The sequence below is a fragment of the Hymenobacter amundsenii genome, assembly GCF_002204745.1.
Classification (GTDB): Bacteria; Bacteroidota; Bacteroidia; order Cytophagales; family Hymenobacteraceae; genus Hymenobacter; species Hymenobacter amundsenii.
The window spans coordinates 1-115,343 of sequence record NZ_NIRR01000008.1 but is presented as its reverse complement, the minus strand read 5'-3'; the positions used below and the strand labels follow the sequence as shown (position 1 = coordinate 115,343).

The 115,343-nt window shown below is 61.8% G+C and carries 89 protein-coding genes, 2 tRNA genes and 2 pseudogenes (1 of these 93 running past the window's edge); 42 read left to right on the top strand and 51 right to left on the bottom strand.

The features are described 5' to 3' along the window. Positions 1 to 189, bottom strand: partial view of a molybdopterin molybdotransferase MoeA gene (locus tag CDA63_RS07425; RefSeq protein ID WP_088463814.1) — the 5' portion only. Its footprint begins 1,035 nt before the window's first position; 189 of the gene's 1,224 nt are visible here — the first part of the coding sequence; the start codon lies at positions 187 to 189; its stop codon lies off the left edge, out of view. Positions 190 to 409: 220 nt separating this feature from the next. On the opposite strand from CDA63_RS07425, the gene moaC reads away from it, so the two are divergent. The 3 genes from moaC (at position 410) to CDA63_RS07410 (ending at position 4,505) form a co-directional block, all read left to right on the top strand. Beyond that, positions 410 to 898 carry a cyclic pyranopterin monophosphate synthase MoaC gene (moaC, locus tag CDA63_RS07420; protein WP_088463813.1) on the top strand — a complete coding sequence of 163 codons (489 nt, stop codon included), beginning with the start codon at positions 410 to 412 and terminating at the stop codon, positions 896 to 898. Continuing rightward, positions 888 to 2,060 carry an NTP transferase domain-containing protein gene (locus tag CDA63_RS07415; RefSeq protein WP_242434594.1) on the top strand — a complete coding sequence of 391 codons (1,173 nt, stop codon included), beginning with the start codon at positions 888 to 890 and terminating at the stop codon, positions 2,058 to 2,060. Before moaC ends, CDA63_RS07415 begins: the two co-directional genes overlap by 11 nt. 192 nt (positions 2,061 to 2,252) lie before the next feature. After that, entirely contained in the window at positions 2,253 to 4,505 is a 2,253-nt protein-coding gene (locus tag CDA63_RS07410; protein ID WP_088463812.1) for a S41 family peptidase, read from the top strand. Between the two features lie 77 nt (positions 4,506 to 4,582). On the opposite strand, the gene CDA63_RS07405 is transcribed toward CDA63_RS07410, so the two are convergent. Together CDA63_RS07405 and CDA63_RS07400 are read right to left on the bottom strand one after the other, a co-directional pair. Further along, positions 4,583 to 5,002, bottom strand: coding sequence for a molybdenum cofactor biosynthesis protein MoaE (locus CDA63_RS07405; RefSeq protein WP_088463811.1), 420 nt, complete (start codon positions 5,000 to 5,002; stop codon positions 4,583 to 4,585). Positions 5,003 to 5,175: 173 nt separating this feature from the next. Continuing rightward, positions 5,176 to 5,445, bottom strand: coding sequence for a MoaD/ThiS family protein (locus CDA63_RS07400; protein ID WP_242434593.1), 270 nt, complete (start codon positions 5,443 to 5,445; stop codon positions 5,176 to 5,178). Positions 5,446 to 5,534: 89 nt separating this feature from the next. Between CDA63_RS07400 and moaA the strand changes: the two genes are divergently transcribed. From moaA to CDA63_RS07385, 3 genes are all read left to right on the top strand, one after another. Further along, the gene (moaA, locus tag CDA63_RS07395; RefSeq protein WP_088463810.1) at positions 5,535 to 6,614 is read left to right on the top strand and encodes a GTP 3',8-cyclase MoaA; all 1,080 of its coding nucleotides are present in this window, start codon (positions 5,535 to 5,537) and stop codon (positions 6,612 to 6,614) included. Between the two features lie 175 nt (positions 6,615 to 6,789). Beyond that, the gene (locus CDA63_RS07390; protein ID WP_088463809.1) at positions 6,790 to 7,068 is read left to right on the top strand and encodes a DUF1294 domain-containing protein; all 279 of its coding nucleotides are present in this window, start codon (positions 6,790 to 6,792) and stop codon (positions 7,066 to 7,068) included. Between the two features lie 317 nt (positions 7,069 to 7,385). Next, on the top strand, positions 7,386 to 8,186 hold the full coding sequence (locus tag CDA63_RS07385; protein WP_088463808.1) for an alpha/beta hydrolase: 801 nt from the start codon (positions 7,386 to 7,388) through the stop codon (positions 8,184 to 8,186). Positions 8,187 to 8,188: 2 nt separating this feature from the next. Here the strand turns inward: CDA63_RS07385 and CDA63_RS07380 are convergent, their stop codons facing one another. Further along, a complete protein-coding gene (locus CDA63_RS07380; RefSeq protein WP_088463807.1) occupies positions 8,189 to 8,572 on the bottom strand; it encodes a nuclear transport factor 2 family protein in 384 nt (127 codons plus the stop codon). A 173-nt stretch (positions 8,573 to 8,745) separates the two neighbouring features. On the opposite strand from CDA63_RS07380, the pseudogene CDA63_RS21305 reads away from it, so the two are divergent. Continuing rightward, positions 8,746 to 9,395, top strand: a pseudogene (locus tag CDA63_RS21305) (DUF2490 domain-containing protein); the annotation flags it as partial. Positions 9,396 to 9,422: 27 nt separating this feature from the next. Beyond that, complete coding sequence (locus CDA63_RS21300; protein ID WP_242434597.1) at positions 9,423 to 9,578, top strand: hypothetical protein; 156 nt, start codon at positions 9,423 to 9,425, stop codon at positions 9,576 to 9,578. A 117-nt stretch (positions 9,579 to 9,695) separates the two neighbouring features. On the opposite strand, the gene CDA63_RS07370 is transcribed toward CDA63_RS21300, so the two are convergent. Both CDA63_RS07370 and moeB read right to left on the bottom strand, forming a co-directional pair. After that, positions 9,696 to 10,862 (bottom strand): putative sulfate/molybdate transporter, encoded by a 1,167-nt coding sequence (locus CDA63_RS07370; RefSeq protein ID WP_088463806.1) that lies wholly within the window; start codon positions 10,860 to 10,862, stop codon positions 9,696 to 9,698. A 103-nt stretch (positions 10,863 to 10,965) separates the two neighbouring features. After that, the gene (moeB, locus tag CDA63_RS07365; protein WP_088463805.1) at positions 10,966 to 12,060 is read right to left on the bottom strand and encodes a molybdopterin-synthase adenylyltransferase MoeB; all 1,095 of its coding nucleotides are present in this window, start codon (positions 12,058 to 12,060) and stop codon (positions 10,966 to 10,968) included. 227 nt (positions 12,061 to 12,287) lie between these two features. On the opposite strand from moeB, the gene fdhD reads away from it, so the two are divergent. The 4 genes from fdhD (at position 12,288) to CDA63_RS20380 (ending at position 17,287) form a co-directional block, all read left to right on the top strand. Next, entirely contained in the window at positions 12,288 to 13,145 is an 858-nt protein-coding gene (fdhD, locus tag CDA63_RS07360; protein ID WP_088463804.1) for a formate dehydrogenase accessory sulfurtransferase FdhD, read from the top strand. A 205-nt stretch (positions 13,146 to 13,350) separates the two neighbouring features. Further along, the gene (locus CDA63_RS07355) at positions 13,351 to 13,677 is read left to right on the top strand and encodes a DUF7009 family protein (RefSeq protein WP_088463803.1); all 327 of its coding nucleotides are present in this window, start codon (positions 13,351 to 13,353) and stop codon (positions 13,675 to 13,677) included. A 61-nt stretch (positions 13,678 to 13,738) separates the two neighbouring features. After that, positions 13,739 to 16,285 carry an FdhF/YdeP family oxidoreductase gene (locus CDA63_RS07350; RefSeq protein ID WP_088463802.1) on the top strand — a complete coding sequence of 849 codons (2,547 nt, stop codon included), beginning with the start codon at positions 13,739 to 13,741 and terminating at the stop codon, positions 16,283 to 16,285. Between the two features lie 195 nt (positions 16,286 to 16,480). Beyond that, entirely contained in the window at positions 16,481 to 17,287 is an 807-nt protein-coding gene (locus CDA63_RS20380) for a hypothetical protein (RefSeq protein ID WP_126546772.1), read from the top strand. A gap of 96 nt (positions 17,288 to 17,383) precedes the next feature. Here the strand turns inward: CDA63_RS20380 and tamL are convergent, their stop codons facing one another. Together tamL and CDA63_RS07340 are read right to left on the bottom strand one after the other, a co-directional pair. Next, the gene (gene tamL / locus CDA63_RS07345; protein WP_165768227.1) at positions 17,384 to 19,849 is read right to left on the bottom strand and encodes a translocation and assembly module lipoprotein TamL; all 2,466 of its coding nucleotides are present in this window, start codon (positions 19,847 to 19,849) and stop codon (positions 17,384 to 17,386) included. Between the two features lie 128 nt (positions 19,850 to 19,977). After that, positions 19,978 to 25,149, bottom strand: coding sequence for a translocation/assembly module TamB domain-containing protein (locus CDA63_RS07340; protein ID WP_088463800.1), 5,172 nt, complete (start codon positions 25,147 to 25,149; stop codon positions 19,978 to 19,980). Between the two features lie 286 nt (positions 25,150 to 25,435). Between CDA63_RS07340 and CDA63_RS07335 the strand changes: the two genes are divergently transcribed. From CDA63_RS07335 to CDA63_RS07305, 7 genes are all read left to right on the top strand, one after another. Further along, on the top strand, positions 25,436 to 25,933 hold the full coding sequence (locus tag CDA63_RS07335) for a carboxypeptidase regulatory-like domain-containing protein (RefSeq protein ID WP_088463799.1): 498 nt from the start codon (positions 25,436 to 25,438) through the stop codon (positions 25,931 to 25,933). A gap of 173 nt (positions 25,934 to 26,106) precedes the next feature. After that, entirely contained in the window at positions 26,107 to 26,661 is a 555-nt protein-coding gene (locus CDA63_RS21295; RefSeq protein ID WP_088463798.1) for a CBM20 domain-containing protein, read from the top strand. Then, positions 26,568 to 28,835, top strand: a complete 2,268-nt coding sequence (locus CDA63_RS07325; protein WP_126546770.1) for a 4-alpha-glucanotransferase — start codon at positions 26,568 to 26,570, stop codon at positions 28,833 to 28,835. Before CDA63_RS21295 ends, CDA63_RS07325 begins: the two co-directional genes overlap by 94 nt. Before the next feature lie 531 nt (positions 28,836 to 29,366). Then, the gene (locus CDA63_RS07320; RefSeq protein ID WP_088463796.1) at positions 29,367 to 32,288 is read left to right on the top strand and encodes a T9SS type A sorting domain-containing protein; all 2,922 of its coding nucleotides are present in this window, start codon (positions 29,367 to 29,369) and stop codon (positions 32,286 to 32,288) included. A 191-nt stretch (positions 32,289 to 32,479) separates the two neighbouring features. Next, a complete protein-coding gene (locus tag CDA63_RS07315; protein WP_088463795.1) occupies positions 32,480 to 33,433 on the top strand; it encodes an NAD(P)/FAD-dependent oxidoreductase in 954 nt (317 codons plus the stop codon). A gap of 108 nt (positions 33,434 to 33,541) precedes the next feature. Next, positions 33,542 to 36,049, top strand: coding sequence for a DUF5686 and carboxypeptidase-like regulatory domain-containing protein (locus CDA63_RS07310; protein ID WP_088463794.1), 2,508 nt, complete (start codon positions 33,542 to 33,544; stop codon positions 36,047 to 36,049). A gap of 65 nt (positions 36,050 to 36,114) precedes the next feature. Next, positions 36,115 to 36,390, top strand: a complete 276-nt coding sequence (locus CDA63_RS07305; protein ID WP_088463793.1) for a hypothetical protein — start codon at positions 36,115 to 36,117, stop codon at positions 36,388 to 36,390. A 139-nt stretch (positions 36,391 to 36,529) separates the two neighbouring features. On the opposite strand, the gene CDA63_RS07300 is transcribed toward CDA63_RS07305, so the two are convergent. The 4 genes from CDA63_RS07300 to hemW all read right to left on the bottom strand — a co-directional run bounded on the left by CDA63_RS07300 (position 36,530) and on the right by hemW (position 39,933). Beyond that, positions 36,530 to 37,300: a cyclase family protein gene (locus CDA63_RS07300; protein ID WP_088463792.1), complete on the bottom strand. Its 771-nt coding sequence runs from the start codon at positions 37,298 to 37,300 to the stop codon at positions 36,530 to 36,532. 80 nt (positions 37,301 to 37,380) lie between these two features. Then, positions 37,381 to 38,046, bottom strand: coding sequence for an alpha/beta fold hydrolase (locus CDA63_RS07295; protein ID WP_088463791.1), 666 nt, complete (start codon positions 38,044 to 38,046; stop codon positions 37,381 to 37,383). 3 nt (positions 38,047 to 38,049) lie between these two features. After that, positions 38,050 to 38,547, bottom strand: a complete 498-nt coding sequence (locus tag CDA63_RS07290) for a hypothetical protein (RefSeq protein WP_088463790.1) — start codon at positions 38,545 to 38,547, stop codon at positions 38,050 to 38,052. Between the two features lie 252 nt (positions 38,548 to 38,799). Next, positions 38,800 to 39,933, bottom strand: a complete 1,134-nt coding sequence (gene hemW, locus CDA63_RS07285; protein WP_088463835.1) for a radical SAM family heme chaperone HemW — start codon at positions 39,931 to 39,933, stop codon at positions 38,800 to 38,802. A 268-nt stretch (positions 39,934 to 40,201) separates the two neighbouring features. Between hemW and CDA63_RS07280 the strand changes: the two genes are divergently transcribed. Next, positions 40,202 to 42,070, top strand: a complete 1,869-nt coding sequence (locus CDA63_RS07280; protein ID WP_165768226.1) for a BamA/TamA family outer membrane protein — start codon at positions 40,202 to 40,204, stop codon at positions 42,068 to 42,070. A 264-nt stretch (positions 42,071 to 42,334) separates the two neighbouring features. Here the strand turns inward: CDA63_RS07280 and CDA63_RS07275 are convergent, their stop codons facing one another. Next, positions 42,335 to 43,477 carry an alpha/beta hydrolase gene (locus CDA63_RS07275; RefSeq protein WP_088463788.1) on the bottom strand — a complete coding sequence of 381 codons (1,143 nt, stop codon included), beginning with the start codon at positions 43,475 to 43,477 and terminating at the stop codon, positions 42,335 to 42,337. 224 nt (positions 43,478 to 43,701) lie between these two features. Here CDA63_RS07275 and CDA63_RS07270 point away from each other — a divergent pair. After that, positions 43,702 to 43,774: transfer RNA gene (locus tag CDA63_RS07270), tRNA-Met, on the top strand. A 134-nt stretch (positions 43,775 to 43,908) separates the two neighbouring features. Here CDA63_RS07270 and CDA63_RS07265 read toward each other — a convergent pair. From CDA63_RS07265 to CDA63_RS07245, 5 genes are all read right to left on the bottom strand, one after another. Next, positions 43,909 to 45,327, bottom strand: a complete 1,419-nt coding sequence (locus CDA63_RS07265; protein ID WP_088463787.1) for an alpha-amylase family glycosyl hydrolase — start codon at positions 45,325 to 45,327, stop codon at positions 43,909 to 43,911. 187 nt (positions 45,328 to 45,514) lie between these two features. Then, positions 45,515 to 47,629, bottom strand: a complete 2,115-nt coding sequence (locus CDA63_RS07260) for a glycoside hydrolase family 97 protein (RefSeq protein ID WP_088463786.1) — start codon at positions 47,627 to 47,629, stop codon at positions 45,515 to 45,517. A gap of 355 nt (positions 47,630 to 47,984) precedes the next feature. After that, positions 47,985 to 49,610 (bottom strand): DUF6377 domain-containing protein, encoded by a 1,626-nt coding sequence (locus CDA63_RS07255; RefSeq protein WP_126546769.1) that lies wholly within the window; start codon positions 49,608 to 49,610, stop codon positions 47,985 to 47,987. Between the two features lie 161 nt (positions 49,611 to 49,771). After that, positions 49,772 to 50,677, bottom strand: a complete 906-nt coding sequence (locus CDA63_RS07250) for an alpha/beta hydrolase family protein (protein ID WP_199797511.1) — start codon at positions 50,675 to 50,677, stop codon at positions 49,772 to 49,774. A gap of 106 nt (positions 50,678 to 50,783) precedes the next feature. Continuing rightward, positions 50,784 to 51,854, bottom strand: coding sequence for an aldo/keto reductase (locus tag CDA63_RS07245; protein ID WP_088463784.1), 1,071 nt, complete (start codon positions 51,852 to 51,854; stop codon positions 50,784 to 50,786). 262 nt (positions 51,855 to 52,116) lie between these two features. On the opposite strand from CDA63_RS07245, the gene CDA63_RS07240 reads away from it, so the two are divergent. Next, on the top strand, positions 52,117 to 52,455 hold the full coding sequence (locus tag CDA63_RS07240; protein ID WP_088463783.1) for an ASCH/PUA domain-containing protein: 339 nt from the start codon (positions 52,117 to 52,119) through the stop codon (positions 52,453 to 52,455). A 25-nt stretch (positions 52,456 to 52,480) separates the two neighbouring features. Here the strand turns inward: CDA63_RS07240 and CDA63_RS07235 are convergent, their stop codons facing one another. Beyond that, the gene (locus CDA63_RS07235) at positions 52,481 to 53,182 is read right to left on the bottom strand and encodes a response regulator transcription factor (protein WP_088463782.1); all 702 of its coding nucleotides are present in this window, start codon (positions 53,180 to 53,182) and stop codon (positions 52,481 to 52,483) included. A 182-nt stretch (positions 53,183 to 53,364) separates the two neighbouring features. Between CDA63_RS07235 and CDA63_RS07230 the strand changes: the two genes are divergently transcribed. The 4 genes from CDA63_RS07230 to CDA63_RS07215 all read left to right on the top strand — a co-directional run bounded on the left by CDA63_RS07230 (position 53,365) and on the right by CDA63_RS07215 (position 58,339). Beyond that, positions 53,365 to 53,721, top strand: coding sequence for an STAS domain-containing protein (locus tag CDA63_RS07230; RefSeq protein ID WP_088463781.1), 357 nt, complete (start codon positions 53,365 to 53,367; stop codon positions 53,719 to 53,721). Between the two features lie 163 nt (positions 53,722 to 53,884). Further along, positions 53,885 to 55,372 (top strand): nicotinate phosphoribosyltransferase, encoded by a 1,488-nt coding sequence (locus CDA63_RS07225; RefSeq protein WP_088463780.1) that lies wholly within the window; start codon positions 53,885 to 53,887, stop codon positions 55,370 to 55,372. A gap of 215 nt (positions 55,373 to 55,587) precedes the next feature. Continuing rightward, on the top strand, positions 55,588 to 56,112 hold the full coding sequence (locus tag CDA63_RS07220; RefSeq protein WP_088463779.1) for a hypothetical protein: 525 nt from the start codon (positions 55,588 to 55,590) through the stop codon (positions 56,110 to 56,112). A 19-nt stretch (positions 56,113 to 56,131) separates the two neighbouring features. After that, complete coding sequence (locus CDA63_RS07215) at positions 56,132 to 58,339, top strand: tetratricopeptide repeat protein (RefSeq protein ID WP_126546768.1); 2,208 nt, start codon at positions 56,132 to 56,134, stop codon at positions 58,337 to 58,339. A 63-nt stretch (positions 58,340 to 58,402) separates the two neighbouring features. Here the strand turns inward: CDA63_RS07215 and CDA63_RS07210 are convergent, their stop codons facing one another. The 16 genes from CDA63_RS07210 to CDA63_RS20790 all read right to left on the bottom strand — a co-directional run bounded on the left by CDA63_RS07210 (position 58,403) and on the right by CDA63_RS20790 (position 77,223). Then, positions 58,403 to 61,558: a cyclic nucleotide-binding domain-containing protein gene (locus tag CDA63_RS07210; protein ID WP_088463777.1), complete on the bottom strand. Its 3,156-nt coding sequence runs from the start codon at positions 61,556 to 61,558 to the stop codon at positions 58,403 to 58,405. Positions 61,559 to 61,589: 31 nt separating this feature from the next. Next, entirely contained in the window at positions 61,590 to 62,549 is a 960-nt protein-coding gene (locus CDA63_RS07205; RefSeq protein WP_088463776.1) for a YitT family protein, read from the bottom strand. Positions 62,550 to 62,843: 294 nt separating this feature from the next. Then, complete coding sequence (locus tag CDA63_RS07200) at positions 62,844 to 63,263, bottom strand: hypothetical protein (protein WP_126546767.1); 420 nt, start codon at positions 63,261 to 63,263, stop codon at positions 62,844 to 62,846. Positions 63,264 to 63,349: 86 nt separating this feature from the next. After that, the gene (locus CDA63_RS07195; protein WP_088463774.1) at positions 63,350 to 64,525 is read right to left on the bottom strand and encodes an AIR synthase-related protein; all 1,176 of its coding nucleotides are present in this window, start codon (positions 64,523 to 64,525) and stop codon (positions 63,350 to 63,352) included. 148 nt (positions 64,526 to 64,673) lie between these two features. Further along, entirely contained in the window at positions 64,674 to 66,188 is a 1,515-nt protein-coding gene (gene purF, locus CDA63_RS07190; protein WP_088463773.1) for an amidophosphoribosyltransferase, read from the bottom strand. A 62-nt stretch (positions 66,189 to 66,250) separates the two neighbouring features. Continuing rightward, a complete protein-coding gene (purN, locus tag CDA63_RS07185) occupies positions 66,251 to 66,925 on the bottom strand; it encodes a phosphoribosylglycinamide formyltransferase (protein ID WP_088463772.1) in 675 nt (224 codons plus the stop codon). A gap of 158 nt (positions 66,926 to 67,083) precedes the next feature. Beyond that, a complete protein-coding gene (gene purD, locus CDA63_RS07180) occupies positions 67,084 to 68,376 on the bottom strand; it encodes a phosphoribosylamine--glycine ligase (protein WP_088463771.1) in 1,293 nt (430 codons plus the stop codon). Next, positions 68,360 to 68,761, bottom strand: a complete 402-nt coding sequence (locus CDA63_RS20375) for a hypothetical protein (RefSeq protein ID WP_126546766.1) — start codon at positions 68,759 to 68,761, stop codon at positions 68,360 to 68,362. Before CDA63_RS20375 ends, purD begins: the two co-directional genes overlap by 17 nt. Before the next feature lie 35 nt (positions 68,762 to 68,796). After that, positions 68,797 to 68,961, bottom strand: a complete 165-nt coding sequence (locus CDA63_RS20795) for a hypothetical protein (RefSeq protein ID WP_165768225.1) — start codon at positions 68,959 to 68,961, stop codon at positions 68,797 to 68,799. Between the two features lie 14 nt (positions 68,962 to 68,975). Further along, a complete protein-coding gene (locus CDA63_RS07175) occupies positions 68,976 to 69,908 on the bottom strand; it encodes a phosphoribosylaminoimidazolesuccinocarboxamide synthase (RefSeq protein ID WP_165768224.1) in 933 nt (310 codons plus the stop codon). Between the two features lie 43 nt (positions 69,909 to 69,951). Beyond that, positions 69,952 to 71,088, bottom strand: coding sequence for a phosphoribosylformylglycinamidine synthase subunit PurQ (locus tag CDA63_RS07170; protein WP_199797510.1), 1,137 nt, complete (start codon positions 71,086 to 71,088; stop codon positions 69,952 to 69,954). Further along, positions 71,088 to 74,117, bottom strand: a complete 3,030-nt coding sequence (locus tag CDA63_RS07165; RefSeq protein WP_088463769.1) for a phosphoribosylformylglycinamidine synthase subunit PurL — start codon at positions 74,115 to 74,117, stop codon at positions 71,088 to 71,090. Before CDA63_RS07165 ends, CDA63_RS07170 begins: the two co-directional genes overlap by 1 nt. Before the next feature lie 125 nt (positions 74,118 to 74,242). After that, positions 74,243 to 74,857 (bottom strand): orotate phosphoribosyltransferase, encoded by a 615-nt coding sequence (pyrE, locus tag CDA63_RS07160; RefSeq protein ID WP_088463768.1) that lies wholly within the window; start codon positions 74,855 to 74,857, stop codon positions 74,243 to 74,245. 112 nt (positions 74,858 to 74,969) lie between these two features. Next, positions 74,970 to 75,731, bottom strand: coding sequence for an orotidine-5'-phosphate decarboxylase (gene pyrF, locus CDA63_RS07155; RefSeq protein WP_088463767.1), 762 nt, complete (start codon positions 75,729 to 75,731; stop codon positions 74,970 to 74,972). A gap of 128 nt (positions 75,732 to 75,859) precedes the next feature. Next, a complete protein-coding gene (locus CDA63_RS07150) occupies positions 75,860 to 76,705 on the bottom strand; it encodes a dihydroorotate dehydrogenase (RefSeq protein WP_088463766.1) in 846 nt (281 codons plus the stop codon). A 359-nt stretch (positions 76,706 to 77,064) separates the two neighbouring features. Continuing rightward, a complete protein-coding gene (locus CDA63_RS20790; RefSeq protein WP_165768223.1) occupies positions 77,065 to 77,223 on the bottom strand; it encodes a hypothetical protein in 159 nt (52 codons plus the stop codon). Between the two features lie 733 nt (positions 77,224 to 77,956). On the opposite strand from CDA63_RS20790, the gene CDA63_RS07145 reads away from it, so the two are divergent. Continuing rightward, complete coding sequence (locus CDA63_RS07145) at positions 77,957 to 78,523, top strand: DUF4468 domain-containing protein (RefSeq protein ID WP_088463765.1); 567 nt, start codon at positions 77,957 to 77,959, stop codon at positions 78,521 to 78,523. Positions 78,524 to 78,550: 27 nt separating this feature from the next. On the opposite strand, the gene CDA63_RS07140 is transcribed toward CDA63_RS07145, so the two are convergent. The 3 genes from CDA63_RS07140 to CDA63_RS07130 form a co-directional block, all read right to left on the bottom strand. Beyond that, positions 78,551 to 80,299 carry a lysophospholipid acyltransferase family protein gene (locus tag CDA63_RS07140; protein WP_165768222.1) on the bottom strand — a complete coding sequence of 583 codons (1,749 nt, stop codon included), beginning with the start codon at positions 80,297 to 80,299 and terminating at the stop codon, positions 78,551 to 78,553. Between the two features lie 390 nt (positions 80,300 to 80,689). Then, positions 80,690 to 81,577, bottom strand: coding sequence for a DNA/RNA non-specific endonuclease (locus CDA63_RS07135; protein WP_088463763.1), 888 nt, complete (start codon positions 81,575 to 81,577; stop codon positions 80,690 to 80,692). Positions 81,578 to 82,070: 493 nt separating this feature from the next. After that, entirely contained in the window at positions 82,071 to 84,068 is a 1,998-nt protein-coding gene (locus tag CDA63_RS07130; protein ID WP_206780452.1) for a T9SS type A sorting domain-containing protein, read from the bottom strand. A gap of 581 nt (positions 84,069 to 84,649) precedes the next feature. On the opposite strand from CDA63_RS07130, the gene CDA63_RS07125 reads away from it, so the two are divergent. Continuing rightward, positions 84,650 to 86,017 (top strand): sigma-54-dependent transcriptional regulator, encoded by a 1,368-nt coding sequence (locus CDA63_RS07125; protein ID WP_088463761.1) that lies wholly within the window; start codon positions 84,650 to 84,652, stop codon positions 86,015 to 86,017. 78 nt (positions 86,018 to 86,095) lie between these two features. Next, positions 86,096 to 89,698 carry a PAS domain S-box protein gene (locus CDA63_RS07120; RefSeq protein ID WP_088463760.1) on the top strand — a complete coding sequence of 1,201 codons (3,603 nt, stop codon included), beginning with the start codon at positions 86,096 to 86,098 and terminating at the stop codon, positions 89,696 to 89,698. Between the two features lie 400 nt (positions 89,699 to 90,098). Here CDA63_RS07120 and CDA63_RS07115 read toward each other — a convergent pair whose 3' ends face one another. After that, positions 90,099 to 90,467, bottom strand: a complete 369-nt coding sequence (locus tag CDA63_RS07115; RefSeq protein ID WP_126546765.1) for a T9SS type A sorting domain-containing protein — start codon at positions 90,465 to 90,467, stop codon at positions 90,099 to 90,101. Positions 90,468 to 90,646: 179 nt separating this feature from the next. On the opposite strand from CDA63_RS07115, the gene CDA63_RS07110 reads away from it, so the two are divergent. From CDA63_RS07110 to CDA63_RS07100, 3 genes are all read left to right on the top strand, one after another. Beyond that, the gene (locus CDA63_RS07110) at positions 90,647 to 91,762 is read left to right on the top strand and encodes an NAD(P)/FAD-dependent oxidoreductase (protein ID WP_088463758.1); all 1,116 of its coding nucleotides are present in this window, start codon (positions 90,647 to 90,649) and stop codon (positions 91,760 to 91,762) included. Between the two features lie 152 nt (positions 91,763 to 91,914). Beyond that, positions 91,915 to 93,093 carry a type III polyketide synthase gene (locus tag CDA63_RS07105; protein WP_088463757.1) on the top strand — a complete coding sequence of 393 codons (1,179 nt, stop codon included), beginning with the start codon at positions 91,915 to 91,917 and terminating at the stop codon, positions 93,091 to 93,093. A gap of 51 nt (positions 93,094 to 93,144) precedes the next feature. After that, on the top strand, positions 93,145 to 93,867 hold the full coding sequence (locus tag CDA63_RS07100) for a methyltransferase domain-containing protein (protein WP_088463756.1): 723 nt from the start codon (positions 93,145 to 93,147) through the stop codon (positions 93,865 to 93,867). Between the two features lie 28 nt (positions 93,868 to 93,895). Here CDA63_RS07100 and CDA63_RS07095 read toward each other — a convergent pair. Both CDA63_RS07095 and CDA63_RS07090 read right to left on the bottom strand, forming a co-directional pair. Then, positions 93,896 to 94,808, bottom strand: a pseudogene (locus CDA63_RS07095) (histone deacetylase family protein). Positions 94,809 to 94,904: 96 nt separating this feature from the next. Continuing rightward, positions 94,905 to 94,982: transfer RNA gene (locus CDA63_RS07090), tRNA-Val, on the bottom strand. A gap of 212 nt (positions 94,983 to 95,194) precedes the next feature. Here CDA63_RS07090 and CDA63_RS07085 point away from each other — a divergent pair. After that, positions 95,195 to 95,902 (top strand): porin family protein, encoded by a 708-nt coding sequence (locus CDA63_RS07085; RefSeq protein ID WP_088463755.1) that lies wholly within the window; start codon positions 95,195 to 95,197, stop codon positions 95,900 to 95,902. A gap of 74 nt (positions 95,903 to 95,976) precedes the next feature. Next, entirely contained in the window at positions 95,977 to 96,477 is a 501-nt protein-coding gene (locus tag CDA63_RS07080) for a DUF6992 family protein (protein ID WP_088463754.1), read from the top strand. 143 nt (positions 96,478 to 96,620) lie between these two features. Here CDA63_RS07080 and CDA63_RS07075 read toward each other — a convergent pair whose 3' ends face one another. The 9 genes from CDA63_RS07075 to CDA63_RS07035 form a co-directional block, all read right to left on the bottom strand. Continuing rightward, a complete protein-coding gene (locus tag CDA63_RS07075; RefSeq protein ID WP_088463753.1) occupies positions 96,621 to 97,175 on the bottom strand; it encodes a type 1 glutamine amidotransferase domain-containing protein in 555 nt (184 codons plus the stop codon). 143 nt (positions 97,176 to 97,318) lie between these two features. Beyond that, complete coding sequence (locus tag CDA63_RS07070) at positions 97,319 to 97,840, bottom strand: acyl-CoA thioesterase (RefSeq protein WP_088463752.1); 522 nt, start codon at positions 97,838 to 97,840, stop codon at positions 97,319 to 97,321. Positions 97,841 to 97,902: 62 nt separating this feature from the next. Beyond that, positions 97,903 to 98,418: a hypothetical protein gene (locus CDA63_RS07065; RefSeq protein ID WP_088463751.1), complete on the bottom strand. Its 516-nt coding sequence runs from the start codon at positions 98,416 to 98,418 to the stop codon at positions 97,903 to 97,905. Between the two features lie 113 nt (positions 98,419 to 98,531). Further along, positions 98,532 to 98,975, bottom strand: a complete 444-nt coding sequence (locus CDA63_RS07060; RefSeq protein WP_088463750.1) for a hypothetical protein — start codon at positions 98,973 to 98,975, stop codon at positions 98,532 to 98,534. Between the two features lie 152 nt (positions 98,976 to 99,127). Next, a complete protein-coding gene (locus CDA63_RS07055) occupies positions 99,128 to 101,182 on the bottom strand; it encodes a GMC family oxidoreductase (RefSeq protein WP_088463749.1) in 2,055 nt (684 codons plus the stop codon). Between the two features lie 234 nt (positions 101,183 to 101,416). Next, positions 101,417 to 102,868 (bottom strand): aldehyde dehydrogenase family protein, encoded by a 1,452-nt coding sequence (locus CDA63_RS07050; protein WP_088463748.1) that lies wholly within the window; start codon positions 102,866 to 102,868, stop codon positions 101,417 to 101,419. Between the two features lie 113 nt (positions 102,869 to 102,981). Next, positions 102,982 to 103,473 carry a hypothetical protein gene (locus CDA63_RS07045; protein WP_126546764.1) on the bottom strand — a complete coding sequence of 164 codons (492 nt, stop codon included), beginning with the start codon at positions 103,471 to 103,473 and terminating at the stop codon, positions 102,982 to 102,984. Positions 103,474 to 103,649: 176 nt separating this feature from the next. Beyond that, entirely contained in the window at positions 103,650 to 104,873 is a 1,224-nt protein-coding gene (locus tag CDA63_RS07040; protein ID WP_088463832.1) for a tetratricopeptide repeat protein, read from the bottom strand. Positions 104,874 to 105,076: 203 nt separating this feature from the next. Continuing rightward, positions 105,077 to 105,472: a hypothetical protein gene (locus CDA63_RS07035; protein WP_126546763.1), complete on the bottom strand. Its 396-nt coding sequence runs from the start codon at positions 105,470 to 105,472 to the stop codon at positions 105,077 to 105,079. A gap of 245 nt (positions 105,473 to 105,717) precedes the next feature. On the opposite strand from CDA63_RS07035, the gene CDA63_RS07030 reads away from it, so the two are divergent. Both CDA63_RS07030 and CDA63_RS07025 read left to right on the top strand, forming a co-directional pair. Further along, positions 105,718 to 106,590 (top strand): AraC family transcriptional regulator, encoded by an 873-nt coding sequence (locus CDA63_RS07030; protein WP_088463745.1) that lies wholly within the window; start codon positions 105,718 to 105,720, stop codon positions 106,588 to 106,590. Between the two features lie 116 nt (positions 106,591 to 106,706). Next, the gene (locus CDA63_RS07025; protein ID WP_088463744.1) at positions 106,707 to 107,807 is read left to right on the top strand and encodes a hypothetical protein; all 1,101 of its coding nucleotides are present in this window, start codon (positions 106,707 to 106,709) and stop codon (positions 107,805 to 107,807) included. Positions 107,808 to 107,872: 65 nt separating this feature from the next. Here CDA63_RS07025 and CDA63_RS07020 read toward each other — a convergent pair whose 3' ends face one another. Then, on the bottom strand, positions 107,873 to 108,517 hold the full coding sequence (locus CDA63_RS07020; protein ID WP_088463743.1) for a T-complex 10 C-terminal domain-containing protein: 645 nt from the start codon (positions 108,515 to 108,517) through the stop codon (positions 107,873 to 107,875). 226 nt (positions 108,518 to 108,743) lie between these two features. On the opposite strand from CDA63_RS07020, the gene CDA63_RS07015 reads away from it, so the two are divergent. From CDA63_RS07015 to CDA63_RS06990, 6 genes are all read left to right on the top strand, one after another. After that, positions 108,744 to 109,394, top strand: coding sequence for a head GIN domain-containing protein (locus CDA63_RS07015; protein ID WP_088463742.1), 651 nt, complete (start codon positions 108,744 to 108,746; stop codon positions 109,392 to 109,394). Between the two features lie 217 nt (positions 109,395 to 109,611). Continuing rightward, positions 109,612 to 111,270 (top strand): hypothetical protein, encoded by a 1,659-nt coding sequence (locus tag CDA63_RS07010; RefSeq protein WP_088463741.1) that lies wholly within the window; start codon positions 109,612 to 109,614, stop codon positions 111,268 to 111,270. 85 nt (positions 111,271 to 111,355) lie between these two features. Next, complete coding sequence (locus CDA63_RS07005; RefSeq protein WP_088463740.1) at positions 111,356 to 111,970, top strand: pseudouridine synthase; 615 nt, start codon at positions 111,356 to 111,358, stop codon at positions 111,968 to 111,970. A gap of 43 nt (positions 111,971 to 112,013) precedes the next feature. Further along, positions 112,014 to 113,564 (top strand): TPM domain-containing protein, encoded by a 1,551-nt coding sequence (locus CDA63_RS07000; RefSeq protein WP_199797509.1) that lies wholly within the window; start codon positions 112,014 to 112,016, stop codon positions 113,562 to 113,564. Between the two features lie 384 nt (positions 113,565 to 113,948). Beyond that, a complete protein-coding gene (locus CDA63_RS06995; protein ID WP_088463739.1) occupies positions 113,949 to 114,410 on the top strand; it encodes a cold shock domain-containing protein in 462 nt (153 codons plus the stop codon). Positions 114,411 to 114,551: 141 nt separating this feature from the next. Further along, a complete protein-coding gene (locus CDA63_RS06990; RefSeq protein ID WP_088463738.1) occupies positions 114,552 to 115,283 on the top strand; it encodes a DUF6503 family protein in 732 nt (243 codons plus the stop codon). Positions 115,284 to 115,343 lie beyond the last annotated feature (60 nt).

Below are 115,343 nucleotides of genomic sequence, written 5' to 3'. Positions count from 1 at the left end.
GGCGGCCAGCGCCGCGTAGTTGAGGGCGATGCCATCCATGGCCACCCGGTTAAAAGGCGGAAAATCCCGGTCGGCGCGCAGGTCTTCGCGCAACACCAGGCCGGCGGCCAGCGTCAGCGAGAGGTACTCCACACCCAGCGGGCGGATGGTGGCGGCAACGAGGCGGGTGGCTTCAGCAACGGAAATCATAGGGCAGAGGAAAAGAGCACGGTTGTAGAGACGCATCTTTGCGGCCCGGCGTTGAACGTTGCTACCCAACGGCCACCGCAACTGTTCAGCAGGGTAAGCAACGACCGTTTGGGTACTATGTTCCGACGTATCGTTCAACGCCGAGAAGCAAAGATGCGTCTCTACAACCGCCGAGTGCCGAACTTATCGGTTTATTGTGTTCCACCTGCTTCGCTCTGCTATGCCTGACTCCGCTAAACTCACCCACCTCGATGCCGCCGGCCAGCCGGCCATGGTCGATGTCGGGGGCAAACAACCTACCCGCCGCGTGGCGCGGGCCCGCAGCCGCGTGGTGCTCGGCCCCGAAATTATGGCCCTCGTGCGGGAAGGCGACCTGCCCACCCGCAAAGGACCAGTGTTCCAGACGGCAATTCTGGCCGGCATCATGGGTGCCAAGCGCACCTCCGAGCTGATTCCGCTGTGCCACCCGCTGGGTCTGGATAACTGCCAGGTAACCATCGAGGTGGACGGCCCCGACGCCGTGGTGATTGAATGTACAGCCACCGTGACGGGCAAAACCGGCGTCGAAATGGAGGCGCTGACCGGCGCTTCGGTGGCCGCCCTCACCATCTACGACATGTGCAAAGCCCTGTCGCACGACATTCTTATTCAGGAAACCCGCCTCATCAGCAAAACCGGCGGCAAACAGGACTTTCATCATGCCGAGTAACCCCGACAAGCCCCGCACCAAGCACGCCCAGCTCGCTCGTCCCGCCCTTGGCGAGTTCGGCCGGCACGAGCTGGCCGTTCTGGGCGCACCCTGCGGCCGCATCAAGGAGCTGGCGGCCCGGCTGCTGCCGCTGCTGGCCCCCACCCTGCGCGTGGCCTACGTGGATGCCGACCACGCCGCCGCCGATGCCGTGCGCAACGGCACCGCCCCCGAAACCGGCATGCTGGCGGCCGGGGCCAGCGCCGAGCTGACCGACAACATCAGCTTCGCCCGCCTCGACGTGAAGCGGCCCTTGGACAAATTCAGTCAGCCCGAGCTGGTGCAGCACCAGAACTTAGTACTGGTGAACGGCAACCACTTCCGCGCCCGTCAGCAACTGGTGATTCTTGACCCCGCCAAACCGCTGGACAAGAAGCTCGACCGCCTCACCGACGTGCGCGCCCTGCTGCTGCCCGAAGGCGTGACTGAAGTGCCCGCCTACCTGCGCGCCCACCTCGGCGCAGCCAACGTGCCCGTGCTGCCGCTGGCCGATACGGCCGCTATTGCGGAGCTGATTCTGGGGGAGTGGCGCGCCGCCGCGCCGCCGCTGCGGGGCCTGGTGCTGGCCGGGGGCCGCAGCCAGCGCATGGGCCAGGACAAGGGCAAGCTCGCCTACCACAACGGCCAGGAGCAACGCGCTTACGCCGCTGAACTACTGGCTCCCTTCTGCCAAGACGTGCACGTATCCTGCCGCCCCGACCAAATCACGGAGCTAGAATACGCCGGCCTGCGCCCCCTGCCCGATTCTTTCGCCGACTTAGGTCCGCTCAGCGGCATCCTCTCGGCCCTGCGCCTCGACCCCAACGCCGCCTGGCTGGTAGTAGCCTGCGACCTGCCTCTGCTCTCCAACACCACCCTGGCCCACCTGGTGCAGCACCGCCAGCCGGCTCGCATGGCCACTGCTTTCCAGAGCCCTGAAAACGAGTGGCCCGAGCCGCTTATCACCATCTGGGAGCCGGCCAGCTACCCGCAGTTGCTACGCTTCCTGAGCCTGGGCTACAGCTGCCCCCGCAAAACCCTCATTAACTCCAACGTAGCCGTGCTACCTACCCCTGCCCCGCAGGAGCTGCGCAATGTGAACACCCCGGAGGAGGCCGCGCAGGTGCAGCAAGAGTTGAAGTAGCGCCATCGTGGCGAGCTGATAATCAACACCGCGCACTGCCAGTAAAACGCAAAAGCCCTTCCGGTTGAGCTGCCTCAGTTAGCTCGACTGGAAGGATTTTTGCGTTTTACTGGCAGTGGGGGCAGAAAATAAATAGGCTGAATTCGTGAAAGCGCTGCTACTTTGAGGTGGAATCTTTACTCCTATGCTTATATGCATCGATACCTTACGTTACTAGCCCTATCGGCCATCGGCCTGACGGCCCGGGCTCAGCAGACGGCCCCCAACCTCAACCTCGATTTTGAGCAAATCGTCCGGCAAACTGGGCAGCCTGCGGGCTGGTGGAGCCCGACCGATAATGGCTACCGGACGACGACGGATTCACTAGGTCCGCACCAGGGCCGGTACGCGCTGCGCCTGCAAAGCACCGGGGAAGTTGGCTCTCGGACATTTGGCGTGGGTTCCATCAGGTTACCCATTACCTTCCGAGGCAAAACGGTCACGCTATCGGGGTATATAAAAACGGAGGACGTGCAGAATGGCTACGCGGGCCTGTGGCTGCGGGAAGACGGTTCCAGCGGCACGCTGAGGATTGACAACATGAGCAAGCAGCATGTGCAGGGCACCACCGGCTGGCAGCCTTACGCGGTTACCTTGCCGCTGGATGAGGACGCGGAGTCGCTGGTGCTGGGTGGTTTGCTGACGGGCTCGGGCATCGCGTGGCTGGATCAATTGGAACTGACCGTGGACGGCAAGCCCTGGTGGCAGGCCCCACTTAAACCAATGCAGCACTTCAAGGCAGAGCAGGACACGGCCTTTTCCCGCAGCTCTGGTATTGCACTCAATACACTAAACGCCCAGCAGTTAGAAAATCTGGCAGTACTGGGCCGAGTTTGGGGCTTCGTAAAATACTACCACCCGGCCGTGGCGCGGGGCGAGTTCAATATGGATGCCGAAGTGCTGCGCCTGTTGCCGCGGGTACTAGCCAGCCCCACCACCGCGGCCCGCAGCCAGATACTCAGTGCCTGGCTAGCCAACCTGGGTCCGGTGCCGCCCTGCGCTAAATGCCAGGAACCTGACCCCAAAACCATTCGACTGCAACCCGATTTGGCCTGGCTGACGGATAAGGGCCAGTTGAGCCCGGACCTGAGCCGGCAACTAGACTACCTGCGCCGCAACCGCAACCAGGGGCTGCACTACTACGTGAGCACCGTGCCGCGCATCGGCAACCCGCAGTTCGACCACGAAAATAGCTACGCCCAGGTGGCCGGCCAGCTGCCCGACGATGGCCTGCGGGTGCTGGCCCTGTACCGCTACTGGAACATGATTGCCTACTTTTTCCCCTACCGTTATGCCATCGGGGAAGACTGGCAACGGGTGCTGCCCGAGTTTCTGCCGCGGTTCGTGGCCGCCCGCACGCCCGAGCAGTACCGGCTGGCGGCCCTGGCTCTCATTGCCCGTATCAACGATACCCACGCCAGTATTGCTAATGACCCAATTTTAACGGACTACTGGGGCCGGTATTTCGCGCCGGCGCAGGTGCGGTTCGTGGAAGGCCAAGCCCTGGTAACCGACTACTTCAATTCGCAGTTGGGCCCGGCTACCGGCTTGCTCAAGGGCGATATAATTGAAACCGTGGAAGGCCGCCCGGTGGCTGCCCTAATAGCCGAGCGGCGCCCCCTTACGCCCGCCTCCAACGAGCCGACCCAGCTGCGCAACATAGCCCGCGACCTGCTGCGCGGTAACACCGAGCAGGTGCAACTGATGGTACGCCGCAACGGCCAGCAGCTCTCCCTGAGCATCAACCGTTACACCGCCAATAAGCTAAACCTAGCCCTCAACAATGGTACGGCCAGCCCCCTGGCACCGGCTTGGCGCACGTTACCGGGCAACATTGGGCACCTCACGCTGGGCACCATCCACAACGAGAACCTGCCAGCTATTATGGCGGAAGCGCAGGAAACCAAAGGCCTTATCATCGACATCCGTAACTATCCTTCCGATTTCGTGGTGTTTTCGCTCTCGAAGTACCTGCTGAGCCAGCGCACCGATTTCGTGCGGTTCAGTGCGCCCACGGTTACGTATCCGGGCTTGTTCGAGCAGGCGCCCCCGTTGCAGGTAGTGCCCGGCAAGGGCCGAGCGTACCCGGGCAAGGTGGTGATTCTGGTCAATGAGTTGTCCCAAAGTCAGTCAGAGTACACCACGATGGCGCTGCGGGCGGTACCGGGAGCCATCGTGATGGGCAGCACTACAGCCGGAGCCGATGGCGACGTATCGGCCATCGTGCTGCCCGGCAGCCTCTATACCCGCATTTCTGGCTTGGGCATCTACTACCCCGACGGCCGCGAAACCCAGCGCATCGGCATCGTCCCCGACATCGAAGTCAAACCTACCATCCAAGGCATCAAAGAGGGCCGCGACGAAGTACTCGAACGGGCTATTGAGTTAATTAAAAATGAAAAGTGAAAAATGGCCGTTGAACGACACCCAAGCAGGACGTTCAACGGCCATTTTTAATTTTTCACTTTTAATTTTTAATTGAATCAAGGGTGCGCCGCTACCCAGACGTCACCGTCCTCATAGAACTCCTTTTTCCAGATGGTAACGACCTGTTTAAGCGTATCGATGATGTACTGGCAGGCGGCGAAGCTCTCGGCGCGGTGGGGTGTGGATACGGCCACCACCACGGCCACGTCGCCGATGTGGAGGGTGCCTTTGCGGTGGATGACGGTTACCTGCTGGAGCATGGGCCACTTTTCGGCGGCCTGCTCGGCTACTTTGCGGAGCTGGTGCAGGGCCATGCTGTCGTAGGCTTCGTATTCGAGGCGCACCACGGGGCGGCCGGTGCTCTGGTTGCGCACCGTGCCGATGAACGTGTTAATAGCGCCCGCCCCGTCGGCTTCCACGCTGCGCAAAGCGGCGGCCACGTCGATGGGCTGATCAGTGAGGTCGATGTGAATCATGGGTGGTGGGGAGCTTAGGGCCCGTCATACTGAGCGCAGCGGGCGGCGTAGTCGAAGGATCTCTACCGCTTCGCCTGAGCCATTCCAATGAAGCAGTAGAGATGCTTCGGCTTCGCTCAGCATGACGTTTAGTTTAGTTTTCTTTTATCTACAATTGAACACTGGCAACTGCTTTACCCGCCGCTGACGGGCGGAATCAGGGCAATTTCGTCGCGCTCGTGCAGCAGCGTATCGTCGGCGGCGTATTCGTTGTTTACGGCCACGGCGAGGCTGGTGAGGCCGGCCAGGGCCGGGTATTGCGCGTGCAAAGCCAGCAGCAAACCCTGGGCCGACTGGCCTTCCGGGGCGGCAACATCCAGGGTTGACTGACCCACGATTTCGCGGGCAATGCCGAACAAAGCTATTTTCAGGTTCATGGGCGTATCAGGATAATTGCGCAACATTACGCAGAGCAAACCCAAACAACCGCGCGAGTGTTACGTTTTCTCTACTTCCGGCCAGCCATCCTGGCCCCGGTTTCCGATCTGCCCGCATGACTCCTCCGCTGCTTACTTCGCCCACTGCCTTTGCTTCCCTGCCCCAACCAACGGGCGCGGCCGGTGCGGCGGCGCGGCCGGTTCTCTACGACAACCACGGGCGCCCGCTCGAATACGTGCGGCTGGCCGTTACCGACCGCTGCAACCTGCGCTGTTTCTACTGCATGCCCGAGCAAGGCATCAAGTACCTGCCCAAGCAGGAGCTGCTGACCTACGAGGAAATGGAGCGGCTGGTGGCCCTGCTGGCCGGGCTAGGCGTGCGCAAAGTGCGCCTCACCGGCGGGGAGCCCTTCGTTCGCCGCGACCTGGTACCGTTCATGGACCGCCTGACCCAGATTCCGGGCATCGAGGAGCTGACCCTGACTACCAACGGTGTGCTTACGGCCCCCCACGTAGCCGATATGGCCCGCATGGGCGTGAAGGCCGTGAACCTGAGCCTCGACACGCTGGACCGGGCCCGCTTTGCCAGCATCACCCGCCGCGACGAGCTGCCCCGGGTAATGGACACCTTTTACGCCCTGCTGGCGGCCGGCATCCGCGTCAAAATCAACGCCGTGGTGATGGACGGGCAGAACACCCAGGACCTGCTGCCCCTGGCCGAGCTCACCCGCGAGCTGCCCGTGGATGTTCGCTTCATCGAGGAAATGCCCTTCAACGGGGGCAGCCACGAGGCCACGCCCGCCACGCTGCCCTGGAACTACCACCGCATCCGCGAGCATCTGGAGCTGAACCTAGGCACCCTCACGCCCGTGCCCACCCGTCCCGGCGACACGGCCTCGCACTACACCGTGGCCGGCCACCAGGGCCGGCTGGGCATCATTGCGGCCTACTCGCGCACCTTCTGCGGCACCTGCAACCGCCTGCGTCTTACGGCCGAGGGCGGCCTCAAAACCTGCCTCTACGACCAGGGCGTGCTCGACCTGCGGGCCCTTTTGCGCGGCGGCGCTTCAGACGCCGAGGTGGTAGCCGCCCTCAGCGCGGCTTTCCGCAACCGCGCCGCCAACGGCTTCGAGGCCGAAAGCCAGCGCCCGTTGCACCAGCTTAGCTTCGAGTCGATGAGCACGATTGGGGGGTAGGCGGGGCTACTGATTCCAGGTACTGACACCGGCACAGTGCCCAGGCGGCTTACTGGGTGTAAGGACGAATGCGCCCTGATCTTTCCGGCTGTTTGCCTGAGCTTGGCGTTATAACTTGCGGCCCCGCTGATGCACTTTTCGTCTGCCACACCACCGACGGCCCGCCTCCCGCACCATGAATGTACTCTTGAGCTGCCTGTTGTTCTTCAACCTGCTGTGTTTTCTGCTTTTTGCCCTGGATAAACGGAAAGCCCAACGCAGCCAGCGGCGCATTGCTGAAAAAACGCTGCACCTCGTTACGCTGCCCGGCGCGGCGCCCGGCGCATGGGCGGCAATTTTCCTGCTGCGCCATAAAAACCGTAAAGCCGCTTTCTGGGGCGTTACCCTGGCGCTGACGCTGCTGCAAGCGGCGGTCCTCTACTTCACGTGGCCCTACTTTCAGGCACCGTTCTAGGTGCTTGAAGGGTTTGCATGCGGGAAATTAGCGCCCTTTTCAAGTTAGTATACAGGTGTTGCCCGATGTAGGTGCAGGGGCGGGGCTCGTCCCCGCCCGCCATTGAACGAAGCCAGCACCGGCCGTTCCAGCAGCGGGCGGGGGCAAGCCCCGTCCCTACCTTGTTCTGACGCTCGTACACCGACCTGAAATTCGCTCTAGGTCATGCACACGGCAAGCAATGGAAACGGTGGCTGCATGACCACAACGAGTGAATATCTTTGATCAGGAGGACCCTGACTATAAGGCGACACATCGTTTGTATTCCTTGGACTGCTATGAAGGTATTATTTTGGATGCTGGGTCTGGGAGCGGCGCTTTACGTGGCCGTGTGCGTGCTGCTATACTTTCAGCAGGAGCGGCTGCTGTTCTTCCCGACCAAACTCGCCCCCGGTTACCGCTTCCGGTTTGCCCAACACTTCGAGGAGCGGTGGCTGCCCACCGCCGACGGCACCCGTCTGCACGGCCTGCTGTTCCCGGCCGATTCGGCCCGGGGCCTCGTGTTCTACCTGCACGGCAACGGCGGCGCGCTGGATAGCTGGGGTGAGGTGGCCGCTACCTATACCCACCTGGGTTACAGCGTATTTCTGCTCGACTACCGGGGCTACGGCAAAAGCGAGGGCCGCATCAGCAGCCAGGCCCAGCTGCTCTCCGACGTGGATACGGCCTACCGGCAACTCGCCGCCGATTTTCCGGAGAACCGGACGGTGCTACTGGGCTACTCCCTGGGCACGGGCGCGGCGACCTGGCTGGCGGCCCGCCACCACCCGCGCCTCCTCATTCTGCAGGCTCCCTACGCCAGTGTGCGCGCCACCGCCCGCCAGCACTACCCCTGGGTGCCCGGCTTCGTGGTGCGCTACCCGCTGGCCACCGACGAGGTATTACCCCGCGTCACGGCTCCCATCATCATCTTCCACGGCGACCAGGACGAAGTTATCAGCCCCCAATCAACGGCCCTGTTGAAGCAGGCACTCAAGCCCGGCGACGAGTTCATCAGCCTACCGGGTGCCGGCCACAACGGCATGACCAACAACCCTGACTACCAACGCGCCCTCCGCCGGATTCTGGCGGGACGGTAAAATCAGAACATCCCGTTGCCGCTCTGGTCCTCGGCAGGAACGACTTGCAGCACATCCCAGTGCTCCACTATTTTGCCTTCATCGTCGAAGCGGAAGATGTCGATGCCGGCGTAATCCTGGTCGTGGGGCCAGTGCTGGTGGCAGTGAAGCACCACGTGGGTGCCCTCGGCTAGGGCGCGCTTTACGGTCACGTGCTTGCCGGGGTACTCGCGCTGCATCCGCTCGAGGTACTCGATGAAACCCTGCTTGCCGTTGGCTACATGGGGGTTGTGCTGAATGTACTCGGCCCCCACGTAGCGCCGGATGGCCTCGGCGGGCTGGCAGTCGTTGAACATCAGCTCGTAAAAGGCAATGGCGGTCTGCTTATTTTGGGCGAGGATGGTCATGGGCACAGATAGTTGGCGCAGGAGTAAAACTATCGGAAAACATAGGCAGTATCTACCGAAAGGGGCCCGGCAGCAGGGCCGCTGCCAGCCGCCGGACTGGTGCGCACCGCCCGTCATGACGGCCGCCCCGTTTTTATCGCCTGCAACCAACCGCGCGGGGCTACCTTCGGGCCATGATAACGCATTTATCCTCCCAGCGGCTGGTCGGCGGGCTAGTCCGCGCCCTGCTTGTGGGCAGCCTGCTGGTTGCCTGGCTGGCTCCGGTTCAGGCCCAGAGCGTCAAAATGACGGACCCGCAGTGGGGTTCGTGGCTAATTGCCACTGCCGTGCTACCCGGCGGCCCGAAGGGCTGGGGCGGCTACGCCGAGGTACAGACCCGCACTAATGGCGTAATGCGCCAGTTTTTCTATACCGAGCTCAAGGCGGGCGTTAGTTATGGTGTGGCCAAGAACTTCAACCTGCTGCTGGGCGGGGGGCGCTACTCCACGGCCGACTACCGCGACCTGAAAGCCGGCGCGCTCAATGTAGAGCGGCGCCTGTGGCAGCAGCTGACCCTCACGCAGTTTACCGCCCGCCTCAAACTCGAACACCGCTACCGTATCGAGCAGCGCTGGTTCCGGTTCCGCGATGACGTGGTACCGACGGGCGCGTTTGCTTACCGCAACCGGATGCGCTACCGCTTCAACGCCTTCCTGCCCCTCAACCACCAAACGTTTACCGACAAAACGGTTTTCCTTTCGGCCTACGATGAGGTGTTTTTTAATCCGCGCGGCCCTTTTTCGAGCGTAACCGCCTGTATGCCGGCGCGGGTTACCAGTTCGATCAGCACTGGACGGTGCAGGCCGGCTGGGTGAACCAAGCCAACTACAGCGCCGCCCGCAACGGCCCGACTGGCTTCGTTCCGCAAACCAACGTGGCCAAAAACAACCTCGTACTATCGGTGCTCTACCGCATCAGCCAGCCCGATAAGCCGGCCCGCCAGTACGTGCCCTCCCAGCAGGACTGAATAATTATGAGTGGATAGCCATTAACTGCCAGCTTCTATTCTGGCAGCCATTGGGCAGTTGTTACCTACCAGCCACGCAAGATGATGTAGAAACGCAAAGCTGCGTCTCTACCCTAGCTAGCTCTTCCCCACCCCCACCCAGCCGCGTTGCATGGCGTAGTACAGCGCCGTACCCACCGTGAGGCCCACGAGGTAGCCGTAGGGCAGGCCGGCGCACAGAATGCCGGTGAGTAGCGCCAGCAGCAGGTGGGCTTTCGCGTCGCTGATGTCGCGCAATAGAGCGGCTAGGCTCAAGGCTTCGAAGAAGAGCAGCACGCCGAGGATGGGCAGCGGGAAAATCTGGACGATTTGCTGGAAACCCTGGCTGAAGAACAGGCCCAGCACCAGAAACAGCCCGCCGTAGATGACTACCGAGCCGCCCGTGCGCCCCCCGAAGGTGTAGTGGCCCACCATGCCGCCCGAGCCGTGGCAGACCGGGAAGCCGCCCAGAAACGGGTTCACGAGGTTCATGAGGGCGTAGGTGAAGCTTATTTTACGCACCGTGAGGGGCCGCTCGGGAAAGTAGTCCTGCACTACCTGGCGGGTGGCCAGCACCGAGTTGCCGAGCGACAACGGAATCTGGGGCAACGCCAGCAGTACGGCCCCGGTCAGGATATCGGGCCACTGCGGGATGCGCGGGGTGGGCAGGTGCAGGCCCAAAGCGCGTTGGGCGGTGGCCAGATCGAGCTTGAAGAGCAGGCCGTAGCTTACGCCCAATGCCAGCACAACTAGCGCGGCGGGCCAGCGCCGGTTGCCCAGCAGCACCACCGTTACCAGAAACGCCGCCGCCGCCAGCGCGTAGCCTGGCAGGCCATCGGCGGGCACGTACTGCTTGAGGGCCAGGGTGGAAAGCTGCAGCGCCAGCCCGAACTGAATGCCCCGAATTACGGGTTTGGGCACGAGCCGGGCCAGCCCGTCAATCAGGCCCGTAACCGAGAGCAGCAGCATGCCCACGCCCACCGCCAGACCGCCCCCAAAGATGACGCGGCCGGGGATTTTCTGGGCGATAACCAGGGCCGCAAACGCCTTGAGCGGTTGCACCGGCATGGGCATGCCGTACCAGAGCCCCGAAAACAGCTGCATCAGCCCGAACATAATCAGCACCCCGGCACTATCCAGCCCCGAAGCGGCAATAACGCCGATAAGCAGGGGCAAGTCGGTGCCTAAATCCCCGAAGGCCCCGGCCAGCTCGTTACGGTCGAAGCGCAGGCGGGGACGATGGGCAGGCGGAGCGGTAAGGAGCATGCGGCACTGATTTGAGAGGAGGGGACGGTATGCTTGGACGATTCAGCAGAACGAAGGTAGGGCCGGGCGCGGTAGCGGCTGAATCTGAACAGACCCAGCAGCCCTAGGACGCCACATTCTCCTGCCAGGCCACAATGCCACCCGTAAGGTTCAGCAGGTTCACCAGCCCGAACTCGGTTTGCAGGCGCTCCACGGCCTGGGCGCTGCGGCGGCCCGAGTGGCAGTACACCACCATCGGATGTTGGCGGGGCAAGCTGGCCACGCCCTTGGCCAGCTCGCCCAGGGGCAGCAGCACGGCCCCCGGCAGGTGGCCGTTGGCGTACTCGTGGGCCTCACGTACATCAAGCAAAAAAGGCGGGTGGGCCGAGTTGAGCAGCGCCGCCAGCTCGGCAGCCGTCACCGATGCCACATCCGCCCCGCAGGCCTCGGCGTAGTCGGCCGCGGGGGCCGTGCCCAAGTGCAGGGCTGCCTGCCCGGGGCGGCGGGCAAACTTGAGGGTACGGGTCTGGAACGTGAGGGCATCGAAAAGCCAGAGCCGGCCCGAAAGCACCTCCCCGATACCCAGCAGCACCTTCAGCGTTTCGGTGGCCTGGGCCGTGCCCACGAGGCCGGGCAGCACGCCCAGCACCCCGGTAGCGTCGCAGTTGGGAGCCTCGGCCGCGCCGGGCGGCTGCGGAAACAGGCAGCGGTAGGTAGGCCCACCTTCATAATTGAACACCGACACCTGCCCCTCGAACTTGTAAATGGCCCCCGACACCAACGGCTTGCCCAGCAGCACGCAGGCGTCGTTGAGCAGGTAGCGGGTCGGGAAATTGTCGGAGCCGTCTACCACCACGTCGTAGGCCGCTACCAGCTCGCGCACGTTGCCCGGCACGGCCCGGCAGCGGTGCACCCGCACCTGCACCAGCGGGTTGAGGCGCTGCACGGCCCGGGCGGCGGCCTCGGCCTTGGGCTGGCCCAAATCGGCGGGGCCGAATAGAATCTGGCGGTGCAGGTTGCTGCGCTCCACCACATCGGCATCGACGATGCCGAGCGTGCCCACCCCGGCGGCGGCCAGGTATTGCAGCACCGGGCAGCCCAGCCCGCCCGCGCCCACCACCAGCACCCGGGCCGCTTTCAGCCGTTCCTGCCCCGCCTCCCCAATTTCGGGCAGTTGCAGGTGGCGGCGGTAGGTCTGGCGTTCTTCGGGGCTGAGCATGGTTTCGATTAAAAATTAAAAGTGGAAATTTAAGAATGGAGTAGGGGAACGGTAAAACTTGCGGAGACTGGTAAAGTTAAAGAGTAAGCGTTAGCGACCCAGCTGAGCCACGGGCGGCTCGCGGCAACTTTGGCTCGGCCGACACCAGCTTTCCGGCCGCTGCAATCCATCCGGCCACGCCCCCTAATCTGCATTTTTAATTTCTCACTTTTTATTTTTTACCCCCTTTGAAAGCCCTCCTGCCGCCGACCAGCTACGAATACGCCACCGTGCAGCAGGTGCGCGGCGAGCAAGTGCGCGAAGTGTCCGACGTGCTGGCCGCCGAGGAGCCGCTCGAAATCCGGGTGGGCTACGGGCCGGCCGGGCAGCGCGAGCACCGCACTATTTCCATCACGATGCGCACGCCGGGCCACGATTTTGAGCTGGTGGCCGGCTTCCTGCTCACCGAGGGCCTGATTCGCTCCCGGGCCGACTTGCAGGGCATTCTGTACTGCCCCGACGTGGAGAAGGAGGAGGAGCGCGAAAACGTGGTGCGGGCCGAGCTCAGCCCCAACGCCAGCATCGACCTGCCCCGGCTGGAGCGCCACTTTTACACCAGCAGCAGCTGCGGGGTCTGCGGCAAAACCAGTATCGAGGCTGTGCACGCCGCCGGCTGCCCCCGCCTGCCACTCGGTGGGTTGCGGGTGCCGACTAGCGTCATTCACGCCTTGCCCGAGCGCCAGCGCGAGGCCCAAGAGCTATTCGAGCAAACCGGCGGCCTGCACGCGGCGGCCCTGTTTTCGCCCACCGGCGAGCTGCGCCTGCTGCGCGAAGACGTGGGCCGCCACAACGCCCTCGACAAAGCCATCGGCGCGGCCCTGCTCGCCGACCAACTCCCGCTCCACGACACGGTGCTGCTGGTCAGCGGCCGGGCCTCGTTCGAGCTAGTGCAGAAGGCGGCCGTGGCCGGTATCCCGGTGATGGCGGCCGTGGGCGCCCCCAGCTCGTTGGCCGTATCCGCCGCCCGCGACTTCGGCCTTACGCTCTGCGGTTTCGTGCGTCAGCAGCGTTTCAACGTATACACGCATCCCGAGCGGATTATCTAAGTCCTTGCGTTGCACCTCCCCCCCCCTAGCCCCCTCTCCGAAAAGGTGAGGGGGAACTAGAAATAGATTATGGTTTAGGCTGCTTCATTACTAGAAACTAGCTTCTAGTTCCCCTTCTCCTTTTTCATTCCGCGCATGGAGCGGCGTAGGGGGCTAGGGAGTGGGCGCAACGTAGGAACGACGTATATTCAACAAACGCAACCCCATGAAGCTCCGCCTCGAAGACAACACGCTCCGCCTGCGCCTCGATCCGCCCGAGGTAACGGCTTTCCAGACTACTGGCCGGCTCGAAACGGTGGTACCTTTGGGCCTAACAGCCGCTGAGGCCCTCGTTTATTCGCTCGAACGCGACGCGGCTACGCCCACCCTAACGGTGCAAACCACGGCGGGTCGCATTCGGGTGCTGGTGCCCGCCGCAACGGCCGATGCCTGGGCTGGCTCCGAGGAAATCAGTCTGCGCGGGCAATTGGCAGTTGCCGAAAACCAATTGCTGCATATCTTGGTAGAGAAGGACCTGGGCTGCAAGCACTGACCCCCCGAACCGTACGATTCGGCTACCCGTTTTTCCCACCGCTTTTTTCGCTCGTTTACTTATGGAAAATTCCCCCGCCGCCGACCCCGGCAAAGCTGGCAAGGCCAACGAACAGCAGGCCGAAAACGCCCCCAAAAGCGGCGAACGGCCCGACCAGGGTCAGGCGCCCGCGCCCGACCACTACAACCCTACCAACCAGCACCACGTGTCCGACCCCATCGAAGCACCCGACGTCGCCAATGCTAAGTACAAGCACGACATTCTGGCCCAGCCCCCCGAGGAGCTGACCGGGTTGCGCCTGGAACCGCGCCAGACGGTAGCGGCGGGCGTTACGGCCGTGCTCAAGAGCATGGAGTTCAGCTGGAGTGAGGGCGGTGTGAACCGGGGCACCCGGGGCCTGCTCAACATGAACCAGAAAGACGGTTTCGACTGCTCCAGCTGCGCCTGGCCCGACCCCGACAACCACCGCTCGGTGGCCGAATTCTGCGAGAACGGCGCCAAAGCCACCGCCTCCGACGCCGACGACAAATCGTGCGGCCCCGAGTTCTTCGCCCGCCACAGCCTGGCACAGCTCTCCCGCATGACCGACCGGGACCAGAACAACGCCGGCCGCCTCACCCACCCGATGGTGGTGCGCCCCGGTAGCAACCATTACCAGCCCATCGAGTGGGCCGAGGCTTTCCAACTGATTGCCGACGAGCTGAACGCCCTGGATTCGCCCGACGAAGCCACGTTTTATACCTCGGGCAAGGTGCCTAACGAGCCGGCTTTCCTGTTCCAGCTCTTCGTGCGCCAGTTCGGCACCAACAACCTGCCCGACTGCTCCAATATGTGCCACGAGAGCAGCGGTGCGGCCCTGAGCTCCACCCTCGGGCTGGGTAAGGGCTCGGTGACGCTCAACGACATTCACGAGGCCGAGGTCATCATGATTATCGGCCAGAACCCGGGCACCAACCACCCGCGGATGCTGAGCGCATTGCAGGAGGCCAAGCGGAACGGGGCCAAAATCATCAGCGTAAACCCGCTGATTGAGGCCGGCCTCAATCACTTCAAAAACCCCCAGGACTTCATGAACCCATTTAGGGCGCTGGGCGCTTTGATGGGCAACGGCACCGTTATTACCGACGTGTACCTGCAAGTGCGGGTAGATGGCGACATGGCACTGCTACGCGGGCTGATGAAGCACCTGCTGGCCGCCGAGGAACTCAACCCCGGCCAGGTATTCGACCATGCCTTCATCAACCAGTACACCGAAGGCTACGAGGCCGTGGTGGAAAACGTGCGCAACACGAGCTGGGAGGAGATTGAGGCGGTGAGCGGCATCTCGCGAGCCGACCTGCTGGAAGCGGCCAACCTGCTGGCTACCAAGAAGAAGATTATTGCCTGCTGGGCCATGGGCCTGACCCAGCAGCGCCAGGGTGTGCAAACGATTCAGGAGTTGGTGAACCTGCTGCTGCTGAAGGGCGCCATTGGTAAGCCGGGAGCCGGCACCTGCCCGGTGCGGGGCCACTCCAACGTGCAGGGCGACCGGACGATGGGCATCTGGGAGCAGGCTTCCAAGCCTTTCCTCGACGCGCTGGGCAAGGAGTTCAACTTTACGGCCCCCACCGAACACGGCTACGACACTGTGGACAGCATCAAGGCCATGCATCAGGGCAAGGTGAAAGTATACTTCGGACTGGGCGGCAACCTGCTGGCCGCCGGCCCCGACACCGAGTACATTGCCGAGGCCATGCGCAAGCAAAACCTGACCGTGTTCGTGGGCACTAAGCTCAACCGCGGCCACCTTACCACTGGTAAAACGGCCCTGCTCCTGCCCTGCTTCACCCACTCCGACGTGGACATGCAACGCGGCGGCCACCAGATGACGAGCTGCGAAAACTCGATGGGTGTGGTTAGCCAGAACAAGGGTGTACTCGTGCCGCTGCCCGGCCAGATGCTGAGCGAGGTGGCCATTTTAAGCGGCATCGCCATTGCCACGCTGGGCGAGAAGACCAACATTGCCGACTGGGTAGCCATGACGGAGAACTACGACGTCATCCGCGACCATATCAGCCGCGTGATTCCGGGTTTCGAACTCTTCAACGAGAAGCTGCGGCGGCCTGGGGGCTTCTACCTGCCCAACGGCCCGCGCGACCGGAATTTCACGACCAAAGACGGCAAGGCCCACTTCACCAAAACGGAGCTGGAGAAGTACGAAGTGGGCACCGACGAGCTGATCATGATGACTATCCGGAGCCACGACCAGTTCAATACCACCATCTACGACTACAACGACCGGTACCGCGGCATCCACAACGAGCGGCGCGTGCTGTTCATGCATGCCCAGGACATGGCCGACCGGGGCCTCAAAGCCAAGGACCTTATCGACATCACGAGCCACTTCAACGGCCAGGAGCGCACGGTGGAGAAGTTCGTGGCCGTCCCCTACGACATTCCGCGGGGCAACGTGTCGGCTTACTTCCCCGAGGCCAACCCGCTCATCCCGATTGGTAGCGTAGCCAAAAAGAGCAACACGCCCACCTCGAAGTACATCCGCGTAACGGTAGTGCCCGCCCACAAAACGGTAGGCGCGCCAGTCGAAATTCGGATGGGCGCGGAAGCGTAGTTGAACCGCCTAGTTGGTTTATAACAGAAAGCCTGTCTGCGATAACGCAGACAGGCTTTTTTGCGCTGTAATATTTTTTTACATTAACTTGTTATTTTCTGAAAAGGCTCTAGATTTGCTTCCGCTTATCTAATCGCAATTTACTGCAAATCAGTAAATATATCGACTGATTTTTTAACCTAAAATTATTACTTCATGTCTCTTCGTTATATTGCCTTTGGCGTTTTTTTTCTTTTTCCAATTATCGTAAAATCGCAAAATAAACTGTACCTCGATCTTAAAGCAGGAGTTGATTATGGTTATGCTGAAGGTGCCCATTTTGGTTTGGGCTCTCGTCCATTAAAAGGCCATAAATTTATTCTACAGTTTTACCCTTCCGCTTTATTTCGTTATCAGTTATCGGATAAAATAAGCATTGCTACAGGATACTCCGGTGGTGGCGCAGGTTATGGCTACAAATTAAAAATTCCAGACGATGTTACGCATAACGAATTTGGCGGTGCGCGTGCAGGAAATGCTTCAATAGTAAATCTTGACAGATTTCCTATTTTGTTTAATTATCAATTAAAGAGCTATAATTTTAAGCCTGTTAATCAGGAAAATTTATTGTATCTCTACGCTATAAAATTAAGTATTACGGGAGGTATAGGAGCCAGTCGATTACATGGTTTTACCAATAATAAGCTTTCGTTCGGACCAGTTCTCCTAAAAGACACGCTCGACTTTGACGAGCACGACCCGGTTATCATCAACAAGTGGGGCGCTTACGCTCACGGTGGGGTTACGGCCCGGTTTTACCGGCTTGGTAAGGAGCGATTCAATGTTAGTATGTACGTAAACCAGGGCTTTACCGACCTGCTGCATACCCAGCTCGACTACACCTACAACTCCCGCACGGGTTCCCAGCTGTTCCGCTCGCGGGGCTCGGGGGTGGGCTTCGCAGTTGGTATTCCCATCCTGCTCAAAACCTTCGATTCCAAGTCGCCGATGTCCTCCAAATAAGCGGCAGGAAACAGGAGCCCATCAGATAGCAGGAAGCAAGCAAAAGCCCGCCGGACTCAGGTCCCGGCGGGCTTTTACGTTGGCTGGTTCGCTCTTTTAGAACGGATACCCGATACCGATATTCAACCGGTAAGCTTTTATCCCAGTGGGGCTCTTGTTGAACTGGAGCTGCGTGCCTGGGGGTACGGGCAAATCGGGGTTGGGGCGCACCTCTAAGTCGTTGTTGGCGTAGGGGTAGCGGATGGGCACGGCGGCATCGAGGCGGATGACGAAGAACTGCACGTCGATGCGGATACCCACGCCGGCACCCACCGCTAGTTGCTTCATAAAGGTATTGAGCTGGAACTGGCCGTTCTGGCCGTCGGGGAGGCCGTTGCTGCCGTAGGTAGCGCGGCTGGCGTCCCCATTCACCAGCCAGATGTTGCCCGCATCCACGAACACGGCGCCTTTCACGTACGGAAACAGGTCCTGACGATACTCCAGGTTGCCTTCGAGCCGGATGTCGCCCACCTGGTCGTAGAAGCCGTTGTTGGAATTCTCTTCGGGTACGCGGTAAGTGCCCGGCCCAATGCCCCGGGCGGCGAAGGCGCGCACGCTGTTGGGGCCCCCGATGCCGTACTGCTTAAAGTAGGGCAGTACCCGGGAGTTGAGGTAGGGAATGCCGGCCCCAATGAGCAGGCGGCCGGCTATTTTATTGCCGCTGGTAGGGTTGCTGCTGGTGCGGTAGTAATCGCGAAACTCTAGGTTCACCTTCGAGTACTGCGAGAACTGCTGCCCCGCGATTTTGTACACGTCCTGCCCACCTTCCAAGTCCTTAGGTGACCCGCTCAGGCTCTTGAGCAGGTAGGCCAGGTTGCCCGACAGCTCCAGGCCGCCGCTGAAGTAAATCTGGTTACGGCGCTGCTCCAGCACCTGCTGGTTGTAGGTGTAGGTGTAGCTGCTGCCCAGAATAAACTGCTGGCGGAAGCTCTGCTTGAGGAAGGGCCGCTCGTCGAGCAGGTTCTGGAACACGTCCTGGGTGTTGCTCAGGCGCACGTACTGCAGGTCGATGGGCTGGAGACGCTGCTCGTTGGTGAGCTTGGTTTTCCAGGTGTAGCCGTAGCCCGCGTTGAACACCTGCTGGGTGAAATACTGGGTGCGGTCGACGTATTTCAAGCCTAGCTCGAAGAAGGTGCGGGGCTGGAAGTCAGAGTTATTTAGCCGGAAGTTGAAGGGCGGCGTAATCAGGCGCGGCACCAGCAGCTGGGCATCGATGCCGTACTGGGTGGAGGTCACGCCCGAAAGGGCCGAGCCCTGCCCGGTTTCGACCGAGGCCTTGGCGTTGATGAGCAGCTGCTCGGCCCCGCGCAAGGCCGAGCGGTTGCGGTACTGCACCACCACGCCCGGCCCCACAAACAGGTTCGATACGTTCATCTGCAACTCGGCCCGGATCGACTTTTTGGGCACCTGGGTCATGCGCACCAGCGAGTTGAGGAAGCCGTACTGGAGCGAATCGGGCTTGTTGCGGGCGGGCCGGAACTGGATATCGACGAACCGGAACGTGCCCAGGCTCATGAGGCGGCTCAGGGTCTGGTCGGCACGGCGGCGGCGGTACAGGCTGTCGGGGTACAGGAACGTGGCATTGACAATCGACTTGGCCTTGAACATCGACTCGTCGGGAAAGTAGCGGTAGCCCTCGTACATGATGGGCCGCTCGTTCATGGTCGTGTCCTGCAGGGTAAAGTCGGTATCCAGGATAACGCGGTTGAGCACGTAAGGCTGGGCCGCTTTGGCCGGAATGCTAGCCTTTACTTTCAGGTACACATTCACCTGATTATCGAGGGTACTATCGACCTGAAACAGCAGGTAGTCGGGCGCAAAATAGTAGTAGCCCCGGTTTTTGAGGGCCGCATCAATCCGCAGCCGCTCATTCACGAAGGTTTGCAGGTTGTAGGGCTCGCCCACTTTCAGCAGGGTGCCAGCCTGAGTGGCCCGAATATCGCGGTCGAGCAGCGTATCGCGCTCGGGAAAGAAGATTTCCTTGATCAGGTAGGGCTGGTTTACCCGGGCCTGGTAATCGACGGAAGCCGTGCGCGCTTCCAGCTTGATGTTGCTGCGTACTTCAGGCTTGAAAAAGCCGTCGTTGTTGAGGCGGTTCAACATCAGGGCCGCCACCTTGGCCGTATCTACCTCGCTGAACAGGACGGGCTCCTCGCCGTACTTGTTGGCCAGCCAGTGGCCCAGGCCTTTCTCCTTGCCTACGCCCATGTGCCAGAAATACAGCTTGGGCCGCATGCCGAGAATGGAGGCATTGGGCGGGGGCGAAATCACGTTCGTCAACTGGGTCTGGATGGCCGCTTCGTTCGGAATCGGCGTGTCGTTTACCGACTTGAGCGTAACCGTGCTGCCGGTATAAAGCCGGGCATCGTCGGGGATGAACTTGAGGCCGCTGCACCCGACCATTCCGGCCAGCAGCAGCCCCGCCACCAACCGGCGGCCGGTACTGACAAAGCGGGAAATCGAGGGGCGGTAAAGTGGAAGTTGGGGCACGGATGAGGAGTTCGTTATCACAAGGAACGTCATGCTGAGTGAGGCGAAGCGCAGTTGAAGCATCTCTACCGCTTCGTTGCGGGGCCATTGGTGGCCAGCGGTAGAGATGCTTGCTTCAACTGCGCGGACGCTAGATAGAGCACGGCGTTCTTTTTCGTTCGCTACTTGCTGCTTTTAGTGGGTCGTTGGGCTACCCGCGCCGAGTCGCGGCGGGGCGGCACGGTGGTCGTGGTTTTCACCGAGTCGTCGGCCGCTTTTTCCTGCTCCTTCTGGCGCTTGTGGGTGGCCTTGTTCTTTTCCTTCACGTCCTTATCAATACCCTTGAACAGGTCAGCGAAGTCCCGGTAGTCGCGCTGATAAATCAGCGCAACCCCGTTCCGCACATATTGGCCGTCAATGTCGCTGAAGCCGTTGTTACGGTAAGCGCGCAGCCGCAGGCGGCCGTTGGCCAGGATGTCGTACTCGATGCTCACGTCGCCGGCAAAATTGCTCACGCTCTGCTGGCCGTTGCTGGCCTGGTTGCCGCCGGCCAGCGGCACATCGGTACCCAGGCGCACGGTCACGCGGTCGTTGAAGAGCTGGCGGCGCACGGCCACGTTCAGGTCGGTACGGGTTTTCTCGGTTCCCGAGGAGTAGTCGGCCTGGGAGTTAACGCCCAGCTCCACGCCCAGATTAGAGAGGTAGGAGCCCGTCAGGTTCTGGAGCTGCTGAGTAAGCACCTGGCTGGCACTGCCCCGCAGCTGGTCGGCCACGATGCTGCCCCCGCTGCTTTCAAACGGGTTTTCGGCCAGGAAGCGGCCCAGCACCAGCAGCGAGAACACCTGCTTGTTGAGCTCATCGGTCTGGCTGGGCTGGCGCAGCTGGGCCAGGCGGTTCTCAATCTGGGTGCGCAAGTCGGAGCGCGTATCCTCGGGGAGCTTGATATTAAAGCTTATTTCGGGCTTGAGCAGCTCCCCGTCCACGTTTAGGTACACATTGAAGGGCAGCGTATTGCGGGCCGTCGACTTCAGCGTTTCGTCGCTGATACCCTGGCCCGAGAGCAACTCGGCCGGCGCGGCCTTGGCCACGTAAATCGCCGACACATCGGCAATGCCGTTATAGGGGTCGCCCGACCAGGTGATGGTGCTGCCTTCGGCAATCTGGAAGTCGCGCTCCGTGAGTTCGTAGAGCGACATGTGGTAGCTGCCGCTCTTCACGGCCAGCCGGCCGCTGAGCGTGATGTTGCCCACCGGGTCGATGGCCGTATTGAGCGTCCCGTTGGCCCGCACCTTCAGGTTGTCGCCCGAGGCCTCATCAATAATGATGGTAAACGGCGTGTCGTCGGTGACAGTGATGGTGGCCGTGATGTCGTAGCCGGCCGCTGTTTTGGCCGAGTCCTGTTTGGCCAGTTGCCGCTGCAGCAGCGTATCGATGGGGGCACTCTTGTCGATGAACTCCACGATGCCAGCCGAGCTGACCTTGTCGGCCTCATCATTGGGCACGGCCGCGTAGAAGTCGGAGCCGTCCACGATGGTCGCCGTGGTACGCACCTTCATCAGGTTCAGGTCGCCGGTAATGCGCGATTCCGAATCCACGATGAGCTTGCCCCAGAACAGCGGGTTGTCGCGCTGGGTGCTCTGCACGGCGATAAAGTCGTTGGTGACGGCCCGCAGATTGAAGCCGTAATCGATGAAGTTCGTGGTCAGCACGTGCCCGTTCACGACGCCCTTGTTGCCCAGCGAATCGAGAATTACGAAGTCATCAAACAGAATGCCCTTGTCATCGAACACCAAATCTTCCTGAGGCAGCGTGAAAGGTGCCCCGAGCTGGGTGAGCGTGAAGCCGGCATTGTTGGTCGTGAGCTTGCCGCGCACCTCAGGCGCCGAAGCAGTGCCCTTGATGGCGAGCAGGCCGCTCAGGAAGCCGCTGGTTTCCCGGATTTCGCCCAGCGCGAACGGCTCAACAATGCCCAGTCCGAAGCGCGTGACGTTGGCCTGCATATCGAGGGCGCCGCTGGCCAGGTAATCGCCCGTCAGGCGCACGTCCTGGTTGGCGGGGCCGCCGGTCAGGCGCAGGTCCAGGTTGTAGCGGTCGGCGACAGGGTTCGTGGCCTGCAGTTTAACGTCCCCGATAACGGTCTTGCTGTACGTAAGCCCCATGAGCCCGGCATTGGCCGTGAAAGCCATGCGCGGCTGGCCCAGGGCCTTGATAATGGCCTGACCACTGAGCGTGCCGCCTACCAGCGAATCCTGGAGGCCGCCGGCGGTAGCCAGCTGGTTGAGGTTGAGGTTGCTGAACTCGGCCTGAAGCGGGTAATCGGCTCCGGCCAGCGTTTGCAGGGCAATCAACTGGTCGCCCTGGCTCAGGCGCACGTTCTCGGCCCTGATGGCCCCGGTGTTGGTATCGTAGCGCAACGAATTGCTGGGCTGCACAATCCACTGCTCGTTGTTGAGCACCAGCTTGGGGTCGAAGCTGAACGAGTAGGCCGCGCCTTGGTTGAGGACCTGCAGGGCCCCGGCCAGGTCGAGGTTGGTGGTGCTGTCGTTTTCGGCAATGCGCAGATGGGTGCCCACTTTGTTGTTGGCAATGCTACCGGTAAGGCTGGGGTTGGGCAGGTTCAGCGTCGTGTCCTGCCGAATGTGGTTGAGCTTGAGGGCATAATCCAGCGCCTGCGGGTCCGACGATACCTTGAGCCGCAGTGAGTCGAGCTGGTAGCCCATGTACTTGATGCGGGCAATGCTGGTGCTCAGGCGCAGGTCGGCCTCCCGGCTGTCGAAGCCGCCGGTAAGCTTGAAGGGCGAAATCTGCTGCAGATCAGGCACGAACTGCTGGATGATTTTAGGCTCCTTCACGTTGATTTCGAACGTAAACTCCTCGTTGGCGCTGCTGGGCCGGTAGCGGACGTCCGGCAGGTCGAAGTACCGGTCGATGTGTCGTTCGAGGGCCGTCACGATGTCGCCGAGGCGGGTGTTGCCGCGCAGCTCCAGGTCGGCCACCGAACTGGCGAAATCCACCTCCGTGCGGCCAGTGCGCTGCAGAATCCGTCCGCTCACCGAATCGAGCACGAACGGCTTGCCGTCGTTGACGATGGCAATGCGGCTGCCCGAGAACGTGCCGTTAATCGTGTTCAGGTCCGACCCGCTCAGATTGGCCTTCAGGTCGCCCTGAATGCTCAGGTTGCCACCAGTATAGAATCCCAGGGCCGTCAGGTTCACGCCGCGCAGGTTCAGGCGGTCGACGGTATAGGTGGGGTTCGAGGCGTTGCGCAGGTCGATGGTGGCCAGCAGGTCGAGGTTGAGGTTGGGGTCGTCCTTGCTGCTGGCGTCTACCACGTAGCGGTTGCGGTCAATATCGACTTTGGCGACAATGCCGCGGTAGGTGTAGCCGTTGTAGGTGGCCTGCTGCACCTTGGCGTTGAGCTGCCCGCGCAGTTGGTTGGGGTCGAGGCCGCCGCGCCCGGTCAGCGTACCGCTGGCCGTCACGGTCCCGATGGTGGGGTCGCCGATGAGCTTCCCTACGTTAAGCTGCTGGGTACTGAAAACAGCCTTTACTGGTTCCTGGCCCACGGGGCCCGCGCCCACGCTCACTTTCGCAGCCAAGCTGCCGTAGGTCGTGGTAGCCTTCAGGTCGGTATCAAATATCAGGGCCGTGGGGCGGCCCTCGAACGTGCCGCGCACCGCTATCAGGGGCGGCAGCGAGTAGCCGGCCGGAATCGTACCCTCCGGCACGAGGCTCCGGATATCGGCCCTGGTGGTCACGAACTTCTGAATGTCGAGGTCGACGTAGAGGCGGCGGTCGGTTTCGGGCAGACCTTTGATCCGGCCGCTGGCCAGCAGCTGGGTGTTGCGCAACCCCACCAACTCCAAGCCCTTAATGCGCAAGTCGCCCACCCGGCCATCAACTTTGCCGCTGATGAGCACCGACTGGTTGGGGCCGGTCGTGAAGGGCGGCGTGTCGGCCAGGTCGGGCGCGAGGTAAAGGATGTCGCGGAAGCCGAGGCGGGAGTCGCGCAAATCGGCCTCCAGGCCCAGATTGGGCAGGTCATCGGCAATGGCGTCGAGGCTCTTGTATTGCATGGCCAGCAGGCGCCGGATGCGGGTGTGGGGCGTTACGAGGTCGAGGTTGCTGAGGCGGGTTTCAGTCGAGTCGAACACCACGTCGGCCTGGGCCCGGGTCACGGCAAAGCCGCTCTGCTCCTGCCCCGAAAGCTGCGTAATGCGGCCGGTGGTGCTGTTTTCGGAGTAGCGCAGGTTCTCGGTATTGAGCGTGAGGTTCGTGAACTTGAGGTGGTTGTAGTCCATGCCCCGCACCCGGGTTTTCTGGCGCGGCTCGTTGAAGTTGTCGAAGGCCACCTCCACCCCACTGATGTCGGATTCCTTCAGGCTCACCGCCCAACTCGATTCCTGGCCGGTGGCGTTTTTTACCGAAGCATCAAGGTCGCGCACCACTTTAGCCGGATTCACCACCCGCTGCTCGGTGGGCACGTCCTCGTTCTGGGCGTAGGCGAAGGTGGTGTTGCGCAACATCAGCTTGTTGAGGGCCACGCGGCTATTAATCAGGTCGATGTCGTCGGCCGTTACTTCGGCCTCCCCGATGCGGGTGCTGATGAACTGGGCCGAGGGGTTGTTGCGGTACGTCAGGCCTACGTTGTCGAGGCGGACGCGGTTGATGCCGAAAGTAAGGGCCAGGGCCGACGTGTCGGCAGGGGTGGGCGGGGGCACCTTGGTTTGGGTGATGCGGATGTCAGTGTTCTTGAGCGCCGCCTGGTCTACCTTGTAAATAGCAGCATCCACGTCTACCTGGTCCATGTTCACGGCCAGGTCGCCCACTTTAGCCCGCACGTTCATGCCATCCACCGCATCGTTGTAGGTGAGCAGGATGTTGGTCAGTTGGGCGTCGCCGATGTCGTAAGTGAAGCCCGCGCCGGTGGTATCAGCCGGAGCCGCGGCCACGGTGCTGGTGTCGCCGGTGGCGAAGGCGTTCAGGATGAAATCGTAGTTGGAGATGCTATCGGGCTCGGTGCGGCTGATGGCAATCCGGCCGTTATCCAGCTCCAGGTGGCTGATCTTGATTTTCGACTTGAGCAGGGCAAAAATATCAATATTGACGCCCAAGTGGCCCACTGCCACCAGCGTGTCGCCCTTCTGGTCCTCCAGGTACACATCGTCGAAACTGATGGTATTGCGGAAGTCGGACCGGAATTTACCGATGCGTACCTCCGTCTGCAACTTGTCGCGCAGGTATTTCTGAGCCTGGTTGGCCACAAAGTCCTGGCCCGAAGGCGTCTGGACATAAAAAAACAGCCCAACCGCGACCAGCAGCACGAACGCAACCAGCCCCAATAGGGCGTACAAAATACGACGCAGATAAACCGGCAAAGGAAGAGGGAGTATAAATGAGGCTCAGACTGGCAAACGGAAAAAGCGCCGGTCGGGTTGGGGCAGTGGTCCTTAACCGGTAATCAGCCCGATTTCCCCGATTGATTGGCCCGATTTAGCGACTATCGTTGTTTCGGTCTTCGGTAGCACCCTATTTTTGATCAGCTAACCGCGCGGCCAAAGGTACTGTTATTTACCTACTCCGGATGGCCCCAACTACCCCGCAGGCCCTGCCAGACACCATTTCCTACTGCTCAGTTCCATGTCCAACGTCTTCCGTTACGCTCCCTGCCTTACTGCCCCCACTTATGCACGTATCCACTGGCTGCGGGGGCTGCCGGGGCTGCGGGTAGCCATGGTGCTGGCCCTGCTGTTGCCCGGGGCCGGGGCGGCGCTGGCGCAGGCACCACTTTCTGGCCGCCCGGCCGCGCCAAAAACGGCGGCGGCGGCCATAACCTTTTCCGGGGCCGTGTTCGGGCCCGATCAACTGCCGCTGCCCGGCGCCAGTGTGCTGGTGCAAGGGCGGGGCCAGTCGTTGGCCGTTACCAACTCCGATGGCTTTTTTATCCTGTCGCTGCCAACCGGCGAGCCGGTGCTACTGCTCGTGGAGTACCCTGGTATGGCAACTCAGCAGGTGCTGCTGCGCACCCCCGAAGCCGAGAAAAATCTGGTCGTGACCATGGAAGCGGCGGGTAGGCCCACGGGGCCGGCGAGCCGCGAAAACCGCCCCCGCCGCCCCCGGCCAGCTCGGCCGATGTAGCGGGCGGGCAGCCCCGGCGTCAATCCGGCATTGTCCGGCTATCAACCCGGCATTGGCACGAGCAAAACCGCCGGCTTTCTGTGGGTTAAGCATTGATTATGGCGGACCGACAGCAGGCTTTTCCGGGCATTAAGCGCTACCTTTCGGGCCTGTTTTTATCCGAATAGCCCCCGATGATTCTTCGCTTTACGCTCCCCTTTCGCACGGCCTGGGGCCAGCGGCTGGTAGTCTGCGGCTCCCTGCCCAGCCTGGGCCAGTGGGACCCCACCCAAGCCCTGAGTTTACACTACCACTCCGACTCCGGCCTCTGGAGCCAGGAAATCAGCCTGCCCGCCGGGGAGCTGGCCAGCGTGGAATATAAGTACCTGCTGCTCGATGAGCGCGACGGGGGCCGCTACTGGGAGTGGGGCCCTAACCGGCACGTGCAGGCCGCCGCCGGCTCGTTCACCCAAATCGTGCTAACCGATTTCTGGCGCGCCCCGGCCCTGCCCGAAAACGAGCTTTACACCGCCGCCTTCACCGAAGCCCTGCTGCGCCGCCCGGCCCCGATGGCCGCGCCAGCTCCGGCCGTGGCCGCCCGGCCGTGCGTTTCCAGCTGTCGGCCCCGCGGGTCGAGCCGCTGCACCAGCTCTGCGTGCTGGGCTCCGATGCCGCCCTCGGGGCCTGGGATGCGACCAAGGCCGTGCCGTTGTCGGATGCCGACTACCCGACCTGGGCCGCCGAAGTGACGCTGGCCACGCCCGAAGCCGACACGCGCTACAAGTATGGCATCTGGGACCCCACGGCCCGGCAATTGCTTGAGCTTGAAACCGGCGACGACCGGGTAATTCCGGCCGACGGCCACGCGCGGACTCTGCGGGTACTGGCCGACGACCACTTCCGCTACGCCGCCGCGCCTTGGCGCGGGGCCGGCGTGGCGCTGCCCGTATTCGCACTGCGCAGCCACCAAGGCCTGGGCGTGGGCGAGTTTCCCGATCTGAAGCTGCTCGTAGATTGGGCTGTGGCCACTGGCCTGCAACTGGTGCAGGTGCTTCCCATCAACGACACCGTGGCCACCCATACCTGGGTCGACAGCTACCCTTACGCCGCCATTTCGGTGTTTGCCCTGCACCCGCAGTATCTCAACCTGGAGGCCGTGGCCGAGTTGCGCGACCCAGCCGCCCGCCAGCAACTGGCCCGCCTGCGGGAGGAGCTGAACGCCAAGGATTACGTGGATTACGAGCCGGTGATGAACGCTAAGTGGGAGTTCATCCGCCAGCTGTACCAGCAGGAGAAGACCGCCTTTCTGGCCGACCCCGATTTTCAGCTGTTCCTGGCCGAGCAGCAGGCCTGGCTACTCCCCTACGCGGCCTTCTGCGGCCTGCGCGACCGGTTCGGCACAGCCGATTTCAGCCAGTGGCCTGCCGAGTTCCGCACCCCGGCCCAGGTCGCCGACCTGACCCAGGAAACCAGCCCCAGTTTTGACGAGTTTGGCCTGCACTTCTTCACCCAGTTTCATCTCGATAAGCAGCTACGCGCCGCTGTGGCCTACGCCCGCGAGCACGGCGTGGTAGTCAAGGGTGACCTGCCCATCGGCATCTACCGCCACTCGGTGGACGCCTGGACCCAGCCCGAGCTTTACCACATGCATCAGCAGGCCGGCGCCCCGCCCGACGACTTCTCGGTAACGGGCCAGAACTGGCGCTTCCCGACTTATAACTGGGAGCGAATGGCTGCGGACGGCTACCAGTGGTGGCAGCAGCGCATGGGCCACCTGGCCCGCTACTTCGATGCCCTGCGCATCGACCACATCCTGGGCTTCTTCCGCATCTGGGAAATTCCGGGCCACTCGGTAGAAGGCCTGCTGGGTCACTTCTCACCCGCCCTGCCCTTCTCACGCCCGGAAATCGAGCAGCGCCTCGGCTGGTTCGACTATGGCCGGCTCTGCGAACCCTACATCCGCTGGCATATCTTGGAAGACGTGTTCCACGGCCAAGCCCAGGCCGTGTTCGAGGAGTTCATGGAAGATGCGGGCTACGGGGCCATCCGCCTGCGGGAGCCGGTACGGACCCAGCGGCAGATCGAGGCCGTTATCAACGAGAAAATCAGCCAGAACCCCGCCAACACCGACCACTACCGCTGGCTACGTGCCGGCCTGTTCGGGCTGGTGAACGAGGTGCTGTTCGTGCCCGACGACCAGCTACCCGACCACTACCACCCGCGCATCACGCTGCATCTGAGCCGCTCGTTCCGGGAGCTCGACGAGTACGCTCGTCCCCGCCTGCTGGCCCTCTACCACGACTTTTTCTACCAGCGCCACGAGGGTTTCTGGCGCGAGCAGGGCCTCACCAAACTGCCGCCGGTACGCTGGGCCACCAACATGCTTATCTGCGGCGAAGACCTGGGCATGGTACCCGCCTCGGTGCCCGGCGTGATGAAGGACCTCGGCATTCTGGGCCTGCACATCCAACGCATGCCCTCCGACCCCGCCACCGAGTTCGGCCACCCCGACCACGCGCCCTACCTGAGCGTGGTCAGCCCCGGCTCGCACGACATGAGCACCCTGCGCGGCTGGTGGGAAGAGGACCACGAGCAGACCCAGCGGTTCTTCGAAACCATCCTGGGCCACTGGCACGAAGCGGCCCCCGAGTTCTGCGAGCCCTGGGTCGCGCGCGAAATCGTAGTGCAGCACCTGTACTCGCCGGCCATGTGGGCCATCTTCCCGCTCCAGGATCTGGTGGCCCTCAGCGCCCAGCTGCGCCGCCAGGACCCGTTGGCTGAGCAGATCAACGTGCCCTCCAACCCCACCCACTTCTGGAAGTACCGCTTTCACATTCCATTGGAAGAGCTGGCCGGACAGGCGGGCTTTAATGAAGAAGTGCGGGAGCTGGTAAGCCAGAGCGGGCGGGAGCAGGTGTACTAACGCTGCCCAAGCAATCTGCTCGACGAGGCATTGGCGCCGGGCTACGCATTCGCCGCAAAAAACCTCTTCAGATTTTGGGGAGGTTTTTTTGTAAATAAAATGGTCCGTCTTGCACGCACGACTACTTCCGAGGCTGGTATAGATGACAGAGAAGGGGCGCGGTGCTGGGCGGCCAGAACTTGTAGTCCGAATAAGAGAATTCCAATTTTAGGATTATATATATATTAAATATAATGTCTATAGAATAAAACTAGTATTAATAAGTTTCCGTCAAATTCCTCGCAATCTGGCAGCATTGGTGGTTTTATGGGTTTTGACCCCGTTCGAAGAAGTACTTTAAGCGCAATGCCCTGGAATAGAAGTTTTTTGATATGAAATTTCTACCCACAAACGAGCCGGTTCATCGAGCCGGATACTACGTTGACCGAATAAGAAGGTTACATTTGTCGCCCGCGCAGTAGTTTTGTCGTGCTTAAATACCTGCGTTAGCTAATCATCTCCCCCTCCGACACCTTCACTACTTTTCAGTTCATGAAAACACTATTACGTTCTTTACTACTGGCGGTGCTACCGTTAAGCGCTTGGGCTCAGATGCCCAAATATGAGTTAGATAACGGCCGGCCCCAGTTCAGCACGCCGGCCTCGCGCAAAGCGGACTCCATCCGGCAGGCATCCCAGCCCGCCCTTGTGAATCGCGTTGCTGCTACCTGCGCCAACACGACCACCCTGGATTTTTCCCTGCCTGCTAACGGCGGCAGCTGGAAAAACCACGCGCCAGTGAAAGCAGGGGCCGCAAGCACCAACACGACCATCAGCACGGCTGGCTCTTACATAGAACCTGGCAACGGTTCCGAAACCTCGATGAACGTCAGCAACAACGGAGCTACAGTCAACGGCCTGCCCATATTCTGGCAGGCCGATTACCTGAGCAATACCAACGCCTCGACCCAGATTACCTTTACCTTCAACCGGCCCGTGAATAACTTCACGATGGGCATGCAGGACATTGATATTGGGGCCAACCAGTTTATCGATGGTGTAACCATAGTGGCAACCCAGGCGGACGGTAATACGCTGAATTTGTCGGCGGCGGCGGATGCGACCGTAACGCACAATACTGCTTACAATACACTGTCCGGCAACCAGCTCACAGGAGTACAAACCAGCCCCAATAATTCGACCGCAGGCAATGCTATCGTGCAGCTTAATAAGCCTATTATTTCGCTGCAGATTACTTACCAGAATCTTATCAACCTAACCGACCCAGGCAACCAGGCCATTACCATCGATTACATGACCTGGTGCACCCAGGCCAACGTAGCGACTACGCTTGCTGGCCCGGCTCGTGCCTTGCCTGGCTCCCAAGTAACGTACACCGCCACCACAACTGCTTCCGGCGACTATGATGCTACCGGCGTTAAGCCCGTTGTGAAGCTCAGCCCTGGCCTAGCCTCCCAGAGCCCCGTTTTCCCGGCTGGCAGCTCCTACAACAACACCACCGGTCTACTCACGCTGGCCACCATCCCAACGCTGGCAGTAGGCACGACCAACACGGCTGTCATCAAGTTCAATATGCCAAGCGCGACGGTAACCGGTAGGGCCAGCAGCACCATTGATACTGACGATGCCGACCCCTTGGATAACAATGGCACACTGGCTGCCGCCAACGTTACCACGACAACTAACACGGCCCCCACAGCCCAGGCTAAGTCGGCTAACGTATCGGCTAACCCTGCCGTGTTTATTGCCTTACCGGCTCTGACTGGCACCGACCCAGAGAATGACCCTCTCACCTACACCATCGCGTCAATTCCGGCAGCTGGTTTCGGCATCCTGTACTACAATAATGGTGGCGCCCGGATAGCCGTTACGGCCAATACCACCCTGACCGCTGCTCAGGTGGCTACGTTGGAATTCCAGCGGGGTGGTACTGCTACGCCTACTACCGCAACGTTCCAGTACTTCGTATCGGACCCCTACGGCGGCAATAGCGCGAACGTGAACTATGTACTCACGGTAACTGACCAGCCGGCCGTGTACTCCTCGCCAAACGTCTTCCTGACATCTGTAGTAGTAAATGGAAAAGTACTAGCAACAGTATCGGATTCTGATGGCAGTATCACCTCAACGACCTTCACGCAAACCTCAGGCCCCGCCACTAGAGGCATCACGTTCAGCGCAAATGGAACGGCTACCGCCATCGAAAGAACGACTGGCAATGACAAATTCCCATTGCCAGGCGCAGGCACCTACGTTTACTCTGTAACAACCACTGACAGCCGTGGTGGACAAACTACTTCGAGTGTCACTATTCAGATCATTACTAATGATAACGCGTCTGCTTACTCTACGAACAACCGATACAACCGAGACGCGCTGACTACTGGCACAACGCTGGCAACGGTAACCGACCCCGATGCTCCGCTTACCGCCGCCACACTGGCCACAGGGAGCACGCTGCCTTCGGGCATGAGCATTAATGGTACCTCCGGCCTGATCACCGTTGGCTCAAGCGCGCCCTTTGCTGGCACTTACACCTACAACGTGGCTACCACCGATGCGGCTGGCGGCACCTCTTCCCCGGCAGTTACCATCACCGTTTTCGACGACACCGAAGCCATCTACTCGGTAGCCGCAACTCCTACCGGCCCCTACCAGAACGGCAACATTCTGGCCGACGTAACGGATTTCAATGGATTTATCAGCACGGCCACGGCCCTGAGTGGCGTTTCCAGCCTACCTCCCGGCGTACGCCTGGGTCCCACTGGCCAGTTTATCGTGGACGACCGGACGCTGCTGGTAGCCGGTACCTACCCCGTACAGGTTCGCACCACCGACATTACGGGTGGCATTACCATCCAAACAGTAAACATCGTTATCAAGTCGAGGCCGCTACCCGTAACGCTAACGAGCTTCGCGGCCCAGGCTGCTGGCAACGATGCGAAACTGACGTGGAAGACGGCTGTGGAGCTCAACAACGACCGCTTCGTCGTAGAGCGCAGCTTCGATGGCACCAGCTTCGTAGCGGTGGGTGAGGTGAAAGGCCAGGGCACTAGCTCGAATGCCACCACCTACCAGCTCACCGACGCACGAGTAGCGGCCAAAGCTTCTAATGGCTTGGCTTACTACCGCCTGCGCCAGGTAGACACGGATGGGACTGCCAGCGTAAGCGAGGTAGTAACGGTTCGCTTCCCGCTGAGCGCCCGCGCCCAAGTAAGTGTGTACCCTAACCCTGCCACCAGCACCCAGGATGCCCAGCTCGATTTGAGCGGCGCGCCTGCCGGCACCTACCAGGTAACGCTGGTAGACATGACGGGCCGGGTGCTGCGCAGCTTCACGCAGCTTGGCGGCAGCAATGAACTGCTGAACGTAGCGGGCCTGCCCGCCGGCACTTACCTGGTGCAGGTGCAAGGCAACGGCCAGTCGTTTACCAAGCGCGTGGTGAAGCAATAACCACCAGGTATTAACCTGACAAAAAGCCCCTTTCAGCTGGAAAGGGGCTTTTTTCGTTTTCACCCTACCTGCCCGGCAGCGGGGGCCAAACCAGCCGGTACCTTTCGCGGTATAGGTTTTCCGGTTTGATTTGCCAGTGCGTTCCGCGGAAGCGGAAACAGACCTCACCTTCCACCTATTCACCCCACCTGATGCCCCCTCGCCCCCGCCTCACTGCCCGAATTCCTACCGATGTTGATGTGGCCATTATCGGGGCCGGCAGTGCCGGGCTGAGCGCGGCTTTGGTGCTGGGCCGCTGCCTGCGCCGGGTACTGGTGCTCGACGGCGGCCCGCCCCGCAATGCTCCTTCGCCGGCCGTCCAGGCGTTTCTGACCCGCGATGGAGTGCGCCCCCAAAAGCTGCTGGAGCTGGGCCGCGCCGAGCTGGCCACTTACCAGTCGGTGGAAATAAAAGCCGCCCGGGTGGTGGCCCTTACCCGTTGCGGCAAGCACTTCGAGCTGACGCTGGAGGGCGAAACCGGCCGGCGCAGCACCCGAACGGCCCGCAAGGTGCTGCTGGCTACCGGTGTCGAGGACGAGCTGCCCCCCCTGCCGGGCATGCGCGAGCTGTGGGGGCGCGGGGTGCTGCACTGCCCCTACTGCCACGGCTGGGAACACCGCGACCAGCCGCTGGCCGTGTATGGTCCGGCCAAGCTGGCCACCGGCTTGGCGTTACTGGTGAGCCGCTGGAGCACCGATGTGGTTATGTGCGTGGAAGACCCGGCCCACCTGAGCCAGCACGCCCGCCGCCGCCTGCGCCGCCAGGGCATTACGGTGCGCGAGGAGCCGGTGGCCCGCCTGGAAGGCACGGCGGCCGGCGAGCTGCGCCACATCGTGTTCGAGTCGGGCGAGCAGCTGGCCCGCACGGCCGTATTCATCCATGCCCACCAGCACCAGCGCAGCCCCCTGGCCCAGGAGCTGGGTTGCCGGCTGACCAGCAAAGGGGCCATCTGGGTGAGCAAGCAGCAGCAAACCACGGTGCCGGGCCTCTATGCGGCCGGCGACAACACGCCCGGCACCCAGCAGGCGTTACTGGCCGCCGCCGAGGGCAGCGCGGCGGCCATTTGCATCAACGAAACCCTGACCCGGGAGGAATGCCCGAAATAGTTGGACGTTGCCGGAACTTACTGTCCTGAACTGGTTTTTTCCGGCCGGCGGCGGTATCTTCCGGCAGCCCTCCCCGACGTCTGCCGCTTGCCTCGCTCTTCCCCTCGTATGCGCTTCACTTTTCCGCCGTTTTTAGTGCTGCTCCTGCTGCTGGGGCCGGCGGGTTGGGCGCAGCACATTACCTTCAGCGGCCGCATCACGGAGGCAGCCGGCAAGCCCGTACCCTTCGCCTCGGTGTTCGTGCGCGGCACCAGCCAGGGCGCCACCGCCGATGAGAACGGGCGCTACAAGCTCATCCTGACCGAGCTGGCCGACACGCTCACGGCCTCGGCCATCGGTTTCTCACCCGTCAAGAAGGCCATTACCAGCACCGCCGCCCAGCAGACGCTCAACTTCACCCTCGGGGCCGGATCGGTATCGTTGGGTGAGGTGGTGGTTAGGCCCCACGAAAACCCGGCCTACCGCATTCTGCGGGAGGTGCAGAACCACCGCCGCCGCAACCAGAAAACGGAGCTCGAAGCCTACGAATACGACAGCTACGCCCGCAATGAGCTGCTCATCAACAACCTGCCCAGCCAGGTAAGCCGCCGCAAGGTGCTGCGCCAGATTACGGCCGTGGCCGACAGCCTGGGCCTCGACCGCGACGCCAACGGCCAGCCGGTGGTGCCCATTTTCGCTTCCGAAGTTCTGTCGCACTATTACCAGAACAACAACCCGTTACGCCAGCGCGAGGAAGTCAGCAAAACCCAGATGCACGGCGCGGTGCCCCGCGAGGGCTCGGTGGTGTCGCAGATTATGGGCTCCTCTTTTCAGGACTGGGACTTCTACCGTAACTGGATTCGCATCGTGGGCAAGGACTTCATCTCGCCCATTGCCGAGGGCTGGAAGTTTTCCTACGAGTACACCCTACAGGATTCGTTGCTGGTGGGCGACGACTTTTGTTACAAAATCAAAGTAACGCCCCGCCGGCCCCAGGACCTGGCGTTCAAGGGCACCATTTGGGTGACCACCGACACTTACGCGCTGCGCCAGCTGGATGTGGCCGTGAGCACCGAGGCCAACCTCAATTTCATTGAGCAGATTACCGTGCGCCAGGAGCTGACGCCTACTTCGGCCGGGCCCTGGCTGCCCACGCGCACCCGCTTCGTTATTGGCATCAAGCCCAGCAAGGGCAGCACCGGCGTCTTGGCCCGCATCATTACGGCGTACTCCAACTTCGTAGTGAACCAGGTAAAGCCGCTGCCCTTCTACGACAAGCCCCTGGAGATTGCCGCCACCGCCTACGACGTGCCCGAAGGCTTTTTCGCGGCCAACCGGCCCGACTCACTGAGCCGGCAGGAGCAGCTCACGCTAACGGTGCTCGACACCGTGCGCCAGCTGCCAGCCGTGCGCTCGATGCTGGAGCTGGCCGACATTGTGGTGAACGGCTACTACCCATTGGGCAAAATTGACCTGGGGCCGATTCTGGCCACGGTCGGCTACAACAACATTGAGGGCGTACGCCTGCGCCTGGGCTTCCGCACCTCTACGGAGTGGAACCGCGACTGGCAGCTGCGGCCCTACCTGGCCTACGGTACCCAGGACAACCGTTTCAAATACGGCCTGCGGGTGCAGCGCGTCGTTGACCGCCGCCACTGGACAGTGGCCAACTTCGAGCACCGCCACGACATCGACCAGGTGGCGCTGCTCGACAACGACTACGCCCTCGAAAATCCGTTGTTCGAGGCGGCGGCCCGGTTGGGCAACATCAGCAACAGCCGCCCGCTGCTGCGCGACCTGACCAGTGTGGCCGTGCAGTCAGATCTGTTCCGAGGTTTCACCCAGCGCGTGATGCTGCGCCGCCAGCAGTTCCAGCCCCTCTATCCGTTCCTCTACTACACCGGCGAGCCCCAGCCCGGCAACCCCACCGACTCCGATTTTACGCTTTCGGAAGTGGTGGTGGAGTCGCGCTACGCCCGCGACGAGGTGCTGGTGGCCAACAACCAGAACCGCCGCACCGCCGTGGGCCTCAAACGCTGGCCGGTGTTTATGGTGCGCTACACGTTGGGCGTGAACAACGTATTGGGCTCCGATTTCAGCTACCAGAAGTTCAACCTGCTCATCGACCACAGCCTGCGCCTGGGCCAGCTGGGCCGCACTACTTACCGGATTGATGCGGGCTACATTCCGAGCACGGTGCCGTATCCGGTGCTCAAGAGCCACCTCGGCAACCAGTCGTTTTTTTACAACGCCGGAGCCTATAACCTGATGCGCTACTTCGAGTTCGTGAGCGACCGGTACGCGGGCTTGCAGCTGGAGCACCAGTTCGGGGGCTTCCTGTTCAACTCGCTACCGGCCATCAAGCAGCTCAACTGGCGGTTGGTGGCCACCACCAACCTGCTCTGGGGCGGCGTGAGCGAGGCCAACCGGCAGATTATTCCAACCACCGACCCGGTTACCGGTGAGGTGCTGCCCGCTTTCCAGTCGTTGGGTCGCACGCCCTACGCCGAGGTAGGCTACGGGGTCGAGAACATTTTTAAAATCGTACGGGTTGATTTCGTACATCGCCTCACCTACCGCACCCTGCCCGATGCGCGTACCTTTGGGGTGAAAGTGAGCTTGAAATTCAGCCTGTAATTCTAAGCGTCAAGCCATCAGCTACAAGCGGCTTACCACTGACCGCTTATCACTCAAAAAAGCATATGCCCAAGTACGAAGTTGCGAACCTGACCCTGGCTGAGGCCACCCGCCACGCCCCTTTTGTCGATTATGCCCGTTGCGTGGATGCCGATCAACGCCCCTACAACCACGTGGGCGACTGGCCCGAAACCGGCCGCCTCTACCCCATCCGCACGGTCGACTCGCGCACTGAGGGCATCGCGCTGGTACACGTACTCGGCTTCGAAGGCGAAGCGCCTTATTACAACGCCTTCGCCCCCCACCGCTTCGAGTTGCTACTCACGGTGTGGCTGAATTAGGCGATTGAGGCACCTTCACCAAGCCTGTCATCCTGAGCGAAGCGAAGGACCCTGTACCATCAATAATGAGGTGATACAAGGTCTTCGCTTCGCTCAGGATGACAGGCTCTATTTTAGTTTTCTGATCAAATCAGTCCTTTCAAGCTCCCAACGCATACAACACCGGCTTGCTGGGGCTGGCGTCCAGCTCCAGGCTCGTGATCTGGAGGTTGAGCAGGTAGAGGCCGTCTTCCACGGCGTCGGGCACTAAGATGAGCTCGGTGATGGTGGCTGCCTGGCGGGTGGCGTGCGGGTACTGCCAGAAGGCGTGGTGGGCCAGCAGCTCGCCGCCGTCTTCCTCACGGTCGACGCTAGGCAGGTCGAGGAGCAAGTGTTCGATGTGGTGCTGGGCCAGGTATTCGGCCAGGGCGGGCTCCAAGTAGGTGGGGTTGGTGCCCGAGTAGTGGCGGGTGCGCTTGGCGCGGTGGTTGGGCAACGTCCGTAGCACCAGGGCCTCGGGGCGCACCGCGGCTTCAGCGCCGCCTTCCAGCTCCCGGCGCACGTCGGCCAGCAGCACCACTTCGTCGCCGTTGGGCTGGGGCCGGGGCTGTACCGACACCAGCCGGGCCACGAACAGGAACCGGCGCAAACAGCGGTTGAGCGTAGCCCCTGCCTCGGCCGAAATGTGGCCGTAGCACTCGGTATGCGTGCCGTTGCCGTGAGGCGTAACGTGCACGCGCTGGTAATTGGTGCTGCCGCCGGCCGCCACGCTGCCCACGAAGTCGCCCACCCTAATCACGTCAAACTGCACTGGCTCGGCCCAGAAGCAGTTCACCTGGTTCTCGCCCGGAGCCAGCGGCAGGGAAATATCCAGCGGCTCCTGGGGGTTGAAACTGAATGAGCGGCCGTCGTGAGGGTAGGTGGCAAGCATGAGGCTGGGGGTGGATGAGGTAATGGGGTGATGGGATAGGGACGTAACAAAGAACGTCATGCTGAGCATGACTGGTCTGCTTACTTCCGCATAACCTCCTCGCCTTCCGCCGTCAGCCCATTCAGAATCTGGGCAATTTCCTCGGCGTGACTCAATACCATAAAGTGGCCGCCGCCCTTAATGAGGTACTCTACTGGGGTGGGGCCAGGCGGGAACACCCGGTCGCGAGTGCCCAGAATCTGGATGCTGCGGCCCACTTGGGTGCTGTCCCAGTGCAGGAGGCAGGCAATGGCCCAGCGGGTGTAGCGCGGCTCCATATCGCGCAAAATGCGCTTGAACAGCCGGTACTCAGCCCCGCCCTTCACTCCGAAGTACCACTGCCCGGCCCGCGGAAACAACTTCAGCCACTGGGGTGGAAACAGTTTATAAATACCCGTGGCCCGAACCAGCCGCAGCAGCGGTGGCAGGCTATCGGCGTCGGGTACGCTGCTCACGAGCACCGTGCGCAACCCCGGCCGCAACCGGTTGATTTCCAGGCCCACCACCCCACCAAACGACACGCCCACCAGCAACCCCGTGGCCGCTAGCGGGATACCGGCCGCCATCCGGGCCGCGTAGTGGGGCAGGGTTTCGTTGTCCGATTCCGGGGGCAGCCACGGCAACAGCTCGGTTTCGCCGTGCAGCAGAGGTTGCAACCGCTGAAATACCCGCTCATCGGCCCCCAGCCCCGGAATCAGGTAAAACATAGGCTACACAACGCGCAGAAACACGTCTTCGAGGTAGAAGATGTTGTGGGGCTGCCCGGCCTGGTATTCGTCGGCCTCTTCGCCGTCGGCATCTATACTAATGTCGAAGGGCAATTCGGCATCGTCCTCGTCTTCTTCATCTTCGGAGTCGAACAGGTCGTCGGCGGGGTAGGTGCAGGAGAGCTTAAGGGCCACGTTGGGCAGGGCCACGGGCGGGTCGGTTTCGGTGCTGTATTCGAGCAGGCAGGGCCAATGCTGCACGGTAGCCAAGGCATCGGCAATGTCTTCCTGCAGCGCCTCGGAGCGGGCCCCGGCTAGGCGCAGCAGCAAATCGAGCTGCTGGAACGGCAGGCCCAGGTGAAAAAAATGGGCGTCGTTGTCGAAATACGTGGTGGCCCAGATGGTAACGTCGTCGGAATTGTCGAACACGATGGCCGTGAGCTGCACCTGCTCGATGAAGAAATCCGTGTCGTCGGCCAGCGCGTCAATCAGTCGTTTCATAATCAATAAGTTGGCGAACGAACCGGTCTTTTCCGCCGCAGCTTAGCCAGCCAATGGACCCGCGGCCTTTCCCAAAGAAAGAATAAAACCCGAAAAGCACCGCCGCCGGGAAGCAAAAACCTGCCTTGGGGTGAAATTGGACATGGCGTGTTGCCCGGCCTATGGCCCGCACGCCAAACCGTTGGGACACCGCCGATAAAGCCTAATTCACCGTTCTGTTACACGGGTTACAGCTGGCCGTTTGGGCTACCGCTACCCCTGGAATAACTCCAGCGTGATATGGTCGGCCAGCAGCTTGCCGGCATCGGTGAGGCGGAGCCAGCCACCTTCCAGCGTGGCTAGGCCGGTGGTTTGCAACTGGGCCAGATAAACGGCGCGGGTAGCGGGCAAATCCACGCCCAGCTGGTCGCGCAGGCGGGCCAGGTCGCAGCCGCGGGCGGTGCGCAGGCTGGTCATCAGGTACTCATTGGCTTGGTCGAGCGGGCTCAGAATTTCCTCCGTAGCGGGCACGTCGCCTTCATCAAGCACGGCCGTGACGTAGCGCGGGTTGTTGGCCAGCATAGCGAGGCGGCTGCGGCCGTTGAAGGAGTGAGCGCTCGGGCCCAGGCCCAGGTAGGGCACACCCGCCCAGTAGGCCGAGTTGTGGCGCGACTCGCGGCCGGGCCGGCAGAAGTTGCTGATTTCGTACTGCTGGTAGCCGTGGCGGGTCATTTCGGCCAGCAGAAGCTCAAACTGCCGGGCCACAAACTCGTCGGGCGGGGCCCGAAACGTGCCCTTGCGCAACTGCCGGCCAAACACCGTATCGGGCTCGATGGTGAGGGCATAGCACGACAGGTGCGGCACGCCCAGGGCGAAGGCGGCGGCCATGTCGGATTCCCAGATGCCGTGGTCGGGCGCGGGCACCCCGTAAATCAGATCCACCGAAATGTTCTCGAACCCCGCGTCCTGGGCCAGCCGCACCGCCGCGCCCGATTCCTGGGCCGAATGGGCCCGGTTCATGAGCCGCAGGTGGGCCTCGTGGAAGCTCTGGAGGCCGATGCTGAGCCGGTTGACGGGCGAGGCCGCCAGCTCGCGCACCTTGGCGGGGGTCAGGTCGTCGGGGTTGGCTTCGAGGGTAATTTCCACGTCGGCCGCCACCGCAAACCGCTGCTGAATGGCGTTTAGCAATGTGTCGAGCTCAGCGGCCGTGAGCAGCGAGGGCGTGCCGCCGCCGAAGTAGATGGTGTTTATTGTCGCGCCGGGCTCCAGGTAATTGGCCCGTAGGTCCATCTCCCGCACCAGCGCTTCTACCAACCGGCTTTTCAGGCCCATGCTGGTGCTGAAGTGGAAGTCGCAGTAGTGGCAGGCCTGCTTGCAAAAGGGAATATGGAGGTAGATGCCGGACAAAGCGGGGAAATTAAAACGGATGCCAGAACATAGCTCCCCTCCTCAGATGAGGAGGGGCTGGGGGTGGCTGATGCCGCCTGAACAGCTTTTAAAGGAAAAAGGTCGTTCAATGAAATCAACCACCCCAACCCACACTCGCTTGATGCACGACATTTTCCAAGGAGAGGAGCTGGTTTTTAACCTTGGCTTACGCCGCTTTCCCCCCTTCGCCACCCAAAAAGTATCTTCGGGGAAATTAAACGCGGCGGTTCGCGTTGCACAGGCACAAATGTACGTCCGCTTCCTCGCTTTCTGGTGGTTGGTGCTGGGCGCGGCCGGGTTGGCTGCGGCCCAGGGCACTACGCCCCTCAACCCGGCGGCCCCGCCCCTGTCGGCCGCGCCAGCCGTGGCCGTACCGCCCGATTCGGCCCGGAAAGCCACGCCCGCGCCGCGCCGGCCGGTACGGCCAGTGGTGTTGCGCCTGGCAACTGAGGAAGCCGATGCCGCCGTGCTCCGCCCCTACCGCTACCGCCGCCAGCTCCCCGATTCGCTGGCCGCGTTGCGCGAGGTGCGCGAGCTGGTGCTGGCCCTCCAGGCCGATGCCTACCTCACGGCCTCGGCCGACGAGCTGCGCTGGAGCCGCGGCGATACGCTGCACGTGCGCCTGTATGTGGGCGAGCCGTTCCGCTGGGCCCGCCTGCGCAACGGTAACCTCGGCGACGCGCTGCTGACCCGGGCCGGCTTCCGCGAGCAGCTCTACCAACAGCAACCCCTGCGTCCCCGCGAATGGGCCCGGTTTCAGGAAAACGTACTCCACGAGGCCGAAAACCAGGGCTACCCCTTCGCCACCATCGGCCTCGATTCGCTGACACTCACCGGCACCGACATTGAGGGCCGGGTAGTGCTGCGCCGGGGCCCGGCCATCGTGTTCGATTCCATCCAGATTATCGGCAAAACCAAAACCAAGGCCCGGTTCCTAACTAAGTATCTGCAGCTGGAACCCGGCCAGCCCTTCAGCCAGCAGCGCCTGCGCGATGCCGACCGCCGCCTGCGCCAGCTGCCTTACCTGCAGGTGAAGGCCGAGCCCGAGATACGATTTTCCCAGGGCCGGGCCCGGGTGTATTTCCTGCTCGACGACCGCACGGCCAACCAGTTCGATGCCATCGTGGGTGTGCTCCCCAACCCCAACCCCGGCCTGGGCCAGAAGAAAGTGCAGATTACCGGCGACGTGACCCTTAACCTGCGCAACATCGGGGGCGGCGGCAAGGGGCTGGGTATCCAGTGGCGCAAGCTCGACGCTACCTCCCAGCTGCTCGATGCCCAGTACCTGCACCCCACGTTTTTCGGTACCCCGCTCGAAGTAAGCGCCTCGTTCAATCTGCTGAAGCAGGCCGACTTGTTCCTCACTACCCGGCCGCGCCTGCAGGTGGCCTACCCCACGGCCCGGGCGGGCCGGCTGGCCGTCTTTTTCGAGCAGCGCAACTCCCGGTTGCTCAACACCGATTCGACCTTGCAACTCGCCACCACCCTGCCCGACAACGTGGACTCGCAGTTCAGCTCCTACGGCCTCGACTACACCTGGAACACCCTCGACGACCCCTACTTTCCGCGCCGGGGGCTCCTGCTGAGCGGACAGGCGGCCATTGGCACCAAGCGCATCAGCCGCAACAGCGACCTACGGCCCGAGCTCTACGACGGCCTGGCTTTGCGCAGCCGGCAAATCAGCCTGGGGGGACGGGCCGAACGGTATTTCCGCTTCGGGCGGGCCGGGGTGCTGGTTACACGTCTGCGGGGCGAAGCGCTGGTCAACGACCGGCTGTTTCTCAACGACCTGTTCCGGCTGGGCGGGCTGGCCACACTGCGGGGCTTCAACGAACTCAACTTCTACGCCAGCCAGTACGCCGTGGGCACCGCCGAATTCCGCCAGTTCACCGGCCCCGATGCCTACGTTTTCATCTTCGCCGACCAGGCCTACCTGCGCCGCGACCTGCCCGACGACCCTTACCCCCGCGACACGCCCACCGGCCTGGGCGCGGGCCTCAGCTTCCGCACCGGCGCGGGCCAGTTCCAGTTCGTGTACGCGCTGGGCCGCAGTAAGCAGCAAAACTTTGGGTTGAGCTCGGGCAAAATTCACTTCGGCATTACCAGCCGGTTTTAGTGAAGCTGTTTAAAAGTCGCCAGTATCAAAGGCATTGTCATGCTGAGCGCAGCTGAAGCATCTCTACCGCTTAGTAGCAGTTGTTCAACGAAGCGGTAGAGATGCTTCGGCTGCGCTCAGCATGGCGTTCTATGGACTTTCTAAACAGCTTCAATAGGTTGGGAGGGCAAAAAAAGAACGTCATCCCACTGCAGAAGAATTCTGGGGCAGGATGACGTTCGGGTTAGTGGCTGTTCAGCTTCTTTAAGCTGGTAGTTGAGCTGCCTATTTGAGCGCGTTTTTCAGTTCGTTGGCGGCCAGGTTTTCGGCTTCTTCAGCTTGCGGAACCACGGCACCCATCCCAAAGAACTCGTGCGTTACATCGGGGTAGAGCTTATAGGTAACTGGAACACCGGCAGCCTGAAGCTTATCAGCGTAGGTTTTACCCTCGCTCATGAGTGGGTCGATGCCGGCCCCGATAACCGTAGCCGGCGGCAGGTTTTTCAGGTTGGGCGCGTTCACCAAGTCAATCATTGGGTTCTTGCCGTCGGCGGGGCTACGCAGGTAGTTGGTGAAGAACCAGTCCATGAAGTCCTTGTAAAGTGGCTTCGACTTGGTATGCTGCTGATACGACGGCGTGTTCATATCGTAACCCGCAATTGGGTACACCAGCAGCTGGTGCTTGGGTGCCTGCACGCCCTTATCGCGGGCCATAATGCTGACAGCGGCGGCCAACCCACCCCCGGCGCTTTCCCCGGCCACAGCTACCCGCTTGGGGTCACCGTTGAAGGAGGCCGCATTTTTCAGCACCCACTGGTAGGCGGCAAACGAGTCGTCGTGGGCGGCCGGGAACTTGTTCTCCGGGCCCTGCCGATAGGCTACGCCCACCAGAATAGCATTGGTTTTGGCCGCCAGTGCCCGCTGCGAGGCGTCGTAGGTATCGAGGTTGGCAATAACCCAGCCCCCGCCGTGGTAGTACACGATAACCGGCAACGGCCCCGTTGCCCCCTGGGGCGTGTAAATCCGCACTTTCAAGCCCGGCGACACCATTTTGCTCATGGTATCCACAGCAGAATACGGAGCCGGAATGTTGTATTTCTGCATCACGGCCATCATGGCTTCCTTGAATGAAGGCGCCTTGCGCACCTCGGCCGGCGTAAGCTTGTGGGGCGGAGTCGGTCCACTGAGGCTGTCGAGCTTCTCGATAACGGCCAGCATTTCGGGGGCGATGTTGGGGGCCCACTCTGGGGCCGGGCCGGTTGGCTTTATGGCCGCCATCGAGCCGGCGGCGGGCATTGTGGTAGTTGCGGGGTCAGCCGTGACATCGGCCGTTTCGGTCGATTGGTTGGTATTGCAGGAAGCTAAGCCCAAACCAGCAAGAAACACGGGCGCCAGCAAGTGGCGGTAACGGGAGGCAGAAGTGTTCATCAGGATTTGATGGATAATTAGTAGAAAGAAACAATGAATTGGCTGTACGGCTACTGCCGACTTTAGTAGCGGCGAGCCCGAAATTCTACACTCTCCCTTCCTTTTATAATTTGACCAGAAGTTTTTATCCCTGATAATCAACCGGAACGGCCTTGGCGTTCGGTCTTTCGGGCTCAACATGTCGCATTCTCAAAAAACCCTGTTACATTTGTATTACCAAACAGTGCGGGGTGGAGCAGTTGGTAGCTCGTTGGGCTCATAACCCAAAGGTCACTGGTTCGAGTCCAGTCCCCGCTACCTAAAGCGTCCCGGTTGCCAACAGGCAGCCGGGACGCTTCTTTTTTGCCCAATTCGGTCGTTCGCGCAGGCGGATTTCGCCGCCGTAAACAGCTCAGCGGGCGGGCCATTTAGCGCCGCCCGCTGAGCTGCGGTTACTTCGTCAGCACCTTGTAGCCGTAGGCCGGCAGCGTTACCTGGGTGCCCACCGTAGCGGAGCCGCCCAGCAGCGCATCGGTCCAGGTAGTGTTGGCCACGGTGGCGGGTACGGTGTAGGTTTGGGTAGTATTGCGCACGTTCACCAGTACCAGTGCCTGGCTGGAACCGGCCGTTTTGGTGAAGGCACACACGTTAGTAGTGCTGTAAGCCGTGGACGTACCGACGCGTAGAGCCGCGCTGGCGGCCCGGGCGGCCAGCAGCTGCTTGTACGCCCGCTTCACATCGGGATTCTGGCCCCAGACCACCTTCACGCCAGTGAAAGGAAAAGGAATACGCTGGCTCATGCCGGCTTCCTGCCCATTGTATATCATGGGCACGCCCTTGTACAAAGCCGTCACCACGAAGGCCGACATCGCCCCCGCCTTCCCGCCGAACAATTCTATCGGCGTCCCATCGGAACCATTCACGTCGTGGTTGGTGATGTAGCGCACGACCTGTTGCGTCCCCGTGGCCCCCACATACTCACTGGTATTCAGGCCATCGAAGGTGGTGGCGGTAGCTCCGTTCCTGTAAACCTGGTAGATGCCGCCGTAGAAGTTAAAGCCAAAGTTGTAGTCGAAGCCGGAAGCGAAGTTGGCGGAACGGGTACCTTCGGCCAATAGCAGGAGCTTGTGCGACTTGATGTTGCGCAGGGTATCGGTGGCCTGCTTCCAAAAGTCGTTGGGCTGGAAGTCGGCGTAGTCGAAGCGGAAGCCGTCCACGTTGGCCATATACACCCACGATTTCAGGGCCGAAATCATTTCCAGGCGCATGGCTGCGTCAGCAAAGTTGAGCTGGGCCACGTCGTTGTAGGTGGTGCCGTTATTGGATACGGGCATGATGGCGCCGGCCGCATTTTTCTGGTACCAGTCGGGGTGCTGGGTAATCCAGGGGTTATCCCAGCTGGTGTGGTTGGCCACCCAGTCGAGCATCACGCTCATGCCTCGGGTGTGCGCCCCATCCACCAACGTCCTCAGATCAGTGAGGGAGCCGAATTCGGGGTTTACCGCGCGGTAATCGTTCACCGCGTAAGGCGAGTTGACCGATTTGCTATCGGTGCCAATTGGGTAGATGGGCATCAGATAGAGCACGTTCACCCCCAGGTCCTTGATCGAATCGAGCCGCGCCGTGACGCCGGCGAAGTTGCCACTCTGGCTGAAAGCGCGCATGTTCACTTGGTACATCACGGCATCCTCACGGTTGGGCACGCCGGTGAAGGGCGTGCCGTACTGGGCGGGCGGGGGCGTGCCGGTGATAACGGGCGGCGTAACGGGCGGCGCGGGCGCGGGCGCATTCTCGGATTTGCAGCCGGCCACCATACCGGCGGCAGTCAGCAGCACCAGCGCGTTTTTATAAGCAGTTATCAGTAACGACATGGGAATTGGGTTGGGAAGATGAATGGGAAATCAGGGATGATGCGGGAGCGAAAAGGACGGTCATGTTGAGCGGAGCGGAGTCGAAGCACCTCTACCGCTTCGTTGCAGCCGACAGGATTACTATTGCAGTAGAGATGCTTCGGCTGCGCTCAGCATGACAGTTCTTCTTGCGCTACATCTGCCCTCTTTACTTTATTGGCTTAATACTCACAGCCGCGCCGCCGCCGGGGGCCAGTTGCAGCTTCAGGGTTGATTTGCTGGTGACTTTGAGCTTCTGAATCTGGTAGGCCATGGGGTTTTTATTCCAGCTGGCAGCCTTGCCGTCGGCGTAGATGGTGGCTTCATAGCGCTGGCCGGGGGTCAGGAAATCCAGCTTTACCTCCTGGCGGCGGGCGTTTTCGTCGGTGATGCTGCCCACGTACCACTCGTCGCGGCCCTTGGCCTGGCGGGCGATGGTGACGTAGTCGCCGGGCTCGGCCAGCAGGATGCGGGTATCGTCCCAGTCCACGGGCACGTCCTCGATAAAGCGGAAGGCGTCGGGGTGCTGCTCGTAGGCTTCGGGCAGGTCGGCGGCCATTTGCAGGGGCGAGTACATCGTCACGTAGAGGGCGAGCTGCTTGGCCAGCGTGGTGTGCACCTGCTTGCCCTGGTTACGGGCGGGGTTCCAGGGCTCCAGGTTGATCTGGAAGATGCCGGGCGTGTAATCCATGGGGCCGCCCATCAGGCGGGTGAAGGGCAGAATGGTTTCGTGCTCGGGCGGGTTGCCGGCACTCCAGGCGTTGAACTCGTTGCCCCGGGCGGCCTCGTTGGCCAGCCAGTTGGGGTAGGTACGGTGCAGGCCGGTGGGCCGCACGGCCTCGTGCATGTCCACCATGATGTGGTTGGCGGCCGTCTGCTGGGCCGTGCGCACGTAGTGGTTCACCATCCACTGGCCGTCGTGGTGCTCCCCGCGCGGGATGATGCGGCCCACGTAGCCGGTTTTCACGGCCGCGTAGTCGTGCGCCTGCATGAAGCGGTAGGCGGCGTCCTGCCGCCGCTCGTAGTTGGTGACGGAGGCCGAGGTTTCGTGGTGCATCATCAGCTGCACGCCCTTGGCGGCGGCGTACTGCTGCAGCTCGGTTACGTCGAAATCGGGGTAGGGCGTCACGAAGTCGAACACCTCCTCCTTCCAGTTATTGGCCCAATCTTCCCAGCCCACGTTCCAGCCTTCCACCAGCACGCTGGCCAGGCCGTGTTTCGCCGCGAAATCGATGTAGCGCTTCACGTTGGCGGTGTTGGCGCCGTGGTGGCCGTTGGGCTGGAGCTTGGTCCAGTCGGTGCCCGCGAGCTTGATGTTGCTGGTGTCGGCGTAGTTCCAGCTGGCCTTGTTGACGTGCATTTCCCACCACACGCCCACGAATTTCTGGGGCTTGATCCAGCTGGTATCGTCGATTTTGCTGGGCTCGTTGAGGTTGAGGATGAGCTTGCTGGCCAGCACGGCGGGGGCGTTGTCGCTCACCACGATGGTGCGCCAGGGCGTGTGCTCGGGGGCCTGCAAATAGGCCGCGGTCCCGGTGGCGGCGGGCACCAGCTGGCTGGTCAGGCCGAAGGTGCGGGTGTCCACGTTCAGCATCATCGCCGGGTAGTTCACCAGCGCAGCCTCGTGGATATTCACGTACAGGCCGTCGTCCGACTTGAGCATCAGCGGCGTTTGCACCCGCGTGGGGGCCGCTTTTTCCTGGATGGCCTCAATGGGCGTGGTGTCCACTGCGCTCAGGCGCGAGGTGGTGTAGGTGTACTCGTTGGAGTCGTAGTCGCCCGGAATCCAAAACGCTTTGTGGTTGGCCGGCAGGTTGAATTCAGTCAGCTCCTGCTGCACCGTAAAATAGGTCAGGTTGGGCTGGCGGGGGAACTCGTACCGGAAGCCCACGCCGTCGGCAAATACCCGGAACACCACATCGAGGCGGCGGTTGGGAGCCTGGGGCTGGCGCAGGTGCACCGTGAGCTGCTGGTAGTGATTGCGGATGTTTTTCACCTCGCCCCAGACCGGCTGCCAGGTGTCATCTACGTTGCTCATTTCGCTGCCCGTCAGCTCCAGCGGCCCCTCGAAGCCCGGCCCCTCGGCCAGCGCTAAACCCAGACGCGAGGGCTTTACCACGATTTTGGAACCGTACTGCACGGCGTAGGTGGGCTGGCCGTTGGGGGCCAGGGCAAAAGTCAGGCTTACCTTATCGAGGCGGGCGGTGAGGGGGGCGGCGTTTTGAGCGGCGGCCTCCCGGCCGCTCAGCAGCAGCAGAACGACGGCAAATACGGAGTACTTCATCAAAGGTGGGAATCGGGAAGGAATAGCGCGGAGGATGGCAGACGCCGGCACCGGCCCGGCCGGCGCCGGGGCTCGCGACCCAGGATAAAGCAAAGAAAGCCCCGGCAGTTGCTAGCGGAAAATTATCAAGCCCCGGTCAAGAAAATATCAATCATATATCTATACAAACTACTGTAAACCAAACTATTAATAATATAATAAGCGATTCAGAATATGAAGTCAGTATGCCCCCCACTAACTCATTTTCGACTGAAATCAACCCCCACATATCCCCCAACCGGCTGGCCGCCGCCGCTGTCGGCCCCTCGCATCATACAGTCCACTACGTCGGGCGAAGCAACAGTTTTACCCCAAATCAGACGGCCGGAATGGCTTGAATGCGGGCTTCGAACTCCTCGTTCGGCACGAGGGCCCGGCTCTTCACCCGGGTCTTATAAGTATAAATTGTGTTGATGGAGTAACCCAGCATCCGGCTGATTTGCTCGCTGTCGGTGATGCCCAGCCGGATGAGGGCGAAGATGCGTAGCTCCGTGTTCAGCAGCTGGTCGTCGGGTAGCTGAAAGGAATCCTCGGCCCGGAACAGGGCGTTGAACTGCTCGATGAAGCGCGGGAACAGGCGCAGAAACACCGTATCGAAACCCCGCAGCAACTCCTGCCGCTCCCGCTTGATGTTCAGGCCATCGGCCAGCTTCTGGGCGGCGGCATACTGCTTGCCGGCCAGCGGCGCATCGAGGGCCTTTTTCAGCCCCTCCAGCTTGTCAATGTACCGGGAGTTGTTGTGGAAGTAGTAGGCCAAGTACTCTTCCTTGATGCGGTTGGCTTCTTGGAGGCCGTGATTGAGTTGGCGCAACTCCTCGTTGCGGGCGTGCAGTTGCCCGTTGGTAGCCGAAATCAGGCGGCCGGCCCGGCGCAGCCGGCGCACCTGCCGAAACGTGAGTCCGGCAAACCCGATAACGGCCAGGGCCAACAGCGTCACGAGTAGCGCATACACCCGCAACGACTTCCGCTGGCGCTCGATGATGTTGATTTTGCGGCTCTCAATCAACGACGATACGTGGCTGATTTCGATCTGCCGCTGCCGGGCCTTATAAAAGGCTGCCTGCGCCCGGGCTTCCTTGATAAAGGTGTAGGCATTCTCCAGGTCGCCGCGCTGGTAGCAGTAGTTGGAGAGCTGGAACATGGCCACCGTTTCCTTGGTGGCCGTTTTCACGTCGGCAATGGCCGAAGTCAGCAGCAGCTCGAAAGCCCGGTCGTCGCGGCCGAGCAGGGTGTAGATATAGGCGGCGGTGCTGGCACTCACGGCCAGTTGGTGCAGCGAAAGGTCGGGCAGGCGGCGAAGCTGGTGGTAGAGAGCCGCACCCCGGGCGAGGTTGCGGGTTTTCACGGCCCGGAACTGCTGCATCGAGAGCTGCTCGTAGGAACCAGGCCGGGCGAATTGCAGGGCCGTATCGGCGTAGGCCAGGGCCCGGGCGTGGTAGGCGGGGCGGTACACGGCGTCCTGGTTGAAGTCGCCCAGGTCGCTGTAAGCGCGGGCCTGCAGGAAGTAAAAGTCGAGCTTGTCGGGGGCGCGCAGCCGCGCGGGCCGGACGCTTTCCAGGGTCTCAAAGGTTTCCTTGAACAAACCCGACGACAGCAGTATAAAGGCGAGCTTGAGCTTGGCCACCTCCGTTTTTTCGGGGTTATCGAGCCGCTCGGCCAGCCGGCTAATTTTCTGGCTGTACACGAAGGCCGAGTCGTACTTAAAGGCCTTGTACTCGTCGTAAATGCGCAAACCCAGCTCGAAACGGGCAGCGTCGTTGCCTTTGGCAGAATGAAAGGCGTCCGTCAGGACTGTAATCCGATTCCAGCGCTGGGCGTCGTATTCGTGCTGGTGAGCCAGTGCGGTACGGAGCTCCGCCAGCAAACTATCGGCCGGGCTCACTGCCGCCCACGCCGGCCAGACGCCCAGGAAGCACACGCAAAGCAAGAGCAGAAACTTCACCAAACCGGAATGCAGCCTGCCGGAAGCAGCAGTGCTCAAAAGTAACAAATAGTTGGCAGGTGATGCCCCTGCCGACTGGCCCAGATCCACTCCGCCGCCGCTTCCAAGGCCCGAAAAGCCGTTCGCGGCCGGCCCCGTCAGGACCGGGCCGGCTGGCGTACTTAGCCCAGCACTCGCCGCAGAAAGGCCAGTACTTCCGGCCCTAATTCCGCCTGAAACTGCGCCCGGTCGAAGCCTGGCGGGTCCTGCGACGGGGGTAAGGCCGGACTTATGCGGGCCGCCGGAAACGGACTCAGGAAGGAGAAATGGCCGGCGTTTGCCACCAGGCGGTAGGTTAGGTTAGCGGGGTTGGGTAGGTGGCGGCGAAGTAGCGCGGCATGAAAGGCGGGCGGCGTCTGAACGTCGTGCTCGGCGGCCAGCAGCAGAATCGGTACGGTTACGTTTTGGAGTGCCCCCTCAGCCTGAAACCAGGAAACAGCCGGCGCCAGTAACACTAGGGCCCGCACCCGCGCATCGGAAATTACTGGAAGAGGCTGCCCCCCATCGGCCATACCGGCAGGTGGTAGGCTTTGCGCCCGGCCACCCGCCAGGGCCAGCGCCGAATAGCCACCCAGCGAGTGGCCAATCAGCGCTACGCCTTTCGTTTTTACTGCGCCTTCCAACCAACCCGCAGCCAGCAGAAAATCAATCACCAGTCGCAGATGGCGGGGGCGGGCCAGCAGGTTTTGGGGCGTGTTGGCCCAGCTATTGTCGGCGCGGTGGTTGTGCGGGTGCTCGGGCAGCGCTACTACGCAGCCGTGGCGGGCCAGGTAGTGGGCCAGCAGCCGGTGCGTAAGTCCCGAGCCCCCGGTGCCATGTGAAATAACGACCAACGGAAACGCGCCCGCCGCCGCCGCTGCCATTGGCGCGACAGGCAGCTCGTAGAGGCCCACCATGGTGGGCCGCCCCGCCGTGGCGGTGGGATAAAGCATCACCACGGGTACGGCGAGGGACAACTCCGGATCGGGCACGGCGAGCATGCGGTAGCCAACATGGTAAGGTGGCGTTGTGGGGGTAGTGTCGGGCATCGGCCCCAAAATAGCTGAACCCAGCCATTTACCAGCGCTTACCCGGTCGGTTGGCAGCAAGCCGCCGCCATAAGCGAACCACCGACTGAAGTCAGGTATCGCCGTCTCACTCAGCCCCATCGTGCCAGCCCTGCACGCTGGCTCCGCCGAAAACCATCTGCTTGAGGCCCGCCGAGAAGAATTCGGGGTTCTCGGGGGCGCTGGCGGCATTAAGGGCGCGTAGCTGTTCGGGGGTGAACCCGATTTCCAGCGCGGCCAGGTTGGCGGGTACCTGCTCGGGCCGGCTGGCCCCGATAAGCGTACTCGTAACGCCGGGTCGGGTCAGCGTCCAAGCCAGGGCCACCTGGGCCAGGGGCCGGTCGAGTTGGCTGGCTACTTCGCGCAGGGCATCGAGAATCTGCCAGTTGCGGGCCGTGAACTTGCTGAACGGGCCGCTGAACGGGTTGGCCCCACTGAGCCGGCCGTCGTGTCCCCCAACGGGCTGGATCCCTGTCCCCTCCCGCTCGTACTTGCCCGCCAGAAAACCACCCGCCAGCGGGCTCCACGGCACAATACCGAGGCCGCAGTCGTGGGCGGCGGGCACGTATTCGGTTTCCAAGGTGCGTTCGACCAGCGAGTATTGCAGCTGCATGGCAACGGGGCCGGGCACGCCGTGGGCCTGGGCCAGGGTGGTCATTTTGGTGGCGTACCAGGCCGGCATATCGGAGAGGCCGAAGTAGCGTATTTTGCCGGCCCGCACCAAGTCGCCCAGCGTTTGCAGCACCTCCTCGGCTGGCGTCACCTGGTCCCAGACGTGCAGCCAGTACAGGTCCACGTAATCGGTGCCGAGGCGGCGCAACGAGCCTTCGAGGGCCCGGTGAATCTGCTTGCGGCCGTTGCCGCCGGCGTTGGGGTTGCCTTTTTGGGCATTGAAGCCGAATTTGGTGGCCAGCACCAGCTCATCGCGGCGGGAGCCGTCGGCCACGAAGCGGCCCACCAGCTCCTCGCTTGTCCCACCCGAGTAGATGTCGGCGGTGTCGATGAAATTCCCTCCGGCCGCGGTGTAGGCATCGAAAATAGCCCGCGAAACGTCGGGCGTAGCGCCCCAGCGCGGGGTCCCGAACGTCATGGTGCCGAGGGCGAGTGGACTGACGATGAGGCCGGAACGACCCAGGGAGCGGAAGTTGGCAAGGTTCATGGGCAAACGGCTGAGGTTAAGCTACGCCATACGTAACAGCCTCAAAGGTCGGCCCGGTTAAGTGCTGCCGGCCCACACGAACTGCCGATTCTTCAGCACAAAACGCGACCAACGCCTCGGCAGACGCTGATTATCCCTTGACAGACAAGGCCTTACAGAGCCATCGGCTATTTTTGCGTACCTTCTACTGGTAACCGACCTGATAATCAGTCAGCTATATTTTCTCCATCGGCCCCACCGGGGCCCTACATCTGCCTTCACCATGACTTCCTTCTATAACCACCCAGCCAACACCGCTTCCACCCAGCCCGTACCAACCACCCACGAGCTGAAGGTCTGGCCCGGTTGCTTTATCGCCGTCGAGAGCGGGGCTAAACCCTTCGATGTACGCGAAAACGACCGCCATTTCCAGGTCGGCGACTTGCTGCTGCTCCGCGAGTATGAACCCGAAAGTGAACAGTACACCGGCCGGACGCTCACCCGCTGGATCAGCTACCGCCTGCTGGGTGGCTCTTTTGGCGTGGCCGAAGGCTGGTGCGTGCTGGGCTTCCAGGAGCTGCCCCCACTGCCCGATGGCATCCATGACACCAAGCTGTGGTAACGCCAGCAGTCAGCGCCAGCCCTGATCAGTCGATAATACCCTCGCTCATGGCGTAGCGGATGAGCGCGGCCGTGTTTTTGGTCTGGGTTTTCTCGATGATGTTCTGGCGGTGCGTTTCGATGGTGCGCTTGCTGGTGAAGAGCTGCTCGGCTATTTCGGCGTTGGTGAAGCCCTGGCCAATAAGCTGAAGCACCTCCAGCTCGCGGCCCGATAGCTCGGCCGTCCCGCCCGCGGCCTGAGCCGCCAAGGACCCCAAACGCTTGTCGGCACCCAGCGACTGCAATGCGGGCAGTTGGGGGATGGGCGTGCGCTCTACCAGGCGGTGCAACAGGTTGAGGCCGATTTCGGTACACAGAAAGGGGCGGTCGGCGGCCACCGTCCGGATGGCGTGGGTAATTTCGGAGCTGTCGGCGTTTTTGAGCACGTACCCCAGGGCCCCGGCTTCGAGCATGCGGTACACGTAAATTTCGTGGTCGAGCATGGAAAGTACCAGCACCCGCACGTGCGGAAACTGCTCCCGGAGCAGCGGCATCACCCCAAAACCGTCGAGTACGGGCATATTGATGTCCATGAGTACCACGTCGGTGGGCGTGGTGGCCAGCAGCTCCAGCAGAACCTGACCGTTGCCAGCCTCCCCCACCACTGCCAAATCTGACTCCCGCGACAACAGGGCCCGAATTCCGTCGCGCAAGATGGTGTGGTCGTCAGCTAGTAATATTCTGATCATCCTAATAAAGATTTACCAAAGGCCCGTGGGGTCTACGTGGACTTACGTAATACTACGAAATAAGTACGCAGCAGAAATAAGTATAATTACTTTTACAAAAATCAGTACTTTACCGTATAAATCAGCGGATTGTGGGCTCTACCTTTGCCTCAGCTTTAGCCCCCTATCACACCTTATGCGCTATGAAAATCTACCAGGAACTTCTTCCTGAAAGCTACCTGCTGATTCTGGCCGACGACCCCGACCCGACCGACGTGGCGCGCTTATCGTACGCCCTGCGCCGTGCCAGCCGCAGCGGCCGGCCCAGCATCTGGGTTGATTGCAGCCAACTGCCCCAACTGCCGCTGGCTTCGCTGCGGGTACTGCTCCGTTTCTATCAGCGGCTGCGGCACTGCCACATTCCGCTCGTCCTTTGCCACCTCGATGGGCAGGCCCACCAGCGGCTGTCCCGCCTTCCCTCCGATACCCGTCCGCCCATTATGGCATCATTGCTCGATGCCGAGCATTACTGCCGCTACCTGTACCGGAAAGGCGGCTAAGCCGGTCGGCAACTACCGCACTCCATCAAGGCGGCCAGGCCGGTACAGCTCCAGTGGCCGCGCACACGGTGTAAGGGAGCCTTGCTGTACGGCTTGGGCCATGCGGAAATACCGCCTAAATGAGCGTTTCTGCGTAAGCTACGGTGTCTCAACTGCTGTTTGCATGAACTCTGCTCCCCTTTCTGGCCTCTACGCGCCCTCGCTCAGCCTGCTCACCGACTTGTACCAGGTCACGATGGCTTACGGCTACTGGCAACAAGGCCTGCAAGACCGTGAGGCCGTATTCCACCTCTACTTCCGCCGCCCCCCGTTCCAGGGCGGCTACGCCGTGGCCGCTGGCCTGGCCTTTGTGGCCGACTACCTGCAGAACCTGACGTTTTCCGACGACGACCTGGCTTACCTGGGCAGCCTGCGCGGGACGAAAGGCGGGGCTATGTTCCCGCCCGATTTTTTGGCCTATCTGAAGGAAATGACGTTTAGCTGCGATGTAGACGCCATGCCCGAGGGCACGGTAGCCTTCGCCAACGAGCCCCTCATCCGGGTGCGCGGGCCGCTGCTCCAGGCCCAACTCATCGAAACGGCCCTGCTCACGCTCGTCAACTTCCAGACCCTGATTGCCACCAAGGCCGCTCGCATCCGGGAGGCCGCCGGCGCCGATACGGTGCTTGAATTCGGGTTGCGCCGGGCACAGGGGCCCGATGGGGGTCTTTCGGCCAGTCGCGCCGCCTACCTGGGCGGGGTCGATGCCACGAGCAACGTGCTGGCCGGGCAGCGGTTTGGCATCCCCGTGAAGGGTACCCACGCCCACAGCTGGGTGATGGCGTTCGAGGACGAGGAAGCGGCCTTTACGGCCTACGCCCAGGCCTTCCCCGACGATTCGGTGTTCCTGGTTGACACCTACGATACGTTGGAGGGCGTGCGCCACGCCATTAAGGTGGCCCGCGCCATGCGGGCCCAGGGCCACGAGTTGGGTGGCATTCGCCTCGATTCGGGCGACCTGGCCTACCTGAGCCGCGAGGCCCGGGAGCTGCTCAACGAGGCCGGCTTCCCGCAGGTGCGCATCGTGGCCAGCAACGACTTAGAGGAAAACCTCATTACCAGCCTCAAGCTGCAAGGCGCAAAAATCGATACCTGGGGCATTGGCACCCAGCTCGTAACGGCCTACAACCAGCCGGCTTTAGGGGGCGTTTACAAGCTGGCCGCCCTGCGCAAGCCCGATGATTCGGGCTGGGATTTCACCATTAAGCTCAGCGAGCAACTGGCCAAAACCAGCATTCCGGGCATTTTGCAGGTGCGGCGCTACGAAAACGAGCAGGGCCAGCCCCGCGCCGATATGCTTTACAACACCGCCGAGCCGCTGCCCGAACAGCTGACCATCGTGGACCCGCTCGACGCCACCCGCCGCCGGAATGTGCGCCCCCATGCGCCATTCCGCGAGCTGCTGGAGCCCGTGTTCCGGCGGGGCCGCCTGGTGGGGCCGCTGCCCACGCTCGAAGAGAGCCGGGCCCGGGCCCACCGCGAAGTCTTGAGCCTCGACACCAGCGTCCGCCGCTTCCTCAACCCCCACACCTACCCCGTAGGCCTGGAGGAGTCGTTGCACGACTACCGCACGAAGCTGATTGTGGAGAAGCGGGCCGGACGCAGGGCGTAAACGAAATCCAAGTGTCTGCGCAAGAACAACAGTGGCGGGCCCGACACCAGAGGCCGGGTGACTTGGCTGAGCCCAAGGATAGATAAATTATAATATATTATATTTTTTATTAACTTAGTCCTATGCCCTATTCATGGTGCCAGCTTGGGATGGGCGGCTGTGCCGGTTTGCGGAGCAGCCGCTGTCACGTAGCGGTTCCTTTCAGTTACCGACTTATGAAGAATGCCTGTTGGATTTTTCTGTTCCTACTCTGGCCTGCCTTCACGAACGCGCAGGATATACCAGCGGCGTCCTTCTCGGCCCAGAAAACGCTTGTGTATCCTGTGAGCGGTGCCGCCCGCCTGCCCGCCGCCGTGGCCTGGTACACCGATTTCTTCGGTAAGCCCCCCACCCGAGTCGAGTCGGCGGTGCCCTACCCTTACGCCGTGTTCAACGTGGACGCGATGGAAGTGCGCCTGGAAACCGACCCCCGGTTTTTGCAGCTCCGCGAAGCGGTTTTCTACTGGACACTGCCGACGCCCGAGGACGTAGTGGCCAAATTTGCGTCGCTCAGCGCCAACCGGGCCAATAAATTCAACGGCGGGCTCTTCCAGAAACTACGGCAGCTCGACAGCAACCATACCACCGATGCACGGTCCTCAACCGGTGAGGCCGTGACGCAAGTGCGGGGGTTTATCGTTTTAGATCCCGAGGGCAACCAGATTGGCGTTATCAACAACCCGGTGTACCCGCCCAAATGAGGTGGGGCCGCCCGTTAGCGTGCCCCGACGTAATGGGGTGCGCTCCGGCCTTGCTATGCTGGGTCCGGTGCTTCGCCTGGCTGCTGGTAGTGGGACTGATGCTGGGTCCGGCGCGGGCGGGCAGTGCCAGAACCGCGCCGCCGACAGCCTGCGCCACCTGCTGCAAAGCCAGCGGCGCCCCGACACGGTGCGGGTGCAGCGCCTGCACGCGCTGGTACTGCAGCTGGCCGCCACCGATGCGCCCCAGGCCATCCGGCTAAGCCACCAGGCCCTGCGCCTCTCGCAGCAGCTGGCCGATTCGGCCGACATTGGCCGGAGCCTGCTCTGGCTGAGCATTCTGCACCGCCGCCTACCCAACTACGACTCGGCCCGCTACTACACCCAGCTGGCTCAGCAGCTTTACGCCCGCCGCCACGACCGGCCCCGGGAGGCCCGCGCCTGCCTGGAGCTAAGCCTCATCAATGCCCAGCAGGCCAACCTGACTGCCGCTCTGCGCTGGGGGCTACGCGGGCTGCGGCTGGCCGAACAAACCACTGATAAAGCCGTGCGAACCCAGTTGCGGGCTATTATTGGGGATACCTACAGTAAGCTGGGCGACTACGCCAGCGCCGAACCCATGCTGCGCCGGGCCCTGCGCGACGGCCGCCGCCTCGGCGACGAGCAGGTGGAGGCCGCCGCTCTCAACAGCCTGGGCAGCCTGTATCAGGCCCAGGGCAACTGGCCCGAAGCCCTGCGCTACTTCCGGCGGGCGGTGGCCGTGTGCCGGCGCATGGGCGATATGCAGAACCAATTGGCCAACGAAATCGGGCTGGCCGAGGTGTATACCCAGCAGGGCCAGCCTGGCCGCGCGTTGCTGCACGGCCGCCGCGCCCGTACGCTGGTGGGCACCACCAACGACGACTTCAACCGGCCCTCGGTGGAACTGCTGCTGGCGCGGGCTTTTCTGGGGCTCAGCCAGCCCGACAGCGCTCTGGTGCTGGCCACCCACGCCCGGCAGCTCAGCCAGCAAACCCGCAGCAACGGCCACTTAGCCACGGCCACCGAACTGCTGGCCGAGGCCTACGCCGCCCGGGGCAACTACCTGGCCGCTTACCAGCAGCAGCGCCTGTTCGCGGCCTACCAAGACACGCTGGCCGGCGAGGCCACCCAGCGTAAAACCAGCGCCCTGCGCTATGGCTACGAGCTCGACCAAAAGCAGACCCAGATTGCACTGCTCACCAAAACCCGGCAGCTTCAGGCCCAGGAAAGCGCCCGCCAGCGCCTGCAGTTGTACGGGCTGCTGGCCGGGCTCGCGGGGCTGGTGCTGGTAGCGGGGCTGCTGTGGCGCAACGTGTACCTCAAGCAGCGCACCAATCACCGTCTGAACGTCAAAAATGCCCAGATTGCTCGCCAGCGCGACGACCTGACCCGGACTCTGGCCGACCTCACCCGCGCTTTGGCCGACTTAAAAGCCGCCCAGAACCAGCTGATTCAGCGCGAGAAAATGGCTTCTCTGGGCGAGCTCACGGCCGGCATCGCCCACGAGATTCAGAACCCGCTCAACTTCGTCAACAATTTTTCGGAGGTGAGTACCGAGCTGGTAGAGGAGTTTATGGATGGCCCCTGGCAGCAGCTTCCGGAGGCCGAAAAAGCGTATGCCACCGAGTTGCTGGCCACGCTCACGGAAAACCTGCAGAAGATAACCCAGCACGGCCACCGCGCCGACAGCATCGTGAAGGGTATGTTGCAGCACTCCCGGGCCAGCGCCGGTATCTTCGAAACCACCGACCTGAACACGCTGGTGGCCGAGCACCTAACCCTGGCCTACCAGCTGTTCCGGGCGAAAAACCCAGCCTTCGCCGCCACGCTGCTCCCCGATTTCAGCCCCCAGCTGCCAGCCCTGCGGGTGGTGCCCCAGGATATTGGCCGGGTGCTGCTCAACGTTTTCGCCAATGCTTTTTACGCCCTGGCGCAGTGCCCGCCGGGCGCGGCGCTTAAGCTGGAAGTGCATACCAGCCTGCTGGCCCAACACGTCCAGATTCGGATTTGCGATAATGGCCCGGGCATGGACGAGATAACGCGCCGCAAAGCGCTCCAGCCCTTTTTTACCACCAAACCACCCGGCGAGGGCACCGGCCTGGGCTTGTCGTTGAGCTACGATGTGGTGGTGCAGGGCCACGGGGGCACGTTTAGCCTCCGCAGCCAGCCGGGCGCGGGCACCGAGGTTATCGTGCGGCTGCCCCGGTAAGGGCCGGCCCGAACGTGCCCGGGCAGTAGCTGGGGCTTTTGTGAGCTGCACCCGTAGCTACCATCAGGTCGAGTGGGGGGTTGGCTCTGGTTGGGCTGTTTTCTCGTTCTGCCGGCGGATGCGCTGGCACAGTTCGCGCATGATGCTGCGCGATACTTCGGTGCAGTCTTCCGTTACTTCGTAGAAGTCCTCCTGATCGATGCGGAAGGCCCGTACGGGCTTGAGGGCGACGGCAGTGGCCGAGCGGGGCTCGGCATCGAGCAGGGACAGCTCCCCGAAAAACTCGCCCTTGCCAAAGGTGATCAGCAGCTGCCAGTTATTAAAAATACCCACCTCGCCTTCGTAAATGATGAACAGCGAAGTGCCCCGGGAGCCCTTGGCGAAGATTTCCTGCTCCTGCTCAAAGTTTACCTCGTGCATCACCGGAACAAGTGCCCCCAGCACGCTTTCGGGGGTATGGCCAAACAGGGTAGTGTTTTTCAGCATCCGGACGCGCTCCACAAACGACACGACGGAATCGGCAGACTGGTCAGGCATAGTAGTTAGCGTAAGGAGTGTGGGATAAAGTACTAAGAGCTGATCGTAGGCCGCGGGCCGTTGCAGGGGCAGCTTCTGTAGCGCCTCCGCCGCACTTTCCCGCAGCAAGGGGTGGGGGCTTTGCAGGTGCGGCTGCAGATGGCCCACGGTTTCGGGCGTGGGGTGCCACTGCCGCAGGGCCACCCCTACCGTCCAGGCCGAAAACGCCGCCGTACCCCGCCGAATAATCATCGTCTGGATGGGCTCGGGCTGCGCAATGGGCCCCAGCAGGTCGTCGAAGGCCTGTATTTTTTCGCTGATGCGCGTGGTATCCAGCAGGGCCTGCATGCCCTGGTACAGGGGCCGCGGCAGCAGGTTATCGAGCAGTTTCAGGGCGGCGGGCCGCGCTTCGCTATCGGCGTGTAGCAGGCTGCGCTGCACCGTAAGCAGCTTCGTGCGGTCGTAGAGTTGGAGCAGCAGCGTGAGCAAGCGCCGCTGGCACTTGCGGGCCTCGTACTGCAACGCCGCACGCAGTTCCGCGTTGGCCGCCACCATGCTGTGTACCAGGTGCTGGGCCAGGCTCATTTCGTCCTCCACCAGCCGCAGGAACAGGGGCGATTCGGCCGCTACCGCTGGCAGCCCGTTGAGGGCCCGCAACGCCGCCGCCCGCTGGCACAGGTTGGCACTCTGGGCCAGCTCCAGCAGCAGCTGCCGCCCGGCTGCGGTGCATAAGCGGGCAATTACCTGGGCTATTTCCCGCAGGTATCGTTCCTGGGTGCTGCTGTTCAACGCCTCCTGCAGCCAGGGCAATACAGCGTCGCCGAGCTGCACCAGGGCGTTGGCCGACGTTTTGCGGTTCGCCTGTTGCTGTAACAGCTCCAGCAGCGGCGCGGCCAGCACGGCCGGGGCCACGGCCGAAGCGGCCAACGTAGCGGCTTTCGCTAGCGCCGGGTCAGTGCTTTTAAGCCCCGCCAAGATACAGGCCACCTGTTCGGCGGGCTCCAGAAAGCGCACCAGGGCCAGGGCCGTTAGCTGGCAGCACTCATCGGCCACCAAAGCGGCCAAGCTGGCCTGGGCATCGGCATCGGCCGGTTCGGCTTCCAGCCGGCCCCGGATGGCGCCCTTGCGCACGGCCATATCCGCGTGCTGCAGCAGGTTGGGGTTGGCCGCCGAGCGGCAGGCCAGGCGGCTGGCCTGCTCCCGGACGTTGGCGTTTTCATCGGTTAGCGCCAACTGCTGCAGCAAGGTAGGCCCGGCTTTCAGGCCCACCGCCGCCAACGTGCGCAGTCGCACCTGGCAGTGCGGATGGCGCAACAGGCGCTCGGCGTGCCGAACCAGGGTGGGCAGATCGGCCCGCTGCAGATGCAGCAGCGCGTGCAGCGACGTAGACAGGGCCACCTCCGGCTTGGCGGGCGGCGCGGTGGAGGTAACGGGCAGGCCCAGCGCCGATTTTAGTTCGTTGAGGTAGTGCTGGTAAGTCCGCCGGAGCACGACCAGGGCCAGCAGCAGGAAAACGCTCATCCAGCCCAGAATTGCCCATAGTGGCCAGGGGGTAGCACCGCTATACAGGCCCAGCAGCAGCAACCCGCCGCCCAATAGCAGGCCCAGCGGCTCGTACACGCTCTTGGTGGCCGTATACCCGTGCAGGCGCAACGGAAGCGGCAACGATTGGAACAGCATCAGGAAGGCCGGCTCCAGCAGGGCGCGGCGCAGCACTTCCACCCCCATAAGCAGGGCGCTGAAAAAGAACAGTTGCCCCATTCCTACCAGTGGGAGCACGCCCCCGAGCACCACGCCCCCTAGCGCCACCAGGGGCAGCAGAATAAAGGTCCGGCGCAGGCCCAGGCTACTCAGGCTATAGCGCGCCACGCCCAGCCGCAACAGGGTGCCGCCGACATACAGGAGCGCCAGTAGCCCGCTCAGGTAATGCAGAAACCGGGCGGGCTCCAGCAGGTTCCGGCTGACTAGCCGCAGAAACAGATACTCCAGCCCCACGGCCACCACCGTTAGGGCCAGAATGCTCAGGCCCATGTGCCGAATCAGGGCGATGCCGGCGGCAATGCGCGCCGGCTCGGCCGGGTTGAGGCGGGCCGTAAGCCGGAGGGGCGGGCCGGTAAACGTGCGGCGCTGCAGGTGCCAGGCCAGGCCATACAGCCCGAAGGCCACCAGCAGCAGCCCGAAAACCCCGCCCTGTACCTGCAGCATTACCGCCCCAATGGCGCCCAGCGCCTTCGCCGGCAAATCGCCAGCGTTAATGAGGCTGAACAGGCGCCGGCTCTGCTGCAGGTTGAACAAGGCAGTAGAAGTGCCCCAGAACGCCAGGTAAGTGAGCAAATAAATCAGCCGGTAGCCTACCATAATGGCGACGGCCGCCGACACCGATGGCCCCATCAGCACTACTACGGCCATTACCAGCGTACCCACTAACACGGCCAGCAGCGCCCTGACCACCAACCGCTGCAGCAGCCAGTGCTGCTCGCACCAAGCGTACCCGCGCCCCACCACGAGCATGGCCAGCGCCCCCAGCACGTAGGCCAACGGCAGCGTATGCACCGGGTCGTTTTCGAGCAGCAGGGCCGTCGCGGCAACGTACACGAGCATCGTACCGCCATTCAGCAAGAGGCTGTGCAGCGAGAAGTGCCAGACGGTTTGTAACTCGCCCGGCCTTACCCCCAAAGAGCGGTACCATGAGGTCAGATTCATTGTGTTGTGGCTTTCGGACCCAGCCCGGCCGTTAGTGCAGGGCGCGTTTCTTGATCAGCCCCCCCCGGGTATCACTCACGCTTTGCATCACCACAAAGGCTTGCGGATCGATGGCATGAATAGCCCGGGTGAGGCCGATAACTTCCAGCCGGGTAACCACCGTGAAGATGGCTTCCACCTTCAGGCGCTGGTGCCCGTGCGAGCCGAAGCCCTGGGTGCATTCGTACACCGTGGCGCCCCGGTGCAGCTTGTCGGTGATGAGCTGCCGGATTTCGGTGCTGTGAAAGGAAACGATGGTCAGGCTGGTGTACTCCTCGATGCCGACCAGCACAAAATCCACCGTTTTGGCGGCCGACAGATACACCAGAATCGAGTAGAGCGCCGTTTCGACGGACAGCAGCCAGGCCGCGACCCCGAAGATGATGATGTTGATAACCATGATTACGTCGCCGATGGAGCCGGGCAGGCGGCGGCTGATGTACACGGCCAGAATCTCGGTGCCGTCGAGCACCCCACCGCCCCGCATGGCCAGCCCGATACCGGCCCCCAGGAAGAATCCGCCGAACACGGCAATCAGCAGCTTGTCCTGGGTAAGGGCCGGGAACGAGAGCACCCACAAGGCCCCCGACAGCGCCAGAATGGTGACCAGGGTTTTGAGGGCAAACTCCCGGCCCAGCTGGTAATAGCCCAGCACAATGAACGGGATGTTGATGACCAGAATCAAAACCGATAACGAAATACCGGTCAGGTGGCTGATGAGCATGGAAATGCCGGTCACGCCCCCGTCAATAAATTCGTTGGGCAACAGAAACCCCTTCAGCCCCAGGGCCGCCGAAAAAACGCCCGCCGCCAGCAGCAACAGTTGCAGCAGCCTCTGCCGGATCTGGGTGGGATTTAGGGACAGCAGGGCGCTGGCGGCCGCCACCCGGGCCGAAACCGGCGCGACGGTGTGCCCCAATGAAGAAGCAGAAAATGGCTGGTTCGGTACCATGTGCTCAGGTAAAAAACTCGACCCCAGCGGCTCCGAAAGAGCTGGCTGCCCTTCCTGCGCTGGTCCTCATAGCGCCTGAGTTCCTGCCCCTATAGCGTTACCCAAGTGCTACCACTAGAGCAGCCGGGAGTCACGCCTGCCTGTTTTTCTTACGTCTTTCTACTGCTGTCTGCTTCGGGTGCTACCCCCACCAGACCCAACTCCATGGCTATTACTCAACCCAATTTAACTAATAAACATGTAAGAATAAATTAAAATCATTATATATTTTAATTTAGAAGCACTTATCCGCTGTTATTGCGCATCCAGCGGCCATTCGCACCAGAAGTCATAGCCCGTGGCATTCAGTTGTTGCCTTTCCACGGCACTCAGCCGCAGCACGACAGCATCTTCATGGCTGATGCTGCCCAGCAGCAGCGTGTCGTTTAGGAAGAAGGCCGGGTCTTCGAACGCACTGTTCTGCCAGTCGCTATAGGGCCGTTGCTGGCAGAAGACTGCTACTTCCGGTGTCAGGGCGAAGCGGTGGGTGGCCCCGTACACCCGGGCCAGACGTTCGGGCACCGGCACTCCGGCCAACCGGAGTGGCGCGGGTAGCTGGGCGGCAAAAAGCTGCTGCACTTCCAGATAATTTGCCACGGGTAGGATGGTCGCGACCAACTCCTGCCATCTGTCAGCCCGTTGCTGAAAGGCCGCATCACCAAAATAGCGGTACATATTCTCCGACATAAAAGCACCGACAACCTTCCCTGAGCGGGTAGCATTGTCGGTGCGTGGTTTGTTGGGCCGGTGCTGCTGCCCGGTTAACTGGCCTCGTAGCGCAACTCGCCTGCGCCCACGCGCAGCGTCACGCCCGGGGTGGCCGTAATGCGGCCCGCTACCTGGGCCTGGTAGCCGCTAGCGCGCAGGTTTTCGGCTACCGCTTCGGCCTGGGCTTCGTCGGTGACCAGCAGCATGCCGTTGCCCATGTTCCAGTAGAGGTAGGCTTCGGTGGGCGTGATGCCGGCCAGCTCGGCCAGCTGCTGCATGGCGGGCAGGGGCGCGAAGAGGTTATCAAGCTCGGCCCCGACCCCGTTCTTGAGCACGCGCTTGAAGTTATCGGCAATGCCGCCCCCCGTGATGTGGGCCGCCGCGTGCAGGGGTAGGCCCGCATCGAGCACCGCCGCCACGCCGGGCGAGTAAATGAGCGACGGCGCCAGCATCACCTCGCCCCAGGTTTTGGCCGTTAGCTGAGAGCTGTTAGCTGTTAGCTTTTCGTGCTGAGTGTACTGCTGCCCCTCGGCTTTTACTTTATCACTTTTACTTTTTGCTTCGCTGTAGGGCGCTTCGTGCCAGGTTTCGCCGAAGGCTTTGGTGAGGGCGCGGCGGGCCAGCGAATAGCCATTAGAGCGGAATGAGGGCGAACGAAGCACTACCACGGCCTGCCCGGCCCGCACGTTGGCCCCGCTCAGCGGGCGCTCCAGGCTCGGGTGCAGCACGCCCACGGCCGTCGAGCACCAGTTGAAGTTCATTTTCGCACCGGGGTAGCCGCCGATACGGTTACCGAGCTCGGCAATTTCGCCGCCCGTTACGGCTATCTGGCTGAACTGGGCCGCGTCGTGCAGGCCGCGCATCAGCTCATCGACCACCGTATAATCGAGCGTGTTCACATCGATGATGTTGGAGAGGTTGGTGGGCACGAAGCCGGCCACGATGAGGTCGTCGGCCACCATGGCAATCAGGTCGTAGCCCAGCGTATCGTAGCGGTCGAGGCGCTCGGCCACCTCAATTTTGGTCCCGATGCCGTCGGAGCCAATGCCCAGCCGCTCGTTGCCGAAACGGATTTCGTTGGAGAACCCGCCCGCCAAATCCTGGGCCGGCTCGCCGGGCTTGCCGGCGCGGGTGGCGAAGGTTTTCTGGGCCCACTCGTAGGCGTTGCGGGAGGCGTTGTTGCCTTCTTCGATGGAGTAGCCGGCGGTGGCTTTGATAGATTCGTTCATGTAGTAGACCCCAGCCCCCGACCCCAACCCCTCCGGGAGAGGGGGAGCCAGACGAATGGATTATGAGTTACTATTTTGAGGAAAGTCATTGAGCGCACCCCTCTCCCGGAGGATGTTGCGCTTTGAGCAAGGGAGGCCGGGGGTGGGGTTAATGCTCGGTCGGCTCGGGGGCTTTGGCGCTGACGGAGGGCACGAGGCCGCCAGCATCCTTTTTGGGTTTCTCGCCGCGGTGGCTCTGGCGCTCCTCCTGAATGTGGCCCAGGTACTTGGTCACGTCGCCGGTAGGGTACTGGCCCGTGAAGCAGGCGAAGCAGCCGCCCCCGTGACCCTTATCTTCGGCAAACAGCTCCTGCAAATCCTCCACCGACTGGTAAATGACCTTGTCGGCCTCGATGTAGCGGCAGATTTCCTCCTCGGTGTAGTTGGCCGCAATCAGCTCGGTGCTCATGGCCATATCGATGCCGTAGATGCAGGGCGCGATGATGGGCGGGGCGCTGCTGATGAAGTACACTTCGGCGGCCCCGGCCTCGCGCAGAATCCGCACGATGCGCCGCGAGGTGGTGCCGCGCACGATGCTGTCATCAACCACGGCAATCTTCTTGCCCTCCACAAACTCGCGGATGGGGTTGAGCTTTTTGCGCACGATGTCCTCGCGGCCGGCCTGGCTGCTGACGATGAATGAGCGGCCCATGTGGTTATTTTTCACCAGCGCCCGGCGGTAGGGCACTCCAATGGCCTCCGCCAGCCCCGAGGCCGCAAAGTAGCCCGACGAGGGCACGTCAATCACCATATCGGGCTGGATACCCGACTCGATGACTTTGCGGGCCAGCATTTTGCCCAGGCGCACCCGCTCGCGGGCCACCAGCCGGCCATGAATCGTGGAGTCTTCGCGGGCGAAATAGATGTGCTCGAACACGCAGAACGCCTTGGGCAGCTGGTATGGGTTTTTGTAGTGGACTTCGAAGTTGTTGTCAATAAAAATAGCCTGCCCCGGCCCCACATTCTTGATAAACTCAAAGCCCAGGTAGTCGAAGCAGGTGCTTTCGGAGGTGAAGGCGTAAATGGGGCCGGCCTCGGTGAGGCGGCGGCCCAGCACCAGCGGCCGGATGCCCAGCGGGTCGGTGAAGGCCAGCAGCCCGTGCCCGGCAATGATGGTCACGGTGGCGTAGGCTCCCTTTACCAACTCCTGGGTAGTTTCGACGGCATCGAAAATATCGACTACCGACAGCGCATCGAGGTTTTTCAGGCGCAGCTCGGAGGCGAAGGTGTACATGATCAACTCCAGGTCGTTGCTGGTTTTGGGCAGCACGTGGTACTTCTCGTGCAGGCGCTTGGCCGCCGAGCGGAAGTTAATCACGTTGCCGTTGTGCACCATCGCCAGCCCGAAGGGGTAGCTGGTGGTAAACGGCTGGGCCAGTTCAGCGTCGCCGGAGCCTTGGGTGGTGTAGCGGGCGTGGCCGATGCCGATGTTGCCCTTGAGCTTGCGCAGCTGCTTGGGGCGGAACACGTCGGAGATGAGGCCGTTGCCCTTGCAGAGGTGGAAATTGCCGTCGAAGGTGGCCATGCCGGCCGCATCCTGGCCGCGGTGCTGGAGCGCCGTCAGGCCAAATACGATGTCGTGGGCGACGTCATCGGGACCGTAAAAACCTACTATTCCGCACATTTCAGTTGTCTGTTGCCAGTTGCCCGTTGCCGGGCCGCTGCGGTTGGGTGGTGGGTGGTATGCTAGCTGGTCGCCGCCTGCTCAGGCTCTCTCGCCGAAAAAGCAGAGGCGGGGCCAGACGATAATGGCGTTGGGTGGGCAGTTAAAGGAGTAGGAACGGCCTCCATGGTGAACGTGGGCAGTTCGCCTTTTATCAGCTCGGCCAGGGTTTCGGCGTACACGCGGTGCTCCACGGCCAGGCCGCGGCGCTCCACTTCGGCCAGGGTTTCGGCCCCGCGCAAATCCACGGGGTGCTGGGCCAGAATGGGGCCGGTGTCGAGGCCTTCATCTACCAGATGCACCGTGATTTTGGTTTCGGGCAGCTGGTTGTCGAAGGCCCACTCGTAGGCGTGCAGGCCCTGGTGCTGGTGGGTGTCGGCAGGATGAATGTTGACGATTCGGCCCCGAAATGCCCGCACGAACGTGGGCGACAAAACGCGCATGTAGCCGGCCAGCACCACGTAATCGGGCTGGTATCCCTGGAGTATTTCTACTACCTCAGCATCAAACTCGGCTCGGTTACGGCCCTGGCTGCTAAGACTAGCGGTGGGGCAGTCCAGTGCGGCAGCCGTTTCGAGGCCGGCCGCCTCGGGGTTGTTGCTGAACACCACTGCCACTTCGGCCAGCTCCTGCAATACCCCCTGATGAACCGCTTTGACCAGGGCCACCATGTTGGAGCCCCGGCCAGAGAGCAGCATGGCGAGGCGGATGGCCTTATGAGCTGCCTCCCCCCCCGACTCCCTCTCCTTCAGAGAGGGGGAGCCAGACGATTCAGTGCTAATAGGCCCGTTAGGCTCCCCCTCTCTGAAGGAGAGGGGGCCGGGGGGGGAGGCAACCGTATGGGCCGTGTCTTTCTTCACCGCAGTTCACTGAAAATACGCGTGGGCTCCGGCCGCTGGCCGATATCAGTGCGCATATACACGTCCTGGAAGTTAACGTTTTTCGCTTCGCGGTACACGTGCTGCACGGCATCTTCCAGTTCCATACCGTGGCCTACCAGCACCAGCACCCGGCCGCCGTTGGTGAGCAACTCGCCGGTTTCGGTGCGCTTGGTAGCTCCGTGGAAGGCCAGAATGGTGGGATGGAGCTGGTCGAGGCCCGTGATGGGAAAGCCGGTGGAGAAGCCGCTAGCCGGATAGCCGCCCGAGGCCAGCACCACGCCCGCGTAGTAGCCGGGGCGCTGGCGCACGACGCAACGGGCCAGGGTGCCGTCGAGGGTGGCTTCGATGAGCTCCAGCAGGCTGCTTTCCAGGGCCGGCAGCAGCACCTCGGCCTCGGGGTCGCCGAGGCGGACGTTGTATTCGAGCAGCTTCGGGCCCTGGGGCGTGAGCATGATACCGAAGTACAGGAAGCCCTTGAACTCGAACTGCTCCGTCTGGATGCCCTCCAAGGTCGGGTCGATGATTTCGGTGCGGATGGCGGCCAGGATGTTATCATCGGCGAACGGGACGGGGCAGTAAGCACCCATGCCGCCGGTGTTAGGGCCCTGGTCGCCGGCCAGCAGCTGCTTATGGTCCTGGGAGGGGGCCAACAGGCGCACCCGGTTGCCGTCCGTCACGCCAATAATGCTGATTTCGGGGCCGCTGAGCTTTTCTTCGAGCAGGAAGCTGAACCAGCCGCTGTGGTGGGCTTCTAGGTCGTCGAGGGCAGTATTGGCTTCCTCCACCGACGAGCACACATACACGCCCTTACCGGCGGCCAGCCCGTCGAACTTCACCACCACCTGCCCGTTCAGCTCGGCGGCCTTGGCGCGGGCCTCGTCCAGCTTATCGGAACGGAACTGCCATGACAGGGCCGTAGCCACGCCATGGCGGCGCATGAAGTTCTTGCTCCACACCTTGGAGCTTTCCAGTGTCGCCCCGGCCCGGCCCGGCCCGAACACCCGGATGTCGGAGCCCGCGAAAAAGTCCGTCACGCCCGCCGCCAGCGGGGCTTCAGGGCCCACCACCACCAACTTCGCGCCGCGGGCTTCGCAGAAGCCTTTAATGGCGGGGAAGTCGAGAATACCGATTTCGGGGTGGCTGTTGGGAATACCGGCGTTGCCGGGCAGCACGTGCACGGTAGCCCCGTCGCGGGTCAGCTTCCAGGCCAGGGCGTGCTCGCGGGCCCCGCCGCCGAGAAGTACTATGGGTTTATTGCTGAGGCTCATGGATACTTACTTGAGATTGTTCTTCTGACTTTGATTTCTGCCGTGACTCTTTATACCTTTCTCTTCCTGGGAGGTCGTCAAAATCTCTTCTGTCATCAGAAGAATTATAGCGTATGATATTAAAGGCTAAGGGCAGCGGCGACACGTGGATATACACATCTGCCGTATCGCCTTCAGGAAATATATACACCCATTTATAATCGTTGTAATCCAGCTTTATGGGTCCGGAGAAAACGCTGGTATCAATATCTACATCTATTCCGACCACATTATGAAAATCCGATTCTGCTGAGGCTTGAACTCCTCCTGGAGTAAAAGAAAGGGCATAAATCAGCAGGAAGAATAGAAGAAGGGGGCTTACAAAATATTTTACAACGTCTTTCATAATACCCTATTCCTATTTGCTGTTTGCCATCCAATTTACATCACCCGAAACTTGGAGTCGGCGGCCCGCAACTTGGCTTTGGTTTGCTGGATTTCCTGGCTGAGCTGCTCACGCAGACGGGGCCGGTTCAGGGGACGCACGGCTAACTGGGCGGCGTTGTCGGGATGCACTATCATGAGGTCAGGAGTAGTTGAAAGCATAATTACCAACGATTTCAGGCTTCTTTCATGATACCAGCGCGCACCAGGTTGGCCACGAGGCGGGCTTGTACGTCGCCGCCAGGAGTGGTTTCGTTGCCGGTAGGCAGGGGGCTACCCGTGATGCGCTCGTAGATATCGAGGTAGCGGCGGGTGGCCTCCTGGGCTACTTCGGGGGTGAGGGCGCGGGGGTACTGGCCGTCCTGCTTGTTGGCAATCAGCCACTGGCGCACATACTCCTTGTCCATCTGCTCGGCCGTTTCGGGGTTGCTGGCGTAGTCCTCGGCGCTCCAGAACCGTGACGAATCGGGCGTGTGGATTTCGTCAATCAGGATCAGCTCCCCCTCGAAGAGGCCGAACTCATACTTGGTATCAACCAGGATGATGCCGCGCTCGGCCATCCAGGCGGAGGCGAAGTTGAACAGCTCCAGGGCCTTCACCCGCATCTTTTCATACAAATCAGCCGATACCCACCCCTCGCTCACCAGGTTGTCGGGCGTGATTTCGCGGTCTGATTCCTCCTTGGTGGTCGGCGTGACGATGGGCTCCGGGAACTGCTGGTGCTTGGTCAGGCCATCGGGCACCGTCACGCCCGAGAACGTGCGCTGGCCCTGCTGGTAGCCGCGCCACATGGAGCCGGTGAGGTAGTGGCGCACCACCATCTCCACCCGGATTGGCTCGGCCTCCTTGGCCAGCGTCACGTTGGGGTCGGGCAGGCTGATGACGTGGTTGGGCACGATGTGCTTGGTCTTATCGAACCAGAAGGCGGCCAACCCATTCAGCACCGCGCCCTTGTGGGCCACGGGCGTTTCCAGCACCGAGTCGAAGGCCGACAGCCGGTCCGTCACCACGATGAGCCGCTCACCGGAGGGCGCGCGGTACGAGTCGCGGACTTTGCCGCGGTGCAGGAGTTCGAGCTGGGGAGTTGCGAAGTGGTTGAGGGTTTTCATAGAAGAAGGAGTCAACCGGCCGGGCTGGTGGATTACGATGTCTTTAAAATGAAAACTGGCGGGCTCCCTGAGGCGCTGTGGTAGCGGCAGGCTGCTGACGCTGAATATGCTCCACGATATTCTTAAACAACCACAGCCCATCCCCTTCCTCCGAAATAGAGGAATCGGCCCGCTTGCGCCGGGCCCAATCGGGGTGGTTGTACAGGGAGAGGAAAGCCTCCGGGTGGGGCATCAGGCCAAACACACGGCCCGTCGTATCCGTCAGGCCGGCGCAGTTCAGGTCGGCGCCGTTAGGGTTGGAGGGGTACACGTCGGTGGGCGAGCCGTCGAAGTCGGCGTAGGTGAGGCAGTTCAGCCCCCGCTTCTCAATGGCATCCAGCGTTGCGGTGCCTTTAATAATGAGGCGGCCCTCGCCGTGGCGCACGGGCACTTCCATCGACGTAATGCCTTTCAGGAAGGGCGTGCTCGATTTTGGGTTGACTTGCAGGCGCACCCACCGGTCCTCATAGCGGCCCGAGGCGTTATGGGTCAGTGTTACTTCGGGGGTTACGGTGCCGCTCAGATCGGGTAGCAGGCCCAGCTTCACCAACACCTGGAAGCCGTTGCAGATGCCCAGCACGTGCTTGCCCGCAGCCACGAACTCCCGGATATCGTCCAGCAGGGTGCGGCCCGCGTCGTTTTTGCGGTAGCGCAGCTTGTTGGCCAGCACTACGCCCGAGCCCAAATCGTCGCCGAAGCTGAAGCCGCCGGGAAAGTTCAGGATATCGTAGTCGTGGATGCTGACCTGGCCGTGCAGCACTTGGTTGAGGTGCACAATGGTTGGCGCCGCGCCCGCCAGCCGGTAGGCCGCCGCAAACTCCTCCTCGCAGTTGATGCCGAACCCGGTCAGGATAAGCGCCTTTACTGGTCGTTGGTTGCTGGTGGTCGGTTGCTGTTCTTTCGGCTCTTCGGCTGAGCCTTCTTCGGCCAAGCCGTCGGCGGGTGGCTGCTCGTTGTCGGGCTGTTCTGCCGAAGCGCTTTTCAGCGGCTCATTGCTTTCATGGCCGCCGTCAACGCTCTTGTAGCCGGGCAGCATGATGTTGCCATCGGCGTCCACGACCTCGTAGCCGGGGTCCTCGGGGCGGGGACGCGGGGGCAGGTTCAGGTCGGGCAGGTTAGGCTGTTGCTTATCGTCTTCCATTACTGATGCGCGGTTTCAGGTTGGCCAAAGCCAATAATACGGTTCACCGGCCCATTAGTCCAGGTGTGGCGCAGGGCGGCGCAACTGGCCCATATAACCGGCTGGCCCTGGTGGCGCACCGTGAGCTGCCCGTCCGGCGTTACGCGGCCCAGGCGGGTGGCGCGGCTCCCGAAGTGCTGTTCGAAAGCGGTAACGTCCTCGGGCGCCACGGTAGCCACGAAGCGGGAGTGGGACTCCGCAAACAGCTGCACGTGCGTCGGCAGCCCTTCCGGCAGCTCCACTTCGACCCCGAAGCCGTAGCCAAACGTGGCCTCGGCCAGCGCCACCGCCAGCCCGCCATCCGACAGGTCGTGGCAACTCTGAATCAGGCCCTGGTCGTTGGCCTCTCCTATTAACGTATAGAGTGCCTTAGCGGCTTCGAACCGGACCTGCGGCACATTGGCCCCCAACTCACCGAAGAGCTGGTAAAACTCCGAGCCGCCCAGCTCGTTGTAGGTTTCGCCCAGCAGGTACACCACGTCGTCGGCCTGCTTGAAGTCGGAGGTGATGGTGCGGCGCACGTCCTCAATTTTGGCAGTCATCGAATACAGCACCGTGGGCGGCACCGAAATCTTCACGCCATCGGCCTTGAAGTCATTCTTCATCGAATCCTTACCGCTCGTGAGCGGGATGCAATAGGCGGCCGTGGCGTCGCGCAGGGCCTGGCACATGCGCACCAGCTTAGCCAGCTTCTGCTTGCCGTCGGGGTTGCCGATGGGGTCGTACACCGAGTCGGGCACGCAAAAGTTATCGTTCACCGACCAGAAGTTGCCGTCGCCGTAGCTCAGGTTGGGCAGCTTGCCACCCACGGCCACAATTTGGCGCACAGCCTCATCAAACGCCCCGGCCGACATTTGGTAGGCGTCTAAATCCCCGAAGCGGGGCAGGATGCCGTTGCTCACGGCTACGCCTTCCCAGCTCTCGAAGTTGAAGCGCACTACCGCCGCATCCTGCGGAGCCTGGCCCGTCGCGCCCATCAGCGGCTTAATAATGGTGCGCCCCTTCACCTCGTGGTCATATTGCCGGATCACCGACTCGCGGGAGCAGATGTTGAGGCTGCCGAGCAGGCGGGTGAGGATGTCGGTATAATCGAGGTCGGCCGCCAGCGTGGGCTCCTGGGCGGCGGGCTGCTGCCACTCAGCTTCCAGCACCTTGCGCGGCACACCATCGTGCAGGAAGTGCATATCCAAGTGCGCCACCGAAGCGCCAGCAAATCGCACGTCCAAACTTCCATCGGCGGTGAAGTAGCCGATGTCGGTCAACTCCACTTCCATTTCCCGGCCCAACGTCAGCAACTCGTTCAGCTTCGCCGGCTCCACGGCCAGCGTAAACCGCTCCTGCGATTCGGAAACGAATATTTCCCAGGGCCGCAAACCAGGGTATTTCAGGGGCACCTTTTCCAGCTCCACCACGGCCCCGCCGCTGATGGTAGCCAGTTCGCCGATGCTGGAGGAGAGGCCGCCCGCGCCGTTATCGGTGCTACACCGGATGAGGCCGCGGCGGGTAGCCAGAATCAGAAAGTCCATGGCCAGCTTCTGGGTGATGGGGCTCCCGATTTGCACGGCCGTGGCGGGGGAGGTTTCGTCTAGCTCAATCGACGAAAACGTAGCGCCGTGGATGCCGTCTTTGCCCACCCGGCCGCCGGCCATGATGATGCGGTCCTGGGGCTCGATGTGCTTTTCCCAGGAATCGAGCCCGGCCAACTGCATGGGCATCACGGCGCCGGTGCCGCAGTATACCAGCGGCTTGCCGGCATAGCGGTCATCGAACACAATGCTGCCGTTCACGGTGGGTACGCCCGACTTGTTGCCGCCGTCCTCAATACCCTTGCGCACGCCCTCGAAAATGCGGCGCGGGTGCAGCTGGTTGCTCAGCAGCGTGCCATCGAACTCAGGGTTACCGAAGCAGAGCACGTTGGTGTTGAAGAGCAGCCGCGCCCCCCCGATGCCGGTAGCCAGCGGGTCGCGGTTGTTGCCCAAAATGCCCGTAATGGCCCCGCCGTAGGGGTCGATGGCCGAGGGCGAGTTGTGGGTTTCCACCTTCCACACGAACAGCGAGTCGGGGTTAATACGCACGGCCCCGGCGTTGTCGCTGAACACCTTGATGAGCCAGTCGTTGCCGTTGGCCCGCAGCTGGCGGTCCACCTCGGCGGTGGCGTCCTTGATGTAGGTTTTGAACAGGGAATCCACTTCGAACTCCTCGCCTGTGTCGGCATCCCGGTAGTTAATCAGAGCCGAAAACTCCTTGTGCTTGCAGTGCTCCGACCAAGTCTGGGCAATGATTTCCAGCTCGCAGTCCGTGGGGTCCGTGGGCAGACCGGCGGCGGCGCGGGCGGCCTGAATGCTGGTGTAATGGTCGCGCACGGCGCGCATTTCCTCCAGGTTCAGGGCGTAGAGGTTGTCCTTGGATAGTTTCACCAGCGCCTCATCCGAGAGGCCGGCCAGCGGCACCGTCTCCGTAATGGGTTCGGCCCCGCCACCGGGCCGCGGCGTGTAGTCGCGGATGTCGGTGAGGGGGCCGATTTCGAAGCGGTTGATTTGCTTGTTGCCCAGTAGCTCCTGGGCCACGCGGCAGAGGTCAGCTTCGGGCAGGGCTTCTTCGAGGAAGTAGAGCCGCTTCGAGAAGATGTGCTGGGTGTGGGTGTCGAGCGGCTCGTTGAGGAAGTCGCCGAGGGCGTTCTGAGCCGAAATGCCTTCGTCGTCGGTCACGCCGGGCAGCTTGGCTACCAGAATATAGCTTTTGTATTCGGCGCCGTGGCGGAACTCGTCCAGGGCCACCTCGTGCAGCACCGGGTCCTGGAGGCAATGGGTGGCGAAGTCGCGCAGTTGCGCGTCGGTTACCGGGTAGCGCACCGTGTAAAGGGCGGTGCTTTGCACGCGGCCGGTGTGCAGGCCGAGGTGGCGCTGGGCGGCTTCCGCCACGCGCTGGCCGTCGCCGTCGTGCTGGCCGGGCTTAAGCAGGAGCTGAATGGTTCGCTGGGTCGATTCCAAAAGAGACGAGGTTATCTATTTTTCGGTTTCCCATGCACGATAAACGCATCGTCATGAGGAAGCACACCCCACGCGGAGGTACGCCGAAAATGCCTTGCTGAAGCGCCGGTTGCGCCGCAGTAGGTTTAAGAAAACGCTTTTTCCGGCCGACTGCCGGGTTTCACCACCGGAATACCTGCCTGGCAAAGCGGGCAATTATCGGGTGCGTAGGTGGCCGCCGTTACCGGCAGCAGGGCAAAGTTCGGAAAATTCAGCGCAGCATTGCCACCCGTGCGGTCAATTAAACTCGCCACGGCCAAAACTTTCGCGCCCAGCCCTTCCAGTAGCCGCGCTACTTCGTTGGTGCTCTTACCCGTGGTTACCACATCCTCGGCAATGATAATGCGCTGGCCGGACTCGATGGTGAAGCCCCGGCGCAGGGTCATCTGGCCCGCCTCGTCGCGCTCCGTGAAAATACCGGGCACGCCCAGCTGCCGGGCCAGCTCATAGCCCATCACCACGCCGCCCATGGCTGGCCCCACCACCACATCGGGCGTCAGGCCGGCTGCGCGCAGCTGCCGGGCCAGCTCGGCGGCGGCCGGCGCAGCCAGGTCGGGCCGGCGCAGGAACCGGGCGCACTGCACGTAGGTATCCGAATGTAGCCCCGACGAGAGCCGGAAGTGCCCGCGCAGCAGTGCATCTTCCTGCAACAGTTGCTGCTCCAGGGTTTCGGGGGTGAAGATGGTTTCGGGGGAAGTCAAGGGAGGAAGGCTATGATATATTAGGTGTGAAAGGAAACCTGTATGTCATGCCTCGACTTCGCTCCGTTGCGCGGACGCAAGATGAGGCATGACATTCTTTTTACTCTCGGTTCTAAACAGCCACCGGCCGCAGCGCGTTCATCTGTTCCATTAGCTCCCGGGCCACGGCTCCGGCGTCCTCGGCCTGCCAGATGGTGCGGGAGGTGTTGATGAGCAGGCCGGCTCCATCAGGCCGCAAACCGGCGCGGAGCGTGGCGGCCAAATCGCCGCCCTGTGCACCCACGCCGGGCACCAGGAACCACTGCTTGGGGCAGATTTCGCGCACCTGGGCCAGCGCGTCGGGGTGGGTGGCACCCACCACCAGCCCGATACCGCCAATTTCCGCGTCCAGCTTGCAGGCTACCTGGGCCACGCCGTGGGCCAGCGAGCCGCCCCGGGTCAGGGCCATGTTCTGCATCGAGTACTGCGGCTTATTGCTAGTTTTGGCCAGCACAAATACCAGCTTGTCCTCGCGCACGAAGGGCCGCACGGCGTCGTCGCCCATGTAGGGATTTACCGTCACGGCATCGGCCCCGATGACGTCGTAGGCGAAGCGGGCGTAGTGGTCGGCGGTGTTGGCAATGTCGCCGAACTTGCCGTCCAGAATCACCGGAATATCCTGCGGGATGCGCTGCACGGTTTCGCGCAGCAGCTGCACCCCGTTTTCCCGGCTCAGGAAGAAGGCCAGGTTGGGCTTGAAGGCGGCGGCGAATTCGTGAGTCTGGTCGATGACGTCGGCCAGGCGGCGGGCTATCTGGGCATCGTCGCCCACTGGGTCGAGGCCGACGCAGAGCAGGGAATTTGCCTTCTGAACGCGCTGAATTAGTTTTTGCATGGGTGAGGGTGGGATGTGGCACGAAGCTCCCGCTTCGCGTATCGTTGCGGATGTAAAACGACCCGAATCAAACTGTTCAACGAAACCCAAAGCGGGAGCTTCTCTTCGCAGTCCTTCGGTTCGTGCTGCTACTGCTGCACTGGCACGAGGCTGCCGCACTCAGCCGCCAAGCGGGCCGCGAGGCCGGGTTCGAGCCACTCGGCGCTGGCAATCTGCACGGCCGAAGCCCCGCAACGCAGGTAATCGGTAACGTGGCCAGCCGTGAACACGCCGCCCGTCCCAAAAATGGGCAAGGTAATCCGTTCATCGTGGGCCAGCTCCCACACGCAGCGAAGGGCTACGGGCCGCAACGCCTCCCCCGACAGGCCACCAGCCACGGGGTCGGCGGTGGCATCGTCGGGCAGGTGGAGGGCCTTGAGCAGATTCGTGGCAGCCAGAGCGGTGGCCCCACCTTCCTGGGCACCCAAAGCGAGGCCCCGGATGTGCTCGGGCCAGGGCGGAAGCTTCACGACCACGGCCGCTTCGGGGGGCATCTCGTCGCGCACGGCCTGGGTGGCCTCGCGCACAAAGCGGGCGGTCAGCTCCTCCCCTTTCCCAGTGTCGGGCTGGGCGATGTAGACCTCCACGCCCGCCAGCAGGTGGCCGGCTTCGCGGGCCAGGAAGCGCGCGATTTTACGGAACCCGGGAATGCCCGGGGCCGTGATGCTCACGAACACCGGCACCCCGAAACGCCCCAGGCCCGGCAGGTATTCGTGCACCATAATCTCGGCGCTTTCGGTGCGCATGTTGGTGGCATTGAGCAGGGTTTGCTCATCCACCTGCCAGATGCCTTCCTCGTAAAGCCCGGGCCTGGGCTCCATCGTGACGGTGCGGGTGAAAATGGCCCCCAACCGCTCGTAGCCGGTGCCTTCCAGCTGCCAGGCAGCAGCGGCCAGGCAGACCGGGTTCCGCAAAGTGAGTTTACCGAGTTGCATAGGTTTTCAATGTAAAAATTTCCGCCAAGAAAAGCCTTGCTGCGTGCGCAGCGGCTCCCCTTCCGGAAAAGCAGTTCTGTATTTCCACCGCCAGCTGACAGCCAGCTGTTACGGACCCGATAAACGGGGTGGCCAATTCGCGGACCGACTTGCGTCAGAATCCCCCCTGATTTCTATCACCCCGCAGCCTTGCACCACCCCGCCCCGCGCCGCCGTTGGGTGGCTCTCGGGTTGTATTTTGTCAGTTGTCAGTTGTCAGTTGTCAGTAAAAATGTAGAACAACTTGGCAACTGGACACTGACAACTGATTTGAAGCAAAACACCCAGTCAGGAACCGGGCATTTGCTGGAAAGAGAAGACTAGATGACGTTGTCGCAGTTGATGAGGGAGGGAAGGAACATGGCATCCCATACGTTGATTACGGCCATCCGCTTGGAGTCGGTGTTCAGGTTCACGTTGCGGGAGGCGGCAGGAGCGGCGGCTACCATCTGCTGGGCGAGGGTATTGTCGTCGTTCATGGGGGGGGGGGTACCAGTATGGGTTGAAAAAATTAGAAAATGCGGGGGTGAACAGTTTTCCGACCGGCTCGGGCCGACCCGGCCGGGCATAAAAAAACCGCTTCGGAAACCGGAGCGGTGCAAAACGGAAATACCAGAAAAACGAAAGAATAAACGGGGGAAACGACCTCTCGGTCATCTCGCAGGACGGCGTTTCGCTCGGTCCCGCGCTTCATCAGGGAATGTTGATTTAGCTGAAGCACGATGCAAAAGTACCAATTCCATTGCCACTTGCAACAGCGACTGTGTTACCGTTATGTTACCAAATTGTTACGCCCTGTTTTTCACCAATCCATTCTAACCCTCTCACTAATCCTCGTATCGCACTGTCAGTCAAGGATATTTATTTAGGGCATTTAATTAATAGGGTAGGCTCCCTGTAATGTATCTTTGGTAAGCGTAGCACGGCAGAAGGACTTTTAGCCCTGTTCAGCACTAGCGTTATGTTGCAATAATTCAATTTTTATGAAAATATTTCTTTACATATAGAAAAGATTCCATGAACACATAGGGTAAAAAATTCTGGTTTCTTCCTGATTTTCCGATTCAATGAGCAAAGCCATTTCGCCTGCTACCAGGCCATTCGTTATCTTAACATATTCATAACACACAACTTTTTATCCAACACCAGCAAACGCGCTTACCTTTGCCCTCGCCAGTGCTTCTATTCGCCCTTCCTTATCTGCCTAATCACATGAAAAAAGTACTACTAAGTCTGTTATTAGGAGCCTTACCAGGACTACTGTGCGAGGCCCGCGCCCAGACGGAGCCGCCAGCTCCCGTTGGCTACACCGAGCAAGTCGCGTTGGAAGGTGCTGGCCAGAGCCGGCTCTATTCCCGGGCTCTCGATTGGGCTCAGAACAAGTTTACCTACCAGCCCAAAGCGGCCCTGAACGCGCAGCCCGCCGCCGCCACTATTCGCCTGAACGGCACGGGAATCGTGAAAACCGTGGATGCCAAGGGCCACGATCAGCCCCTGACGGTCCTGTTTACCTTTAGCTTCCAAGCCACCGACAACGGCTACACTTATCGCGTCGACTCGTTTCAGGTAATACCCGACCCCAGAATCCCTTCTCAGACAGTGGGCATCGACGAGTACCGTACCGAGCTGCAGGCCGACCGCAACAACGACAAAACTCACAACGACCGTCGCGTTACGGCTCAGGCCAACTCGTTGGCCAGCGAGGCGGCCATGTCGTTCCGCTCGTATATGAACAGCCAACCGCAGGAAGAATCGGTGGGGCTGGCGGGCGAAAACTAGCCGAGCCCGCACCGCGCCAGTTAGTGGTCAGGAATTGCGAGCCGCCCCGTAGCGGCGGAGTAACTGGTGAGTCCGGGCGGGTAATTCGCGGGCATCGAGCAGCAGCAAACCCTCCAGCGTATTGCCGCGCGGATCGAGGTGAAAGCCCAGTAAATGGACTTGCTGTTTAAGGTATGGCCGTAGCAGCTCCGGCACACCGGGCAACTGCCAACTGGCCATTAGGGCCGCTGAATCGGGCAGTTCGGGCAACTTTTCGGCCGAACATCCGGGGGTAGCGGTGGCGGCAGATGCCAGCGGACGGTAGCGAACGGTCTTACGAGGCAGAACGAATGGGGCCAGGGCTTCACTGGACGAAATATGAGCGGCCAGCCGTGTCGCCAATGCGGTTTTGGAAAGGTCCGGAAACTGGTTGCTAAGGTTTACCGTCCCGATCAGGTAACGGTATTCGGGGTGCAGGGCCAGGTACTCGGCCACGCCCTTCCAGAGCAGCGCCGGCGGCAGGGGCTGCGCTTGGTATTCGGCCCGGATAAAAGCACGGCCTACCTCCAGCGACTCGCGCAGCAGCGGCCGCATCTCCTTCTTCAGACCGTACAGGGAGTGCAGGTAGAAACCGCGCTTGCCCATTTCGCGCATGATGTTCCGCCCCCGCCCAACCCGGCAGGCTCCCACCAGTTGGCGGGCTTCCCGGTCGTAGAGCAACAGGTGGCGGTAGTAAGTGTCGTAGCCGTCGAGGTCGAGGGCTTGGCCAGTGCCAGCATCCGCCGCCCGGGCCCCTAGCTCCCGCAACCGCCCGATTTCGGGCAGCACGTGTGGCAACTCCGTTTGTTTGGCCAGATACACTTCCCAGCGGCCGTGGCGGAGCAGGCGCCGGTTGGGCCGTAGCGCCGCCAAGTCAGCTTCTAGTAGGGCAGCCGGGACAGCGGGTACCGGGGCAGCGGGTGGCCAGGCAGGAGCCTCCTCGCTTTGGGCGGCACCTGTCGCCAGCGCCGCGGCCCGCGCTAGCAGGTGGGGCAGGCGCTTAGCGGCTGGAAGCTGCACCAATGCCGCCGCGCTTACCCGCGCCCCAATGCGCAGGTGCACCGTCTGGCCTTGGCGGCGGAGCACCTCGGCCGGCAGGTGGGCAAAGCGTAGCAGCGGTAGCAGCAGCCGCTGTAAGCTACGAACCGGACGGCCACTTACACTCAGGCATACTGGCAGCACCGGCACCCGGGCATGCGTCAGGAGTTGGCTAGCGGTAGCGTCCCGGGCTGGGTTGGAGGCAACCCGGAACAAGCGGGTGCGGGGGGCCGCGGGGCCAGTCGCGAACAGGCCCAGCGGCAAGTCGTTATGCAGGTAGCTGAGCAGCCGGGCCACGGTGGGTGCACTGGGCCTGGCCGCCGGTTGGCAGCTACGGGCCAGGGCCTGCTGCCGGGGCAAGCAGGGCAACAGCGGGGCCAGCACCTCGTTGGCCACAGCCACAAGCTCGGGGCGGACTTCACCCAGTACGTGGAGCAGTACCAACGCTTCGAGCAGCCCACCTTGCTGATTGGCCAAGGCTACGAAAGCGCCCCGCTCCGGCACCTGGCGCAGTTCAGCCGCATCGAAAGTGACCGTAATGCGCAGGTCGCGCAGCAGTTGGCCGATGAACTCGCGACCGTTCAGGTGGTGGTAGCCAGTACCCAGGTCGCGCAGCTCCCGCAGCTGGGCCCACGGCTGCCCAACGGGCTGCCGTGGGCCCAGTGACGCCCGGCCCCAGCTTCCCGCCGGCCAATCCCGCGAATCCGATGATACGTCCATATGCTTGCAGGCAGCGCCGGCCATTTCGTTGGCCCGGCACGCTACTTACAAATTTCTGCTCCGCAGGTTAGCCGGCTATTAAGCCCGCATTACGAAACGGTTACCATTCCCTTTTCCATACAAGAAGCCGCGTTGCAGCGCGGCTTCTTGTTGTCCTCCATCACATACCTTCTGACTTCACTCATCCTAAATATAAGCTGTTTGGCCGGGAGAAATAGCGCATTTAGACGAACTGCCTAAAAACAATGATCAAGCACCAGTTGTCCCCGGCCAGGTACCGGCCACCTATCATGCAGTCGGCAGATTAACTACCAGCAGCGGTTGGCTTCCTCCGTTGGCAAACCACTGCCAACCGGCCCGATCCGCAGGCTGACCGGCAGCGGCCAGCAACTAGCTGGTAGGGCCATTATCTACCCGGGCTTCCACTACACTCTGCACGGTAGTAGAAACGGCCGAGAGCAAATCGTAGCCGGTAGCGGCTTCAATGGCATTGACGGTGGTACGGTAGGTGCCCCACGACGTGTTAAGCGAGTTGTCGTTGGGTGTATCGAGGGCAATAACGCGGGTACTACTCGTGACGCGGCTGGCATCGCCTGAGCCAACGGGCAGCACAACGACCACCTTCCAGCAGCGGGCTGGCACGGTTACACGCCCCTGGTCGAGGGTAGTTTGATAGCCGGCCGAGCCGGTGCCACCTTTGCCGTAGCTCCCGCAGATGATGTAGAGCTCGTTGCCGGCATTCACGAGCGTACGGCAGTAGTTTTCGAGGCCCGCCCAGGTACGCTGGTTGTTATTAGGAGCCTGCGGAATCATGTTGTCCATCAGGAACGTGGCCGAGTTGTCCGCTACCGAGCCAGTGCGGTCGGCGCTGGGGCACTGGTGGCCGCGGTCGAAGCCCGAGCCCGAGTAGCTGGTGCTGCTCACGCGGTACCAGCCGCTGGGCAGCGAGTTGTCGGGGGCGAAGTTGTCTTGGCGCGGAGTACTACCCAACCAAGAGGTGCTCAAATGCCAGCTCACCCAGTTGGGCGTACCCCGGTCGCGGTGGTACGACATAGTATACTGGGGCTTGGTGATAAGGTAGTTCCAATAGAAATACGAGTCGGCTTTGGCGCCGCTGGGGTTGCCCAAGGCCAGGTTGTTGTCGCGCGAAGCAGTAGCATCGGCACTTTGCACGGCGGCGTTGGGTGCGGCCGTAGGAACTACGGCATCTTTGGAGCAGGAAGTAGCCAGGCTGGTGAGCAGTGCCAAGCCAAGCAAGCGGGAGAGAATACGCGCCATGAGCAACAGGTGTGGTAAGGGTGAGAATGGGAGGAACGAAGAGTTGAATGTGGCCACAAAAGTGCGACATCCGCCCCGGCTTTAAGTTACCTTAATATTATTATTTATCGGGGTTTTCAACTTTTACTGCTCCCCCAATTCGCGCCTCCTCATTTTGCGGAATTAGTATTTATAATGCCTGATATTTGCTATATAAACTTTTATGATTGCCGTATCAACAATTAATTAACCTATTGAACACAATGTTCTCAATCCAGCAGTTCATCCATAAATTATATTTTTACCTGATAACTCACGGGCAAAATTGATTTATTCTACTACCGATACTAAAGCTGTTTATAAGGCCACTAACTTACCCTTCCTATCCGTGCCGTTAAAACGCCAGAAGCCCCACTGACCTGCAACAGTGGGGCTTCCTGAATAAGCTAACAATCGTCGGACGAGAAATAGGTACTGCTAAATAAAGTGGGTAGTAGCTATGGCAACAGCGCGTTTAGCGGCCACTGAGGGCTAGGCGCTGGGTAGCTACCTGCTGGCCCTGGGCATTGCGCAGTATCACTTGGTAAATCCCGGCCCGAAGCCCTTGCACGGCAATGGTCGTTTTGCGGGCGCTTACCGATTGCTGGCTCACTAGGCTACCCTGCAGGCTGTAAATAGCCACCTCGTAATCGGCGGAGGGCAGCGTACCCAGCGTTACCTGCACCAGATCGGAGGAGCCGGCAGGATTCGGATAAAGCACCAGCGCAACGGCAGCGGCTTTGCGCGTTACGACGGCCACAGCCGAATACACCTGGGTGCCGTCGACGTCGACTTGGCGCAACCGGTAGTAGAGCACACCGGCGGGTAGTTGCCGGGCGTCGTTGTCACGCAGCGCGTACTCGCGACCACTCGACGTATTGCCGGCGGCCTGCACTCGCCCTACCGTAACAAAGCCTTGGTTGGCGGTTACCGAGCGCTCTACCTCGAAGTAGTCACTGTTGACTTCAGCCGCCGTTTTCCAGGTTACATCCACGGCCAGCTCATTGGCGCGGGCGTTGAAGGCCGTCAGCTGCACGGGCAACGGAGCCGGAGGGGCCACAATGTTCGTGGGAAAGCCGGTAGGCCGGTCTTCGGCAAAGCCGTAGTAGATGCGGGTATCGTTCAGCAGCGATACGCCATTGGCAAATTCTACCTCTACCCAATCGAAGTCACGAGTGGTCAGGAACGATATTTCCTGCCGACCATCAGCTAAAAGCTCCAGTCTGAGCAACGCACTGCCAGTGGCACTTTCTACCAATACCGAACCATCGGTGTTGCCGTTGCTGGTAGGCGTACCGGTGTAGGTTCTTACCCGGATATTGGACAGCACATTCAAATCAAGCAACTCAGTCCCACTTCCCAGAATGACACCCGCCGTGTTACCAGCCTGTCCGGCACCATCGAGGCGCATTTTCAACCCTACAGTACCGCCCACGGATAACGTGGTCTGTACCGTAGCGTAATTGTTTTTCAAGTCATTATCAGCCGCTAGTTGGGGGTCGGTTATGGAGCAGTTCACGCACACTACCGCGCTTGATGTGGTCACCTCGAATTTGCCAGCCGGATTCGCAAACTGGGAGAGCAACGGATCCACGTCACGGAATACCCGGGGCTCCAGACCAAAACCGTAATAAACGCGCAGATTATCAAGGACACCCAGCAAGCTGGTCCTCCGAATTTCCACCCGGTCGTAGCGCTTGGTGGTAGGGAAGTTGATGGCGTACTGACCACCGGGCAGCACCTTTAGGCTCAGCAAATCACCGGCACCACTACTTTCCTGGGCCACTCCGTTCAGGTATGTGGTAAGGCGCAAGCCCTTCAGGATGCTGACATCCAACAACCCGCCGTTACCAATCACAAAACCCGCATCATACCCAGCCGGTGCGGTGCCTTCTAGTTGCGTTTGCAACGTAGTAGGGCAGCTCAGATCGACCAAAGAACCCATAGTGGCGTAGTTGGTGAGGCTGTTATCCACCGCGTTCAAAGGGTTGCTGACGTTACTGTTCACGCATAGCGTAATGCCGTTGTCTTTGCTTTCGGTGCTGTAGTTGCTGGTTGAGGGGGCATCGAAGCGCGACAAATAACCCTGCGCCGTATTTATAACGTTGGCGTCGATAGCGTAAGCATAGAAGACGTCCAGTTTGTAACCCAGAGCCAGCAAAGCGCCGGCTTCGATTTCAATCTGGTCGAATGGCTTGGTGGCCACGAACTCCAGCCGTACCGGATCGGAACCCGAACCACCGAGCACCAGCCCGGCCAGTTCCGCACTCACTGGTATCGACTCCTGCACAACGGAAGTACTACCGCTTTTCTTCAACGTCCGGATGACCAAGACCCCGGCCAGGTTGATGTTGAGCAGGTTGAGCACTCCGCCTTGGCGCCGAACCACTACGCCGGCCCGATAGTTGGCGGGGGCTTGGCTGGCCAAGTTCACCCGTAGGCGAATGGAGTTACCTACGAGGGATAGCGGCACATCGATAGTGGCCGCCGAATTGAAGTTGCCATCTGCGGCAAGCTCCTCATTATCTACACTACCAAAGCAAACAGGATTTAATATGCCAGTGCAGGTACGAATTGTCTGTGCCCCGCTGGCCCCGCCAGCGGAGTAAATGGGAGCACTGGCGGCGTTGGCCAATTGGGCGCTGCAGCTCAGCAGTAAACAGACGAGCACCCTGAGCAAGCGGGTGGCAGAGTTGGAGTAGAGACGTAGCATAGGTGCAGGGGCAATAGGTTGATGCTCACATGGATTAGTGTGCTACCTTACCAATACCAACTACTCCGCCAAGCTGATCATTAAGCTATTATCTGTTGATTATCAATTATTTACACTGATATAAGAAATTACATATTGATTCATTCCGAGATTATTCGTCTTAAAACGGGAATTTTTGGTATCCCCGAAAATCCCGCTTATACTCGCACAATCGCCCGTTCTGCCCGTCCCTCCCATCCCGAAAACAACCTTTACGAGAATAGAACATTCCTGATAAGTCTCTTTCCCGATTCGGGACCAGAGACAAATTCGGTTGTTCTTCTCTTTTCCCTGTCCTCTGCATGAACTCCCCCTCATCCATCTCGATTTTTATCGTTGAAGACAACGTCTGGTACGGCGAGTTACTGGAGTATAAGCTGGCCCAAAACCCCGACTATATTATCCGGCGGTTCACGACGGCGCAAGCCTGCCTCGACAATTTGGGCGACAAGCCCGATATCATTACCCTCGACTACTCGCTGCCCGATGGACAGGGCGACCAAATCCTTCAGCAAATCAAAGCCCGCCTGCCCGAGGTAGCCGTTATTGCCATTTCCGGGCAGGAAGATATCCGGACGGCCATTGGCATGCTGCGCCACGGGGCCTACGACTACCTGGTGAAGGACGAGGAAACGTCTAACCGGCTCTGGAACACGGTGGGCAACATTGGCAAGCAGCTGGCGCTACGGCGCGAAAACATCCAGCTGCGCGAGCAAATCGGCCGCAAATACGACGCCCAGCGGGCCATTCTGGGCGAGAGCCCGCAGATCCATCAACTCTCCGCCCTCATCGACAAGGCGGCTCGTACCAACATCACCGTGTCTATCAGCGGCGAAACCGGCACCGGCAAGGAACTGGTGGCTAAGGCCATTCACTACGGTTCGGAGCGGCGCAATGGCGCGTTCGTGGCCGTGAACGTGGCGGCCATTCCGCGCGAGCTGCTCGAAAGTGAGCTGTTCGGCCACGAGAAAGGCGCCTTTACCGGGGCCGTGGCCCGGCGCATCGGCCGGTTCGAGCAGGCCCACCAAGGCACGCTATTTCTCGACGAAGTAGCCGAGCTCGACCTGAGCCTGCAGGCCAAGCTGCTGCGGGTATTGCAGGAGCGCGAAGTAAGCCGGGTGGGTGGCACGGCCCCCATTGCGTTCGATGCCCGCCTGATGGTAGCTACTCACCGTGACTTGCTGCTGGAAGTGCGCGAAGGGCGGTTCCGGGAAGACCTGTACTACCGCTTGCTGGGCCTGCCCATTGTACTGCCACCGCTCCGCGAACGGGGCCAGGACGTACTGCTGCTGGCCGAGGCCTTCCTGCACGACTTCTGCCAGCAGAATAATATGGCCACCTGCACCCTCTCGGAGGATGCCCGCCGCAAGCTGTTGCACTATGGTTTTCCGGGTAATGTGCGCGAACTCAAAGCGCTGGTGGAACTAGCGTCGGTGTTGGCCGAAAACGGCCAGATTGAGCCCCAGGACTTGCCCACCCGCGACCTGCGGCCCGATGCGGCCATGGCTGGCTCAGCAGATGGTGAGTCGCTGCGGGTACAGATGGCCCGCATCGTGCAGGGCTACCTCGACCGATACGAAGGAAATATTTTGCAGGTAGCGGCCAAACTGCAAATCGGCAAGTCTACTATTTATCGTATGATTCAGAATCAGGAGGTGCAGATTCGGTAAGCGCTGGTCCGGAACCGGGCAGTAAACCCACTAACCGGGCCGCTGGGCCCGCTGCCCGGCTTCGCTCAGTTTACTTTTATGGATTCAATTAGTTTTCGGCACCAAAACCGGCAGTTGCGCCAAGCCCGCCGGCAGTTGGCCGAGCTAAGAGCCCGTTCGCAGGCAGCCACCGACCAAGCCGCGGCCCTGCTCCAGACCATGACGACGGCCATTCTGGCCGAGGATCAGCGCCACATCGTGACGCTGCTTAACCCCCGCCTATGCGACCTGCTGGGCCTAGCGCACCCACCGGCGTACTACATTGGCCAGCCCCTGGTGAAACTGTTGCGCGAAACCCGGCCCGGCGTGCTCGACTACGATGGATTACGGGAACAGAACAAGCAACTGGTAACCACCCAGGCCCGCAGCAACGGGCTGCTGGTAAAGCTACGCGGCGGCCAGATTATCCAGCAGGATTACCTGCCCGTGGTGCACGATGGCACCACCATGCTTCATATCTGGAGCTACGAGGACGTGACGGAGCAACAGTCGGCCCAGCACCGGGTACAGGAACTCTCGCGCCTGGCTGAGCAGAGCCCCCAGCCTATCATCCGCTTTCGCCCCGACTGCCACCCGCTCTACGCCAACCCGGCGGCGGCCCCCATTCTGGCAGCGTTGGCCCACCCCAACGGAGCAGCCACCTGCAACTTACTTTGCCAGGCTATTACGCAGGTGCTGGCTGGTACTGCGCCGCACACACTGGAACTGGAAGTAGGGAACGAATTTTACCTCTGCACTATTGCCCCACTTCCTGATGAGCAGGAAGCCAATGTGTACCTGACGGCCATCAGTGAGCGGCGGCGGGCCGAGGCCGAACTGATCCGCAGCCAGCTCTTCACGGCGCGCATCAACGATACGGTGCCCACCATCGTGTTCATTTATAATGCCGATACGCATGGCATAGAGTACTGCAACCGCCAGGTGGAGCCCGTGCTTGGTTACACTCCCGACGAGATAGTGGCCATGGGGCCGGCCCTAACGCAGCGCCTACTTCACCCTGACGACCTAGGGCACAGCAACGATAAACAGCGAATGCTGCGTACGCTGCCCGATGGGGAAGTCCTTCGCTCGGAGTACCGGCTTCGCCACCAGGATGGCAGCTGGCGCTGGCTCAGCATGCAAAGCACCTGCTTTACCCGCCACCCCAATGGGCGGCCCTGGCAAATTGTGGGCGCGGTAACCGACATCACGGAGCGCCGCGAAACGGAGCAACTGCTGCGCCAGAGCCAGCTGTTCGTAGAGCGCATCACCAACACCATTCCGAACTTGGTCTACATCTACGATGTGGTGCAGGAGGCCAATGTATATTGCAACCGCTTCGTGGAAGGCATTTTGGGCTATACTGCCGAGGAGCTGCAGGAGTGGGGGCACCAAATGCTAACGAAGCTGCTACCGCCGGCTGAGGCCGCTAAGCTGCACCAGCATTTCTTGGAAGTGGCCCGCCAGCCCGATGATGAGATTCTACACCTCGAAGCCATGTTCCACCACCGCAACGGCTCGGTGCGGTGGCTGCGGGTAAGCAACACGCCGTTCGCCCGCGACGCCCAAGGGCAGGTAACCCAGATTTTGGGCAGTGCCGAGGACATTACGCGTTGGAAGGTAGCCGATGAGCAGCGCCGCTCGGCTAACCGCCGGCTGGCTGAGCAGAACCGCCTGTTCCGGCAGGTGATTGACACGGTTCCTAACCTGATTTACCTTAAAGACCACCTGGGGCGCTACGTGCTGGTTAACGAAGCGACGGCCCAGTTCTTTAACCTGAGCAACGAAGCGCTGCTGCAGGTTTCGCCCGCCGAGCTACTCGCCCAGTTCCCTGACCTCACCCACCACCGGGTTCAGGATGAGGAGGTGCTACGCTCCCGGCAGGAAATTGACATGGAGAAGAGCTCGACCGATGCCAACCAGCAGCAGCGCTGGTTCCGCACCGTTAAGCGCCCCTTCGTGCGGGCCGATGGCACGGTGCAGGTGCTGGGCGTCGATCATGACATAACCGAGCTGAAGCAAACCCAGCAGGCCTTGGAGCAGGCCAAGGAAGCTGCCGAGCAGAACGCCCAAGCCCGCCAGAACTTCCTCACCAATATGAGCCACGAAATCCGGACGCCCATGAACGGTATCATGGGCCTGACGGAGCTACTGGCCAAAACGCCCCTCAACCCGGAGCAGCAGGAGCTGCTGCACCACGTCGAGTACTCGTCCCAGAACCTGCTGGTCATCATCAACGACATCCTCGATATGGCCCAGCTCGGCGCGGGCCGGGTGCGCCTCGAACACGTTCCCTTCGATTTGGCGGAAGTGTTGCGGGCCAGCTGCCAGGCCCTGCTGCCCCAGGCCACCGGCAAAGGCATCGGACTGCGCCTGCAGCTACCAGCCAACGCCTCTTCCCAACCCATCTGGGTACTGGGCGACCCCTTCCGGCTGCGGCAAATCCTGCTCAACCTGCTCAGCAACGCCATCAAGTTTACCAATAAGGGTCAGGTGCTGCTCACTTACCAGCGCGTGGCCAATCTGGCCGGCGAAGCGTCCGGTACTGGCCGCTACCAGTTTTCGGTGCTCGACACCGGTATCGGCATCTCCCCCGACCAGTTGCAGCACCTGTTCGAGCCCTTTACGCAGGCCTCGGCCAGCACGGCCCGCGAGTACGGAGGTTCGGGGCTGGGGCTGAGCATTTCGCGGGGGTTGGTAGAACTGCTGGGCGGCGAGCTGACGGCCGAAAGCCGCCCGGGCCACGGCAGCACGTTCCGCTTCGTGCTGGAGCTGCCCGCCGCCCCTACTCCCGACCTTACCCTGCCCGTACCGCCCCCCGACTACCAGCGCCTGAGTGGCCACCACATCCTGCTCACCGAGGATAATGCCGTCAACCAATTGCTGGTCCGCACTATGTTGCAGGGCTGGGGCCTGAAGGTTGACACGGCTTCCTCGGGAGCCGAAGCCCTGGCCCTGTTTCGGGAGCACCACTACTCGTTGGTATTGATGGACATTCAGATGCCGGGCATGGATGGCGTGGCCACCACCCGCCTGCTGCGCCAGCACCCCAACCCGGCCCGGGCCGCCACGCCCGTAGTAGCCCTCACGGCCCACGCCATGCCCGGCGACGCCGAGCGCTACCGCACTGCCGGCCTCGATGATTACCTGTCGAAGCCGTTCCGTGAAGCCGCCCTGTTCGAGGTGATGGCCGGTCTGCTCGACCTCGACCGCCGGCCAGCAAACTGCCCGGAACCGTTGGCTTTGCCCCAGGTGGCATCTGCCAGTACACTAGCGCCCGTTGGGCCCAACCTGGCCCCACCAGCTCCCGCCGCGCCACTCTACGACCTGGAGCAGTTGCGGCGCATGTCGGACAACGACGATACGTTCGTGCAACGGCTGGTGGCCTTGTTTATTCGCACAACCCCGCCCGTGATAGCCGAGATGGAGCAGCACCTCGCGGCCCGGCAGTTGGAGTTGCTCGGAGCCGCCGCCCACCACCTGAGAAGCTCGACCGACGGCCTGCAGGTGCAAAGCCTGCGCACCGTGCTGCGGGACATGGAAGACGCCTCCCGCACACCCGATACGGCACCCGACTGGCCCCAACTGACCACCGACGTGGAATTGGTACGCACTACTATCGATGAGGTAATCAGGCAGCTCCGTGAGGCTTATCCCGCTTAGCCCGGCCACGACAGGCTACAGCGGCGGCCAGGCAGTAATGGAAAGCACATAATTATACTGCAACTTAGGCGGGGTCTTTGTAGTTAGTCTAGCATACTCGGTTGTCTTATTCAGCTTCGCCATATAACCGGCGGCCCGAACGGACGCCATATTTTTTCTTCATCTTCTCTTTCTTATGACACTCCTGATTTTTCTGGGCATTGCCCTGGCTACGGCCTTCCTGGCTTTCGATACAATTAACAACGTAAAAGCCATGTTCCGCCCCGAGCCCGTACCCGTGCGGGTGAACGACTAAGCTGCAGGATTTACTCCTACGCAAAAAGGGCCCCTGCCATGGCAGGGGCCCTTTTCGTAAGGTTGGTTTCGAGCGCCATTGGCCGAAGCCGCGCCAGGAGGCAGCTTAACGGATGACGAGCTTACGCATCTCACTCGACGTGTCGGATTCGAGCTTTACGTAGTACAGGCCGTTAGTGAACCTGCTCAGGTCGAGCGTGCGGGTGTAACGGTCGTTGAGTTCGGTCAGCGTTTCGCGGTACATGACCGTGCCGATAACGTTGAGTACCCGTAGTTCCAGCTTGCGGCCCTCGAAGCCGTTGATGGCAATATGGACGATACCCGTGCTGGGGTTGGGATACACGGTCAGGGCCTTTTCATCGGCCGCCGTTGGCCGGGGCACCACCGTGGGTTGCGCCTGAGCGCTATGCAAGCCACTGGAAAGCCCGGTAGTCAGCAATAAAGTCAGAAAAAAAGCGCGTAGGTGTGGCATCATATCGTACAATTGGGAGCAGGCTGGTATTTGTTGCCGGGCCAGCTAATACTAAACGGCCGTACAGGCTGTTGGGTTGACAAAAATACCACCCCATTTTATTAAACCCATGAAATATAACACATCTTCGATGAAAGACTCGTTTTGCCGCTCATCTGCAACCGTTTACCCTGCGAAATAAGTTGGACGTTATCATCATTGGCGGCGGTTTGGGGGGACTTTGTGCGGCGCTCGACCTGCGGCTGCGCGGCCACGCCGTTACGCTGGTCGAGCGCCGGCAGTATCCCTTCCACCGGGTTTGCGGCGAGTATGTGTCGAACGAGGTGCTGCCCTACCTGCGCCGGCTTGGGGCCGAGGTAGAAGCCCTGGCGCCCGCTCACATCAGCCGCTTGCAGGTCAGCTCCCCGGCGGGCCGGGTGCTCGAAGTGCCCCTCGACCTGGGTGGTTTCGGCATCAGCCGCTACCAGCTCGATGAGTTTCTGTACCAGCTTCTGCAGCAGGCCGGCGGGCAGGTACTGCACGCTACCGTCACGGATGTGGAATTCGAGGCGGCCACCGATGCCCATCAGGTGGTGCTCTCCGATGGTCGCCGCCTGCCGGCCCGGGTAGTGGTGGGCACCTACGGCAAGCGTAGCGCCCTCGACCGGCAGTTGGAACGGCCATTTTTCAGCCAACGCTCGCCCTACCTGGGTGTGAAGTACCACCTGCGCTACCCCGCCATGCCCCGCGACCTGATTGCACTTCACAACTTCGCCGACGGCTACGCAGGCATTTCGGCCATCGAAGACGACAAGTACTGCTTCTGCTACCTTACTACCCGGCGCAATCTCAAGGCCCACGGCACTATTCCGGCCATGGAAGCCGCCGTGCTGGCCCGCAACCCGCACCTGCATCATATTCTCAGCACGGCCGAGGTGCTATACCCGCAACCCGAGGTTATCAACGAAATTTCCTTCGCCCCCAAAACCTGCGTCGAGCGGCACGTGCTGCTGGCCGGCGACGCGGCCGGCCTCATCACGCCGCTCTGCGGCAATGGCATGGCCATGGCCATTCATGGGGCCAGCCTAGCCGCCGCCCGCACCGATGCGTTTCTACGCGGGCACCTCAGCCGCCCCCAACTGGAAGCCACCTATTCGGCCGACTGGCAGGGGCAATTCGGGCGGCGGCTGCGGGTAGGCCGGGCAGTACAGCGGCTATTTGGTCAGCCTTTGCTCAGCGAGCTGACTGTGGGTGGCCTAAGCCACTGGCCCGGGGCCGTGCGGGCGCTGATGCGCCGGACCCACGGCGAAGCTTTTTGATTTTTAGGGTTGATTTTTGTTCCTGCTTACTCCTGACCGGCAGCCTGCTAACCTGTTCAGCTACTGCCGCTTCCCCTCCGTTGCCAGCCGCTGGGCAATATCGCCCCGAAACCTGTACCCCAACCGGTTGTTTTTTACGTAAACTGCCCCCAATGAGTAGTTATTTGTGTGCCATCGGCACCGCCAATCCGCCCCACCGCATCCCTCAAACCCAAATTGCCGATTTCATGGCTCAGGCCCTGGAGCTGGACGAGCGCGGCGCGCGCAAACTGCACGCGCTGTACCGGGTGTCGGGCATTGGCCACCGCTATTCTGTACTGCCCGATTATGCCCGGGTGAACGGTGAGTTCGAATTCTTTCCAAATACACCGGGCCTGGAGCCGTTCCCGTCGGTGGGCCGGCGCATGGCGGAGTACCGCCGGTTTGCCCTACCACTGTCGGTGGAGGCTGTGCAGGCCTGCCTGGCCCAGCTGCCCGAGGTCGAGCTCCGCTCCATTACCCACCTCATTACGGTTAGCTGCACCGGCATGTATGCCCCGGGCCTCGACATTGAGTTGGTGGGCGCGCTCGGGCTGCCGGGCCACGTGCAACGGACCTGCGTGAACTTTATGGGCTGCTACGCGGCCATCAACGGCCTCAAGCTGGCCAATGCTTTCTGCCGGGCCACGCCCGGGGCGCGGGTGCTGGTGGTATGCACCGAGCTGTGCACGCTGCATTTTCAGAAAAGCCAGGAAGATGACCACCTCATCTCCAACGCCCTGTTTGGCGACGGGGCGGCGGCGGTGCTGGTGCAGAGCGAACCGGCGGCCAACCGGCCCAGCCTGAACCTTACAGCCTTCCATTGCGACCTGGAGCCCGATGGCCACGCCGATATGGCCTGGCACATCAACGACTTCGGCTTCGAGATGACGCTCTCCTCCTACGTGCCCCGCATGATTCAGCAGGGCATTGGGCAGCTTACCCAGCGCCTGTTGGCCGATTTGCCGGTGGAGCTGGCCGATATCCGGGCCTTCGCCATTCATCCGGGGGGCCGCAAAATACTGGAGTCGATTGAGCAGGCGCTGGGCCTCTCGACCCACGACAACCGTTACGCCTACCAAGTGCTGCGCGAGTACGGCAACATGTCGTCGGCGACGGTGCTGTTCGTGTTGCGCGACCTGCTCGCCGACCTTACGGCCGCCGACGCGGGGGCGCCGGTGCTCAGCTTCGCCTTTGGTCCCGGCCTCACGCTGGAAGCCATGCTGCTCACGGTGGCCGTGGCCAATCAGGAGAATATACCTGACGTAGCCGAGGTGAGAAGCGCGATGGAAGTGCTGAGCGAAGTACGGTAGCATTTTCGCTCATTCACCACGCTTCTCTCTCCACTTTCCACCTTACGAAACATGGCTGATTTGCGCGTCCGCTCGGAGCAGGAGGAGCTGATGGATGACCTGACGCTGGCTTCCGACGAGTTGCGCCAGAACCTCGACGAGCTGGAAACGGTGAACACCTGGCTCGGCGGCTATGCCCCAGTGCTCGATGCCCTCGACCGCCTGCGTCCCCACTTCCCGCCCGGCCGCCCCCTGCGCCTGGCCGATTTGGGCAGCGGGGGTGGCGACACGCTCCGCCAGATTGCCCGCTGGGCCCGCCGCCGCCACGTGCCCGTCGAACTGGTGGGCATTGATGCCAACGCCTTCATGCTCGACTACGCGGCCGCTAAAGCCACCGCGTACCCCGAAATCAGTTTTCAGCAGGCTGATATCTTTTCCGCCGAATTTCAGCAGCAGCCCTTCGACGTGCTCACGGCCAGTCTGTTCTGCCACCACTTCTCGGACGCCCAACTTACTACTATGCTGGCCCAATGGCACCGGCAAGCCGGTCTGGCCGTCATCATCAACGATTTGCACCGCCACCCGCTGGCCTACCACAGCATCCGGTGGCTTACCCGGCTGCTGGGCGGCTCCCACCTCGTGCAGCACGATGCGCCCCTGTCGGTGGCCCGCGCCTTCACCCGCCCCGAGTTGAAGCGCCTGCTGGCCGCCGCTGGCATCGTCCGCTACACCCTGCGCTGGCGCTGGGCCTTCCGTTGGCAGGTGGTGGTAATAGGTGAGATGGTGAATGAGTGAATGACACGTTGTTTTTCTCATTCACCGCTCATCCCCACAAATCGGCGGCGACCCGGAAGGTGTTGGCGTGGGCCTCGATGATGTCGATGATGTTGGGCGAATACCCCCCCCCCCATGCAGACCACCACTGGAAGGCCGTGCTGGTGGCATAGGCCAAGCACGTAGGCGTCGCGCTGGCGGCACCCGTCGCGGGTCAGGCTCAGGTGGCCCAGCTTGTCGGTGGCCAGCACATCGACGCCGGCCAGATAAAACACGAAATCGGGCTGGTGCTCGGCCAGTAGGCGGGGCAGCGCGTCGCGGAGCAGGGCCAGGTAGGCGCCGTCGGTGGTGCCGTCGGGCAAAGGCAGGTCGAGGTCGGAGACTTCTTTGCGGTGAGGGTAATTACGGGCGCCGTGTACGCTGAAAGTAAATACCCGGGGCTCAGTGGCAAAAATGCTGGCCGTGCCGTTGCCCTGGTGCACATCGAGGTCGATGATGAGTACCCGGCGCACGCCCAACTCAGGGTGGGCCAGCAGATAAGCCGCGGCCGCGGCCTGGTCGTTGAGCAGGCAAAACCCCTCGCCCCGGTCGCGGAAGGCGTGGTGGGTGCCGCCCGCGATGTTGAGGGCCACCCCACCGCTGGCCAGCGCCCGCCGGGCGCATTCGAGGGTACCGCCCAGAATAGTGGTTTCGCGGACTATCAGCTCGGGGCTCCACGGAAAACCGGTGGCTCGCTCCTCGGCCCGGGTCAGCTCCCCGGCCTGCAGGCGGCGCAGATAATCGGTGTCGTGCACCCGGGCAATATCGGCTTCGGGCGGTGGTACAGGCCGAAAAAAGGCCGTTTCGGGCACCGTGCCTTCGCGCAGCAGCTGCTCGGGTAGCAACTCGTACTTGAGCATCGGAAAACGGTGGGCGGCGGGCAGCGGGTGGGCGTAGCAGGGAGCCCAGGCAATGGAGAGCATACGCGGTAAGTTACGCGAGCCAGCCACCACCGGCCGGGCCCGACACAAAGATAACCGCCGGGTTGGGGCGGTTATCTTCGGATTCGGATGGCTTTATGGTGGGGCGTATCGGGCTCGAACCGATGACCCCTACCTTGTCGAGGTAGTGCTCTGAACCAACTGAGCTAACACCCCAAGTAAAGCCAACGTGGCGGCGGCCGTAAAGAGACAAAGATAGTTTTTCGGCGCTGATTAGCCTTTGCGCAGGCGTACAACATTTAGGCATTCAGGGAAGATACCGTGTAACTTTCCTGCCCCAAGACAGTATAGCGGCTTGTAGCTGACCACTAAGGCCCCAGGGGTCTTACCGCCGGGTCGGCGTTTTATTCCCGCTGAATTCTCTTCTTATGAAACACTTTGCCCTTCTTTTAGCTGGCTGCGCCCTGAGCGCCGCCCCAGCCCTGGCCCAAACTGAAGGCCCCGGTGGCATCCGGTCTTCGACCGATTATCCTTCCGGCAGCAGCGGCCACGATTCGCGCAACACCGGCTTCGGCATCAAGGGCGGCTTCACGGCTTCGCATTTCCGCGGCGACGATAAGAAAAACTACTCCGACGAAGGCGTTTACAACACGTTCCACGCCGGCGTGTACACCCAGTACGGCTTCAGCGACAAGTTCTCGATTCAGCCCGAGTTGCTTTATAGCCGCCAGGGTTTTGCTGGCAACAATGGCTTGCCCAATTCCCAGGGCCAAACTATAAACGGGGCATACAACACTCGCCTCGACTACCTGCAGGTACCGGTGCTGCTGGTGTACAATTTCCTCGATAACGTGAGTGTGCACGTAGGCCCCCAGGTTTCGCTGCTGACCAAAGTGCGCGAAAACGGGGTAGAGCGCAAGATTGCCAGCGACAAAGACACCTACGACTACCACAGCCTCGATTACGGCCTGGCTGCCGGTCTCGAAGCCCGCGTGGGCCCGGCCCGCATTGGCGGCCGCTACGTGGCCGGTTTCCAGGATATCATCAAGAACCCCCGCACCACTGCGGCGCAGGGACTCGATAACATCAAAAACGGCGCTTTCCAGGTGTATGTAGGACTGGGCATCGCCCGTTAGGCCCACTTACCACCGGCGCATCATCAAAAGGAAGTCCTGCGGGGCTTCCTTTTTTTGCTTCTTTTCCCTTCGTTATGTTACTGGCTTCCCTCCCCGCCGTCAACCAAGCCCGAGAGCTGCTGGCCGAACACGGCATGGCCTTACTCGGGGCCTGGGGTCTGCTTAACTTAGTTGTAAGCGGCTATTACGTATCGCGCACAGATGCCCGCCTGGCGGTGCACCACTTCCACTTCATGAACGTGGCCTGGAACCTGGTGAACGTGGTGTTGGCCGTGTGGGGTATGCTGCGGGCGCACCCAAATCAGGTGGCCGGACTTACGTTGCCCGAAAGCCTCGCGGCTCAGGCCAGTTTCGAGAACATCCTGCTGCTTAACGCGGCCCTCGATGTGCTTTATGTGCTTGTCGGTTTCTGGCTGTACCGCCGCGCTGCCACGCCCACGGCCACCCGCCCCGAGCGGTTGCGGGGCTACGCCCGCTCGGTGTGGCTGCAGGGCGGATTTCTGTTCTGCTTCGACCTGGGTCTTTACTTCACCTACCACCAGTTTGTGGACCGATTACTGGAAGTAGTGCCGTAAACTGGCCGGTGATGTAGCCATTTGGTAGTAGCGGGCAGCGCAAACCATCGACCTTTAACCCACGCAAAAGCCCCCGACGTGCAGACGTCAGGGGCTTTGGTTTAGGGCCAGGTTCGGACTGCGAACAGGCCCGCGCTGGGTGCTTACTTAGCCGTCAGGGCTTCCTTGATCTTCTCGTTGAAGTTGGGTAGGTCCTGGGGGTTGCGGCTGGTAATGAGGTTGCCGTCAACAACTACTGATTCGTCGACCCAGTGGCCGCCAGCGTTCTTGATATCGGTTTTGAGGCTGGGCCAGCTAGTCATTTTCTTGCCGCGCACCGTGTCGGCCTCAATTAGGGTCCAGGGGCCGTGGCAGATGGCCGCTACGGGCTTGCCCGAGCGCACGAACTCGCCCACAAAGCTGACCACTGCAGCCTCGGTGCGCAGCACGTCGGGGTTCATCTGGCCGCCGGGCAGCACCAAGGCATCGTAGTCGGCCACTTTCACGTCGCCGATTACCTTGTCTACGTCTACCTTACTACCCCAGTCTTTCTCGTCCCAGCCCTTAATAGAGCCGCTTTTCAGGGAGATGACGTGGGTTTCGGCTCCTTCGCCTTCAAGGTATTTTTTGGGCTTTTCGAGTTCCGATTGCTCGAAACCGTCGGTGGCTACAATGGCTATTTTCTTGCCTTTCAAGGCGTCGCTTCCAAAGATGCTCATAGGATTCAGGTTAGGTATGGTGAATAAAAAACCGAAAACGCCGGGGCGCTTTCGGTTCTTCTTTAACGGTAGAAATCAACAGGGGTTAAACAGGATTTTGGCATTGCTGCCTTCATCAGCCTCCCGCCCCAGATCCGGCCGGCCTACTCATCTTCGCTTTTGCGGGCTTTTTTAAGCTGTTTGCGCAAGGAGTTTACCCGGTCGTCGAACCCGTCGGGCTCGTATTCCACCTGCTCCACGTCCAGCGTATCGAGCAAGTCCATCAGCGCATCGGAGTGGTCGGTGCGGGTGCCGCCGGGCAAGCGCACAAATGCCATTTCCGACCATAGCAAGGCCTTTAGCTGGAGCCCATCTTCGCGCAGCATCTGCATTTCGATTACCAGGTTGGAGTTATCGAAGTGGATAACCTGGGTGCGGATGCGGACGGTTTCAGCGTGGCGGGCGGGGCGCAGGTAGGCCAGCTGGTGCTTCGTAATAACCCAACCCGAGCCCTGCTCCTGAGCAAGCTGGCCCATATTGAGGGCGTAGTGTTGCAACACGTGCTCCTCGCGGGCATTGAGGAAGTAGTCGAGGTAGCGGGCGTTGTTGAGGTGGCCCAGCATATCGCAGTCCTGAAACCGAATGCGGTGGGTGGTTTCGGGCGTCTGCATAAGGTCGGAAGGCATGGATGTAGAAGGACGAGTGAGGCGGCAAAGATGCGAAATAACCCCTGCGGCTCCACAAACCGCTAAGGCCGGCCACCGCAGCTGCGGCGCAGCTTCTCCAGATCGTGCACCACGCCCTGGACCTGGGCTTCGTCGGGTGTGTATAGGGGCAGTTCCAGAGTAGTTGAAGAGGTCGAGCCTGATCCGCTTTTCGTGCGCCGGTTTACCTTCACCACATAGTAGGGCTGGTTCGTTTTTTCGGTGTGCTGGAGGGCATAGGTCAGGGCCGTTACCTGGCTCCACTCCGAGCCCAGGGTCAACTCGAACTGCACCGTTTCGTCGGAGCGCACCGACCAGTCGCCGCCGTTTTTACGGTGGCTGACCTCAATGGTCGTGGCGTCAGTTTTAGCGTTGGTCCGGTACTGGCGGATAAGCTGGGTGATGTGGCAGTCGGAGAGTACCACTTTCAGTTCCGTATCGGGCTCGGCGGGGTCGCGCATCAGCTTATTGATGCGCTGGGCCAGCGCTGCGGGCGTGGTTTGGGCCGAAACGGCTCCCACCGGGGCGGCCAACACGGCCAGTAACAAAAGAACTTTCATTGCGGCAACGGCTAAATAGTGGCTTCGGCCCCACCGCGTTTCGGCGTGCCTTAACTGGCCAGATGCCACCGCCAGGCCAACCGTTGCCCGGCCCCGCCAACAAATAGCTTGACCTACTGGGCCTTACGGGCCCGCATCTGCTCCTGTACCTGCTTCTGCTTGGCCTTGAGCTGCTGGTACTGCTCGGGGCTAAGCACCTGCTGCAAGTCGCGGTCGGAGGCGGCGTTGAGGGTTTTGAGCTCGGCCATCATGGCCGGGCGGTTGCCCTTCAGGCGCTGCTGGGTTTCTTGGGCCTGCTTGAGGGTGCTCGTAAAAATCTCGCGCACGCGGGTGCGCTGCTCGGGCGTGAGGTTGAGTTCCTCGGTCAGCACATCAGTCAGGTCGCGGGCGGCGGGCGGCGCGGCGGCCACGGCTTTGGCCTCGGTCCGGGCGGCTTTGGCGGACCTAACGGGCGTGGCGGTAGCAGTAGCCGGCGACGTGGCCGGCTCGCGGCGGGCGCAAGCGGCCAACATGCCGGTAGTCAGGACCAGAGCCAGCGGAATACGGAGCAGAGACATAGTAAGGGAATCGTGAAGGAGAAAACGTAGCTACGCAAAACTAGCCAAGCCGGCCGGAAACGGCGCGCAACAGTTCCTCCGGCTTCACCCCAAAACGCCTTCATTTGGCCGAAAGCCTATCGGGCTCCAGACTAAAGTCTGGGCCACAGGTGCTACACGGCCGCCGCCATTACCTGGCCAGTAGCCGGGGTGCTGGCCTTGAGCTGCTGGGCCGTGTAGTGGGCCACGGCCATAATGGTGAGCATGGGGTTCACGCCGCTACAGGCCGGGAAGGCCGAGCCGTCGGCCACGAACAGGTTTTTGACCTCGTAGAGCTCCCCGGTGGGGCTGGCTGGGTGGGTGGCCGCGTCGCCACCCATCCGGCAGGTGCTCATCTGGTGGGCGCTATACAGGCCGAACTGGTTAGCTTTCCAGCTCAGATTAGCTAGGTTATCAAGCACTTCGGGGTTAAGCAGGCGGCCGTTTTCGGCGTGCAGCAGCGGCAGCGTGCCGTGGGGCAGCAGCACTGTGCGGGCCCCGGCGGCTACCTGAATATCGGCTGCCGCCCGCACCCCACGCAGCATATTGTGGCGGTCGAAGTCGCTAAGAGAGTAGTCGATGAGGGCCTGGCCGTGCTTATCAATCGACACCCGGCCGCCGTCCCGGTCGCGGGTGAGCACGATGAACGAGCCGATGTGGCTCGCCTGGTGCATGAGCTCCTTGTGCTGGCGGCCCGAAGTCCAGGGCATCACCATGCTCATCAGGCCGGGGTGGGCGGGCGGGGTTTCGAGCTTGGCCCCGAAGTTGGTGCCATCGAGCATCGTGAAGCCGTCGTTTACCACCGACATCATCGGCCCGTGCCAGGCGTTCATCAGTTGCTGGTAAATGCCCGACACCACCACCGTGGGGTGCAGGTGCAAATGCTGGCCCAGGTGCGGATGGCGCAGGCCGCTGCGCAGCAGCAACGCGGGCGTCTGGATGGCCCCGCCGGCCACTACCACCCGCCGGGCCCGCACCGTTACGCGCACCTGGCGGCCGTCGGCGGTGGTGTGGGTGGCCTCGGCCCCGGTGGCCCGCCCCTGCGCCACGGTTACGCGCGCTACTTCAGCGTCGCAGAGCAGGCGGGCGCCGTGCTCAAAGGCTGTTTGCAGGTAGGTGTTAAGCGTACCCTGCTTGACGCCGTGCCGGTCGCCGAAGCAGCTGTAACCCATGCCCGCGAAGTGCTCGTCCGATGAGTCGGTGGGGTGGCGCTCGTTGCGCGGAATCAGCTTCACCTCCTGGCCCAGCTTCCGCGAGCCGTCGAGCAGGGCCTGGTTCTGGCCGTTGTGGCGGGCGTAGTCGATGTTCACGCCCAGGGTCCGGCTCACCGCATCGAGGCTCTGCTTGAACTCCATGGACGTAAAGTGGGGCACCTGGTGCTCGCGGGCCCACTCCTGGAGCACATAGTCGGGCGTGCGGAAGGCGCCGGCCCAGTTTACGGTGGTGCCCCCGCCCAGGCAGGAACCGGCCAGTATAGCCACGCCCCCGTCCTGGGTGCCGAGCGTGCCTCGGGCATCATACAGCGTACCGAGCATGTCTACTTCGCGCTGCGAGAAGTCGGAGCCGTGGAAGTAGGGACCCTTTTCGAGCACCAGCACGTCGTGGCCGGCGGCAGCCAACTCGCCGGCAATCACGCCGCCCCCGGCCCCGCTGCCAATCACGAGCACGTCGCAGTCGTACGTCACGTCCTGGGTGAGTTGCAGGGTGGTGAGGGGGCGGGCGGCGGGCGCGGGCTCCACGGTTTCGGCCGGCACCTGGGGACCGGCGTAGCCAATAGCCTCCCACACCAACTCGGCCGCCTCGGGCACCGAGCCGCCGTAGTACAGAAACACGCACAGCTTACGCAACGCATGAAACCCCTTCCGCAGCTGGGGCAGGTTCGAGGAGGCCCAGCTTTGCAGCAGCTTCTCGCGCTGCCCGGCATCAAGGCGCACGAACGGCCGCAACGCCCCAAACCAGGTCAGGCCCAAAGCCGGCGAGTCAAGCAGCTTTAGTAGTTGCTGGAACTCCTGCTGGGCCCCCTCCGGCTGGGCCGACAGGGCCTCGGCCATTTTGTCGAGGTCGATGCCCGCGGCCCCGGCTTGAGCCCAGTAGGCCGGGTCGGACGCTCCCGCCGGAGCCGGCAAAGTGGGGATGAACGTGTCGGCAATGGCGCGCAGGGTGGCGCGTTGGGCTTCGGTAAGCTGCATGGCGGGCGGGAAATAACGAACGAAGCCCGCCGGGAAGCGGGCCCTAAAAGTTCGTCATTTTTTCCGAAACTACTCGGCTTGCATACGAAAAGTGCGGTGGTGAGAGAACCCCATTCAGAGCGAAGCGAAGAATCTCGCGTGCCAAAGTAACTTCTGATAGTATAGTTACCATTGCACGCGAGATTCTTCGCTTCGCTCTGAATGACGTTCCTTTCTATTCAATCACTCATTCCCCTAAAGCCACTTAAGCAATAGGCTGATCATGGATTTTACCCGGGGCGTGTAGGGAGGGTAAAGGGCTTTGATGGAGGTGAGGCCGACGTGCTGTTTGAGCACCGATTTCTCGTTGCTGAAGGCCATGAAGCCGGCGTGGCCGTGGCAGCGACCCAGGCCGCTGTTGCCGAAGCCGCCGAAGGGCAGGTCGGGGTGGGCCAGGTGCAGGATGGTTTCGTTCACGCAGGCCCCGCCGGCCGGAATGTTCTGGAGCAGGTAGCGCTGGTTTTCGTCGTCCTGGGTGAACACGTAGAGGGCCAGGGGCTTGGGGCGGGTATTCACCTCGTCCACGGCTTCCATGAGGTTGCGGAAGGTGAGCACGGGCAGCAGCGGGCCGAAGATTTCCTCCTGCATGATGCGGCTGTCGGTGGGTGGGTCGAGCAGCACGGTAGGTTCGATGAAGCACTGGCCGGCGTCGGTGGCCCCGCCCTGGGCCACGGTTACGCCCTGGGACCGGGCATCGTCGAGCAAGCCGGCAAGGCGCTCGTAGTGGTGGTTGTTCACGATGCGGGCATAGGAGTCGGACTCGATGACGGGCTGGCCCTCGGGCGAGTAGAAGCGGCGGGTGGCGTCGCGCAGCTCGGTCAGCAGCTCGTCGCGCACGTTTTCGTGCACCATTACGTAGTCTGGGGCCACGCAGGTCTGACCCGCGTTTACGCCCTTGCCCCAGATGATTTTCTCGGCCGCGTCGCGCAGGTTGGCGGTTTCGTCGATTACAGCCGGGCTCTTGCCGCCCAGTTCCAGCGTGACGCTGGTGAGGTGCTCGGCGGCAGCCCGCATCACGATTTTGCCTACCTGGGGGCTGCCGGTGAAGAAAATGTGGGCGAAGGGCAGCTTCAGCAGTTCGGTGGCCACATCCTTGTCGCCCTCCACCACCGTTACCTCGGCCGGATCGAACAGCTCGCGGCACATGCGGCTGAGCAGCGCGGCCACGGCGGGCGTCATCTCCGAAGGCTTCAGAATAACCGCGTTACCGGCTGCCAGGGCCGAAATCAGCGGGTCGACGGCCAGGTAGAACGGGTAGTTCCAGGGCGCGATAATCAGGCAGACGCCTTTGGGCTCGGTCTGGACCCAGCCGCGGCTGCCCACCAGCGCCATCGGGGTGCTCACTTTGCGCGGGGCCGACCACTTTTCGAGGTGGCTGAGCGTGTGGCGCAACTCGGTTTGCGACGACCACACTTCTGTAATATCGGTTTCGGCGGCGGGCTTGCGGAAGTCGGTGTACAGGGCCTCGCAAATGGCGTCGCGGTTGGCCGTTATCCACTTATCGAGCTTACGCAACCGTGCGGCCCGACTACTAACCGCCTCGCGGCGTAGGGCTTCGGAGCGGGCCTGCTGGCGGGCAAACAGTTCAGGAATGGTAGGCGAAGCAGTGGTTGTGGCAGCAGGGGCAGGGGCAGGGGCAGAAACCATGATAAGGGGAATGAGGCGTGAAGACAAATAAAGCGACCCGCCAACCGAACCGCTTCTCCTTCATACCCTTATTCTGACCCAATTGTTCGGCTACGGCCCGAACAACCGGGCCGTTACTTAGCCTCTGCGCGCCACCGCAACTGGCGGGCCCGCAGCAGCGCTGGCGTGCGCCACGACCGCCGCCAGTCGGCTTCGGCGGTGGGCAGTTCGGCGTCCGTCAGCCAATCGAGGGCCTCGGCTAGGTTGGCGAAATACTGCACTTCATAGGGCAGGGGCTCGGTGGCCGCCAGCCACAGAAACCCCTCGATAACGCCCCGGTTGTAGGGGTTGGTCGGCAGCAGTAAGGCCAACCGGCGCAGGCCCGAACGCCGCAGCCGGGGAAGCCATCCTAACTGGACCAACTTTTGGAGCTCCGGGTTGAGCAGGGGCAGGCCTTCCAGATTCAGCAGCAATTGGTGAGCGGCGTGGCGGTGTACTTGCCGCAGCAATTTATCGAGCACCGCCGGCAGGTCCTGGGGATTGGGTATGGCTTGGTGCCAGGGCCGCAACAGCTTCAGCGGACGATGGTAGGAAACAACCAGGTTAGGGGCAACAACTCTCTTCATACGGGGTAGCGTGGCGGGCACACCTGGGCTAATTTCCTCACTTACGAGGCTGCCCTACCAAACCGTTTCCCCCAAATTGCTCTTCGCCCCCATTCTCCGACGAACCCCGCTAAGTTGTGGACGAAGCGCCGAATCTGCCCAGCCAAACCTGGGCCGTTCGGGAGGCCGTTGGCCCGTTACTTACCCGTTTTTTTCAGGTAGGCCCGAGCTTCGTTGTATGCTTCGGACTTGCGCTCGGCCTTTTGCTGCACCTCTTTGTAGTAGCGGGTGGCCGTTTCAGAATCCTTGTTTTTATCGGCAATGCGGGCCAGGTTTAGCAGCGAGTAGAGGTAAAAACCCTGCTTGGTATCGCCGGTGCTTTCCGAGAACACCACGCACCGCTGGTAATACTCGCGGGCCTTGTCGAGGTCCTTGTATTGGTTCTGCATCAGGCTGCCCAGAAAAAAGGTGGCGTAACGGCCACTGATGCCCTCGTAGCCCGGCATGCCCCGGTTGATTTTGTCGAGAATGTCGCGGCTCACCCGCTCGCATTCCCGCAAGTCGCCCACCTGGTAGCTCATCAGGGCATAAAACCGCTCGAAGTAGCCGTTATCGGGGTACGTAGTGGCCATCTGTTGTGCTAGTGGCAACGATTCGGTGGGCTTGTTTTCCTGGTTCTGCAGAATTTTCATCAGGAACACTTTGGCCTCGGGGCCGGTGTAAAAGCCGTTGGCGGCTACGTTGCGCAACTGCTGCAGGCCCAGCTTTTTGTTGCCCTTCGGGAAGAACAGCAGCACCGGACGCAGCAGCGGGTAGTTGTCGGAAATCCAGGGGGCGTAGTAGTTGATCAGGGCCTGGCCGAACAGGAACTCGGGGCTCAGGCCGTTGGCCTCCTCGCTCTTGCTGAGGTAGCTCAGGGCCCGCTTGCTGTCGACGGTGGCCTTACGCCAATTGTGGCGCTCAGCGTTCAAGCGGGCCGAAAACCCGTAAGCCGCCGACAGAAAAAAGCTGGCCTCATAGTTCCGGTTGTCGGCCTTATAAAGCGCCTCGCCCTTGGTGATGGCCGTATCCATGTAGGCCAGAAACACCTTGTCGTACTGCTCATTAGTGATGTTGCTGGGCATAATCTTCCACCACGTCGTCAGGCCCAGCAAGAAGTAGGGCATAGGGTGGGTGGGATAGCGGCGGCGCAGGCTCCGGAACTGCCGCTCCGCCTTGTCGTGCTTGAAGTTATAGATGTTGTAAACGGCCCCTTCCAGCTCGGTCTGAATGTCCTTATCTAGCAGCAGCCAACCGGAAATATCCACCGCATTAGGGGCAATATCAACGTTGGAAAGTCGGATTCGGGTGGTATCAGCAGGCTGTTGCGCCCAGGCAGGAGAGGTCAGGAACAGCAGACAGGCGAACAGGAAAAAACGCATAAAGTACAGCTTGTGGGGGGCCAAGTTTAGGCAGAAAGCGCGGGAGAGGCATGGTCTCATACGGGCCCGAACAAAAAAAAGAGGCTGAAGCTCCCACAGCCTCAACCTCTTTTGCGTTTTCCGACCACCAAAAGTGGTCAGGAAACGGCCAGCGGCTAAAATTCCCACCCAAAGCCGCTGGATGTCTGTTCCGGTTTGCCAGCCTAGCGGCCGGTTCCGGGCTGGCGCGTGAGCCAGCTATAGCCATTGTACTGGCCGGGCGTAAAAATGCGGGCCAGTTCCTGCTCGTAATTGGCGGCGGCCCGCAGGGCGGCCGGGCTGGGCAGCAGGCGCTCCGGGGTGGTTGCAGCCACTAAACCGGGGCGCTCTGCCGTTTCGCCGAGCTGTTCAAGCTGCCCGAAGTAGCGCTCAGTGCTGCGGGCAACCGCCTTGCGCTGCCGCCGCGATAAATCGAGCGCCTCGGCCAGATACCCGGCCTGCCGGGCACTACGAACCGCCACCGATTCGGGCAGCGGATTTGCCTGGGCAACGCTGCCCTGCCCCGGTTGGGCGGCCAGCAAAAAACCAATTAACAAAGTCAGTAAAGCAGCAAGGGCCATTTTCATCGGGATGCGGGTTGAAGTGGATATTCCGAGTGTATTCGGAGAATCCGGCAATAAAGTTCTGTTCAACAGCTCCTTACTTCTTCCTAACCCGGCCCTGGCTGAATGCTTGCCGCTTCAATAACTCAAAGGTCGCTAGCAATCAGAAAGATAACTACTGCTTTATTCGCCATTATTAATGCCTGATTGACCAAAAGTGTTAACTTCACGCTCCCACTCCGCCATTGAGGCACCATTGCCCCGTGAAACTACAATTCGAACCCATCCATCCCACGGTCGACAGCTCGTTTACGCTGCTCCACTATACCGAAGTGAACAAGGCCGAGCTACTCTGGCACTACCACCCCGAATACGAGCTGGTGTACATTCCGCGAGGCCACGGCCGACGCCACATCGGCCAGCACATTTCCCGCTTCGAAGACGGCGAGCTGGTGCTCATCGGCCCCGACCTGCCTCACCTCACCTTCAGCTACGGGCAGCCGGTGGGCACGCCGTTCGAGGAAATTGTGGTGCAGCTACGGGGCGACTTTCTGGGCACCGACTTCTGGGAGCGGCCCGAGCTGGTAGCCATCCGGCAGTTGCTGGCCCGCTCCCACGAGGGCCTCTCGTTTGGGGGCACTACCCGCCGGGCAGTGGGCCCGGTGCTGCGCCAGCTACTGGCGGCCCCGCCCTTCATGCGCCTGCTGCTGCTCCTCCAGGTGCTCCAGGAGCTAGCCCAGGCCCCAGCCGCCGACTGCCAGCCCCTGCACGCCGGGGCCAGCGGCCAGGGCCTGAGCGGCAAGGAGCAGCAACGCCTGAGCCGGGTGTATCAGTTCGTGGAGCAGCACTACCAGCGCGCCACCCTTTCGGTGCAGGAAGTGGCCGAGGTGGCCTACCTCTCGGTACCGGCCTTCTGCCGCTATTTCAAGAAGATGACCCGCCACACGCTCACCGATTTTTTGCAGGAGTACCGCGTGGGCCAAGCCTGCCGGTTGCTGCTCGATGATGATCTGGCCGTAACGGAAGTATGCTACGCCTGCGGCTTCAACAACCTCTCGCACTTCAACAAAACCTTCCGCAAGTTCACTGGCCAGAGCCCCACCGAGTACCGCCGCCAGCGCCTTAGCGTGGGGTGAGAGGTGAGAGGTGAGAGGTGAGAGAAAGTACGGGAATGAGGGAACAACGGGCTTTTGAGGTTTCTAACCTGGCGGCCCCGGAACAACTATCAGCCCGCTGGTGTCTGCGAAGTCAGATGCCGGCTTTTCTTCCTTCTCTTTTCTTCCTCCTGACGCTGTTCGGGCAGCTGTCGGCCCCCATCGTGGAGCCGCCGCTCGTGCTGCGACCCGCCAAATCCAATTTCGCGCCCTTGATGTTCAGGGTAGTAGCTATCCGCGACGAGCGGACGGCCAAGCCGGCGGTGGCGTGGCTGCTGCCCGTTGCGGCCGGAGCCGCAACCGCAGCCCGGCCGGTGGAGCTGCGCGGTGGCACCGAAACGGCCGTGCGTGAGTTCGTGGCCGGCACGCTACCACCCCAGCCAGCGGCCCGCTATGCCGTTACGGTGCGAATACTGGCCCTGGAAGTGCGCGAAACGGCCGTGCCTGGCAGTCCGCAGGCGGCCGGCACCATCCAAGTGCATTTGGCTTTCGACTGGCAGAATCCGGAGGGGCAAACCATTACGCTCACCGAGTACCGCGGCGGCACCCGCTACCGCCGCCCCCTCCCCGACCGTGCCGTGGTGGCCCCGTCCCTTGGCCAGGCGCTGCTGGGCGGGCTGCGCTACTTCAACCAATGGCTGACCACGGCCACCGCCCACGACCTGCGCCTAGCCACGGCCGTGCACCCGACATTCGGTTACGAAACCCGCCAGACCGAACCCGACACGCTGTTCTACGACCCCGCCTATCCCCTTTCCTGGAACGATTTCACGGGTCCGCCCCGCCCCCGGGGCCGGTATGCGGCGGCCGTGTTTCCTGGCTTCGCCTACCAGGCCCGGCCGCGGGTGCTAAATGGGACGGTAGAGCTGGACGTGCAGCTGAAAATATTCGTGGTCCGCAGCTCGTCGTGGGTAGCCGAAGGCCAGCGCACGGCCTACAACCTCAACCACGAGCAGCGCCACTTCGACCTCGTGCGGCTGGTGGCCGAGCGGTTCCGCCGCAAAGCCACCCCCGACAGCCTCACCGTGCGCGACTACCAAAGCATCCTGGGCTGGCAGTACCTGGCTTCCTTCCGCGAGATGAACCACCTCCAGGACCAATATGACCAGGAAACCTCGGGTGGCACCGATACCGCCGCCCAGGCCCGCTGGAACCGGCGGATTGACACCGAGCTGCGAGAAGCCGGGGTGGTGCGGTAGCGCATAAAAAGCACGACGGCCCGCCCCCTGTTTAGGGGGCGGCGTCGGATAATGTTCCCAGCTGCTTAGCGCTTCACTTTCACTTCGCCGTCGTCGGCGTCGCGCTTTACTTTGGTGCCGTTGGGGTACTCCACTTTGGTGTCGCCGTCTTTATCGATTTTCACCACTTTGCCGTTCGAATACGTGATTTTCACGTCGCCGCCGCGCTTCTTATCGTACTCCACCACCCGGGGGCCACGGGGGCGGGCCGGGACGGCCACAACTACTGGCTCGGCTACTTTAACCGTTGCGGTATAGGGGGTGCCTTCGTAGTAGGTGTCGCGGTTGGAGGTGTAGGTGTTATAGCGCTCGTCGTCGTTGAGGGTGGTTTTCACCGCGTTGTCGGTTTCGTCGTTCACGGCCCGCAGGGCGGCGTAGCGGCCTACCGTGTCGGTAGCGTAGCGGCGGTTGAGCTCACTGATGCGCCGGCCCCGGTCGTAGTAAGTGCGGCCAATGGTCGACACGACCGTCGTGTCGTAGAGGTCGAGGTCGTTGGCTACGCGGGTTATCACGCGGTCGGCATCGGCCCGGTAGCTCATGTCGTCGTTCACCACTACGGCCGTATCGGCCGAGGGCGTGGTGGCCGCATCCACGGCGGCTTGCTTGTCTTGGGTGCAGGCACCGACGGCCAGGCTGGCGGCGGCGGAGAACAGAAGGAGGGACTTATTCATAGGAAAAGAGCAAATTGAAGAAACTAGCCGCCACATATAGGATGGTAGCTATACTGGGGCCTGTTACGGCCACTGCGCCATTCAGGTTATCGGCCAGAATTCAACGGGGCCAGGCAACGGTTGTGGCGGCGGCAGCATCTGGGTACTAAGCGGCAGGCCGTTAGTTTCCCGGTAGGCGTGCCAATCGTCTTTTGCCTTTCTTATCCATCTTCTAACGCTTACGCCGATGTCTACCTTCTCGTACTTCCGCAACGGGGCCGCCGTTGCCCTCCTGAGCTGCTGCACGCTCAGCCTCAGCCACGCCCAGCAACTGCGCAAGGTGGGTCCGTTCGATCAGCTTAAAGCCAGCGGCGCCTGCGACGTAGTGCTAACCCAGGGCCCGGCCACGACGGTGAAGGTGGTAACGGAAGGCGAGTTGGAGCGCTACATTAAAACCGATGTGCAGAACGGTACGCTCAACATCTACCGCGACAAGGATGCGCCGTCGAGCTGGTTCAACAACAAGAAGGTAACGGTGTACGTGACCTGCCCGCGCCTGCGCGGCATCGAAACCAGCGGCGCTTCCGACGTTAAAAGCACCTCTACCTTCGAGGCCGACGAATTTACCATCAAGGCCAGCGGGGCGTCTGATGTTGTGCTGGGCCTCAACACCCGCCTGCTCACCGTAACGGCCAGTGGCGCCTCGGATATCGACCTCAAGGGCCGCGCCGACCGCCAGCAAATCCGCCTCAGCGGCAGCAGCGACTACAACGCCACCAACCTGCAAAGCCAGCAGGCCGACGTGCAGGCCAGCGGCTCCTCCGACGCCTACGTTTCGGCCGTCCAGCTCACCTCCCACGCCTCGGGGGCCAGCGACATTCATAACCGCCGCAAGTAAGAAGCAGCAAGTGCTAGGGCTAGGGCCTTGCCCAATTTCGGCCGCCTCGGTAGTCTACGGCTACTGAGGCGGCCGCTCTTCGTTGGCCTCCTCAGTCGTTGCCTTACAAGGAGCAAGCGGGCGTGGGAGCAGGAACGGTTGATAAGCTGGCCTCAGAACCATGAAAAGTCGTATTTTCCGGCCCAAATATGGCTTCACGGCTGGTTATCGTTGGCTTATGATGCGAGTGTTTATTGGCCTGCTGCTGCCACTGCTGCTACTGAGCGGCGGAATTGCCCGGGCCCAGAGTCCCGTTTCCGAAACCGAGCTGGTGGCGTTCTACGACCAGCTCAACGCCTACCAGACGCCCCAGTACCGCCCCCTGCCAGCCCTGGAGCAGCTGCGCCTGCCCGCCACCTTCTCCGGGGCCGACCTCAACGCTTTGCACTTGGGCGAACGGCAAATCGTGCGCATCGATTTGGTGTATACTGCCTATCGCCTCAACCCCAGTTTCAGCCAGCGTCAGCTCAACCTGAGCCGCATCCGCAACCTGGCGGGCCTGACTCCTGGCCTGCTCCACGACGAAACCATCACTTGGACGCTGGTGGAGCAAACCGGCTGCAACTCGCCCGCCGAGTGCCAGCCGTACTTCCACGGCTTCGTGGTGTACGTGGCCCCGCGCTACTCCGCCGCCACCAGCCGCGCCGACCTCGACAGCCTCACTCGTAAGCTGGCGGCGTTTGCCAAAACCCGGCCGGCCGCCAAAAAGGGCCGCAAGCCGTCGGGCAAGAAGGTGGCCTGCAACCTGCCCGCCAGCCGCTACTCGATCCGCCAGATGGCCCGCAGCGTCCATCGAAGCTACCGCTGTTCGCTCGATGCCCCGCAAATTGTACGCTTCAAGATGACAGTGGACGAGCATGGCGCAACCCAAGCCGTGGAGCTGCTGCCCACCAGCCAGCCCATTTGCGCCCCCGAGCTGACCGAGGCGTTGCGCCAGAGCATTGTGTTTGCTTCGGGCTTTCCCATTGATCGGGGCCGGTTTCCGTTTCTGGTGAAGGGCGAAGTACGGCTGCCTCTGGGGTCGTTGCAGCTGCTGGGCCGCCCCGATCTGGCCATCACCGGCTTCGCCCTACCCGATTCGGTGGCCCGCCGCTACCGCCTCACCCTCAGGAAAAAGGATAAGCGCGACTACTGTGAGGCCCGCCTGACCAAGGCCGGCGAGCTGCTGGCGGCCGCCGATACTGCCGCCGAGAACATGCCCCTACCCCCCGATGCCGGCGTGGTAGCCCAGGTACTGCGCCGCCACCCCGAGTGGGACAAGGAAGTGGTGGTGACCGACGTGACGGGCAGCATGTTCCCCTATACCTACGACCTGCTGACCTGGCTCCAGCTCAGCGCCCTGGAAGACGAAAAGACCTTCGTGTTCTTCAACGACGGCAACGACCAGCCCGACAAAGACAAGCGCTCCGGCAAAACCGGCGGCCTCTACCACGTGAAAACGGATAGCTACGAGGCCATCAAAAGCAAGCTGGTGGAAGCCATGAAGGCCGGCGGTGGCGGCGACGCGCCCGAAAACGACGCCGAAGCCCTGCTCTACGCCCGCCAACTCACCTCCGACTCCACCGACCTCATCCTCATCGCCGACAACTACACATTCCCCCGCGACACCAAGCTGCTAAAGAACACCACAGCCCACGTCAAAATCATCCTCTGCGGCGTCCAAGACTACATCAACCCCCGCTACTTGGCCCTGGCCCGCCGCCACGGCTTCTCCCTGCACACCATCGAGGGCGATATTCAGGACCTGAGCAAGCTGGTGGAAGGCGAAACCATCACCATCCAGGGCCAGCAGTACCAAGTCACCCGCGACGGGTTCAAGCTGGTGAGCAAAACGTAAAAGCCATCGGACTTTAGCCAGCGCCAGTGCTAGCCCACACCAGCTATTTCGCTCACCCCAACCTGCTGGCGTACCTTTGCGGGCCATGAGTGAATCCCGCCACTTTCTGCTTCATAAGCCCTTCGGCTACCTCAGCCAGTTCCGCAGCGAAGATGCCCGCGAGGCCCGCAAGAAGAAGTTTTTGGGCGCGCTGCACGACTTCCCGCCTGGCACGATGGCCATCGGCCGCCTCGATGAGCACAGCGAAGGGCTGCTGCTGCTGACCACCGACGGCCGGGTGAGTGAGCGAATCCGCCGCAAGGATGTGGACAAGGAATACTACGCCCAGGTTGATGGCTTTATTACCGACGAAGCCGTGGCGCAACTACAAACCGGCGTCGATATTGGCGTGGACAGAGGCATTTACCGGACCCTGCCCTGCGCCGCCTTCCGGCTGCCAGCCCCACCCGAGTTGCCGCCCCGCACCCGCAAAATCCGCGACGACCGCCACGGCCCCACCAGTTGGGTCAGCATTACCGTAACGGAGGGCAAAAACCGGCAGGTGCGCAAGATGACGGCTGCCGTGGGCTTCCCCACCCTGCGGTTGGTGCGGGTGCGCATCGGCGAAATAGAACTGGGGGCGTTGATGGCCGGCGAAGTGCGGGAGGTACCGGCCCTGCTCACACCCCACGCGGCGGCCGTGGTTCTGCCAGCGCAGTAGTGCCCGGGCGAAATCAGCCGAATCGGCGGATACGCTTAGCTTAGTGGCCGGGCCACCAGGCTCGTTTTGTACGCGCTACTTTTTCCTGCTGCTGACCCTGAGCCTGCTGACGCTGCCGGCCTGTCAATCGGTCGACCCTGACCCGGCAGCGAACTATCTGACGGCCGTTCCCGACCCCAAAACCCTGGGCGAAACCTACGTCAGTGACCCTGACCACCTGCTGAGCCCGACCACGTTACGTGACCTCAACGATACGCTTCGCGCCCTCGACCAGCGCGGCCGGGCTCACATCGACGTGGCCATGGTGCGCAGCATTGGCGACGAAACATCCAAAGCAGCGGCCACGGCGTTGTTCCGGCGCTGGAAAATCGGGGGTGCGAACCAAGACAACGGCCTGCTCATTCTGCTCGTGCTCGACCAGCACCGCATCGAGTTTGAAACCGGCTACGGCCTGGAAGCCGACCTGCCCGATATTCTCTGCTACCGCATCCAGCAGCGCTACATGGTACCCGCCCTGCGCACTCAGCACTACGACGAAGCCGTGCGCGCCGGGGTAGCCGCTACCATCCGCCAGCTCCGCACCGGCTCCCTGGCGGCAACCGCCCTCACCGATTCCCTGCTCTCTGCCCAATCGTTCGGGCCAGCCGGGGAAGAGGGCGCGGACGATCTTTCTGCCGGTTACGACCAGAACAGTAAAGCGGCCGCAGCCCCGGAGCCGGCCAGTAGTTGGACTACCGTTGAAGCCTTTACCGTCTGGGTTAGCATCCTGCTATCCGTGGTGCTGGCAGTGATTTTGGCCTTCGTGAAAGCGGCCGGGAATTACCGCTGGTGGCTGCTGGTGGGCAGCGTGGGGGTGCTGGGCCTCAGCGCGCTTTCTCTATTTGCTGGCTGGCCGGCTTCCCCCTGGATTGTGGTGGGATTCAACTATGGCTGGCTGGCCCTGTACGTGCATGGCTACCTGTGGCGTGTCAATCGGCAGGTGGCCGCCGAGGCGGCGCTGGTGAGCCGGCACGCGCAGTACGGATTTCTGCGCCAGACCCACCACGGCCTGGGCTTTTTGCAGTACCTATTTCCGCTGGGGCTGGCCCTGTACTGGCCCCGCTACCGCCGCCGCCTGCGCCAGCTCCGCGAAATGCCCTACGCCTGCCCCACCTGCGCCACGCCCATGCACAAGCTCGACGAGCAGGCCGACGACGCCTTCCTACAGCCCGGCCAGGTGGTCGAGGAGCGCATCGATTCCGTGGACTACGATGTGTGGCAGTGCGCCCAGTGCCAGCACACGCTCACCTTCCCCTACCTCAACCCGGCCACCGATGCCCAGCCCTGCCCCCAGTGCCACCACCACACCGCCCAACCCCGCCCCAACCGGGTAATGCACCACGCCACTACCTCCCAAGACGGCTGGGGCTGGCAGGTGCACGCGTGCGCCTTCTGCGGACACGAAGACCTCGAACGCTACACCATCGCCCGAATCAGCGACTCGGACGACTCGGGAAGCTCGTCGGGTTCATCCTCCTCTTCCGATTCGGACAGCAGCTGGTCCAGCAGCGACGGCGGCGACTCGGGCGGCGGTGGGGCTGGTAGCAGCTGGTAAACGGGTCCAAACCAGCCATTCGGGGGGCGGCGGCGCGAGTTGGCGGGGGCACCGCCGACGCCCGTCGAGCGGAGCGGATTTCTGCGGCTATCCGCTTCCATTTGCAGAAATTAAAGAGTAACTTTACCCCTTTCGCTACTTCGGGTGCCCACCACGCCGTGCCACTGGCCGGCTCCCCGGCGCACCCGCTATCAATCGGTTCGAAAACCAACTCAGCCCCCGGCCCGCCACCCCGTCGAGCCGTCGCCGGGTTGCTTCTACGGCTCCCAGGAGCCGTATATAGGAACTTTGCTAGATTCTGGCCTGTTTACAACCAGATAAGCAGCTTTACACTCGCAGCCCTGTTTCGTTGAAGCGGGCCTTAAAACAAACCAAACATAGTATATGGGTAGATCACAGGCAACCTTCGGTAAAAGGGAAAATGAGAAGAAACGACTGAAGAAGCGCCAGGAAAAGGCGGAGAAGAAGGAGGAGCGCCTAGCAAATTCCAGCAAGGGCCAAGGCCTGGAGGAAATGCTGGCCTACGTCGACGAGAACGGTAACATCGTTGACACCCCCCCGGATCCGACCAAGAAAAAGAAGGAGATTCCGCTCGAAAGCATCCGCATTGGCGCTATCCGCCAGGAGGACATGGAGGAGGAAGACCCTATCCGCACCGGCTCGGTCACGTTCTTCAACGACTCCAAGGGCTACGGCTTCATCAAGGACTCCGTGACCCAGCAGAGCGTGTTCGTGCACGCCAATAACTTGGGTGGCAGCACCATCAAGGAAAACGATAAAGTTACGTTTGAGGTAGAGATGGGCCAGAAAGGCCCGAGCGCCTTTAACGTGAAAATGGCGGGCTAATTTTTTACGCCCCTATACACAGTCAAAAAGCGGCTGAAGCACTTGATGCTTCAGCCGCTTTTTGACGTATGGCCCGGACCGCACGATGCGCTGACCTACCGCCCCAACTGCGCGGCGGCAGCTACCCTGTTTCCCCTACTTATGCGTAATCTGTTCCTGCTCGCGGCTTTGTTCTTCGGCTCTGCCGCCCAAAGCCCGCCCCCGACCGGCCCCGAACTCATCCGGCAATCCATTGCCTACCACGATGCGCGGGGGCAATGGCCGAAGCTGCAAACTCGGCTGAACTTCACCACCACCAACCCGGCGGGCCAAACCAGCCCGTTCGAGGTGGAGCTCGACAACCCGGCCGGCTACTTCTGCTTCATCAGCCACCGCGACGGGCACGAAGTCATCAAGGCCGTGGTGAATGGGCAGGAAGTGCTACTGCTCGATGGGCGGGCCGATTTGAGCGAGGCCGAGCGCAAGCAGTACCGCCTCGGGGCCGGCATGGGCCAAACCATGCGCAACTACTACACCTACCTCTACGGCCTACCCATGAAGCTGCAGGACGCCGGCGCCCTGGTAACGCCCGAAACCAAACCCCAGACCCTGCTCGGCCAGCAGTACGCCACCGCCGAGGTCCGCTACGACCCGGCCGTGGGCACCGACAGCTGGACGTTCTACTTCGACCCGCAGACGAGCGCCCTGCGGGCCTACCGCTTCGCCCACAACCGCACCCCCAACGACGGCGAATACATCACGCTAAGCGGGGAGCTGACCGTGGACGGCATCCGGATTCCGCAGGAGCGCAAGTGGTACCGCAACGACAACGACGCCTTCCTGGCCACCGACCAACTCGTAAGCGCCGAGCCCCTGGCCAAGCGGCGGCTGTAACGGGCGCACCAGTGGCTTTAAAAAGACCGCGGGCGGCTGCTTTCTTGGAAAGCAGCGCCC

Excerpts from the sequence above, each read along its gene's own strand:
- CDA63_RS07305 (WP_088463793.1), top strand. The coding sequence starts at position 36,115 with ATGCCCAAGTACGAAGTTGCGAACCTGACCCTGGCTGAGGCCACCCGC.
- CDA63_RS20380 (WP_126546772.1), top strand. The coding sequence starts at position 16,481 with ATGTCTCTTCGTTATATTGCCTTTGGCGTTTTTTTTCTTTTTCCAATT.
- CDA63_RS07035 (WP_126546763.1), bottom strand. The coding sequence starts at position 105,472 with ATGGCCCTTGCTGCTTTACTGACTTTGTTAATTGGTTTTTTGCTGGCC.
- CDA63_RS21295 (WP_088463798.1), top strand. The coding sequence starts at position 26,107 with ATGATTCTTCGCTTTACGCTCCCCTTTCGCACGGCCTGGGGCCAGCGG.
- CDA63_RS07410 (WP_088463812.1), top strand. The coding sequence starts at position 2,253 with ATGCATCGATACCTTACGTTACTAGCCCTATCGGCCATCGGCCTGACG.
- CDA63_RS07240 (WP_088463783.1), top strand. The coding sequence starts at position 52,117 with ATGACTTCCTTCTATAACCACCCAGCCAACACCGCTTCCACCCAGCCC.
- CDA63_RS07140 (WP_165768222.1), bottom strand. The coding sequence starts at position 80,299 with ATGGACGTATCATCGGATTCGCGGGATTGGCCGGCGGGAAGCTGGGGC.
- CDA63_RS07195 (WP_088463774.1), bottom strand. The coding sequence starts at position 64,525 with ATGAACGAATCTATCAAAGCCACCGCCGGCTACTCCATCGAAGAAGGC.
- purD (WP_088463771.1), bottom strand. The coding sequence starts at position 68,376 with ATGAGCCTCAGCAATAAACCCATAGTACTTCTCGGCGGCGGGGCCCGC.
- CDA63_RS07265 (WP_088463787.1), bottom strand. The coding sequence starts at position 45,327 with ATGTCGTTACTGATAACTGCTTATAAAAACGCGCTGGTGCTGCTGACT.
- CDA63_RS07060 (WP_088463750.1), bottom strand. The coding sequence starts at position 98,975 with ATGTCTCTGCTCCGTATTCCGCTGGCTCTGGTCCTGACTACCGGCATG.
- CDA63_RS07295 (WP_088463791.1), bottom strand. The coding sequence starts at position 38,046 with ATGTTTTACCTGATTCCGGGGCTGGGGGCCGATGAGCGGGTATTTCAG.
- CDA63_RS07310 (WP_088463794.1), top strand. The coding sequence starts at position 33,542 with ATGCGCTTCACTTTTCCGCCGTTTTTAGTGCTGCTCCTGCTGCTGGGG.
- CDA63_RS07280 (WP_165768226.1), top strand. The coding sequence starts at position 40,202 with ATGTACGTCCGCTTCCTCGCTTTCTGGTGGTTGGTGCTGGGCGCGGCC.
- CDA63_RS07005 (WP_088463740.1), top strand. The coding sequence starts at position 111,356 with ATGAGTGAATCCCGCCACTTTCTGCTTCATAAGCCCTTCGGCTACCTC.
- CDA63_RS07205 (WP_088463776.1), bottom strand. The coding sequence starts at position 62,549 with ATGGTACCGAACCAGCCATTTTCTGCTTCTTCATTGGGGCACACCGTC.
- CDA63_RS07235 (WP_088463782.1), bottom strand. The coding sequence starts at position 53,182 with ATGATCAGAATATTACTAGCTGACGACCACACCATCTTGCGCGACGGA.
- CDA63_RS07275 (WP_088463788.1), bottom strand. The coding sequence starts at position 43,477 with ATGAACACTTCTGCCTCCCGTTACCGCCACTTGCTGGCGCCCGTGTTT.
- CDA63_RS07055 (WP_088463749.1), bottom strand. The coding sequence starts at position 101,182 with ATGCAGCTTACCGAAGCCCAACGCGCCACCCTGCGCGCCATTGCCGAC.
- CDA63_RS07355 (WP_088463803.1), top strand. The coding sequence starts at position 13,351 with ATGAAGCTCCGCCTCGAAGACAACACGCTCCGCCTGCGCCTCGATCCG.
- CDA63_RS07175 (WP_165768224.1), bottom strand. The coding sequence starts at position 69,908 with ATGAAAACCCTCAACCACTTCGCAACTCCCCAGCTCGAACTCCTGCAC.
- CDA63_RS07045 (WP_126546764.1), bottom strand. The coding sequence starts at position 103,473 with ATGAAGAGAGTTGTTGCCCCTAACCTGGTTGTTTCCTACCATCGTCCG.
- CDA63_RS07025 (WP_088463744.1), top strand. The coding sequence starts at position 106,707 with ATGCCGGCTTTTCTTCCTTCTCTTTTCTTCCTCCTGACGCTGTTCGGG.
- CDA63_RS06990 (WP_088463738.1), top strand. The coding sequence starts at position 114,552 with ATGCGTAATCTGTTCCTGCTCGCGGCTTTGTTCTTCGGCTCTGCCGCC.
- CDA63_RS07370 (WP_088463806.1), bottom strand. The coding sequence starts at position 10,862 with ATGCTCCTTACCGCTCCGCCTGCCCATCGTCCCCGCCTGCGCTTCGAC.
- CDA63_RS20375 (WP_126546766.1), bottom strand. The coding sequence starts at position 68,761 with ATGAAAGACGTTGTAAAATATTTTGTAAGCCCCCTTCTTCTATTCTTC.
- CDA63_RS07010 (WP_088463741.1), top strand. The coding sequence starts at position 109,612 with ATGATGCGAGTGTTTATTGGCCTGCTGCTGCCACTGCTGCTACTGAGC.
- CDA63_RS07230 (WP_088463781.1), top strand. The coding sequence starts at position 53,365 with ATGAAAATCTACCAGGAACTTCTTCCTGAAAGCTACCTGCTGATTCTG.
- moaC (WP_088463813.1), top strand. The coding sequence starts at position 410 with ATGCCTGACTCCGCTAAACTCACCCACCTCGATGCCGCCGGCCAGCCG.
- CDA63_RS07135 (WP_088463763.1), bottom strand. The coding sequence starts at position 81,577 with ATGGCGCGTATTCTCTCCCGCTTGCTTGGCTTGGCACTGCTCACCAGC.
- CDA63_RS07350 (WP_088463802.1), top strand. The coding sequence starts at position 13,739 with ATGGAAAATTCCCCCGCCGCCGACCCCGGCAAAGCTGGCAAGGCCAAC.
- CDA63_RS07040 (WP_088463832.1), bottom strand. The coding sequence starts at position 104,873 with ATGCGTTTTTTCCTGTTCGCCTGTCTGCTGTTCCTGACCTCTCCTGCC.
- moeB (WP_088463805.1), bottom strand. The coding sequence starts at position 12,060 with ATGCTCAGCCCCGAAGAACGCCAGACCTACCGCCGCCACCTGCAACTG.
- CDA63_RS07210 (WP_088463777.1), bottom strand. The coding sequence starts at position 61,558 with ATGAATCTGACCTCATGGTACCGCTCTTTGGGGGTAAGGCCGGGCGAG.
- CDA63_RS07105 (WP_088463757.1), top strand. The coding sequence starts at position 91,915 with ATGAGTAGTTATTTGTGTGCCATCGGCACCGCCAATCCGCCCCACCGC.
- CDA63_RS07050 (WP_088463748.1), bottom strand. The coding sequence starts at position 102,868 with ATGGTTTCTGCCCCTGCCCCTGCCCCTGCTGCCACAACCACTGCTTCG.
- CDA63_RS07260 (WP_088463786.1), bottom strand. The coding sequence starts at position 47,629 with ATGAAGTACTCCGTATTTGCCGTCGTTCTGCTGCTGCTGAGCGGCCGG.
- CDA63_RS07200 (WP_126546767.1), bottom strand. The coding sequence starts at position 63,263 with ATGTACCGCTATTTTGGTGATGCGGCCTTTCAGCAACGGGCTGACAGA.
- CDA63_RS07220 (WP_088463779.1), top strand. The coding sequence starts at position 55,588 with ATGAAGAATGCCTGTTGGATTTTTCTGTTCCTACTCTGGCCTGCCTTC.
- CDA63_RS20795 (WP_165768225.1), bottom strand. The coding sequence starts at position 68,961 with ATGCTTTCAACTACTCCTGACCTCATGATAGTGCATCCCGACAACGCC.
- CDA63_RS07120 (WP_088463760.1), top strand. The coding sequence starts at position 86,096 with ATGGATTCAATTAGTTTTCGGCACCAAAACCGGCAGTTGCGCCAAGCC.
- CDA63_RS07080 (WP_088463754.1), top strand. The coding sequence starts at position 95,977 with ATGTTACTGGCTTCCCTCCCCGCCGTCAACCAAGCCCGAGAGCTGCTG.
- CDA63_RS07125 (WP_088463761.1), top strand. The coding sequence starts at position 84,650 with ATGAACTCCCCCTCATCCATCTCGATTTTTATCGTTGAAGACAACGTC.
- CDA63_RS07250 (WP_199797511.1), bottom strand. The coding sequence starts at position 50,677 with ATGCCCGACACTACCCCCACAACGCCACCTTACCATGTTGGCTACCGC.
- CDA63_RS07415 (WP_242434594.1), top strand. The coding sequence starts at position 888 with ATGCCGAGTAACCCCGACAAGCCCCGCACCAAGCACGCCCAGCTCGCT.
- CDA63_RS07380 (WP_088463807.1), bottom strand. The coding sequence starts at position 8,572 with ATGACCATCCTCGCCCAAAATAAGCAGACCGCCATTGCCTTTTACGAG.
- CDA63_RS07320 (WP_088463796.1), top strand. The coding sequence starts at position 29,367 with ATGAAAACACTATTACGTTCTTTACTACTGGCGGTGCTACCGTTAAGC.
- CDA63_RS07100 (WP_088463756.1), top strand. The coding sequence starts at position 93,145 with ATGGCTGATTTGCGCGTCCGCTCGGAGCAGGAGGAGCTGATGGATGAC.
- CDA63_RS07245 (WP_088463784.1), bottom strand. The coding sequence starts at position 51,854 with ATGAACCTTGCCAACTTCCGCTCCCTGGGTCGTTCCGGCCTCATCGTC.
- CDA63_RS07225 (WP_088463780.1), top strand. The coding sequence starts at position 53,885 with ATGAACTCTGCTCCCCTTTCTGGCCTCTACGCGCCCTCGCTCAGCCTG.
- CDA63_RS07145 (WP_088463765.1), top strand. The coding sequence starts at position 77,957 with ATGAAAAAAGTACTACTAAGTCTGTTATTAGGAGCCTTACCAGGACTA.
- CDA63_RS07290 (WP_088463790.1), bottom strand. The coding sequence starts at position 38,547 with ATGAAACGACTGATTGACGCGCTGGCCGACGACACGGATTTCTTCATC.
- CDA63_RS07170 (WP_199797510.1), bottom strand. The coding sequence starts at position 71,088 with ATGGAAGACGATAAGCAACAGCCTAACCTGCCCGACCTGAACCTGCCC.
- CDA63_RS07385 (WP_088463808.1), top strand. The coding sequence starts at position 7,386 with ATGAAGGTATTATTTTGGATGCTGGGTCTGGGAGCGGCGCTTTACGTG.
- CDA63_RS07020 (WP_088463743.1), bottom strand. The coding sequence starts at position 108,517 with ATGAATAAGTCCCTCCTTCTGTTCTCCGCCGCCGCCAGCCTGGCCGTC.
- CDA63_RS07065 (WP_088463751.1), bottom strand. The coding sequence starts at position 98,418 with ATGAAAGTTCTTTTGTTACTGGCCGTGTTGGCCGCCCCGGTGGGAGCC.
- CDA63_RS07400 (WP_242434593.1), bottom strand. The coding sequence starts at position 5,445 with ATGTTGCGCAATTATCCTGATACGCCCATGAACCTGAAAATAGCTTTG.
- CDA63_RS07405 (WP_088463811.1), bottom strand. The coding sequence starts at position 5,002 with ATGATTCACATCGACCTCACTGATCAGCCCATCGACGTGGCCGCCGCT.
- CDA63_RS07085 (WP_088463755.1), top strand. The coding sequence starts at position 95,195 with ATGAAACACTTTGCCCTTCTTTTAGCTGGCTGCGCCCTGAGCGCCGCC.
- moaA (WP_088463810.1), top strand. The coding sequence starts at position 5,535 with ATGACTCCTCCGCTGCTTACTTCGCCCACTGCCTTTGCTTCCCTGCCC.
- CDA63_RS07075 (WP_088463753.1), bottom strand. The coding sequence starts at position 97,175 with ATGAGCATCTTTGGAAGCGACGCCTTGAAAGGCAAGAAAATAGCCATT.
- CDA63_RS07115 (WP_126546765.1), bottom strand. The coding sequence starts at position 90,467 with ATGATGCCACACCTACGCGCTTTTTTTCTGACTTTATTGCTGACTACC.
- CDA63_RS07335 (WP_088463799.1), top strand. The coding sequence starts at position 25,436 with ATGTCCAACGTCTTCCGTTACGCTCCCTGCCTTACTGCCCCCACTTAT.
- tamL (WP_165768227.1), bottom strand. The coding sequence starts at position 19,849 with ATGACGTTCCTTGTGATAACGAACTCCTCATCCGTGCCCCAACTTCCA.
- CDA63_RS07300 (WP_088463792.1), bottom strand. The coding sequence starts at position 37,300 with ATGCTTGCCACCTACCCTCACGACGGCCGCTCATTCAGTTTCAACCCC.
- CDA63_RS07070 (WP_088463752.1), bottom strand. The coding sequence starts at position 97,840 with ATGCCTTCCGACCTTATGCAGACGCCCGAAACCACCCACCGCATTCGG.
- purF (WP_088463773.1), bottom strand. The coding sequence starts at position 66,188 with ATGTGCGGAATAGTAGGTTTTTACGGTCCCGATGACGTCGCCCACGAC.
- pyrF (WP_088463767.1), bottom strand. The coding sequence starts at position 75,731 with ATGCAAAAACTAATTCAGCGCGTTCAGAAGGCAAATTCCCTGCTCTGC.
- CDA63_RS06995 (WP_088463739.1), top strand. The coding sequence starts at position 113,949 with ATGGGTAGATCACAGGCAACCTTCGGTAAAAGGGAAAATGAGAAGAAA.
- CDA63_RS07315 (WP_088463795.1), top strand. The coding sequence starts at position 32,480 with ATGCCCCCTCGCCCCCGCCTCACTGCCCGAATTCCTACCGATGTTGAT.
- purN (WP_088463772.1), bottom strand. The coding sequence starts at position 66,925 with ATGCTGCTCTCTGGCCGGGGCTCCAACATGGTGGCCCTGGTCAAAGCG.
- CDA63_RS07150 (WP_088463766.1), bottom strand. The coding sequence starts at position 76,705 with ATGCAACTCGGTAAACTCACTTTGCGGAACCCGGTCTGCCTGGCCGCT.
- CDA63_RS07015 (WP_088463742.1), top strand. The coding sequence starts at position 108,744 with ATGTCTACCTTCTCGTACTTCCGCAACGGGGCCGCCGTTGCCCTCCTG.
- CDA63_RS07390 (WP_088463809.1), top strand. The coding sequence starts at position 6,790 with ATGAATGTACTCTTGAGCTGCCTGTTGTTCTTCAACCTGCTGTGTTTT.
- CDA63_RS20790 (WP_165768223.1), bottom strand. The coding sequence starts at position 77,223 with ATGAACGACGACAATACCCTCGCCCAGCAGATGGTAGCCGCCGCTCCT.